Origin of the sequence: Roseixanthobacter psychrophilus (assembly GCF_043195195.1) — a bacterium.
In the GTDB taxonomy this organism is placed as follows: domain Bacteria; phylum Pseudomonadota; class Alphaproteobacteria; order Rhizobiales; family Xanthobacteraceae; genus NCEH01.
In genome coordinates, this window is the sequence record NZ_JBAFWT010000006.1 from 57,169 (window position 1) to 169,201 (window position 112,033).

At 64.3% G+C, this 112,033-nt stretch carries 101 protein-coding genes, 3 tRNA genes and 1 pseudogene (2 of these 105 running past the window's edge); 57 read left to right on the plus strand and 48 right to left on the minus strand.

All coding sequences use genetic code 11. The annotated features are described in order from the left end of the window. Nucleotides 1-138 carry the final stretch of a formylmethanofuran dehydrogenase subunit C gene (locus tag V5F77_RS08315; RefSeq protein ID WP_429004881.1) on the plus strand. The gene continues 669 nt to the left of window position 1, outside the view, so only the last 138 of its 807 coding nucleotides appear in the window; its start codon lies off the left edge, out of view; its stop codon occupies nucleotides 136-138. Between the two features lie 9 nt (nucleotides 139-147). Here the strand turns inward: V5F77_RS08315 and V5F77_RS08320 are convergent, their stop codons facing one another. Together V5F77_RS08320 and V5F77_RS08325 are read right to left on the minus strand one after the other, a co-directional pair. Beyond that, nucleotides 148-1,461, minus strand: coding sequence for a PAS domain S-box protein (locus V5F77_RS08320; protein ID WP_429004882.1), 1,314 nt, complete (start codon nucleotides 1,459-1,461; stop codon nucleotides 148-150). 122 nt (nucleotides 1,462-1,583) lie between these two features. After that, entirely contained in the window at nucleotides 1,584-2,621 is a 1,038-nt protein-coding gene (locus V5F77_RS08325; RefSeq protein WP_429004883.1) for a glycosyltransferase family 2 protein, read from the minus strand. 192 nt (nucleotides 2,622-2,813) lie between these two features. On the opposite strand from V5F77_RS08325, the gene gatB reads away from it, so the two are divergent. Together gatB and V5F77_RS08335 are read left to right on the plus strand one after the other, a co-directional pair. Beyond that, nucleotides 2,814-4,313 (plus strand): Asp-tRNA(Asn)/Glu-tRNA(Gln) amidotransferase subunit GatB, encoded by a 1,500-nt coding sequence (gene gatB, locus V5F77_RS08330; RefSeq protein ID WP_429004884.1) that lies wholly within the window; start codon nucleotides 2,814-2,816, stop codon nucleotides 4,311-4,313. 42 nt (nucleotides 4,314-4,355) lie between these two features. Next, nucleotides 4,356-4,850, plus strand: coding sequence for a hypothetical protein (locus V5F77_RS08335; protein ID WP_429004885.1), 495 nt, complete (start codon nucleotides 4,356-4,358; stop codon nucleotides 4,848-4,850). Between the two features lie 41 nt (nucleotides 4,851-4,891). Here the strand turns inward: V5F77_RS08335 and lipB are convergent, their stop codons facing one another. Next, on the minus strand, nucleotides 4,892-5,629 hold the full coding sequence (gene lipB / locus V5F77_RS08340; protein ID WP_429004886.1) for a lipoyl(octanoyl) transferase LipB: 738 nt from the start codon (nucleotides 5,627-5,629) through the stop codon (nucleotides 4,892-4,894). Between the two features lie 170 nt (nucleotides 5,630-5,799). Between lipB and V5F77_RS08345 the strand changes: the two genes are divergently transcribed. Next, nucleotides 5,800-5,884: transfer RNA gene (locus tag V5F77_RS08345), tRNA-Leu, on the plus strand. A gap of 170 nt (nucleotides 5,885-6,054) precedes the next feature. Here the strand turns inward: V5F77_RS08345 and V5F77_RS08350 are convergent. Together V5F77_RS08350 and V5F77_RS08355 are read right to left on the minus strand one after the other, a co-directional pair. Then, the gene (locus tag V5F77_RS08350; RefSeq protein WP_429004887.1) at nucleotides 6,055-7,326 is read right to left on the minus strand and encodes a polysaccharide deacetylase family protein; all 1,272 of its coding nucleotides are present in this window, start codon (nucleotides 7,324-7,326) and stop codon (nucleotides 6,055-6,057) included. A gap of 95 nt (nucleotides 7,327-7,421) precedes the next feature. Then, nucleotides 7,422-8,216: a polysaccharide deacetylase family protein gene (locus tag V5F77_RS08355; protein ID WP_429004888.1), complete on the minus strand. Its 795-nt coding sequence runs from the start codon at nucleotides 8,214-8,216 to the stop codon at nucleotides 7,422-7,424. Nucleotides 8,217-8,402: 186 nt separating this feature from the next. Between V5F77_RS08355 and mgtE the strand changes: the two genes are divergently transcribed. The 4 genes from mgtE to V5F77_RS08375 all read left to right on the plus strand — a co-directional run bounded on the left by mgtE (nucleotide 8,403) and on the right by V5F77_RS08375 (nucleotide 14,362). Beyond that, nucleotides 8,403-9,812, plus strand: coding sequence for a magnesium transporter (gene mgtE, locus V5F77_RS08360; RefSeq protein WP_429004889.1), 1,410 nt, complete (start codon nucleotides 8,403-8,405; stop codon nucleotides 9,810-9,812). 64 nt (nucleotides 9,813-9,876) lie between these two features. Then, entirely contained in the window at nucleotides 9,877-12,096 is a 2,220-nt protein-coding gene (locus V5F77_RS08365) for a putative bifunctional diguanylate cyclase/phosphodiesterase (protein ID WP_429004890.1), read from the plus strand. A 178-nt stretch (nucleotides 12,097-12,274) separates the two neighbouring features. Continuing rightward, nucleotides 12,275-13,447: an isovaleryl-CoA dehydrogenase gene (locus V5F77_RS08370; protein ID WP_429004891.1), complete on the plus strand. Its 1,173-nt coding sequence runs from the start codon at nucleotides 12,275-12,277 to the stop codon at nucleotides 13,445-13,447. A gap of 114 nt (nucleotides 13,448-13,561) precedes the next feature. Beyond that, nucleotides 13,562-14,362, plus strand: coding sequence for a YdcF family protein (locus tag V5F77_RS08375; protein WP_429004892.1), 801 nt, complete (start codon nucleotides 13,562-13,564; stop codon nucleotides 14,360-14,362). A gap of 64 nt (nucleotides 14,363-14,426) precedes the next feature. Here the strand turns inward: V5F77_RS08375 and V5F77_RS08380 are convergent, their stop codons facing one another. After that, nucleotides 14,427-14,732 (minus strand): DUF3253 domain-containing protein, encoded by a 306-nt coding sequence (locus tag V5F77_RS08380; protein ID WP_429004893.1) that lies wholly within the window; start codon nucleotides 14,730-14,732, stop codon nucleotides 14,427-14,429. 222 nt (nucleotides 14,733-14,954) lie between these two features. Here V5F77_RS08380 and V5F77_RS08385 point away from each other — a divergent pair, with 222 nt between their 5' ends. Genes V5F77_RS08385 through V5F77_RS08395 form a run of 3 tightly spaced genes read left to right on the plus strand, consistent with a single transcriptional unit; the run spans nucleotide 14,955 to nucleotide 16,354 of the window. Next, nucleotides 14,955-15,083, plus strand: a complete 129-nt coding sequence (locus V5F77_RS08385; protein ID WP_429004894.1) for a hypothetical protein — start codon at nucleotides 14,955-14,957, stop codon at nucleotides 15,081-15,083. A 45-nt stretch (nucleotides 15,084-15,128) separates the two neighbouring features. Then, nucleotides 15,129-15,818 (plus strand): glutathione S-transferase family protein, encoded by a 690-nt coding sequence (locus V5F77_RS08390; RefSeq protein ID WP_429004895.1) that lies wholly within the window; start codon nucleotides 15,129-15,131, stop codon nucleotides 15,816-15,818. Next, on the plus strand, nucleotides 15,815-16,354 hold the full coding sequence (locus tag V5F77_RS08395) for a DUF1489 family protein (protein WP_429004896.1): 540 nt from the start codon (nucleotides 15,815-15,817) through the stop codon (nucleotides 16,352-16,354). Before V5F77_RS08390 ends, V5F77_RS08395 begins: the two co-directional genes overlap by 4 nt. Before the next feature lie 172 nt (nucleotides 16,355-16,526). Here V5F77_RS08395 and sseA read toward each other — a convergent pair whose 3' ends face one another. From sseA to V5F77_RS08410, 3 genes are all read right to left on the minus strand, one after another. Beyond that, nucleotides 16,527-17,372, minus strand: coding sequence for a 3-mercaptopyruvate sulfurtransferase (gene sseA, locus V5F77_RS08400; RefSeq protein WP_429004897.1), 846 nt, complete (start codon nucleotides 17,370-17,372; stop codon nucleotides 16,527-16,529). Between the two features lie 35 nt (nucleotides 17,373-17,407). Continuing rightward, nucleotides 17,408-18,439, minus strand: a complete 1,032-nt coding sequence (locus tag V5F77_RS08405; protein WP_429004898.1) for a cysteine synthase A — start codon at nucleotides 18,437-18,439, stop codon at nucleotides 17,408-17,410. An 82-nt stretch (nucleotides 18,440-18,521) separates the two neighbouring features. Next, nucleotides 18,522-19,967, minus strand: a complete 1,446-nt coding sequence (locus V5F77_RS08410) for a cryptochrome/photolyase family protein (RefSeq protein WP_429004899.1) — start codon at nucleotides 19,965-19,967, stop codon at nucleotides 18,522-18,524. Between the two features lie 111 nt (nucleotides 19,968-20,078). Here V5F77_RS08410 and V5F77_RS08415 point away from each other — a divergent pair, with 111 nt between their 5' ends. Continuing rightward, nucleotides 20,079-21,023: a glutaminase gene (locus tag V5F77_RS08415; protein WP_429004900.1), complete on the plus strand. Its 945-nt coding sequence runs from the start codon at nucleotides 20,079-20,081 to the stop codon at nucleotides 21,021-21,023. 59 nt (nucleotides 21,024-21,082) lie between these two features. Here V5F77_RS08415 and V5F77_RS08420 read toward each other — a convergent pair whose 3' ends face one another. The 4 genes from V5F77_RS08420 to V5F77_RS08435 all read right to left on the minus strand — a co-directional run bounded on the left by V5F77_RS08420 (nucleotide 21,083) and on the right by V5F77_RS08435 (nucleotide 24,327). Then, entirely contained in the window at nucleotides 21,083-21,874 is a 792-nt protein-coding gene (locus tag V5F77_RS08420; protein ID WP_429004901.1) for an SDR family NAD(P)-dependent oxidoreductase, read from the minus strand. Between the two features lie 223 nt (nucleotides 21,875-22,097). After that, nucleotides 22,098-22,172, minus strand: a tRNA-Asn gene (locus V5F77_RS08425). 131 nt (nucleotides 22,173-22,303) lie between these two features. Beyond that, nucleotides 22,304-24,133: an ABC transporter ATP-binding protein gene (locus V5F77_RS08430; protein ID WP_429004902.1), complete on the minus strand. Its 1,830-nt coding sequence runs from the start codon at nucleotides 24,131-24,133 to the stop codon at nucleotides 22,304-22,306. A gap of 120 nt (nucleotides 24,134-24,253) precedes the next feature. Then, nucleotides 24,254-24,327 (minus strand) — tRNA-Cys (locus tag V5F77_RS08435). 229 nt (nucleotides 24,328-24,556) lie between these two features. Between V5F77_RS08435 and V5F77_RS08440 the strand changes: the two genes are divergently transcribed. The 6 genes from V5F77_RS08440 to V5F77_RS08465 all read left to right on the plus strand — a co-directional run bounded on the left by V5F77_RS08440 (nucleotide 24,557) and on the right by V5F77_RS08465 (nucleotide 32,692). Then, nucleotides 24,557-25,120: a hypothetical protein gene (locus tag V5F77_RS08440; protein ID WP_429004903.1), complete on the plus strand. Its 564-nt coding sequence runs from the start codon at nucleotides 24,557-24,559 to the stop codon at nucleotides 25,118-25,120. 162 nt (nucleotides 25,121-25,282) lie between these two features. Beyond that, nucleotides 25,283-25,954 (plus strand): protein-L-isoaspartate O-methyltransferase family protein, encoded by a 672-nt coding sequence (locus V5F77_RS08445; protein WP_429004904.1) that lies wholly within the window; start codon nucleotides 25,283-25,285, stop codon nucleotides 25,952-25,954. Nucleotides 25,955-26,115: 161 nt separating this feature from the next. Then, complete coding sequence (locus V5F77_RS08450) at nucleotides 26,116-27,510, plus strand: TolC family outer membrane protein (protein WP_429004905.1); 1,395 nt, start codon at nucleotides 26,116-26,118, stop codon at nucleotides 27,508-27,510. Nucleotides 27,511-28,124: 614 nt separating this feature from the next. Continuing rightward, on the plus strand, nucleotides 28,125-28,514 hold the full coding sequence (locus V5F77_RS08455) for a PopZ family protein (protein ID WP_429004906.1): 390 nt from the start codon (nucleotides 28,125-28,127) through the stop codon (nucleotides 28,512-28,514). Nucleotides 28,515-28,639: 125 nt separating this feature from the next. After that, on the plus strand, nucleotides 28,640-31,426 hold the full coding sequence (locus tag V5F77_RS08460; RefSeq protein ID WP_429004907.1) for a valine--tRNA ligase: 2,787 nt from the start codon (nucleotides 28,640-28,642) through the stop codon (nucleotides 31,424-31,426). Nucleotides 31,427-31,885: 459 nt separating this feature from the next. Next, nucleotides 31,886-32,692, plus strand: a complete 807-nt coding sequence (locus V5F77_RS08465; protein ID WP_429005027.1) for a tetratricopeptide repeat protein — start codon at nucleotides 31,886-31,888, stop codon at nucleotides 32,690-32,692. Between the two features lie 23 nt (nucleotides 32,693-32,715). Here V5F77_RS08465 and xth read toward each other — a convergent pair whose 3' ends face one another. After that, nucleotides 32,716-33,504 carry an exodeoxyribonuclease III gene (xth, locus tag V5F77_RS08470; RefSeq protein WP_429004908.1) on the minus strand — a complete coding sequence of 263 codons (789 nt, stop codon included), beginning with the start codon at nucleotides 33,502-33,504 and terminating at the stop codon, nucleotides 32,716-32,718. 393 nt (nucleotides 33,505-33,897) lie between these two features. Between xth and V5F77_RS08475 the strand changes: the two genes are divergently transcribed. The 3 genes from V5F77_RS08475 to V5F77_RS08485 all read left to right on the plus strand — a co-directional run bounded on the left by V5F77_RS08475 (nucleotide 33,898) and on the right by V5F77_RS08485 (nucleotide 37,459). Next, the gene (locus V5F77_RS08475) at nucleotides 33,898-35,043 is read left to right on the plus strand and encodes an MBOAT family O-acyltransferase (protein WP_429004909.1); all 1,146 of its coding nucleotides are present in this window, start codon (nucleotides 33,898-33,900) and stop codon (nucleotides 35,041-35,043) included. Between the two features lie 3 nt (nucleotides 35,044-35,046). Beyond that, nucleotides 35,047-36,180 carry an alginate O-acetyltransferase AlgX-related protein gene (locus V5F77_RS08480; protein WP_429004910.1) on the plus strand — a complete coding sequence of 378 codons (1,134 nt, stop codon included), beginning with the start codon at nucleotides 35,047-35,049 and terminating at the stop codon, nucleotides 36,178-36,180. Between the two features lie 148 nt (nucleotides 36,181-36,328). Next, a complete protein-coding gene (locus V5F77_RS08485) occupies nucleotides 36,329-37,459 on the plus strand; it encodes an alginate O-acetyltransferase AlgX-related protein (RefSeq protein ID WP_429004911.1) in 1,131 nt (376 codons plus the stop codon). Nucleotides 37,460-37,509: 50 nt separating this feature from the next. On the opposite strand, the gene erpA is transcribed toward V5F77_RS08485, so the two are convergent. Beyond that, a complete protein-coding gene (gene erpA, locus V5F77_RS08490) occupies nucleotides 37,510-37,884 on the minus strand; it encodes an iron-sulfur cluster insertion protein ErpA (RefSeq protein WP_429004912.1) in 375 nt (124 codons plus the stop codon). An 80-nt stretch (nucleotides 37,885-37,964) separates the two neighbouring features. Here erpA and V5F77_RS08495 point away from each other — a divergent pair, with 80 nt between their 5' ends. The 3 genes from V5F77_RS08495 (at nucleotide 37,965) to V5F77_RS08505 (ending at nucleotide 42,607) form a co-directional block, all read left to right on the plus strand. After that, nucleotides 37,965-39,167: a deoxyguanosinetriphosphate triphosphohydrolase gene (locus tag V5F77_RS08495; RefSeq protein WP_429004913.1), complete on the plus strand. Its 1,203-nt coding sequence runs from the start codon at nucleotides 37,965-37,967 to the stop codon at nucleotides 39,165-39,167. A 33-nt stretch (nucleotides 39,168-39,200) separates the two neighbouring features. After that, a complete protein-coding gene (gene argS, locus V5F77_RS08500; protein ID WP_429004914.1) occupies nucleotides 39,201-40,973 on the plus strand; it encodes an arginine--tRNA ligase in 1,773 nt (590 codons plus the stop codon). An 86-nt stretch (nucleotides 40,974-41,059) separates the two neighbouring features. Continuing rightward, nucleotides 41,060-42,607: an SPOR domain-containing protein gene (locus V5F77_RS08505; protein ID WP_429004915.1), complete on the plus strand. Its 1,548-nt coding sequence runs from the start codon at nucleotides 41,060-41,062 to the stop codon at nucleotides 42,605-42,607. 70 nt (nucleotides 42,608-42,677) lie between these two features. On the opposite strand, the gene V5F77_RS08510 is transcribed toward V5F77_RS08505, so the two are convergent. Beyond that, nucleotides 42,678-43,583, minus strand: coding sequence for an ATP-binding protein (locus V5F77_RS08510; RefSeq protein ID WP_429004916.1), 906 nt, complete (start codon nucleotides 43,581-43,583; stop codon nucleotides 42,678-42,680). A gap of 383 nt (nucleotides 43,584-43,966) precedes the next feature. On the opposite strand from V5F77_RS08510, the gene V5F77_RS08515 reads away from it, so the two are divergent. Further along, nucleotides 43,967-44,581 (plus strand): hypothetical protein, encoded by a 615-nt coding sequence (locus V5F77_RS08515; RefSeq protein WP_429004917.1) that lies wholly within the window; start codon nucleotides 43,967-43,969, stop codon nucleotides 44,579-44,581. Nucleotides 44,582-44,592: 11 nt separating this feature from the next. On the opposite strand, the gene V5F77_RS08520 is transcribed toward V5F77_RS08515, so the two are convergent. Both V5F77_RS08520 and dusA read right to left on the minus strand, forming a co-directional pair. Next, nucleotides 44,593-45,429, minus strand: a complete 837-nt coding sequence (locus tag V5F77_RS08520; protein WP_429004918.1) for a sulfite exporter TauE/SafE family protein — start codon at nucleotides 45,427-45,429, stop codon at nucleotides 44,593-44,595. Between the two features lie 93 nt (nucleotides 45,430-45,522). After that, a complete protein-coding gene (dusA, locus tag V5F77_RS08525) occupies nucleotides 45,523-46,515 on the minus strand; it encodes a tRNA dihydrouridine(20/20a) synthase DusA (protein ID WP_429004919.1) in 993 nt (330 codons plus the stop codon). A 207-nt stretch (nucleotides 46,516-46,722) separates the two neighbouring features. Between dusA and V5F77_RS08530 the strand changes: the two genes are divergently transcribed. Further along, complete coding sequence (locus V5F77_RS08530; RefSeq protein WP_429004920.1) at nucleotides 46,723-46,974, plus strand: hypothetical protein; 252 nt, start codon at nucleotides 46,723-46,725, stop codon at nucleotides 46,972-46,974. Here V5F77_RS08530 and paaG read toward each other — a convergent pair. Next, nucleotides 46,955-47,767: a 2-(1,2-epoxy-1,2-dihydrophenyl)acetyl-CoA isomerase PaaG gene (gene paaG, locus V5F77_RS08535; RefSeq protein ID WP_429004921.1), complete on the minus strand. Its 813-nt coding sequence runs from the start codon at nucleotides 47,765-47,767 to the stop codon at nucleotides 46,955-46,957. The two genes, V5F77_RS08530 and paaG, sit on opposite strands and share 20 nt — an antisense overlap. Before the next feature lie 281 nt (nucleotides 47,768-48,048). Between paaG and V5F77_RS08540 the strand changes: the two genes are divergently transcribed. Further along, nucleotides 48,049-50,130, plus strand: a complete 2,082-nt coding sequence (locus tag V5F77_RS08540) for an FAD-dependent oxidoreductase (RefSeq protein WP_429004922.1) — start codon at nucleotides 48,049-48,051, stop codon at nucleotides 50,128-50,130. A gap of 73 nt (nucleotides 50,131-50,203) precedes the next feature. Here the strand turns inward: V5F77_RS08540 and V5F77_RS08545 are convergent, their stop codons facing one another. Together V5F77_RS08545 and V5F77_RS08550 are read right to left on the minus strand one after the other, a co-directional pair. Further along, nucleotides 50,204-51,400 (minus strand): acetyl-CoA acetyltransferase, encoded by a 1,197-nt coding sequence (locus tag V5F77_RS08545; protein WP_429004923.1) that lies wholly within the window; start codon nucleotides 51,398-51,400, stop codon nucleotides 50,204-50,206. Nucleotides 51,401-51,414: 14 nt separating this feature from the next. Further along, the gene (locus V5F77_RS08550) at nucleotides 51,415-52,869 is read right to left on the minus strand and encodes a 3-oxoacyl-[acyl-carrier-protein] synthase III C-terminal domain-containing protein (protein WP_429004924.1); all 1,455 of its coding nucleotides are present in this window, start codon (nucleotides 52,867-52,869) and stop codon (nucleotides 51,415-51,417) included. A 190-nt stretch (nucleotides 52,870-53,059) separates the two neighbouring features. Here V5F77_RS08550 and V5F77_RS08555 point away from each other — a divergent pair, with 190 nt between their 5' ends. Then, nucleotides 53,060-54,286 carry an NAD(P)/FAD-dependent oxidoreductase gene (locus tag V5F77_RS08555; protein ID WP_429004925.1) on the plus strand — a complete coding sequence of 409 codons (1,227 nt, stop codon included), beginning with the start codon at nucleotides 53,060-53,062 and terminating at the stop codon, nucleotides 54,284-54,286. Between the two features lie 11 nt (nucleotides 54,287-54,297). Here the strand turns inward: V5F77_RS08555 and V5F77_RS08560 are convergent, their stop codons facing one another. Beyond that, nucleotides 54,298-54,927, minus strand: a complete 630-nt coding sequence (locus tag V5F77_RS08560; protein WP_429004926.1) for a TetR/AcrR family transcriptional regulator — start codon at nucleotides 54,925-54,927, stop codon at nucleotides 54,298-54,300. 244 nt (nucleotides 54,928-55,171) lie between these two features. Between V5F77_RS08560 and V5F77_RS08565 the strand changes: the two genes are divergently transcribed. Next, nucleotides 55,172-56,494 carry a phenylacetate--CoA ligase family protein gene (locus V5F77_RS08565; RefSeq protein ID WP_429004927.1) on the plus strand — a complete coding sequence of 441 codons (1,323 nt, stop codon included), beginning with the start codon at nucleotides 55,172-55,174 and terminating at the stop codon, nucleotides 56,492-56,494. 92 nt (nucleotides 56,495-56,586) lie between these two features. Then, nucleotides 56,587-57,474, plus strand: a complete 888-nt coding sequence (locus V5F77_RS08570) for an alpha/beta hydrolase (protein ID WP_429004928.1) — start codon at nucleotides 56,587-56,589, stop codon at nucleotides 57,472-57,474. A 61-nt stretch (nucleotides 57,475-57,535) separates the two neighbouring features. Here V5F77_RS08570 and V5F77_RS08575 read toward each other — a convergent pair whose 3' ends face one another. From V5F77_RS08575 to V5F77_RS08600, 6 genes are read right to left on the minus strand one after another with little or no spacing between them, the layout of a single operon-like run. Beyond that, nucleotides 57,536-58,678, minus strand: coding sequence for a CaiB/BaiF CoA transferase family protein (locus tag V5F77_RS08575; protein ID WP_429004929.1), 1,143 nt, complete (start codon nucleotides 58,676-58,678; stop codon nucleotides 57,536-57,538). Nucleotides 58,679-58,715: 37 nt separating this feature from the next. After that, complete coding sequence (locus tag V5F77_RS08580; RefSeq protein ID WP_429004930.1) at nucleotides 58,716-59,036, minus strand: 2Fe-2S iron-sulfur cluster-binding protein; 321 nt, start codon at nucleotides 59,034-59,036, stop codon at nucleotides 58,716-58,718. Between the two features lie 53 nt (nucleotides 59,037-59,089). Beyond that, nucleotides 59,090-59,833, minus strand: a complete 744-nt coding sequence (locus tag V5F77_RS08585) for an SDR family NAD(P)-dependent oxidoreductase (protein WP_429004931.1) — start codon at nucleotides 59,831-59,833, stop codon at nucleotides 59,090-59,092. Then, nucleotides 59,830-60,672 (minus strand): enoyl-CoA hydratase/isomerase family protein, encoded by an 843-nt coding sequence (locus V5F77_RS08590; protein WP_429004932.1) that lies wholly within the window; start codon nucleotides 60,670-60,672, stop codon nucleotides 59,830-59,832. Before V5F77_RS08590 ends, V5F77_RS08585 begins: the two co-directional genes overlap by 4 nt. A 9-nt stretch (nucleotides 60,673-60,681) precedes the next feature. After that, nucleotides 60,682-61,215 carry an aromatic-ring-hydroxylating dioxygenase subunit beta gene (locus V5F77_RS08595; protein WP_429004933.1) on the minus strand — a complete coding sequence of 178 codons (534 nt, stop codon included), beginning with the start codon at nucleotides 61,213-61,215 and terminating at the stop codon, nucleotides 60,682-60,684. Then, a complete protein-coding gene (locus V5F77_RS08600; RefSeq protein ID WP_429004934.1) occupies nucleotides 61,215-62,492 on the minus strand; it encodes an aromatic ring-hydroxylating oxygenase subunit alpha in 1,278 nt (425 codons plus the stop codon). The genes V5F77_RS08595 and V5F77_RS08600 overlap by 1 nt, the downstream gene beginning before the upstream one ends. A 376-nt stretch (nucleotides 62,493-62,868) precedes the next feature. Here V5F77_RS08600 and V5F77_RS08605 point away from each other — a divergent pair, with 376 nt between their 5' ends. The 5 genes from V5F77_RS08605 to V5F77_RS08625 all read left to right on the plus strand — a co-directional run bounded on the left by V5F77_RS08605 (nucleotide 62,869) and on the right by V5F77_RS08625 (nucleotide 67,558). Beyond that, complete coding sequence (locus tag V5F77_RS08605) at nucleotides 62,869-64,002, plus strand: ABC transporter substrate-binding protein (RefSeq protein ID WP_429004935.1); 1,134 nt, start codon at nucleotides 62,869-62,871, stop codon at nucleotides 64,000-64,002. A 254-nt stretch (nucleotides 64,003-64,256) separates the two neighbouring features. Beyond that, nucleotides 64,257-65,129, plus strand: a complete 873-nt coding sequence (locus V5F77_RS08610) for a branched-chain amino acid ABC transporter permease (RefSeq protein WP_429004936.1) — start codon at nucleotides 64,257-64,259, stop codon at nucleotides 65,127-65,129. Nucleotides 65,130-65,131: 2 nt separating this feature from the next. Then, nucleotides 65,132-66,088, plus strand: coding sequence for a branched-chain amino acid ABC transporter permease (locus V5F77_RS08615; RefSeq protein ID WP_429005028.1), 957 nt, complete (start codon nucleotides 65,132-65,134; stop codon nucleotides 66,086-66,088). Beyond that, nucleotides 66,085-66,870, plus strand: a complete 786-nt coding sequence (locus V5F77_RS08620; protein WP_429004937.1) for an ABC transporter ATP-binding protein — start codon at nucleotides 66,085-66,087, stop codon at nucleotides 66,868-66,870. Before V5F77_RS08615 ends, V5F77_RS08620 begins: the two co-directional genes overlap by 4 nt. Beyond that, nucleotides 66,857-67,558, plus strand: coding sequence for an ABC transporter ATP-binding protein (locus V5F77_RS08625; protein WP_429004938.1), 702 nt, complete (start codon nucleotides 66,857-66,859; stop codon nucleotides 67,556-67,558). The genes V5F77_RS08620 and V5F77_RS08625 overlap by 14 nt, the downstream gene beginning before the upstream one ends. Nucleotides 67,559-67,571: 13 nt before the next feature. Here V5F77_RS08625 and V5F77_RS08630 read toward each other — a convergent pair. Beyond that, nucleotides 67,572-67,667 (minus strand): annotated as a pseudogene (locus V5F77_RS08630) (FAS1-like dehydratase domain-containing protein); the annotation flags it as partial. A gap of 280 nt (nucleotides 67,668-67,947) precedes the next feature. Between V5F77_RS08630 and V5F77_RS08635 the strand changes: the two are divergent. Together V5F77_RS08635 and V5F77_RS08640 are read left to right on the plus strand one after the other, a co-directional pair. Continuing rightward, complete coding sequence (locus V5F77_RS08635; protein ID WP_429004939.1) at nucleotides 67,948-70,005, plus strand: fibronectin type III domain-containing protein; 2,058 nt, start codon at nucleotides 67,948-67,950, stop codon at nucleotides 70,003-70,005. A gap of 105 nt (nucleotides 70,006-70,110) precedes the next feature. After that, the gene (locus V5F77_RS08640; RefSeq protein ID WP_429004940.1) at nucleotides 70,111-70,941 is read left to right on the plus strand and encodes an aldo/keto reductase; all 831 of its coding nucleotides are present in this window, start codon (nucleotides 70,111-70,113) and stop codon (nucleotides 70,939-70,941) included. Here V5F77_RS08640 and V5F77_RS08645 read toward each other — a convergent pair. From V5F77_RS08645 to cobS, 4 genes are read right to left on the minus strand one after another with little or no spacing between them, the layout of a single operon-like run. Beyond that, complete coding sequence (locus V5F77_RS08645) at nucleotides 70,936-71,865, minus strand: cation diffusion facilitator family transporter (RefSeq protein ID WP_429004941.1); 930 nt, start codon at nucleotides 71,863-71,865, stop codon at nucleotides 70,936-70,938. The genes V5F77_RS08640 and V5F77_RS08645 overlap by 6 nt on opposite strands. A 5-nt stretch (nucleotides 71,866-71,870) precedes the next feature. Beyond that, entirely contained in the window at nucleotides 71,871-72,593 is a 723-nt protein-coding gene (locus V5F77_RS08650) for a TIGR02281 family clan AA aspartic protease (protein ID WP_429004942.1), read from the minus strand. 3 nt (nucleotides 72,594-72,596) lie between these two features. Continuing rightward, entirely contained in the window at nucleotides 72,597-72,854 is a 258-nt protein-coding gene (locus V5F77_RS08655) for a DUF1289 domain-containing protein (protein WP_429004943.1), read from the minus strand. A 50-nt stretch (nucleotides 72,855-72,904) separates the two neighbouring features. Continuing rightward, a complete protein-coding gene (gene cobS, locus V5F77_RS08660) occupies nucleotides 72,905-73,705 on the minus strand; it encodes an adenosylcobinamide-GDP ribazoletransferase (RefSeq protein ID WP_429004944.1) in 801 nt (266 codons plus the stop codon). Nucleotides 73,706-73,905: 200 nt separating this feature from the next. Between cobS and yajC the strand changes: the two genes are divergently transcribed. The 5 genes from yajC to V5F77_RS08685 are packed head-to-tail and all read left to right on the plus strand — an operon-like array spanning nucleotide 73,906 to nucleotide 78,277. Beyond that, nucleotides 73,906-74,250: a preprotein translocase subunit YajC gene (gene yajC / locus V5F77_RS08665; protein ID WP_429004945.1), complete on the plus strand. Its 345-nt coding sequence runs from the start codon at nucleotides 73,906-73,908 to the stop codon at nucleotides 74,248-74,250. A gap of 20 nt (nucleotides 74,251-74,270) precedes the next feature. Next, nucleotides 74,271-75,878: a protein translocase subunit SecD gene (gene secD / locus V5F77_RS08670; RefSeq protein ID WP_429004946.1), complete on the plus strand. Its 1,608-nt coding sequence runs from the start codon at nucleotides 74,271-74,273 to the stop codon at nucleotides 75,876-75,878. A 13-nt stretch (nucleotides 75,879-75,891) separates the two neighbouring features. Beyond that, nucleotides 75,892-76,953, plus strand: coding sequence for a protein translocase subunit SecF (secF, locus tag V5F77_RS08675; protein WP_429004947.1), 1,062 nt, complete (start codon nucleotides 75,892-75,894; stop codon nucleotides 76,951-76,953). 20 nt (nucleotides 76,954-76,973) lie between these two features. Next, entirely contained in the window at nucleotides 76,974-77,354 is a 381-nt protein-coding gene (locus V5F77_RS08680) for an Mth938-like domain-containing protein (protein ID WP_429004948.1), read from the plus strand. A 17-nt stretch (nucleotides 77,355-77,371) separates the two neighbouring features. Further along, nucleotides 77,372-78,277: a phytoene/squalene synthase family protein gene (locus V5F77_RS08685; RefSeq protein WP_429004949.1), complete on the plus strand. Its 906-nt coding sequence runs from the start codon at nucleotides 77,372-77,374 to the stop codon at nucleotides 78,275-78,277. On the opposite strand, the gene V5F77_RS08690 is transcribed toward V5F77_RS08685, so the two are convergent. The 5 genes from V5F77_RS08690 to uvrA all read right to left on the minus strand — a co-directional run bounded on the left by V5F77_RS08690 (nucleotide 78,258) and on the right by uvrA (nucleotide 87,658). Next, complete coding sequence (locus V5F77_RS08690) at nucleotides 78,258-79,361, minus strand: serine/threonine protein kinase (RefSeq protein WP_429004950.1); 1,104 nt, start codon at nucleotides 79,359-79,361, stop codon at nucleotides 78,258-78,260. The genes V5F77_RS08685 and V5F77_RS08690 overlap by 20 nt on opposite strands. Before the next feature lie 8 nt (nucleotides 79,362-79,369). Beyond that, nucleotides 79,370-80,779, minus strand: a complete 1,410-nt coding sequence (gene trmFO, locus V5F77_RS08695; RefSeq protein ID WP_429004951.1) for a methylenetetrahydrofolate--tRNA-(uracil(54)-C(5))-methyltransferase (FADH(2)-oxidizing) TrmFO — start codon at nucleotides 80,777-80,779, stop codon at nucleotides 79,370-79,372. A gap of 153 nt (nucleotides 80,780-80,932) precedes the next feature. Next, nucleotides 80,933-84,001 (minus strand): autotransporter outer membrane beta-barrel domain-containing protein, encoded by a 3,069-nt coding sequence (locus V5F77_RS08700; RefSeq protein ID WP_429004952.1) that lies wholly within the window; start codon nucleotides 83,999-84,001, stop codon nucleotides 80,933-80,935. Nucleotides 84,002-84,238: 237 nt separating this feature from the next. After that, entirely contained in the window at nucleotides 84,239-84,400 is a 162-nt protein-coding gene (locus V5F77_RS08705) for a DUF1127 domain-containing protein (RefSeq protein WP_394071474.1), read from the minus strand. A gap of 318 nt (nucleotides 84,401-84,718) precedes the next feature. After that, a complete protein-coding gene (uvrA, locus tag V5F77_RS08710) occupies nucleotides 84,719-87,658 on the minus strand; it encodes an excinuclease ABC subunit UvrA (protein WP_429005029.1) in 2,940 nt (979 codons plus the stop codon). Between the two features lie 378 nt (nucleotides 87,659-88,036). Here uvrA and ssb point away from each other — a divergent pair, with 378 nt between their 5' ends. The 6 genes from ssb (at nucleotide 88,037) to V5F77_RS08740 (ending at nucleotide 94,037) form a co-directional block, all read left to right on the plus strand. Then, nucleotides 88,037-88,582: a single-stranded DNA-binding protein gene (gene ssb / locus V5F77_RS08715; protein WP_429004953.1), complete on the plus strand. Its 546-nt coding sequence runs from the start codon at nucleotides 88,037-88,039 to the stop codon at nucleotides 88,580-88,582. Nucleotides 88,583-88,852: 270 nt separating this feature from the next. Next, nucleotides 88,853-91,672, plus strand: coding sequence for a DNA gyrase subunit A (gyrA, locus tag V5F77_RS08720; RefSeq protein WP_429004954.1), 2,820 nt, complete (start codon nucleotides 88,853-88,855; stop codon nucleotides 91,670-91,672). Next, nucleotides 91,672-92,298, plus strand: a complete 627-nt coding sequence (locus V5F77_RS08725; protein ID WP_429004955.1) for a LysE family translocator — start codon at nucleotides 91,672-91,674, stop codon at nucleotides 92,296-92,298. The genes gyrA and V5F77_RS08725 overlap by 1 nt, the downstream gene beginning before the upstream one ends. 79 nt (nucleotides 92,299-92,377) lie before the next feature. Beyond that, a complete protein-coding gene (coaD, locus tag V5F77_RS08730; protein WP_429004956.1) occupies nucleotides 92,378-92,899 on the plus strand; it encodes a pantetheine-phosphate adenylyltransferase in 522 nt (173 codons plus the stop codon). A 35-nt stretch (nucleotides 92,900-92,934) separates the two neighbouring features. Then, complete coding sequence (locus tag V5F77_RS08735; protein WP_429004957.1) at nucleotides 92,935-93,498, plus strand: peptidylprolyl isomerase; 564 nt, start codon at nucleotides 92,935-92,937, stop codon at nucleotides 93,496-93,498. Nucleotides 93,499-93,578: 80 nt separating this feature from the next. After that, nucleotides 93,579-94,037: a peptidylprolyl isomerase gene (locus V5F77_RS08740; protein ID WP_429004958.1), complete on the plus strand. Its 459-nt coding sequence runs from the start codon at nucleotides 93,579-93,581 to the stop codon at nucleotides 94,035-94,037. Nucleotides 94,038-94,116: 79 nt separating this feature from the next. Here the strand turns inward: V5F77_RS08740 and V5F77_RS08745 are convergent, their stop codons facing one another. The 5 genes from V5F77_RS08745 to V5F77_RS08765 form a co-directional block, all read right to left on the minus strand. Then, complete coding sequence (locus V5F77_RS08745; RefSeq protein WP_429004959.1) at nucleotides 94,117-94,887, minus strand: peptidase; 771 nt, start codon at nucleotides 94,885-94,887, stop codon at nucleotides 94,117-94,119. 282 nt (nucleotides 94,888-95,169) lie between these two features. Further along, the gene (locus V5F77_RS08750) at nucleotides 95,170-96,357 is read right to left on the minus strand and encodes a GNAT family N-acetyltransferase (protein ID WP_429004960.1); all 1,188 of its coding nucleotides are present in this window, start codon (nucleotides 96,355-96,357) and stop codon (nucleotides 95,170-95,172) included. 31 nt (nucleotides 96,358-96,388) lie between these two features. Continuing rightward, on the minus strand, nucleotides 96,389-97,450 hold the full coding sequence (locus V5F77_RS08755) for a DUF4424 domain-containing protein (protein ID WP_429004961.1): 1,062 nt from the start codon (nucleotides 97,448-97,450) through the stop codon (nucleotides 96,389-96,391). Between the two features lie 142 nt (nucleotides 97,451-97,592). Next, entirely contained in the window at nucleotides 97,593-98,351 is a 759-nt protein-coding gene (locus tag V5F77_RS08760; RefSeq protein ID WP_429004962.1) for a glycerophosphodiester phosphodiesterase family protein, read from the minus strand. 12 nt (nucleotides 98,352-98,363) lie between these two features. Then, complete coding sequence (locus tag V5F77_RS08765; RefSeq protein ID WP_429004963.1) at nucleotides 98,364-98,834, minus strand: RidA family protein; 471 nt, start codon at nucleotides 98,832-98,834, stop codon at nucleotides 98,364-98,366. A gap of 96 nt (nucleotides 98,835-98,930) precedes the next feature. On the opposite strand from V5F77_RS08765, the gene V5F77_RS08770 reads away from it, so the two are divergent. From V5F77_RS08770 to V5F77_RS08780, 3 genes are all read left to right on the plus strand, one after another. Then, entirely contained in the window at nucleotides 98,931-99,758 is an 828-nt protein-coding gene (locus V5F77_RS08770; protein WP_429004964.1) for a cell envelope integrity EipB family protein, read from the plus strand. After that, nucleotides 99,755-100,075 carry an acylphosphatase gene (locus V5F77_RS08775; RefSeq protein WP_429004965.1) on the plus strand — a complete coding sequence of 107 codons (321 nt, stop codon included), beginning with the start codon at nucleotides 99,755-99,757 and terminating at the stop codon, nucleotides 100,073-100,075. Before V5F77_RS08770 ends, V5F77_RS08775 begins: the two co-directional genes overlap by 4 nt. A gap of 109 nt (nucleotides 100,076-100,184) precedes the next feature. Beyond that, nucleotides 100,185-101,744 carry an ArnT family glycosyltransferase gene (locus V5F77_RS08780; protein WP_429004966.1) on the plus strand — a complete coding sequence of 520 codons (1,560 nt, stop codon included), beginning with the start codon at nucleotides 100,185-100,187 and terminating at the stop codon, nucleotides 101,742-101,744. 94 nt (nucleotides 101,745-101,838) lie between these two features. Here V5F77_RS08780 and V5F77_RS08785 read toward each other — a convergent pair whose 3' ends face one another. Beyond that, nucleotides 101,839-102,609, minus strand: coding sequence for an MBL fold metallo-hydrolase (locus tag V5F77_RS08785; RefSeq protein ID WP_429004967.1), 771 nt, complete (start codon nucleotides 102,607-102,609; stop codon nucleotides 101,839-101,841). A 94-nt stretch (nucleotides 102,610-102,703) separates the two neighbouring features. On the opposite strand from V5F77_RS08785, the gene V5F77_RS08790 reads away from it, so the two are divergent. Continuing rightward, entirely contained in the window at nucleotides 102,704-103,597 is an 894-nt protein-coding gene (locus tag V5F77_RS08790) for a LysR family transcriptional regulator (protein WP_429004968.1), read from the plus strand. A gap of 162 nt (nucleotides 103,598-103,759) precedes the next feature. On the opposite strand, the gene groL is transcribed toward V5F77_RS08790, so the two are convergent. From groL to V5F77_RS08805, 3 genes are all read right to left on the minus strand, one after another. Beyond that, nucleotides 103,760-105,391 (minus strand): chaperonin GroEL, encoded by a 1,632-nt coding sequence (gene groL / locus V5F77_RS08795; RefSeq protein ID WP_429004969.1) that lies wholly within the window; start codon nucleotides 105,389-105,391, stop codon nucleotides 103,760-103,762. A gap of 46 nt (nucleotides 105,392-105,437) precedes the next feature. Then, nucleotides 105,438-105,725, minus strand: coding sequence for a co-chaperone GroES (gene groES / locus V5F77_RS08800; protein WP_429004970.1), 288 nt, complete (start codon nucleotides 105,723-105,725; stop codon nucleotides 105,438-105,440). Between the two features lie 146 nt (nucleotides 105,726-105,871). Beyond that, complete coding sequence (locus tag V5F77_RS08805) at nucleotides 105,872-107,557, minus strand: ABC transporter substrate-binding protein (protein ID WP_429004971.1); 1,686 nt, start codon at nucleotides 107,555-107,557, stop codon at nucleotides 105,872-105,874. 228 nt (nucleotides 107,558-107,785) lie between these two features. On the opposite strand from V5F77_RS08805, the gene V5F77_RS08810 reads away from it, so the two are divergent. From V5F77_RS08810 to tgt, 5 genes are all read left to right on the plus strand, one after another. After that, entirely contained in the window at nucleotides 107,786-108,055 is a 270-nt protein-coding gene (locus tag V5F77_RS08810) for an usg protein (RefSeq protein ID WP_429004972.1), read from the plus strand. 116 nt (nucleotides 108,056-108,171) lie between these two features. Beyond that, nucleotides 108,172-108,774 carry an exopolysaccharide biosynthesis protein gene (locus V5F77_RS08815; RefSeq protein ID WP_429004973.1) on the plus strand — a complete coding sequence of 201 codons (603 nt, stop codon included), beginning with the start codon at nucleotides 108,172-108,174 and terminating at the stop codon, nucleotides 108,772-108,774. Between the two features lie 107 nt (nucleotides 108,775-108,881). Continuing rightward, on the plus strand, nucleotides 108,882-109,556 hold the full coding sequence (locus tag V5F77_RS08820) for a carbonic anhydrase (RefSeq protein WP_429004974.1): 675 nt from the start codon (nucleotides 108,882-108,884) through the stop codon (nucleotides 109,554-109,556). Between the two features lie 94 nt (nucleotides 109,557-109,650). Then, nucleotides 109,651-110,742, plus strand: a complete 1,092-nt coding sequence (gene queA / locus V5F77_RS08825) for a tRNA preQ1(34) S-adenosylmethionine ribosyltransferase-isomerase QueA (protein ID WP_429004975.1) — start codon at nucleotides 109,651-109,653, stop codon at nucleotides 110,740-110,742. Further along, entirely contained in the window at nucleotides 110,739-111,875 is a 1,137-nt protein-coding gene (gene tgt, locus V5F77_RS08830; protein WP_429004976.1) for a tRNA guanosine(34) transglycosylase Tgt, read from the plus strand. Before queA ends, tgt begins: the two co-directional genes overlap by 4 nt. Here tgt and V5F77_RS08835 read toward each other — a convergent pair. After that, nucleotides 111,872-112,033, minus strand: the end of a protein-coding gene (locus tag V5F77_RS08835; RefSeq protein ID WP_429004977.1) for a (5-formylfuran-3-yl)methyl phosphate synthase. 573 nt of this gene lie beyond the right edge of the window; 162 of the gene's 735 nt are visible here — the last part of the coding sequence; the start codon falls outside the window, past its right edge; its stop codon occupies nucleotides 111,872-111,874. The genes tgt and V5F77_RS08835 overlap by 4 nt on opposite strands.

A 112,033-nucleotide genomic window follows, 5' to 3' on the forward strand; every position in this document is an offset into this window, starting at 1 on the left:
CTCATCGCACTCCAGCTAATCGCCCGCCGGGTGCCGGAGATCGCTGCTCTATTCGGCGGCGCGCTTTCGGGGCGTGCGCGGCGGTATGTGGGCGACCGGCTCGTGGGCGGGCAGGGCGAAATGCTCTGGCTGCTTTGAGGAGATGCCTCAAGCCGCTGGCTTCTTCAGCTCCGCCAGTTCCTTGCGCAGCTTCTTGGTCTCCTCGAAGCGCGCGTTCACATCACGCACGCTGGAGACCATGCCTTCCACCTTCCCGTCGGCATTTTTCAGCAGCACGATGGTGAATTCGATCGAGAAACGCCGTCCGTCCTTGTGCAGGCCGGGCACCGCCAGCAGATCGCCGGCGCCATAGCGACTTTCGCCGCTGGCCACGGTCTGATGATAGCCTTCCCAGTGGCGGGCGCGGAACGGCTCGGGAATGATGATGTCGAGCGATTGCCCGAGCGCTTCCTGCTCGGAGAAACCGAAGATGCGCTCGGCGCCCGGATTCCACAGGATAATTGTCCCTTCCCGATCACTCGCCACGATTGCATCTGCATTGCTGGCGACCAGCGCTTGGGCGATGCGGTCCGGTGTGAGCGTGCCGGACGAGAAGGGGGCGAGCGTGGTCATCCCGGAGGCTTTCGTTTCGGTGGTCGGGTGCGCAACCGGGGCAGGGGTGGCAGAAGGGGCTTCGATTAGCTCTTCGACCGGCCCAAAAAATTCAAAATGGATGCGGTCGTGCGGGACACCCAGCTCTGCCAGTCCGGTCACGAATGTGCGCATGAACGAGAGCGGGCCGCAGATGAAATAATCAGCGTCCTGCAGTGGCGTGTTGTCCGCCAGCCAGTCGATTTCGAGCTGACCGGCACGGTCGAAATCGCGACCCGCAACGTCACTCTCCCGAGGGCGAGAATAGAATGTGGTGACGCGCAGACCGGGACGACGATCCGCAAGCGCCTTCACATGGGGCCCAAAGGCATGGGCCGCGCCATCTTGCGTGACATGAACGAAATGAGCCGGCACGCCCTCGGGCTGCGCGGCGAGCGCCTCCAGCATGCAGACCATGGGGGTGAGGCCGACGCCGCCGGAAAGCAGCACCACGGGCCTCATTTGGTCGGCGGGCAACAGGAAGCTACCGGACGGCGGCATAAGCTTGACCTGCGTGCCGGTCTCCGCCGCGTCATGGAGCCATTTCGAAGCTTGGCCTTGCGGCTCACGTTTCACCGAGACCCGATAGGTCTCGCCGTTCGCCTCGCCCGAGATGGTGTAGTTGCGCTTCATCGGCGCGCCATCGGAGGGTTCGATCAGCAAGGTAAGATGCTGCCCTGGCCTGTGACGGGGCACCCCGTTTCCGTCCACCGGGCGGAAAACGAACGACGTGATGATGTCGCTTTCGCGCGTACGGCTTTCAATGGTGAACGGCCGCCATCCGCTCCAGCTTTCTTCGATGCTACCGGCCTCTGTTGCAAGGTGTGGCATGGCTGGCGTTGCTCCCTTGGGCCTGTTGGTTCTACAGGCGCCGGTCCCGGCATCTGCGGCTTTTGTTCTGGTTTAATGTATGCCACGGACCGCGCCAAGGCGAGGCTGGACCTCTCCCGTCTTCACTTCGCGCGGTGTGACAGCCAACGCTTCAGGAAGGAGCGACGGGTTTTCCGCAGCGCCGAGGCCAGGGCCACGTGGAACGGCGCCTGTGCCTTGCGTACCTGCACCCTCAGCGCATTCAGCTCAGCGGTCCCAGCCCGCGCCCCCTCGACCAGTGAATCCAGGCTCGCAAGGACGCGGCGATAGGGATGAGTGCGCGCAAGATCGAGATAACGCGGCGCCGCGCGCCGGCCCGTGAAAGGCCTTACGGCGACTGGACCTTCCAATTGGGGAATATAGGCCAAAAGCAGTCGGTCCGGCCGCTGGAGCAGAAGGCCTGGCTCGTCCATCAGGGCGCGGGCGCCATCGATATGATGGGAGGCGGTGGACGCTTTATAATCCGGCCTTGCCCGCCAGCGGATGTAGCTGACCATGCATTTTGCCACCAACTGGTTGTCCGATCGCACGGGGAAATGCGCGAGATCGGCGGTAGCAAGAAGGGTCATGGGCTGCTCGGCGTGCCAGCGGCTGATGATATGGTTGCCGTCCGAGATCAGCGTCTCGGGATGGCCGGCGAAAGCGCCGGGGACGATCACCTTGTTGGCGCCCCGCGGCAGATCGAGCACATGGGTCAGGCGCGATAGGGGATTAGGGTCCGCCGCATCGTCGTCCGCATGCGGGAAATAATGGGTGACGGAGAACGCTCCGATGCGCGGCTCAGGAAGAGCGTTCAGCTCGGCTTCCAGCTTCGGGCGGTCGTCAATTGCGATGAACTCATCGGCATCGAGGGGAAAGATGAAGTCCCAGGCTTCGTCCTGCATCGCACGATGCATGAGGCCGGTGGTACGGCGCCCCTGATTGTAGGCAGCATGGTCCCCATCTTCCACCAGAACCACCGGCAGCCCTTCCTCCCCCAGCAGATCGAGAATGCGGCGGGTCGCATCGGTGCTGCCGTCGTCGATAATGTACATGCAATCGACGAAATGGCTGTTGTGGCGAACGAAGACCTCGATGATGTCCGCTTCGTCGCGTGCGAGAGTGACGGACGCCAGACGCATGCTTTTCCCTTCGCGCGATCGAACCGCTTCCGATTTGTCTGCGGCTTAGCACGGGCCGGGAAGGGTGGAAACGCTGGCGCACATATGAAGCTGATGTCTCCGCAATGCTCCCACGGTTGCCAGAGAGCGGCCTGCGGGAGTAGGGACACAGATGACCTGCGGCGCATGCCGCGCGATTTACGAAGGACCGCAATGACCGCTCACGTCCGACCCGCCGATGCAAGGAAGCTCATTCGTGGAGCCACGGGCGATTGGGAGGTGGTGATCGGCATGGAAGTTCATGCTCAGGTGTCTTCGAACGCCAAGCTGTTCTCCGGTGCCTCCACCGAATTCGGCGGCCCACCCAACGACCATGTGTCGCTGGTGGATGCAGCCATGCCGGGTATGCTTCCGGTTATCAACGGCGGCTGCGTCGCGCAGGCCGTGCGTACGGGGCTCGGCCTGAAGGCGCAGATCAATCTGCGCTCGGTATTCGACCGGAAGAATTATTTCTACCCGGACCTGCCGCAGGGCTATCAGATCAGCCAGTTCAAATATCCCGTCGTCGGCGAGGGTAAGGTTATCGTCGACTTGCCAGATGGTGAGAGCATCACGGTCGGCATCGAGCGCCTGCACCTGGAGCAGGACGCGGGAAAGTCGATCCATGATCTTTCTCCGACCCTATCGTTCGTGGACCTGAACCGCTCCGGCGTCGCGCTGATGGAGATCGTCTCCCGGCCCGATCTGCGCTCCTCGGAAGAAGCGCGGGCCTATGTGACCAAGCTACGCTCCATTCTGCGCTATCTCGGCACCTGCGACGGGGACATGGAGAAGGGTAATCTGCGTGCCGACGTGAACGTCTCCGTGCGCCGGCCCGGCGAGCCATTAGGCACGCGCTGCGAGATCAAGAACGTCAATTCCATCCGCTTCATTGGCCAGGCGATCGAGGTCGAGGCCCGCCGGCAGATTGAGATCCTGGAAGATGGGGGCAAGATCGACCAGGAGACGCGCCTGTTCGACCCCAACAAGGGCGAGACTCGGTCCATGCGCTCGAAGGAAGAGGCACATGACTACCGCTACTTCCCGGATCCGGACCTGCTGCCGCTGGTGCTCGACAAGGCCTTCGTCAGTGAACTCGATGCTGCACTGCCCGAACTGCCGGACGAGAAAAAGTCCCGCTTCATTCTCGATTATGGCCTGAGCACTTATGACGCCAGCATCCTGGTGGCGGAAAAGGAGACCGCCGACTATTTCGAGGCCGCTCTGACCGCCGAAGGCATCGTGCCGCGAAATGCCAAAATGGTCGCCAACTGGATCATGGGCGACCTGTCCGCTTACGCGAACACCGTCGGCCTGCCCCTATATCGCGTCCACATCACACCGGCACAGATCGCCGGTATCGTTGACCTGATTTCCGACAGCACCATCTCCGGGAAGATCGCGAAGGATGTGCTCGTCATTCTGCTTGAAGAGAAGAGCACCGAGCATCCGCGGGCGATCGTCGAATTGCGCGGCCTGAAACAGGTCACCGATATGGTGGCGATCGAGAAGGTGGTGGACCACATCATCGCCGCCAATCCCGACAAGGTTGCGCAGGTCCTGGCCAAGCCGACCATGCTCGGCTGGTTCGTTGGCCAGGCGATGAAGCTCTCGGGCGGCAAGGCCAATCCCCAGGCGCTGAACGAAATCCTCAAGAGCAAACTTGGAATCTGAAGCGCGCTGCATTTGGGCGGTGCGTCGGCTGGGGGCGATGACATGCGGTCTGCGGCGATTGCAGGGATTGTGTTGTTTGGGTTTGCGGCACCGGCGTGCGCCGCCGATGCGCCCAATATCATCGGGCTCTGGACGCCAACGGAACATTCTGGTTCCAACCTGACCGTCGCGCCAATGGACCAGATGCGCGTACAAGCCGACATGCCACAATTTCTCAGTGCGCCCGGCAACGAGGCTTGGAGCGTACGTATCGATACACAGAGCGGCCATGCGTTCGGCGGAGCTGTGATTTCCAAGGGCGGCAAGGAACAGATCCTCCTCGGGACCTTCCGCAGCGATGGCAAGCGCATGGTCTATGCGACCGATTTCAGCGTCGGCGACGGCGAGGCCAGCGCGGACCGCATGGAATTGTGCTGGATCGATACCGTGCCGAACTATATCGCGGTCGCCTGTACGGTCTATGGACGCGCCAAGGCGGACGGGACCAAGCCTGAAGGGGCTCAGCCTGCCGCCTCGAATCCGGCGATGGGTAAATAGACCGACGCTTACGGCCCTTCACCGGCCGGGCCACGGTAGCGCTACACCAAACCCTGACCGGGACGGGTCGCGCCAAAGACCTCTTCGAAGGCAACGCGCAGAACGCTGTCCACCTCCGGCAGGCTCGCGAGCTGGCCGAGATCTTCCATGCTGGTCACGCCGTGCTCCCGCACGCCGCACGGCACGATGCCGCCGAAATGGGTGAGGTTGGGAGCAATGTTCAGGGAAATGCCGTGGAAGCTGACCCATTGGCGCACGCGAATGCCTATGGCGGCGATCTTTTCCTCGCGGCCGGGGCGCGCCACCCATACGCCCACCCGGTCCTCGCGGCGCTCCGCCCGGATGTTGAAAGCGGCAAGGGCGGCGATCAGCCAGGTTTCCAGTGCGCTCACATATTGGCGCAAGTCCGCGCTGCGCCGCTTGAGGTCCAGCATCACATAGGCGACCCGCTGCCCGGGGCCATGATAGGTGAATTGCCCGCCGCGCCCGGTCTCGAAGACCGGGAATCGCGCATCGATCAGATCTTCGCGCCGGGCGCTCGTCCCTGCGGTGTAGAGCGGGGGATGCTCCAGCAGCCACACCAGTTCCGGCGCTGTGCCAGCCGCGATGGCCGCGACACGGGCCTCCATGGCCGCCATGGCCTCAGGATAGGGCACCAGGGAATCACTGACGCTCCATTCGACAGGCGGCGCATCGGCGGCACGAGGCAGGAAGGTCGTGGCCAGCGTCGAACGGGGTGCGGGCGCGGAGAGCGGCATGGCAGATGGGGGCGCGATCATGGAGGCTTCATACATCTTCGAAGGCGCGCGGGAGACACGCCATCCACAGGCTACATATAGTTGGCGCACGAACCACTGTTGAGGCCTTGTGGCGCCGGAGTCGATCTGTTAGACGATGGCCCCCGGCGCCACGCACCTTAGGGTTAGCGGGCGCCGAGCCATCTCTGACTGCGGTCGTGGCGGAATTGGTAGACGCGCTAGCTTGAGGTGCTAGTGGGGAGACCCGTGGAGGTTCGAGTCCTCTCGTCCGCACCAGAAGATGGGGCCGCAAAGGCCGACGCAAAACGGCGCCCTCGGGCGCCGTTGTCGTTTCTGGGATGGCGCCCGAGGGCGCCTGCGTCCCTTTAGGGGCAGCGGGCGGCGTGCCTCGCGTCATGCGATTCAAGGAAGCCGTGCGGCGCGCGGGGGTAGACGCCCCCAGCACGTCACTGCGTGGGCCGCATCTCCTTCGGGAGGATGTCGGTCAGGATTCGCGGCCAGGAAAAGCTAAAGGGTTGCTCCACCGGGGCCGCCCGTACCGGCGCCACGGTGGACGGCGCGGGGGCGGGCAGAGGCACATGCGCCGCCGACGTGTTGCTGGTGACAGCCGTGGCGGCCGTCGCCGGACGCGCGGATACGTTCACGGGCTTGGGCTGAGCAGTGGCCGGCTTGACGGCCTCCGCCGCCTGAGGTGCCGCACCAGCGGCAGAAGCAGCTCGTGCTGGCGTCGGCAGGGCCGCGACGGCATCAGGTCCTTGGCCATAGATCATGTGCACCACGCGAAACCCGCGCGCCTTCAGCTCCTTTAACAAGGTCGGCAGCATGACCGCGGTCGAGGGCTGGATGTCGTGCAAGAGCAGGATGCCGGACCCGCGTGCTTCCAGGCGATCAAGCGCGCGCTTGAGCACCTCGTCGGGCTTCAGGTGCATCCAGTCGTCGGCGACCAGATCGACGCTGAACACCGCAATGCCATGCTCCTGGGTGTAGGCCTCGTAGAACTTGGTCCGACCAAGCCCAGGGAACCGGAAGAACGGCACCGTATGCGCGCCAATGGGTGCAAGACCCGCATTGACCGAGGCAAAGCCCTGCTCGATCTCGGCAATACCAGCCGGCTGCTTCAACTTCGGAAAAATCAGGGGGTGTGTCTGGCTGTGGGTGCCGATGGTGTGGCCCGCTTCGTAAACCTGTTGCAGCACGCTCGGATAGGCGTTGGCCATGCGCCCGACGATAAAGAACGTCGCCTTCACACAATTTGCGGCCAGGGTGTCGAGCACGCGATGCGTCATTGGAGGCAGGGGCCCATCGTCAAACGTGAGGATCACCTCACCTTTTTCCAAAGGCACCGTCTGGTGGTACTGGAGGCGACCGAGCAAGGGAGTCTGCTTCGGGTCGATCTTGACGATGCGCGAGGTGCCGAGCGCATCTGGATTGCCCGGGCAGGCTTCCCCCGGCTTAACGGCAGCGGAGAGCGCATAGTTCGGGTGAGTCGTTGCCGCGGCCGACGCGGCAATCGCCGGGACCGGCTTCTTTGGCACTGCGGGAGCTGCCGGAGCTGCGGAGCCTTCGGGAGCAGTCTGCGAGGGGACGGTTGCGGCGGTCGACGCGGGGGAGAAGATCATGTGCGAGGCGGAACCGGCGTCTCCTGTCGGCTGATCGCTGGCGGCCTGCGCCAGCCCCGCCATGGCAACAATGACTCCCGAAAGGAAAATCGACCGCATTCCCATAACTCTCGTGACACCCGGAAGGGTGGATCCCAAGGATCGAAGGTGACGCACCGCCAGTTTCGAGTCGCCACCCGAAGATCCGGTTAACCTCAACGGCCGGAAGATCGTGTCGAAGCCGGGACGATATGCACGATGTGATAGCCGCGCTCGGCTAAAGCCTGCAAGAACGCCGGAATCATGGCTGCGGTGTAAGTTTTCGTATCATGAAACAGAATGATACCGCCGCCAGCCGCATCTAGGCGCCCAAGAATAAGGGCAAGTTCTTGCTCCGGCGTCATTTTGTTCCAGTCGCTTGCCCAAAGATCGGCACCGAAGACAGAAATGCCACGCTTCTCCAAATAAGCGAGAAGTTCCGGCGACGAGGCAAATCCAGGAAAACGGAAAAACGGAACGCGCGGCACAGAATTCGGAGCGCTATTGCCGTAAGCAGCGGCTTCGTCGGCGGAAATTCCGCGCTCGATTTCTGCAACAGCGGCATCGAATGGCAGGCGAGCGAGCGTCGCTTCGGGATGGGTCATGGAGTGATGGGCAATGGTGTGCCCCTCCGCGAGCGCCCGCCGCACCAGTTCAGGCCGGGCCCGCGCATTCTCGCCGATCAGGAAGAAAGTCGCGCGTACGCATTGTGCTTTCAAGGCATCAAGAACCGCTGCCGTGGTCTTTGGCCATGGACCGTCATCGAAAGTCAGCACCACCTCCTTCGGCTTCAGATTGAGGGTCTGGGGAAACGACTTGGTGCCAACCCGCACGCCTTCCGGCACTTCCATCACCCGCGTCGTGCCGAGCGCGGAGGGCCGCCCAGGACAGCCTTGGGCTGCCGCCGCAAGCGGAGTTAAATGCAGAGCCATGGCTCCAATCGCCAAGCCCAAGACGGTACGGATGCTCATGAAATGGATTTTCCTGCAGGAGCGTTTGCGTTCCCGCGCTCGCATGCCTAGAAGCGCGTAGACGGACACCCGGCGACACGCTGCGGCTTCCGCCTTCAACCAATAGCAAGCGAGAAACGGTTGGTCAGGTTGGCGGCAACCTAGGCCGAACCCGTGCCGCTTTCCAGCCATGACGTGGGGTGAACGATGCGCGAGGACGGTTCCGCTGCGACCGACGAAGTCGCCCCCCTTTCCCCGCGCGACGGCGAGGGTGCCATTGCTGCCTCGTTCCTGGCCGGTGTCCGCCATGCCTTAGCAGTTTCCAACGCAGACCAACTACGTGCACTAATCCGCGGCCTGCACGAGGCGGACCTCGGCGACCTCATCGAAGCCCTAGACCAGGACGAGCGCCCGAAGCTGATCGAACTTGCGGGAGGTGAGTTCGACTTCACCGCTCTTACAGAACTGGACGAGACGGTACGCGTCCAGATCCTCCAGGCGCTGCGGCCATGGACGGTCGCCGAAGGCATCCGCGATCTCGATTCGGACGATGCCGTCTATATTCTTGAGGATTTGGAGGAAGACGAGAAGGCGGCGATCCTCCAGCACATTCCCGCGCCCGAGCGGGTCGCGCTGCAACGCTCGCTCGATTATCCGGAGGAGAGCGCCGGCCGGCGCATGCAGACGGAGTTCATCGCGGTCCCGCCCTTCTGGACCGTCGGGCGCACCATCGACCACATGCGCGAGACCGACGACTTGCCCGAGACATTCTACGAGGTCTTCGTCGTCGATCCCGCCTACCGGCTCATCGGCTCCGTGCCCCTGGACCGGCTGCTGCGGACCAAGCGGGCGGTGCTCCTGACTGCCGTGAAGAGCGACCAGCGCCACGTGGTCAAGGCATCCGAGGACCAAGAAGAGGTCGCTCGCATGTTCGAACACTACAATCTCGTCTCAGCGCCGGTCGTAGATGATGCGGGCCGGCTGGTCGGGGTCATGACCATCGACGACGTGGTGGACGTGATCCAGGAAGAGGCGGACGAGGACCTGCGGGCCATGGCCGGCGTCGGCAGCGACGAGGAGCTTTCAGACACGGTGGCCTACACGGCCCGCGGCCGGTTGCCTTGGCTGGTGGTCAATCTTGGGACCGCATTCCTCGCAGCTTTCATCATTGGCCTGTTTTCCGCGACAATTGAGAAGATGGTGGCCTTGGCTGTGCTCATGCCCATCGTTGCATCCATGGGCGGCAATGCGGCCAATCAGACCATGACGGTGGCAGTGCGTGCACTGGCGACCAAGGACATCAGCTCGCACAACGCGCGGCGCGTCGTTCTCCGCGAGGTTTTGGTTGGTTTGGTAAACGGCTCGGTTCTTGCGGTTCTTCTTGGCGTAATCGCCTCCGCCTGGTTTGGGAATATCCAACTCGGCGGCGTCATCGCAAGCGCATTGGTGATCAATATGCTGGCGGCCGGACTGTTCGGAATCCTGGTTCCTCTCGCCATCTACAAGCTCAAATTGGATCCAGCGGTCGCCTCCGGCGTCTTCGTCACCATGGTTACCGACAGCGTTGGCTTTTTCGCGTTTCTCGGCCTCGCGTCACTGTGGTTTGCCGGTACCTGACGGCCAGTCGGCTTCCCCGCTCTTGCACCCCGTCCCAAGGCGTAAGAAAAAGGTCGAGGGCGACATGTGGTCGATATCGCGGCCTTTTTACGGCCTCAGCCGGGAGGTTCATATTCCTAGACGGGCGGGCGCCGCAGCGCGCAGCTTCACTATCGCGACGGTCGCAGCGGTGCTGATGGTCGTGGCTTGCCTTTGCGCCATCTTCGCGTTCGCAACCGCCAACAATGATCTCCGCGCGAGCGCGTTGGAACGGCAGACCGTGCTTGCTGCCCTGAGCGACCATGTCGATCTCATGAAGCGTACAGTGCGCCTCCTGGCCTCCGATCAGGAGATCGAAGCGCGTGTGAGGCAGCAAGACATCCGTTGGCTTCATGAGAAATTCGGTGCCGTTCTCAACAACCAGTTCGGTTACGAACGGACATTCCTTGTCGATGGCGACCAGCGTGTCATCACCGCTTCAACGCTCGGCAAGGAAACCGGTTCGCATCAGTTCGACGGTCTGCGCCCGGCCCTGGAACGCATGATTCACCTTTCCAAAGCGCATTCCGCTGACGCTCTGGGCGAGCCAATTTCGGGTTTTGTATCCACCCCGGACTTCGCGGGTCTCGCGGTGGTCCGGCTCCTTACCGTACCAGGCGGAGGCATGCTGCTTTTTGTCACCGTGGACCTTCTGGACGATTCCTTCCTCGGTGATCTGGCCCAGCGGGTTCAACTCGCTGGCTTCCGGATCTATTCCGGGACGCCGCAGAGCGGGGAGGGGAACTTCATCACACTCGTCAATCTGGTGGACGGCAAGCCGATTGAGCTTGCATGGACGCCGGAGCGACCTGGGGCCAGCGCCCTGCAGCGGATCGCACCGGTGATCGCGGGTCTTTCCTTGGTCTTGCTCGCGATTTGTCTGTTTTTGCTGATCCAGTCCTGGCGTACCAGCGCGGCACTCGCAGCCAGCGAGACCAATGCCAGGAAACTAGCGATGGAGGACTACCTCACGGGCCTCTCCAATCGCGCCGGCTTCTTCGGTCGCCTTGAGAAGCGGCTGGCGGTCCTTGACCCTTCCGAAGTCCTTACCCTCGCCTTTCTCGATCTCGACGGGTTCAAGGATATCAATGATACGCTCGGGCATGGCATCGGCGACAAACTGCTGTGCCTGATCGCTGCCCGGCTGCGCAAGATGCTTGGTGACCGAGGACTTGCTGCCCGGTTCGGCGGAGACGAGTTCGTATTTTATCTTACTTGTGCGAACCGTGGCGAGGCGGACCGGTTCATCGAAAATCTGCTGAATCTGATGCAGCAGCCGCTTTCCACCGAAGGGCATGACTTGCAGATCGGGGCGTCGATCGGCGTCGCCTATGCGCCCGAACACTCCACCGATGCGAGCGAGTTGATGCGACTTGCCGACATTGCGCTCTACCGCGCGAAGGCTGACGGGCGCGGGCTTGCGCGAACATTTGAACCTATGTTGGAGCAGGACATCCGCAACCGGCGCACCGTGGAACTTGAGCTTTCCGAGGCGATCGATCGCGGAGAAATGGCTCTGGTTTTCCAGCCGCAGGTCGATGTGGAGAGCGAACGTATCGTCGGTTTCGAGGCGCTGGTGCGGTGGGATCACCCCAAACGCGGTCGCCTGCTGCCAGAAACCTTCGTGCCCCTCGCGGAAAGCAGCAGGCTGATCTGCCGGCTCGACAATTGGGTCATGCGCCGTGCCTGCGAACTGGGGTGCCAACTCGACGATGTGACGATATCGGTCAACATGTCCCCGGTCAGCCTCCGGCAGGTCCATGTGGCCGACGTCATCCTGGGCATCTTGGCGCAAACTGGCTTCGAGCCCTCCCGCCTCGAGATCGAAATTACGGAAAGTGCGATCATCCGTGCCGACGCCGATGTGAATGCGGCGCTGCTGCACCTGCGCGAAAGCGGTGTCCGGATCGCGCTCGACGATTTTGGGACGGGGCATGCATCGTTGGTCCACATTCGTCGTTTCCCCGTCACGAAGATCAAGATCGATCGCTCGTTCATCTCCAACCTCGGGACCGAGCGCGACGCCGCGGCCATCGTCGAATATGTGGTGCGCCTCGGCCGGTCCCTGGGCATCGTTCTCACGGCGGAAGGCGTCGAGACGCGCGAACAATTGCGGTTTCTACGAGCCTTTGGCGCGCAGCAGGCACAGGGCTTCCTGTTCTCAGGTCCCATTCCCATTGAAGCCGCAGTGGCAATGCTCGCCGCGCAGAACACGCCTGGCGGACGGCCGAGATCACCCGGCAACCGCCGCAACGTCGAGGCGTGAAGCGCGCGATTCCTGTTGAATAAACGGCCATCCGTTTTATTCTGCGAAGGCCTTGCCGGTGCTGCGGCGCGCCGATGGGGCATATGCGTCCATGCCATCGGTTCAGCGCGCGTTCATCAAGAAGGTTACGGCGGCGTAGCCGCACAGAATGATCTTCGACGCGCCCGGGAGGAAAACCATGTTGCCCAACGCCCATCGCGGATTCGACTTCGATCTCGGAGAAACCGCCGACATGCTGCGCGATACCGTGCGCGCCTTCTCCCAGGACAAGATCGCTCCGCGAGCCGATGAGATCGATCGCACCAATCAGTTTCCTCGCGACCTGTGGCCCAAGCTTGGCGAACTCGGCCTGCTGGGCATCACCGTGGAGGAGGAATATGGCGGCTCCGCCCTCGGATATCTGGAACATGTGATCGCCATGGAGGAGATCAGCCGCGCGTCGGCGTCGGTTGGCCTGTCCTATGGGGCGCATTCCAACCTGTGCATCAACCAGATCCGGCGCAATGGCACCGATGCGCAAAAGCGCCGGTATCTGCCGAAGCTCATTTCCGGGGAGCACGTGGGCGCGCTCGCCATGTCTGAGCCGGGCGCCGGTTCCGACGTGGTGTCGATGCGGACCCGCGCGGAGAAGAAAGGCGACCGCTATGTGCTGACCGGCAACAAGATGTGGATCACCAACGGCCCCATTGCCGAGACGCTGGTGGTCTATGCCAAGACCGACCCGGGAGCCGGTGCGCGGGGCATGACGGCGTTTCTCATCGAGAAGGGTTTCAAAGGTTTCACGACGGCGCAGAAGCTCGACAAGCTCGGTATGCGTGGCTCAGACACCTGCGAACTGGTTTTCGAAGCGTGCGAGGTTCCCGAGGAGAATGTGCTCGGCGAGGTCGGGCGGGGCGTGAACGTGCTGATGTCCGGGCTGGATTATGAGCGCGCTGTCCTGGCAGCCGGGCCGCTCGGCATCATGCAGGCATGCATGGACGTGGTTTTGCCTTATGTCCACGAGCGCAAGCAGTTCGGCCAGCCCATCGGCACGTTCCAACTGATGCAGGGCAAAATCGCCGACATGTATGTCACGATGAATGCTGTGCGGGCCTATGTGTATGCCGTAGCGAAGGCTTGCGACCGTGGCGCCACCACCCGCGAGGATGCGGCCGGGGCCATCCTGTTCGCGGCCGAGAAGGCGACCTGGATGGCCCTTGAGGCGATCCAGACCCTGGGCGGCAACGGCTATATCAACGATTACCCCACCGGCCGCCTGTTGCGGGATGCCAAGCTCTACGAAATCGGTGCCGGCACCAGCGAGATCCGCCGCATGCTGATCGGCCGTGAGCTGTTCGAGAAGACCGCCTGAGGCCGGCTTCGCCGCAAAACCGGGGATGCGCGCGCACCGGCCGGAGTGCTTGCGCATCACGACCTTCGCGCTGGGCCAAGACTGCGCTATTGGCTTGGCTGAAGAGGAGCGCACATGGATGATTTTTATACGGTCGCGACGATCCTCGGTTTTTTCGCCTCGCCGTCCAACTTCTTGCTCCTGCTGGCCGTGTTCGGGGGGGTCCTGATGATGACGGGCCTGCGCCGGCCAGCGGGTCTCATTCTCGCTTGTGCCGTGCTCGGCATGCTCGTCACCGGATTCAGCCCGCTCGCCAACTACCTCGTGTCTCCACTGGAGGAACGCTTCCCCCCCTTCGTCCCCGACGGCAAACCGGTCGACGGCATCATCATGCTGGGTGGGGCGGAAGTGGCCGACGTGGCGATGGCACGGGGCGTCGTGGCAGTGAATGACGCGGCCGAGCGGATCATCGTCTTCTCCGCCCTGTCCCGCAAATACCCCGACGCTCGGCTGTTGGTGGCGGCTGGCTCGACCGCGCCCGACAGTATGACCTCGCCTGAAGCCGAGGCGGAGCGGCGGGCGCTCGAAGACGCGGGGGTCGATGTCTCACGCGTGACATTCGAGCAGCGCTCGCGCAATACCATCGAGAATGCACAGTTCAGCCGTGCCCTGGCCAATCCGCAACCTGGCCAGCGCTGGCTGCTGGTGACGTCGGCCTTCCACATGCCCCGCGCGATCGCCTGCTTCCGGGCGGTGGATTTCTCCGTCACCGCTTATCCCGTGGATTATCGCACCGTGCGGCCAGACATGCTGGACGCGCCATTTTCACGCGCGGCCCAGGGCCAGGACCTTACGGATATCGCAACTCGCGAATGGGTCGGTTTGGTAGCTTATTATCTCGCCGGCAAGACCAAGACCCTTTTCCCAGCGCCGTAGGTCCGTTTGCGGCGAAGGGGTGCCGCTCCCACCGTCTTCCAGCGATGGCTAGCAGTCTTCTGGGTCAATCCTCGCGCGGCAGACCGAGGCGGTAGACACCCCGGAAATCCTGCGGGTCAACGGGCTTTCCCTTGCGATAGATCACCAATCGCCCCTCAAGCGCCAAGCGTATCGCAACGCGGCGCACGGCGGGCAGAGCGCGCTGCCATTGGGCCTGCCCCATCAGGGCCACCGCCGCCTCCGCCGGCGCGATGGTCTTGGCTGGGTCCTGAGCGGCCAGCGTGAGGATCGCCCGGCCCACTTCTTCTTCAGAGGGGAGGGCCGCTTCCCCTGCGCCGTCCGGCGCCGTCGAGTTTTGCGCTTGGGTCATGGCCTGCTGTGGCATCGCCGCCAGTTTCACGCAAGCCCATCTTATCAGGCTCGATGGTGGGGGCAGCCATGCGGTTTTCCCGGGTGCGGCGCAGCAAGAGGGGCTTGCTCTTTCGTTAGGAATTTCTTAGGTATTGTGACAAGCAGGTGGCCGGAATGAGCCCTGCCGCTAGGTTCCCAAGCGGAATTCAGTGCTTTCTCTCATCAACCACAGACAGTCATCATGACCGTAAAAAGCGAACGATCCTGCTGGTGCGTCGCACGCACCGCCCTGGGCGTTGTTGTTGCAACCATTGCAGTGGTCTATCTCTTCGGCGGGTTCGATCCCGTCATCGTCGCTTCGATCCGCTGACGGCACGCGGCCCAGTCCCATAGGGTCCTGGGGAAAACAACCGCCATGCCGTTGAAGCTGATCATCGGAAACAAGAATTATTCCTCATGGTCGATGCGGCCGTGGCTTGCCTTGCGCTCCGCCGGCATCGCCTTCGAGGAGCAGCGCATCGCCATTGGAACGGATGCGTTCAAGGCCGCTCTGGCGCCTCTCGGCACCGCCGGCCGGGTTCCGGTTCTGGTGGATGGCGAGATCCCGGTGTGGGATTCCCTCGCCATCATCGCGCATGTGGCCGAAACCCATCCGAGCCGTCCGCTCTGGCCGACGCGTCCCGCCGCGCGGGCCTTCGCCCGGTCCGTCAGCGCCGAGATGCACGCCTCGTTCCACCACCTGCGCCGCCATCTGCCCATGAATCTCTGGCGTCCGGTGGAGCCGCTAGCCCTTGCCGAGGGTGTGGAGCGGGATGTCGCCCGCGTCACCGCCATCTTCCGCGAGGCGCGCCAGCGCTTTGGCGGCGGCGGGGATTTCCTGTTCGGCGCGTTCTGCGCGGCGGACGCGATGTTTGCCCCCGTCGCGACACGCCTGCGCACCTATGCGGTTCCGCTCGACGATGTGAGCGAAGCCTATGTGGCCGCGATCCATGCCCAGCCGGATTTCATCACCTGGAAAGCCGAGGCGCTGCGCGAAAGCGAGGTGCTGGCCGAAGACGAGGTGGATTGGCCGCAGGTCAAGCGGGAACCGGCCGCCACCGCATGAGCGCGAAATCCCCGGCCAAATCCGCAGTCTCCAAATCTCCCGCTGCGAAGGCAAAGGCATCGCCGGCCGCCTCGTCTGGGTCCGCCGTGGCGGCCGCCCAGCCTCTGCACCTCCTCAAGCTGTGCGTCGGCGCCGAATCGATCGAGGATCTGACCGACTGGATCGCCGAGCGCCTGGCCGACAAGGCGGCGCGCGGCCTGCCTGTGGAACACGGGCATATCACCCGCATGGTGCCCACCCGCACCGAGGAATTGCTCGGCGGCGGTTCGCTCTATTGGGTGATCAAGGGGGAGATTTCGTGCCGACAACGGCTGATCGACATCCGCCCGTTCGTCGATGGCGAGGGCATCCGCCGCTGCACCCTGGTGCTGGACCCACAGGTGGTGCGCGTGGCGCCGCGTCCGCACCGCCCGTTCCAGGGCTGGCGTTATCTCAAAGATGCGGATGTGGCCGCCGATCTCGACGCGGCGGGCAAGGGGGCGGCGGGCCTGCCGGCGGAGATGGAGCGCGAATTGCGTTCGCTCGGGCTGCTGTAAGCGGGTCGGACTCCCCTCGCTCTCTTCCCCCTCCCTAACCCTCCCCCGGCAAGCGGGAGAGGGGACAAGGCGGTGTCGCGGGAAAATCCTTGCGTCGCGCAGCGCCATCCGCTCCCTCTCCCGCTTGCCGGGGGAGGGCTGGGGAGGGGGCCTTCCGAGCGAGGGCCGAGCCTTATTCCGGCCCGGTGGCTACCGGCTTGCCGGCGGAAGCCCATTCCGCCCAGGAGCCGTCATAGAGCGCATGCGGGCGCTTGCCGATGCTGTCCAAAGCCAACCACAGGATGGCCGCGGAAACCCCCGAACCGCAGCTCGTGATGACTGGACGGGAGAGATCCACGCCGGCCTCTTCCAAAGCGGCACGCAATGCTGCGGGCTCGGCCAGATGGCCGTCCTTGACGATCTCGCTGAAGGGCAGGTTGAGGCTACCGGGGATATGGCCGGAAGCGATCCCCGCGCGCGGCTCCGGTGCCTCGCCGCGGAAGCGGGCGGCAGGACGCGCATCCAGCACCTGGCTCGTTCCAGCGGTCAGCGCCCGCTCCACCTGTGCGAGGTCGGCGATGATGGAGCGATCAAGCCGGGCCATGAAGGACGCGGGCGGGCGGGCGGAGACACCGCTCTCGGTGTCCCGCCCCTCGGCCATCCATTGCGGCAAGCCGCCATCGAGAATCATCACCTCTGCCGCCCCGAAGGCGCGGAACGTCCACCAAATGCGGGCCGCAGAGAACAGCCCGAGTTGGTCATAGACCACAATCCGCAGCCCATCGCCGATGCCCAGCTTGCCCACCGCCGAGGAGAAGGCGAGGGCGTCCGGCAGCATGTGGGGCAAGTCGCTGGACTGGTCGGAAATCGCGTCGATGTCGAAGAACACGGCGCCGGGAATGTGATGCTCCAGGAACTCCGCCTTGCCGTTGCGCCCGGTCGGCGGCAAGTGCCAGGAGCCGTCCACGATCACCAGATCCGGAGCGCTGAGATTGTCCGCGAGCCATTGAGTCGAGACGAGATACGGCGAGGAGGTCATGAAGGGCGTTCCGCGTTGAGGGAAGGGCGGTGGGATCAGACGAGAACGTTCGGGACCTCAGTCTTGCGCTCCAGCCAGCCCGGTACGGGAAGGTCCTTGGAACGCAGAAACTCGGGGTTGAACAGCTTGGACTGATAGCGCGTGCCGTAGTCGCAGAGAATGGTGACGATGGTGTGCCCTGGGCCCAGGTCCTTCGCGAGGCGGATCGCGCCGGCGACGTTGATGCCTGACGAGCCGCCGAGACACAGGCCCTCGTGCTCCAGCAGGTCGAACACGATCTGCACCGCCTCGGCGTCCGGGATCTGGTAGGCGAAGTCCACCGGGGCGTCCACGAGGTTCGCGGTGATGCGCCCCTGGCCGATGCCCTCGGTTATGGACGAGCCTTCCGCGTGCAGCACGCCGGTGGTGTAATAGGAATAGAGCGCGGCGCCGAACGGATCGGCCAGGGCGATCTTGATGTTGGGATTGCGCGCCTTCAGCGCCGTGCCGATGCCCGCCAGCGTGCCGCCCGTGCCGACCGCGCACACAAAGCCATTCACCTTGCCGTCGGTCTGATCGTAGATTTCAGGCCCGGTGGTGTCGAAATGGGCCTGGCGATTGGCGACATTGTCGAACTGGTTGGCCCAGACAGCGCCGTTCGGCTCAGTCTTGGCGAGCGTTTCGGCGAGCCGCCCCGAGACCTTCACGTAATTGTTCGGGTTGGAATAGGGCACCGCAGGCACCTCCACCAGCGTAGCGCCGGCGAGCCGCAGCATGTCCTTCTTTTCCTGAGACTGGGTCTCGGGAATGACGATCACGGTTTTGAAGCCGAACGGCGCAGCCACCAGCGCCAGCCCGATGCCTGTATTGCCCGCAGTGCCTTCCACGATCACGCCGCCGGGCTGAAGCGTGCCCTTGGCGATGGCATCCTGAATGATGCCGAGCGCGGCCCGGTCTTTCACCGATTGGCCCGGATTGAGGAATTCGGCCTTGCCAAGGATGGTGCACCCGGTCTCCTCGGACGCCTTCTTCAGGCGGATGAGCGGCGTGTGGCCGATGGATTCTACAAGGCCGTTACGTATATGCATGGAATAACCGGGCTCCAGATGGCGGGGCAAACGTTACCGAACGCTCCGGGGAGCGGCAACCGCCAACCCGTCGCATGGTCGTTCAGCCACCTTTGATCTGCGCGAAAGCCTCCAGAGCCCGAGCTCGCGCCAAGACATGATCCACGACAGGATACGGGTAATTGTGACCGAGCCTGACGCCGGCCTTCGCGAGCTCCGCAGGCGGAGCGGTCCAGGGTTTGTGAATCAAGGTTAAAGGCAATTGAGCGAGTTCCGGCACGAAGGTTCGCACATAAAGCGCGTCAGGATCGAATTTCTCACCTTGCAGGACCGGATTGAAAATCCGGAAATAGGGTGCGGCATCTACCCCAGTGCCGGCAACCCATTGCCAGTTGCCCGGATTGCTCGCGGGGTCGGCATCCACAAGCGTGTCCCAGAACCAGCGTTCGCCGTCGCGCCAATCCAGCAGCAGATGCTTCGTGAGAAAGGAAGCGGCGACCATCCGCACGCGATTGTGGATCCACCCTGTCTGCCAGAGCTGACGCATGGCGGCATCGATTATGGGATAGCCGGTCCGTCCCAGTTGCCAGGCTTCAAGGTCTGCCGGCGCTTCACGCCAGGGGAAGCCATCGAACGCAGCCTGCAGGTTTCGCTCGGCAAGATCGGGAGCTTGGTCGAGGATATGGTGATTGAACTCACGCCAATAGAGTTCCGCCTCGAACTTTTCGACATCGCGAAGGGGAATGTCGCTCGCTTCGCCTGCGGAATGGAGCGCCTGAAGCACCTGCCGGGGCGAAATTTCGCCCCAGCGCAGATGGGGGGAAAGGCGCGAGACATGCGCGCGCCCGGGATGGTCCCTCAATTCGCCATAGCCGCGCAGTCCGCTCGCAAGGAATTCCTGCAGCCTTATATGCGCGGCTGCCTCACCAACCTGCCACGTCGCCCTCAGTCCGCCGGCCCAATCGGGATGGCGGGGCTCCAGGCCCCATGCATCCAAGTCATCGCTGGCGACGTCATGCTGAAACGCGACCAGCTTCGATGGAGGAGGGAGAGCGGCCTTCAAGGTGCGCTCCTTGAGGGCCGCACGGTGAAAGGCCGAGAAAGTGCGGGGCAAGCTGCCCATGGCTGTAAGCACCGTCCCGAGCTCGTGCAGCAGGTGGCCGTTAAACAGGCGGGCCTCGCGATCCTGCCTGCGCAACGCGTCAGCAACCGCTTCGTCTATGCCGCGCTCCGCCTTGCCCGTGCGGCTGTTCAGGGCAATGAGGGCGGCTCCAAGCTCCTGCGCAAGGGCGGGAATGATGCGTTCCGCTTTGCCACGACGTAAAATCAAGCGGCTTCCGCTGCGTCGCAATTCGCCATCGAGCGCCTTGATCGACTGCGCGAGCCACCAGCGTGCCGCCCCGCCCAGCGCACGCCCTGCAGGGGGCTGGTCCTCCAGAATATAAACTGCAGCAACCGGCCGGCCGTCGCGGGCGGCGCAGGAGAGTGCGGGATTATCGCTGAGTCGGAGGTCGTCGCGAAACCAGACGAGGGCAGGGGAGGCGGGCATCACGTACCGTACAGAACCTTTTGGAGCGAAGCATGGCTGCCGCGGTGCGGCCGGCTACCCTTCGCGATTGCGAGAGCTATAGTCAGGCGATGTATCGAGGGGGAGGGCCGGGTGGTCGATTTCAAGCCGGACTTGAGACAGGTGGTGGCGGAGATCGCCACAGAGATGGCACGACAGGCCGAGCGTGGGACGGTGGCGAGCTATATTCCGGAGCTTGCGAAGGTGTCGCCCGATCAGTTCGCGATCGCCGTCACCACGGATGATGGGGAGGTGATCTGCGCGGGAGACGCTGAAACCCGCTTTTCCATCCAGAGCATTTCGAAAGTGTTCACCCTCACCCTCGCGTTGGGGCAATTGGGTGACAACCTGTGGAACAGGGTCGGGCGAGAACCCTCCGGCAACGCCTTCAATTCGATCGTCCAGCTCGAATATGAAAAGGGAAAGCCGCGCAATCCCTTCATCAATGCCGGCGCGATCGCCGTTACCGATGTGCTGCTCTCCGGCCATCAGCCGCGCGAGGCCCTCGGCTCCATTCTGCGCTTTATCCGCTTTATCGCTGATGACGAGGATATTGCGATCGACGAGAATGTGGCCCGCTCCGAGAAGCAGACCGGTTTTCTCAATACTGCGCTCGCCAATTACATGCGGGCCTTCAATGTGCTGGAACACCCCGTGGACCACGCGCTCGGGGTCTATTTCCACCATTGCGCCATCACCATGACCACACGCCAGTTGGCCATGGCCGGGCGCTATATCGCCTTCGGCGGGAAGATTCCAACCACCGGCCGGACGGTGGTGACCTCTGAGCGAGCCCGACGCATTGCTGCGCTGATGCTGACGTGTGGGCATTATGACGGCTCGGGCGACTTTGCCTTTCGTGTCGGCCTGCCGGGAAAGAGCGGCGTTGGCGGCGGTATTCTTGCCGTGGCGCCTGGGAAGGCATCGATCGCGGTTTGGTCGCCGGGGCTCGACCGCTTCGGTAATTCGGTCCTCGGATCGATTGCCCTAGAAAAGCTGGCGAAGGCGATGCGCTGGTCTGTCTTCGGCAGCGGCTGATCGGGCGGCAGCGAAGCGCACGACGCACTCGGTTGCGCGCCGCGGCCTGGCTTCGTGGATCAGGCGATCGTGTTGACCAGCCCGCCCTCGGCGCGCAGTGCAGCGCCATTTGTCGCCGACGAACGGGGACTTGCGAGATAGGCGACGAGATTGGCGATCTCCTCAGCCTCGATCATGCGCTGGATGATCGAAGCCGCCCGCGCCTTCGCGAAAAATTCCGCTTCGATTTCCTTGAGCGGCGCGCTTGGATCGCTGGCCTGGCTGCGGAGAAAGGCCTCGATGCCCTCGGAGCGTGTCGGGCCCGGCATGACCGTGTTCACGGTGACGTTGGTGCCGCGGGTCATCTGGGCCAGACCCCTTGAAACCGCGAGCTGGGCGGTTTTGGTCATCCCGTAGTGGATCATGTCGGTCGGGATCGCCAATCCCGATTCGCTGGCAATGAAAATGATTCGGCCGCGGTTGCGCTCGAGCATCCCGGGCAGGTAGGCGCGCGACAGGCGCACGCCGCTCATTACGTTCACTTCGAAGAGGCGGGTCCAGTCGGCGTCAGTAATCTCGCCAAATGCCTTACTCTCGTAGATGCCCAGATTATTGATCAGGATATCGACCGCAGGGATCGCCTGCGCGATCGTCGCCGCGCCCTCGGCAGTGGCGGCGTCCGCGAGCACGCCGATGACATCGCCGCCACCCGAGCCCTTGATGTCGGCGATCGCATCATCGAGCTTGGCTTGGTTGCGACCGGTGATCACGACACGCGCGTTCTCCCGGGCCAAGGTGCGCGCGATTTCAAGGCCGATTCCGGCCGTTCCGCCGGTGACGAGGCCGGTCTGCCCCTTAAGCTGCAAGTCCATGAAGCTGCCTTAAATTTCCAATTCGTGTCCTCGGCAACCTACCGCTTCTCCCAAGCACGCACCATTGCAGCCGCGCGACATGAGGATTGCGCATGCGCGCATAATGCAGCGCAGATCAAAGAACGGGCGGTCGCGATAGAGTTATTGGTCCGTCGGGCGCAGCAAAGAGGCCGGACGAAATGTGGAAACGCTCGCAGTATCAAGCCACTCCTGAGACAGGTGGTGGCTCCCCGGGCCGGATTCGAACCAGCGACCAACCGGTTAACAGCCGGTTGCTCTACCACTGAGCTACCGGGGAACAGGTGCTCACTTGCGAGGCCGGCGATATAGCAACCGTGTGCCGGCTTGTGAAGACATAAACCGAGAGAATTGCGCGGGACAAGCGAAAAGCCTGGGGGTATGTCCCCCAAGCCTTTGATTTTTAACGGCTCACGCCGAGAGAAGGGCAGGGGCCTCTGCGGCCTTGTCCTTGTGCTCGTTCTCGTGGGCGAATTGCATTTGGTAGAAGCTGAAATACCGGCCGCGCTTGGCCATCAGCTCCTCATGACGACCGCTCTCGACCACGCGCCCGCCGTCCACCACGCAAATCTTGTCGGCGCGCACGATGGTCTGGAGACGATGAGCGATGACGATGGTGGTCCGTCGGCTCTGAAGGGCCACCAGGGCCTTCTGAACCTCCGCCTCCGACTCGCTGTCCAGCGCTGCAGTGGCCTCGTCCAGAAGCAGGATGGGCGCATTCTTCAGGAAGGCGCGAGAGATCGCGATACGCTGGCGCTGGCCGCCGGAGAGCTGGGCGCCGTGCTCGCCGACCTGGGTATCGTACCCATGCTCGAAGCCCATGATGAAGTCGTGGGCATGGGCCGCCTTTGCCGCTTCGATGATTTCCTCATCGCTGGCATCGGGTCGCCCGAACCCGATGTTTTCCTTCACCGTCCCGGAGAACAGATAGACGTCCTGGCTGACCAGGGCAGAGGCCGCGCGCACAGATATGCGCTTGAACTTCGTCACATCGTGCCCGTCGATCGAAACGGTGCCGGTTGTGGGAGTGTAGAAGCGCTCGATCAGGCTGATAATAGTGCTTTTTCCACCGCCGGAGGTGCCCACAAGAGCGGTCGTCTGGCCGGGCTCGGCGGCGAGAGAAATGCTGCGCAGAACGGGTTCGCCGGGACGATAGGCGAATTCCACCTCGTTGAAATCCACTCGGCCGGGGCCGACGGGTAGAAGCGGCATGTCCGCCGGCTCCTGCTCGGCACCCGGCGTGTCGAGGATCTCGAACAGCATGTTCGTGCCCACCATCATCCCGGCCAGCTCAACTTGGAACCGGGAGAGCCGCTTGGCGGGTTCGTAGGCCAGCAAGAGAGCGGTGAGCACCGAGAAGAACTCGCCGGGGGTCTTGTTCAGCACCACGACGTTGTAGCCGGCATAAAGAATCACGCCGGCGATGGCGAAGCCGCCCAACGTCTCCATCAGCGGGCTCGACTTGGCCTGGGTCTTCATCAAATTGTTGGAGGCACGCTCCACGTCGTCCACGTAACTGTAGACGCGCCCCCGCATGATTGTTTCCAGCGTATAGGCCTTCACCGTCCGCACGCCCTGGATGAATTCCATGGCGGTGGTGTTGAGCTTGATGCCGCTCGCGAACTCGCGCTTGAAGATGTTCTTTGCCTTCTTCACCAGCTTGCGGGTGCCCATCACCGCGATCGGCATCACAACTAAGGCGACGATGGCGAGGAAGGGGTCCTGGATGATGGCGACCGAAACCAACGCGATCAGCGACAGAAAATCTCTGCCGATGGAGGTGATGACGAGGTTCAGCGCATCCCGCGCCGAATTTGCCCCGATGGAAAAGCGCATCGTGATGTCGGCTGTGTGCCGGGCGGCGTAATAGCTCACGTCCTGATTCAGCAGCCGATCAAAGATCCGCTTCTGATTGTCGGCGACGATTCGATTGCCAACCTTCGCCATGGTCACTGACTGGGCGTAGGCGGACACACCCTTGACGGTCGAAAGCAACATCATGGCAATCGCCACCGCCCACACCGCTTCGGCAGTGGGGGAGACGAAAATGGAATCAACGGCTGATTTCATCAGATAGGCCATGGCGCCAGTTGAAGCCGCCATAAGCCCCATGAAACTGAACGCCGTCGCGTAGCCCTTCCAGTGACGTCGGCCGTCGGAGATGAAAAGGCGATGGATGAGCCGCGAGGTCTCATCTTTTTGCATGTACGCGCCAAGGCGCTTCAGCGGCGAAAAGCTCATCTAAATCTCCGGGCACGAGCCGCGTGCCACGCCCATGCTTCGCCATCATAGCGGCGGTTCAATTTCGTGCATCCTGGCGAGACGGGCATCGCAAAAAGGGCATTGGGCCGCGCACGAAACTGGAGGCCACGCCCGGAATCGAACCGGGGTGCACGGATTTGCAGTCCGCTGCGTAACCACTCCGCCACGTGGCCTCGTAGCGGCGCTAACTAAAGCAGGAAGTCCCGGGGGGCAAGAGGGGCCTGTGGGAAGAGCCCCGGGCCAGGTGTCGTTCTGCGCCTCTCGAACCTCGAAATCGAGCCGGCACGGCGCTGGTGGGCGCGACAAGGAAGCTCAACCGTGGCGCTTGCGCAGGAGCTGACCTTCCGGCAAGCCACCCGCATTCCGTCTCGCGGAAGACGGAAACACCGGGAGACCAAGTCCATGCATATGCGCAAACTCCTCGCCGTCGGCGTGATGGCGCTGTTGCCGACCCTGTCCTTCGCAGCCGACCCGATTCTCACCGTGGCCTTTGTGGTCAAGACCACAGTCGCTGCCAAGGTGTCGGCGGTGGATGCCAAGACCCGAATGATCACTCTGATCGGAGCGGAGGGCAATTGGCTCGCCTTGAAGGCCGGCGATGAGATGCAGAATTTCCCGCAGATCAAGGTCGGAGACACGGTCGTCGCTGGCATGGAGCAGGCGACGGAGATCCAGATCGTGCATCCCAACGATGGAACGCCGGTACCGACCGACGTAAAGACGCTGGACACTGCACCTGCGGGCACACGTCCGGCGGCCGTCGTCACGGATCGACGGGAGATTGCCGCGACCGTAACCGCCGTCGCTCTCGACTCGCGTAGCGTTACCTTGAAGGGTCCGGCCGGCAACAGCGTCTCGATCCAGATCCCCGAGGGCAAGGACGAGTTCAAGAAGATCAAGGTTGGCGACCATGTGATCTTCCGCCAAGTCACGGTTGCCGGGATCGTCGACATCGCGGGAAAATGACCCGCGGCTGGCACGTGACGCACAGTTGAACGCCTGAAGATCAAGCGCGGCTGCCGGGACGGAAGCTCATGGTCGCCCGTCCCGGCGACTTGCAAAAGCGGCAGGTCTGTGGCTCTTGCGTGGAAGGATTAAAGCATCACGGCACCGCTCGGAGGGCCACAGATGATCGATTTCGCCGAACTGCGCCGCGGGATGGTGGACGGGCAGGTCCGTGCCAATGATGTGACCGATCCGCGGATCGTCGCGGCCATGCTTGAGATCCCACGCGAGCGTTTCGTGCCTGCGGCGCTCAGGTCGCTGGCCTACATCGACGACGACCTGGTGGTTCGCGCACCCAGCGTCGGTTCCCCCGCACGCTATCTCATGGAACCTATGGTGCTGGCGAAGCTGCTTCAGCTCGCCGATGTGCAGGCTGACGATCTGGTTCTCGATATTGCCATGGGCACGGGCTATTCCGCAGCCATTCTCGGCCGCCTCGCCGGGCAGGTAGTGGCGGTTGATGACGATGCGGAGTTGATCTCCGAATCAGCCGCGACTCTTGCCGATTTGTCCGTCACGAATGTCGCCGGCTTCCAGGGTTCCCTTACCGGCGGCTGGGCACCCGAGGCTCCTTACGACGTGATCTTCATCAATGGGTCGGTGGAGATCGTGCCCGAGGCGCTGTTCGCTCAGCTCAAGGAAGGCGGACGGCTGGTGACGGTGGTCGGCCGTGGCGGAGCAGGCCGGGCTGCGGTATTCACCAAGGTGAACGGCGCCATCAGCGAGCGGGTCGTCTTCAACGCCGCCGTGCCGCCCGTTGCAGGCTTTGAAGCCCCGCCGCGCTTCACTTTCTGAACAACCTGTGGCGCATCTGCCGCGGTAGGGCGGAAAAGCACTACCGCATCGAACCGGTCGGTTCCCTCCGACCGGACAGGGGGTTAAGGTCGGCTTAAGTTCCGCGCGTCATGTGCCGCACCTTGTCGTCGTGCGGCTTCGCGTTGGTCGGGGAGATATTCATGTCGCTTGCGACACAGGTTCGCCGACGCATCTATGTGCTGGCCGCAGCTTCCGCCCTCAGCGCGGGAGCATGGTCTGGCAGTGCGTCGGCTCAGAGTCTCGAAGCCGCGCTGGCGGCCGCCTACATCAATAATCCGACCTTGAATTCACAACGCGCAGGCACCAGGGCAGTCGACGAGAACGTGCCGCAGGCGCTGTCCGGCTATCGTCCCAACATTTCCGCCGGTGTCAGCGCCGGCAGCGAATACGCACGCTCCAAGTCAGCCGGCGTGAGCACCTCCGGCAGCCTCGTGCCGCGTTCCGCCAACCTGACCGTGACCCAGACGATCTTCAACGGCTTTCTCACTGCCAACACCACGCGCAACGCTGAATCGCAAGTGAAGGGCCAGCGCGAAGTACTGCGCAACACCGAACAGAGTGTGATGCTCAACGGCGTCACCGCGTTCATGGATGTGATCCAGGGCATCGCGCTCCTGGAACTGCAGCAGCAAAACCTTGCCGCCCTCAATCAGGAATTGCGCGCGACCCGTGATCGTTTCAACGTGGGCGAAGTGACCCGCACCGACGTCGCCCAGGCCGAGGCCCGGGTGGCCGGTGCGCAGTCTGAGCTGGCGCAGGCGATCGCGAATCTGTCGTCGTTCCGTGCGGTGTACCGTCAGGTGATCGGCGTCGAGCCGGGGAAACTGGTGCCTCCGTCGACCGCCGTCGAACGTCGCTTACCGGCAAAGCTCTCCGGCGTCCTCGGCGCCGGCCTGACACAAAACCCGGCAATCGTTGCGGCGCAGTTTGCTGTCGATGCCGCGAACTTCAAGGTTCGGATGGCGGAGGGGGGGCTTGCCCCGAACCTGAACGTGCAGGGACAGGTGCTCCAGTCCTACGATCAGAGCCAATCGGTCGACCAATCGTTCGGCGCCGCAGTCACGCTGAACCTGGCGGTGCCAATCTACCAGGGCGGTGCCGAATACTCTGCCGTTCGCCAGGCCAAGGAACTTCTGAGCCAGGCGCGGATCGAGGTCGATGTGAACCGCGATCTGGTGCGCACGCAGGGCGTTCAGTTCTGGGGCGCTCTCGAGGCCGCCAAAGCGCAGATCGAAGCCGCTCAGTCGCAGGTGGCCGCCAACACACTTGCCCTTGAAGGCGTGCGCGAGGAATGGCGGGTGGGCCAGCGCACCACCACCGACGTGCTGAATGCGCAGACCGACCTGACAAATTCGAAGTCGGCCCTGGTTCAGGCGCAGCGCGACCGGGTGGTCGCCGCCTATTCGCTCGTTTCGGTGATCGGAAAGCTGGACGCGGTCTCCCTCGGCCTCAAAGTGCCGGTATATGATCCCAAAGTGCACTATCAGCAGGTGCGTGACAGCTGGGTCGGACTGCGCACTCCTGACGGAAAATGACCTTCTTGCGCCGGCGGACTTGATCGCCGGCGCGCGCCGTGATGCCATATTGAAATATAGGTGCGATTCTGGCGTCCCTGATCAATCGTAGCGTCGCGCGCGGTTTGAAGGACGTCTTCGGCCGAGGTCGAGACATGTCCGCGAACCCCAAGCCGCAAGAACCCTCCATGGATGAGATCCTGGCCTCCATCCGCCGGATCATCTCCGACGATGACGCGCCATCCCGGCGTGAGGCTCCGCCTACCGCCAAGGATGTGCCTCCACGCCGGAGCCTGGGCGACGATACGCGCTTTGCGCCATCTGCCCGTCCCGAGCCGTCGCGCCGCAGCGATTCTGCTCCGCGACAAGAGGCCCAGGTTCGGGAGCCCCCGCGCCAACCGACGTCGCGCCAGGACGGGGGCCGCCCTGCCGCTCATGACGCCGATGGGTTCCGTCCGGCGTCGTCTCGGCAATCCGACCAAGAAGCTGCCGCAGCCCGCCAGACCCCGCCCCGTCCAACTCGCGATCCGTTCGCCGAGCCGGTTGCGCTTGGCCTGGACCGTTACGAAGACCCTGCTGCCGGGTGGGATGAAGTGGGCGGGTCGATAGGCATGCCCTACAGCGAGGACGAGGACATGGCTGATTATCCCGCCCCCGGTGACGTACCGCCGCGGGCACCGGTTTCCCAGCCGGCGACTCAGGCCCAGCCCACCAACTCCCGTGCCGACACCCACGAGCCGGCCGCTTGGCCCGCTGCTTCGCGCACACCTGATACGGCGTCTCGGCCGTTCGGGGATTCGCCCCGGCGCAAGGACCTGCTGTCGCCAGCCGTGGATGCGGCGGTTGCGGCCGCGTTCGAATCCCTGGGAGACATGGCGCTTCCGTCCCACGAGCGCACGGTCGAAGATCTCGTGAAGGAAATCCTGCGCCCGATGTTGAAGGAATGGCTGGACGCCAATCTGCCCGCCATCGTTGAGCGCCTGGTACGGGCCGAAATCGAGAGGGTCTCGCGCACCGCCCGCTGACGTCGTCCTATCATCTGAATCGCCCCCAGTACGGCGGCCCCGTTGACGACGGGGCCGCCGTACGGCTTTAAGGCGACGTCTAGAGAATTCGATGCCGGGCGCATGGTGCCCGTGGAGCTTTGCGCATGCTGGAAAAAGTGTTCGATCCCGCCGCCGTCGAGACGCGCATCTCCGCCGCCTGGGAAGAGGCGCAGGCGTTTCGATGCGGACGGCCCGAGCGCAAGGACGCCCCTGGCTTTTCCATCGTCATCCCGCCGCCGAACGTCACCGGTTCGCTCCACATGGGGCATGCGCTCAACAACACGCTTCAGGACGTGCTCGCGCGTTATGAACGCATGCGCGGCAAGGACGTGCTTTGGCAGCCGGGCATGGACCATGCCGGCATCGCGACGCAGATGGTGGTGGAGCGCCAGCTCACGCAGCGCCAAGAGCCGAGCCGCCGCGAGATGGGCCGCGCCGCCTTCATCGAACGGGTTTGGGCCTGGAAGGAAGAATCCGGCGGCACCATCGTTAACCAGCTAAAGCGCCTCGGTGCCTCCTGCGACTGGTCGCGCGAGCGCTTCACCATGGACGAGGGACTCTCGCGCGCAGTGCTCAAGGTGTTCGTCGAACTCCACCGCGCCGGGCTAATCTACAAGGACAAGCGCCTGGTCAATTGGGACCCGAAGCTCGTCACGGCCATCTCCGACCTGGAAGTCCAGCCGATCGAGATGAAGGGCAACCTCTGGCACCTGCGCTACCCCGTGGAAGGGGAGGACGAACGTTTCATCGTGGTTGCCACCACCCGTCCCGAAACCATGTTGGGCGATACCGCGGTCGCGGTGCACTCGGAAGACGAGCGCTATGCCGACCTGGTCGGCAAGTTCGTGATCCTGCCCTTGGTCGGCCGGCGTATTCCCATCGTCGCCGATGAATATTCCGATCCGGAGAAGGGTTCGGGCGCGGTGAAGATCACCCCGGCGCACGATTTCAACGATTTCGAGGTGGGCCGCCGGCATCATCTCCCAATGATCAACATCCTCGATGCCGAAGCGCGCATAGACGTTACGGGCATCCAGGACGATTTCGCAGCCCGGCGCGACGCCTATGTGGACGATCCAGATTTCGGCGGCGTGCTGACTCTGCTGAACGGCACGGACCGCTTCGTGGCGCGCAAGCAGATCGTCGAGCTGCTGACCAACCTTGAGCTGCTGGAGAAGGTCGAGCCGCATCCCCATGTCGTGCCCCATGGCGACCGCTCGGGCGTGGTCATCGAGCCGTGGCTGACCGACCAATGGTATGTTGACGCGCATACCCTGGCCCAGCCAGCGCTCGCCGCGGTGCGCGAGGGCAAGACCACCTTCGTGCCGAAGAATTGGGAAAAGACCTATTTCGAGTGGCTGGAGAACATTCAGCCCTGGTGTGTCTCCCGCCAGCTGTGGTGGGGCCACCAGATTCCGGCGTGGTACGATCCGTTCGGGAACGTGTTCGTCGAACTGGACGAAGATCAGGCTTTCGAGGCCGCGCTTGCCAAGAATGTGGCCGCTGAAAACCTGACGCCGGAAGAGGCCCAGGCGCTGATCGACGACGAGGAGAAGCGCGCCGCCTTCCTCACCCGCGACGAGGACGTGCTCGACACCTGGTTCTCCTCGGCACTGTGGCCCTTCTCCACCATGGGGTGGCCGGACGAGACGCCGGAACTGGCAAAATTCTATCCGACCTCGGTCCTGGTCACCGGCTTCGACATCATCTTCTTCTGGGTCGCCCGGATGATGATGATGGGCCTCCATTTCATGCCCGACGTGCCGTTCAAGGACGTCTATATCCACGCCCTCGTCCGGGACGAGAAGGGGGCGAAGATGTCGAAGTCCAAGGGCAACGTCATCGACCCTCTCGACCTCATCAACCAATATGGCGCTGACGCGCTGCGGTTCACGCTCGCGGCGATGGCAGCGCAAGGCCGGGACATCAAGCTCGCCACTTCGCGCGTCGAAGGTTACCGCAATTTCGCGACCAAGCTCTGGAATGCGGTGCGTTTCGCCCAGATGAACGGGTGCGAGCGGGTGGAAGGTTTCAACCCCTCGGAGGTGGAAGGCACGCTCAACCGCTGGATCATCGGTGAAGCCGCTCGCACCACGGCGGACCTGAACGCGGCGCTGGCCGCCTATCGCTTCAACGACGCGGCGGGCGCGGTCTATCGCTTCATCTGGAACGTGTTCTGCGACTGGCATCTGGAGCTTGCAAAACCCGTTCTGGCTGGTCCCGATAGCCCGGCGAAAGCGGAAACGCGTGCCACCACAGCCTTCGTGCTGGACGTGGCTTTGAAGCTTCTGCACCCGTTCATGCCTTTCCTCACCGAGGAATTGTGGGCTCGCACCGGCGAGCAAGGGCCAACGCGCAAGGGCCTGCTGGCGCTTGCCCCCTGGCCGGAACTGTCGGGTCTGGAAGCCCTAGACGCCGAGGCGGAGGTCGGCTGGGTGGTCGACCTGATCACCGAGGTGCGCTCCGTTCGAGCCGAGATGAACGTGCCGGCTGGCAGCCAGATTCCACTGGTTCTGGTGGATGCGTCCGCGGCCACGCAATTGCGCGCGGCGGTGTGGGACGACGCCATCCGCCGGCTGGCGCGCCTCTCCGACATCACGCTCGCCGAGCAGATGCCGGGCGAGTCCGTGCAGATGGTGGTGCGCGGGGAGGTGGCAGCCTTGCCGCTTGTCGGCATCGTCGACCTCGCCGAGGAGCTCATCCGCCTGCGTAAGGAGGAAGGCAAGCTCGACCAGGAAGTGGCGCGCATCGACGGCAAGCTGTCCAATGCCTCCTTCGTGGCCCGCGCACCCGAAGAAGTGGTCGAGGCCGAGCGCGAGAAACGCGAGGAATATCTCGCCCGGAAGGAAAAGGTGCTCTCCGCCATCGCGCAATTATCCCGCACCGCTTGAGCGTATCCGGCTCGACACAGTCGGGCCGGGCATGTGTGACAGGCGGGCAACACACGGAAGCATTCAGACTCATCTGGCGACACACGGCGCATTGCGCCGTGAAGCCGCCACAAAACGGCGTGTAATCGGAAGCCTGAACGCGTCGGGTTCGAGTTGCCAGGAAAGTGTTTCCGGCTGCCGCGTCGAGGGTGATCCGGGATGATAGGGCATAAGGCCGGACACGGTCTGTCGATTGCGGCAGCAGAGCGGGGACGCCCAGGAGAATCCTCGGCTTGGCCTTGGCTCGGCCCCGATCTCGCCCCCACCCCATGGCACCTTCCCTCCATCATGGTTAGCAAAAGCCGCTCTCTATTGAAGCGCCGTGCGTCCGATACCGGGCGTGGCCTTGGTGTGCGCCGGATCGCGGCAAAGGGCCCCCGTCGGGAGACTTTCGCGGCGGCGCTGCTGCTATGCGGGGTGCTGGCGACGCCCGCACTCGCATTCGACGGCAATGCGCAGTCGGATCACACCGTCCCCGAGCAATTGACACCTCCGGCCAATGTTCCCGGAAGCCCCGGCGTTCGCCCGGTTGACGAGGCGTTTCGGTCCGGAGCCCAGGCCCTGCGCCTCGGGCAAACCGCCAAGGGCGTGGACGCGCTGCGCTATGCTGCTGAGCAGGGGCATCCCGCCGCCCAATGGAAGCTCGGCCGCATGTATGCCGACGGGGACGGCGTGAAGCGCGACGACATCAAGGCCTTTGAATACTTCAGCCGGGTCGCCAACAGCCACGCCGAGGATTACCCAGGCACAGCCCAGGCTCGCTTTGTCGCGAGCGCGTTCGTAGCGCTCGGTTCCTACTATCTGCAGGGCATTCCCAATTCAGCCGTGCGGCGCGACCCGACGCGCGCCCGGGACATGTATTCCTACGCCGCCTCCTATTTCGGGGATTCGGAAGCGCAGTTTCGCCTGGGCAAGATGTACCTGGACGGTGTCGGCGCGCCGCGTGACCCTCGACAGGCGGCCCGCTGGCTCATTCTGTCGTCGCAAAAGGGCCAGTATGAAGCTCAGGCCTTACTCGGTAATATGCTGTTTCGAGGCGATGACGGCATCAACCGACAGGGCGCGCGCGGTCTCATGTGGCTGACCCTGGCTCGCGATGGAGCCGCCGGGCCGCAGGATAAATGGGTAGTCGAGCTTTACGAGGACGCCTTCTCCGAGGCCACCCCCGAGGAGCGGGCTCAGGCGCTCCAATACCTCGAACAATGGCTGAAAACCGCGCAGCGCTGAGAGCGCACAACGGTCCCTCGTGCCTATGCCGCGATCTTGAGGTCGACCCACACTGGGACATGATCGGACGGCTTTTCCCAGGCGCGCACGTGTTTGTCGATGCCTGCGGCAATCAACTTGTCGGCGGCCTGCGGTGACAGCAGCAGATGGTCGATGCGAATTCCAAGATCGCGCTGGAAAGCGCCAGCCTGATAATCCCAGAAGCTATAGAGCTTGGGAGATTGTGATGTCGCGCGGACCGCATCGACCAGCCCCAGATTGACCAGGGCGCGAAACGCCTCCCGCGTCGGCGGCAGGAACAACGCATCATTCACCCACGCCGCCGGGTCCGCGGCATCCTCAGTGGTGGGGATCACATTGAAATCGCCGCACAGGAGCAGAGGCTCCTCCAGCGTCAGGCGCGCCGCCGCAAAATCGTGCAGGCGCGCCATGAAGTTGAGCTTGTAGGGATATTTTTCCGTGTTGGTCGGATTGCCGTTGGGCAAATAGATGCAGCACACGCGAACCGCGCCGCTCCTGGTTGAGACCACCGCCTCGATGAAGCGGGCCTGAACATCGTCATCATTGCCGGCAAGGCCGTGGGTGACGTCCTCCAAAGGCAGCTTGGACAGGACGGCAACGCCGTTGAATGTCTTCTGCCCATGCACAGTGACGTTATATCCGAGCGCCTCGAACGGCTCGCGGGGAAAGGCCTCGGTCTGGCACTTAATCTCCTGCAGGCAGACCACGTCCGGCTGCGCCTCTGTCAGCCACCGCACGGCATGGTCCAGACGCTGGCGGATGGAATTCACGTTCCAGGTGGCGATACGCATCGGTCACACTCCCGAGAGAAAGTGCAGGATAGTGCAGAGATGCCGCGACGCAAACCAGGATTGAGGCTTGCCTGACAGGCGAAAGGATGCCATCTCGAACTCCTTCCTCGCGACCCTGCTGGCCCGGATCGTATGACCTTCGCATCCATTCAGTTTTTATTCTATTTTCTGCCGCTTTTCCTGCTGCTGTATTTTTCGGCGAAGCAGATAAAGACGAAGAATTTTATCTTTGTAGTCTTCTCTCTTATTTTCTATTCGGTCGGATACACACCGCATCTGCTGTTGCTTCTTTTTTCGATCGTCGTCAATTATTACGTCGCCCTTGCAGTCGACAAAAATGAAGGGCAAAGACGCAAGCGCCTCCTCATTTTGGGCGTGGTTTTTAACGTCCTGATGCTTGGATTTTTCAAGTACACCGGATTTCTTATCGATAATCTTGATTTCCTGCTGCACCCGCTCGGGATCTATCTTGTCAATCCAAACATATCCCTCCCGCTGGGTATTTCGTTTTATTCCTTTCACGCCATTTCCTATATTGCCGATATCTACAAGGGGCGCGTACGTGCCAACCGCAACCCTTGGGAATTCGTCCTCTACATGACCATGTTCCCGCAGCTCGTGGCGGGCCCGATCGTGCGCTACTCCCTGGTGGCGCACCAATTGTCGGACCGGCGCACCACCTGGGGGCGTTTCTCCGCAGGTGCGCGGCTGTTCGCGCTCGGCCTCGCCTGGAAGGTGCTGATCGCCGACGAGGTCGCCCGAATGGTGGATGCCGTGTTCGACGGCACCTCCAATCCGACGCTGCTGGAAGCCTGGACCGGGGTCTATGCCTACGCGATCCAGATCTATTTCGACTTCGGCGGCTATTCCGCCATGGCGGTCGGGCTGGGCGTGATGGTGGGCTTCACCCTGCCGCGCAACTTCCGCATCCCCTACGCCTCGCTCAGCATCACAGAGTTCTGGCGCCGCTGGCACATGAGCCTGTCGTCCTGGCTGCGGGATTACGTCTACATCACGCTGGGCGGCAACCGGCGCGGCGTCGCACGCACCTATGCGAACCTGTGGGCCGTGTTCTTGCTTTGCGGCTTGTGGCACGGAGCGAGTTGGAACTTCGTCATCTGGGGCGCCCATCATGGCGCATTCCTGGTGATCGAGCGGGCCGGGCTCGGTAAGCTACTGAAGCGCATGCCAGCGGGGTTCGCGCATCTCTATACCCTGCTCGCCGTGTTCCTGGGATGGGTCTGGTTCCGCGCCGAGACCTTCGATGGCGCCATCGCCATGTTCAAGGGCCTTTTCGGCTTCAATGGCGTGGGCGGATATAGCGTGGCGTTCGGCTTCGGCCTTTATCCGCTGTCCATCGCCGCGTTGGTCGTCGGGGGAATCATAGGTCTGTGGAAGTGGCCCCGCATCCGCTGGTCGCCCGCAATGAAGCCGCTTCTTGCGGTCGGCGATTATGTGATGATCGCGGTGCTGATGCTTTTCAGCGTGGTGTGGATCGGCGGCGGCATGGGCACGCCCTTCCTCTATTATCGGTTCTGAGGCATGCCGCTGCTGGTCTCCTATCGCCGCCATCTGGGTGCCCTCGTGATGGGCATCCTGACGCTGCTGCTGCTGAGCAATCTCATTCCCGATCCGCTGGGCTTCCACACGTGGCGCGGCCTGCCGCGGGAAGGGGCGGGGTTCTTCGAGCGCTTCCACGGCAATCTGCGCAGCTTCGGCTTTTACCTCCAGGACAATTTCGGCTTTCGCGCCTCCATGCCGGTGGTCCGCCGCACCGTGCGTGATTTCGCGTATTCGCCCGACACGACCACGCTCTATATCGGCCCGAACGGACAGATGTTCTGGTCCGGCGAGCGCGCCCCGGAACAGACGGCGGGCCAGTTGTATCGCGTGCCGGCGGTCGAGCGCTTCGTCGCCCTCATGAAGGCAATGCAGGACCGCCTGCCGCACACCAAGCTCGTGGTGGCCATCCCGCCCAACGCCCAGACGGTCGACGTGCAGGACCTGCCGACCTGGTACCAATATGTGCGTCCGCGCCCCACGGAATATTCGCTCATGCTGGCGGATCTCCGGAAAGACGGAATCACCGCGGTCGATCTGCGCGAAGTGTTGAAAACATCGCCGGAAAGCCGCCGATATTTACCGAACGATACGCATTGGACGCATCTCAGCGCCGCGATCGCCTTCAACGCGACCATGGTTGCCGCAGGTCATCCCGATTGGCAGGTGGACCTCAAGAAAGCGGTCGGACCGATGGAGCCGATCCCGCAGGGAGATCTTGCGCGTCTCCTGCGGATCAAGACTCCGCTGGCGAATGAAAACCAGCGTCTCAATTTCGATCCAGCCTGGGTGAAGCAGCCGCACCCGGCGCTGCGGCTGAAAACCGAATCGCGCCAGTTCACGCCTTATTTCATTCATTTCAGGGAAAAAGGTCCGCGCGTACTGATCGTGGGCGATTCCTACACAGCCACGCAATGGCCGGGCCTGTTTGGCTTCACGCCGGTCGCCGAAGCGGGATGGATGCATTTCAGCCGCTTTTCCAGCGGCGCCTGCGATTTCGACTTCGCCGATATCCGCGACTTCAACCCTGACGTGCTGGTCATCGCCCGTACCGAGCGGCTGTTTCCCTGCCTTAAGAACAAATGGCCCGACAATCTCCCGCGACCACCGGATTGATGTCGTCCAGGCGCGGAAACACTGTTTGCATTCGGAAACAAGAGGAATGTTGATCTTTTGGCAGGTGTGAGCACAAGTGAAGCAAGATTATTTGCATTGGACTCTCAACCGCAGTCGGCATTTTGCTCAGCTAACGTGAGGCACTGGCTTGCTCGTCTCGTATCGCCGCTACTTAGGAATCCTGGTTGTAGGTATCCTGGTAGCACTCTTGTTGAGCAATGTAATACCCGATCCGCTCGGCCGCGGCATCTGGCGCGGCGGCGCGAAGCACGATGCCGATTGGTTCGGCCGCATGCACGGCCAGCTCCAGAGCGCTGGGCTTTATCTTCAGGACAATTTCGGCTTCCGCGCCTCCATGCCTGTTGTCCGGCGCGAGATCCGGAATGCGTTGGATTCCCCGGATACGAAGAACGTCTATTTCGGACGGAACGGCCAAATGTTCTGGTCCGGGCAAAGAGCTCCGGAACAGTCGGCGGGGCAATTGATGCGCACTGAGGCGGTGAATCGCTTCGTGGCCCTCATGGAAAGCCTCAGGTCCCACCTCGGCCCACACGGCGTGAAGATCGTCGTGGCCCTACCTCCCAATGCTCAGTCTGTGGACACGGACGACCTGCCAAAATGGCAGGATAGCGTGCCCGGCCGCACGACCGAGTACACCGTCATGCTCGCCGAACTGCAGAAGGCGGGGATCGCGACGGTGGATCTGCGTAAGGTTTTGAAAGCCTCGCCGGAGCCACGCCGCTATCTGGCCAATGACACGCACTGGAACAATCTCAGTTCGGTCCTGGCTTTTAACGCCACGCTCGTGGCCGCCGGACATCCCGACTGGCAGGTCGACGTGAATAAGGTGATCGGCCCGCTGAAGCCGATGTCTGTTGGCGATCTCGCGCGCACGCTACGTCTCACGCCCCCCCTGCCAGATCTCAACCAGGAGCTGCGTCTTCCGGCGGGAATCAAGAAGGAACCGGACCCGGCCCTGAGGCTCAAGCATGAGGCGCGGGGCTTCAACGGCTACGTAATTCACTTCCGCAAGGAGGGGCCGCGTGTCCTTGTCATCGGCGATTCCTACACCGTGGATACATGGCCGGCGCTGTTTGGATATACCCCGGTGTCAGCGGCAGGGTGGATGCATTTCAGCCGCACCACGTTTGGCGCGTGCGATTTCGACTATGCCGACATCTATAATTTCAAGCCAGATCTCGTGATCATCGCCCGCACCGAACGCATGTTCGCATGCCAGGACAATGATTGGCCTCAGCATTTGCCCCCGCCGCAGTGAACCGGCGGGAGCCTGAGCTGGGAAGGGGAGGTGCCTACCGGATCGGAGCTTCACAAGGAGAAGCTGGTGCCGCAACCGCAAGAGGCTGTGGCCTGGGGATTGTCGATCTTGAAGGCTGACCCGATAAGATCCTCGACGAAATCCAGCCGCGACCCGACGAGATAATCCAGCGAGACCTTGTCCACCAGGATAGTCGCGCCCTCCCGCTCGATCACAAGATCCTCGCTGTCGCGATTCTGCGTTACATCGAAGCGATACTGAAATCCGGAACAGCCCCCGCCTTCGACGCTCACCCGCAGCGCGCTCTCGGGCGCCTCGGCGGAGAGAATTTGGGCGACGCGGCGCGCGGCGCTCTCTGTCACCACGAACGGGCCGGAGGAGGGGACGATGGAAGATGCGGTCTGCGGTGTCACGGCGCTGGACATGGCGGCCTTCGACTGTTGATCACGGTTCAACATGATAGTTAAGTGCGGCCGCGCTTAAATTAAAGGGCACAGGGGTGGTAATGGCGGTTTTGGGATCGACGCCGCGCGTATCCTACGCCAGCGACCCCCTGCATTCGCGGGGTCGGCTTCATGCCGAACCGGAAGGCAGTCGTAACGTGTTCCGCCGCGATTGTGATCGCGTCATCCATTCCACGGCCTTCCGCCGCCTCAAGCACAAGACCCAGGTCTTCGTGTTTCATGAAGGTGATCATTTCCGCACCCGCCTGACCCATACGCTCGAGGTGGTGCAGGTGGCCCGCTCCATCGCCCGCGCCCTCGGCTTGGATGAGGACCTGGCCGAGGTTCTGGGTCTTGCCCATGATCTCGGACACCCCCCGTTCGCCCACGCAGGCGAGCGGGCGCTCGACGCCTGCCTGCGCACCCACGGCGGGTTCGATCACAATGCCCAATCCCTTCGCGTCGTCACGCGCCTGGAGCGTCGCTACGCAGCTTTCGACGGACTCAATCTGACCTGGGAAACCCTGGAGGGGATCGTCAAGCACAATGGTCCCATGACCAGCCGGTCGGGCAGGGGGATCGGCCGCTATGCGGCCGGGGTGCCCCACGCGATCAGAGTCCATTCTGCCGCGCAGGATCTGGAATTGTGGAGCCATGCGGGGCCGGAGGCACAGGTGGCGGCACTTGCGGACGACATCGCCTATGACGTCCACGACATCGATGACGGCCTGCGCGCGGGCCTGTTTGAACTGCAGGATCTCGCGGGGCTGCCATTGGTCGGCGATGCTCTCGCCGAGGTGCGCACCATGTGGCCTGAGCTCGACCAAAACCGCACCGCCTATGAGATGATGCGCCGGATCATCACTCGCCTCATTGAGGATGTCGTAAGCGAGACCGCGAAGCGCGCCCAGGCGGCGGGCGTGTCGGGTGTCGAAGAGGTCCGCGCGCTTGGCCGCCCGCTCGTCGGATTTTCCGCCGAAGTCGAGGCGGCGGAGGCGGCGATCAAGAATTTCCTGTTTCCACGCATGTATCATCATCCCCGCGTGGATCGCATTATGGAGGATGCGGCGCAGGTGGTGCGCGATCTGTTTGCACATTTCCTGAGCGCGCCGAAGGATATGCCCGCCGATTGGCGGGACGACATCGACCTCTCCGATACCCCCCGCTTGATCCGCCGCGTCGCCGACTATATCGCCGGCATGACCGACCGTTACGCGCTCGACCAACATGCGCGCTATTTTGACACGACGCCGGATTTGCGTTAGGCGCCGCGTGCCCTCACCACATTGGATTGTCCCATGAACGTCTACGCGATCTTCGCCGATCACGTGCGAGAAGCCGTCGCCGAACTTGCCCGTCTGGGCCAGTTGGGAGAAGGCCGCACGCCCGAGGGTCTCGACCTGGGGCGCATTGTGGTGGAGCCGCCGCGCGACCCGACCCATGGCCATCTCGCCACCAATGCGGCCATGGTGCTGGCCAAGGATGCGGGCATGAAGCCGCGGGATCTGGCCGAGCGCATTGCGGCGCGGCTGGCCAATGTTCCCCGGGTGGCGAAGGTGGATGTAGCGGGGCCAGGCTTCATCAATCTGACGCTGGATTCTGGCTTTTGGCCGGTCGTGCTCGCCGCAATCCTGCGGTCAAGCGGCAATTACGGCCGCTCAACCCTGGGCGACGGCGCGGCAGTCAATGTGGAATATGTCTCTGCCAATCCCACCGGCCCCATGCATGTGGGCCATTGTCGGGGCGCGGTGTTTGGCGACGCCATGGCGAGCCTGCTGGCCTTCGCCGGCTACAAGGTGACCCGGGAATATTACATCAACGATGCGGGCGCCCAGGTGGACGTCCTCGGCCGCTCGGTCTTCCTGCGCTATCGCGAGGCGGTCACCGGGCAGACGGCGGAAATTCCCGACGGCCTCTATCCCGGCGATTATCTCGTGCCGGTCGGCCGCGAACTCGCGCAGATGCACGGTGCCGCCTTCATCGAGGCTCCGGAAAGCGAGTGGCTTCCGGTGTTCCGCAGCTTCGCCATCGGCGCCATGATGGTCATGATCCGTGCCGATCTCGCGGCGCTCGGCATCGAATTCGACGTGTTCTTCTCGGAGCGCTCGCTGACAGTAGGCGCCGATCGCGTCGGCCTCATGATCGAGCAATTGCGACGCTCGGGTGAGGTCTACGAGGGCCGCTTGCCGCCGCCAAAGGGTGCGCCGATCGAGGATTGGGAGGATCGCGAGCAAAGCCTGTTCCGCTCCACAGCCTTCGGCGACGATGTCGACCGCCCGTTGGTCAAGTCGGACGGCAGCTACACTTATTTTGCCGGCGATATCGCATATCACAAGGACAAATTCGATCGCGGCTTCAACCGCATGATCGACGTGTGGGGGGCGGATCACGGTGGCTACGTCAAGCGGATGCAGGCGGCTGTGAAGGCCGTGACCGGCGGCCAAGCCTCGCTCGACGTTGAACTGTGCCAGTTGGTTCGGCTCTATCGCAACGGGGAACCGGTGCGCATGTCGAAGCGCGCGGGATCCTTCGTGACGCTACGCGACGTCGTGGACGAGGTGGGCCGCGATGCCGTGCGCTTCATGATGCTGTTTCGCAAGAACGACGCACCGCTCGACTTCGACCTTGCCAAAGTGATCGAGCAGTCACGGGAAAATCCCGTGTTCTACGTTCAATATGCGCATGCTCGCGCCCACTCGATCCTGCGCAAAGCCAAAGAACAATTTGCATCCATGCCCGAAACGGCAGAAGTTTATGCCCACGCGCCGCTGGAGCGGCTGGACGATCCGGGTGAGTTGGGGCTTCTTGCGCGTCTCGCTGGTTGGCCGCGGCTGATCGAACAGGCAGCAATCGCCCGCGAACCTCACCGTATCGCCTTCTATTTACACGATTTGGCCAGCGATTTTCACGGGCAGTGGAATCGAGGAAATGAATTGCCACATTTACGCTTCATTATGGAGAATGATCGAGAATTGACCTTAGCACGTCTAGGACTGGTCCATGGCGTGGCTGCGGTGCTCGCCTCGGGCTTGTCCGTACTTGGGGTCGAGGCCGTTCAAGAATTGAAGTGACCGCGTCGTCCGTTCCGACCCGTGTGCCGTATGGTTGGGTTTGGGGGGTGCGGAGTTCCGGTCCTACCAAACATGATTGAGGCCACATGGGCGACGAAAGCAGCTTCCGCTACCGGCGCGATGACGAACATGACAGTCACGCGCCGTCGCCAGCCGCGAACTCAGCTCCCGGCCGCGGGCGCAAAGAGGATGCGCTGGCTGAACTGGCGCGCCTGATCGGCGAACAGGATCCGTTCGCCGACTTCGCAGACATGGGGCAGGAGCAGCCTGCAGCCGCGCCGACGCCCCGCGCCCGGCCCACCCGTACCGAAGCCACGGCGCCCCCTCAGTTCGCCGCGCCGCCAGTTGAGCGCCGGTTCGATGATTGGCAGCCCGGGCGTCGCGGCAGTCGCGAAAACGTTCCTCCAGAACCGACTGGTCGCGCAGTGCCTGGGGACGAGGCGCTCACCCGTGCCAGGCCGCAAGATACCCAGTCGAGCTGGGATGCGCTCGAGCAAGAGGTCGCGGCCGAGCAGAGCCGCAGTTCAGTGCGGCTGGGATACGGCTCGCTATCGCGTCGCGCCGAAACCCGCCAGCCTTTGGACGAATATGATTCCCGCCCTGCCGCCCCGGTGCGGCAGAGTGCGCCTGAGCCATCCGCCCGGCATCCTGAAGATGAGGACGACCCGGAGGCCGGCTATGCCTATGGCGGAGAAGCGCAGGGTGACGGCTACGAGGATTATGACGACACCTACGACCCGGCCTATGGCGAGGAAGGCTATATGCCCCCTCATGCCGAGGAAGTTTATGAAACCGAACCGCGCCAACGCAAAGCACGGACAGCTTTGGTCATCGTCGCCGCAGTGCTCTGTGTCGGCGTCGCGTCGGCCGCAGGCCTATTCGCCTACCGCATGGTGAACAGCGGCAGCGGAGCCTCATCGAACGGCGAACCGCCGCCGGTCATCAAGGCAGATAGCGCCCCGACCAAAGTGGCTGGCCCCGCTCCCAGCACCCCCTCAGCCGATGGGCAGAAGCTGATCTACGACCGCGTTGGAAGCGCTCCCGGCACGGAACGCGTGGTGCCGCGCGAAGAGCAGCCCATGGACGTTAATGCTGCAGCCGCAGCAGCTGCAGCGGGGGCACCGCCCGCGGCCGCGCCTTCCACCGAGCCGAAGCGCGTGAAGACGCTTGCGGTGCGCGCCGATGGCAGCGTGGTGGAGAATGGCGCACCCATTTCCGCGCCGACTGTTGCACAGGCCGGGGTGGCGCCCACGGCCTATGCGCCGATGCAGAATCCGATCCCGACAGGAGCGCCGGCCCCGAAAGCTGTGACCACCACGCCAGCCACCGCTCAGCCGGCCGCAGCACCAGCCACAGCATCGGCCGCTCCCGTGGCGGTCGCCAATGGCTCTTATGTGGTGCAGGTGTCGTCACAGAAGTCCGAGAGTGATGCCCTGGGCTCCTGGAAGGTTCTGCAGGGGCGCTATCCCCAGTTGCTCGGCAGCTATAAGGCGACGGTGCGCCGGGCCGATCTTGGTGAGAAGGGTATTTATTATCGCGCTCAGGTCGGGCCGTTCTCGACCCGCGACGAAGCCAACACTCTCTGCAACGCGCTTCAGGCCCAAGGTGGTACCTGCATCGTCACCCGCAACTGAGCATCGGCTTTCACCTCAAAACAAAAAGGCCGGCCCCTCAGGGTCGGCCTTTTTCGTCCGAAGTTCCTCTTCAAGCCGTGGGCGCCGCGAGCGGTACGCCAAGCCGGCCCGCGAGATCCTGCACGAACTGCCAGGCCGTTCGGCCCGAGCGCGAGCCGCGCGTCGTCGCCCATTCAAGCGCGAGCGGCCGCCACTGATCCTCCCCCATCGGGATGGCATGGTGAGCCACATAGGAGGCGACCATCTCGAGATATTCGTCCTGGCTGCATTTGTGGAAACCGAGCCACAATCCGAACCGGTCGGAAAGCGAGACCTTCTCTTCCACCGCCTCTCCGGGATTGATTGCCGTCGATCTCTCGTTCTCCATCATGTCGCGCGGCAGAAGATGCCGGCGATTGGAAGTCGCGTAGAAGATCACATTCTCCGGACGCCCCTCGATGCCACCTTCCAACACCGCCTTGAGCGATTTGTAAGTGGTGTCGTCGCCGTCGAAGGATAGGTCATCGCAGAACACGATGAAACGGTGATGGGAATTCCGCACCAAGGACATCAGGACAGGCAGTGTCTCTATGTCTTCGCGGTGAATTTCCACAAGCTTCAGTCTGCGGCCGGTGGTGTCTTGCGCGAGAACGGTGCGGTTGATGTGGGCGTGGGACGCTTTCACAAGCGAACTCTTGCCCATGCCGCGCGCGCCCCAAAGCAGCGCATTGTTGGCCGGCAGCGCGCGCGCAAAGCGTTCGGTATTGTCCACAAGTTGGTCGCGCACCCGGTCAATGCCCTGGAGCAATTCCATCTCCACCCGATTGACCCGCTTCACCGGCTCGAAACGGTTCGGCTGGGTATGCCAGACAAATGCGTCGGCGGTCTCGAAATCCGGCGTGAGCACAGATGGCGGAGCCAGCCGTTCCAGTGCGTCAGCGATGCGGAGAAGCAGGGCCTGTGTGGCGTCGGCGGTGATGTCTTTAGGTGGCGTCATCTTGGTCTCCCTGAGGCCGGGGATAAACGCGGGGCCGTCGCGCGGCAAGCGTGCGAAGCGACCGTCCGCGCCGGGAGACATGCGGCGCATGCATGGAGCCACGTTGAGCATATTGCGCTGCGGCAAGATTTCTTTAACCTGCCTCTGACCTACTGGGGATGGGCTGGGGTTTGTGAGGTGAGATGGAAACTGGACGTCCTCGGACGTTTCAGACCGCTCGCATCGACGGAGAGGACATGCCGCAAATCCGTTTGCCCCGTGCCCATTTGCCCCTGCCGCCACATGTTTGGGGACCTCTAGCCCACTCTGCCTGGGCTTGGTTGGGGCGTCCTGTTGCGCCTCTGTGTGTTCCGATACTGCTCGTTGCCGTCGGCGGCGCGCCCGTGGCCGCGCAAGAAGTATCGGGCCACGTTTCGCGCACCGCCAACGCCGACGGGTCATCCTCCGTGACCGCCACTGGCGCGTTGAATTCATGGAGCCTTGCCGAGTTCGGTGTCGATCTCTCGTTACCCGCGGCACAGATTACCACCGTGCAGCCGCGCTCCAATCTGCCTTGGACGTCGAGCGATACGTCGGGTGCCGTGGCCTGGGCCAAGGTGGCCATGCCCGGAGTGTCCAACCTGCTGTTCTGGGACAAGGGGACAGTAAACGTCCGGCTGGATCCCGTTCAAGATCAGAGCCAGCTCGGAACCAGCTTTTCCCGCGAATGGTCTCTCGGAGGCCAGCTGAGCGCGGAACTCAGCGACGCCTACGCGGTGACAGTCGCCCCGACCGGAAGTGAGGGGTGGACCAGCGATAAATCGGTGAGCCTCAACCTGCGGGAAACCGGCACGCGCCTCAGCCTGGGCACTTCGGTGGCCAGCGATCGTCACAGCTGGCTTCCCTCGCTCAGCGCTCAGCAAAACCTGATCGGCCCGCTGGTGGTGACTACCACGGTCGCCGACACCGGAAGTGAGATCAACCGCAGCATCACCGCCGGTTTTCGCAGCACTTGGTAAGGCTGGCCGATCTATCCGACAACGATGGCGATGAGAAACCGCAACGCCATGATGAGGAGAAACAGGCCGAAGCCAATCTCAAGATTCCGGCGCGACAGACGGTGAGCTAGCCGCGCGCCGAAGGGCGCCACAAGGGCGCTCACCGGCGCCATGCAGGCAAACCCCAGCAGCGACACATAGCCGAGTGACAGCGGCGGTAGCTCCGCCGAATGCGACCAGCCTGCGATGGCATAACCGACGATGCCGGGCAGAGGGATCAGCATGCCGATTCCTGCGGACGTGGCGACGGCCGCGTGGATCGGGACGCCGTAGAGTCCGAGAATGATACTGGAAATGCCGCCACCGCTGATACCGATCAGCGACGCGGCGAGCCCGATGGCGAAACCATAGCCCCAGAGGGCCGCGCGGCCAGGCAGTTGTGTTCCAAGACGCCAGTCGGCACGGCCGAACAACGCTTTGATGGCCATCAATGTGGCGATCACCACGAATGCCGCTTGCAGGATCCAACCGTCGAGAAAGGCCGCGATGGCGCTGCCGACGATGATGCCGGCGATCGCCGGCAGGCTCCAGGCCTTCAGCACGCCCTCCATCACCGCCCCGCGCGCCTTATGGGCGCGGTAGGATAAGATCGAGGTCGGCACGATGATCGCAAGCGAGGTGCCGACGCACAACTGCATGCGCACATCCTCGGCAACCCCGATGATACGGAACACCTCATAGAGTACAGGCACGATCACCGCACCGCCGCCGACCCCTAGCAAGCCTGCAAGAAGCCCGGTGACGACCCCACCGGCCACAAGCGCTAGCGACAGATAGGCGAGTTCGCTCCAGGAAATGGAGGAAAGCATGAAAACGGCCTCAAGAGAGATGGACGCGCGAAGCGTTCAAGCGGGGCGGACGGGCGCGCAACCTGCGCCCGAACCGACAGTCCTGTCCAGACGTCAGGCGGCGGCGCGGCGGGGTGCGCGGCGCACATCGTCAAGGGCGGCGCGCAAGACCTCGAGCCCCGCGCCGGGCGCTATTCCGTCGGTGGAGAGTCGGCGGCGGAACGTGCGGGCGCCGGGCTTGCCCGTGAACAGGCCGAGCATGTGGCGGGTAATGTCGTGCAGGCGCCCGCCGGATTCCAGATGGGCCGCGATATAGGGCTCGAAAGATTCCACGGCCTCAAATGCGCTGGAATAGGGCGCCGCGACGCCATGGAACGTCGGATCCACGCCAAGCAGGAGTTCGGGATTCTGATAGGCTGCTCGCCCGAACATCACGCCATCCAGTCCGACCGTCTCCTCCTGCGCCTGCTCCAGAGAGGCAAGACCTCCGTTCAGGGCCACCGGGACATGTGGCACGCGGGCCTTCAGACGACGCACCCGATCATAATCGAGTGGGGGAATATCGCGGTTCTCACGCGGCGATAGGCCTTGGAGCCAAGCCTTGCGCGCATGAACGATGAGCCCATCCACTCCGGCGGCGATGACGGCATCAGCCAGTGCGTCCAATGCGATCTCGGGATCCTGGTCGTCGACGCCGATCCGGCATTTGACGGTCACGGGGGTGGCTACCACGCCTTTTATTGCAGCCACGCAGCGGGCCACCAACTCGGGCTCGCGCATCAAGCAGGCGCCGAAATTACCGCCCTGAACCCGGTCCGAGGGACAGCCGACGTTCAGGTTGATTTCATCATAGCCGAATTCGGCACAAATCAGTGCCGCCTGAGCCAGCTGCGCGGGATCGCTGCCGCCCAGTTGGACCGCAACCGGATGCTCGATTGGCGAAAATCCAAGTAGCCGGGTGCGATCTCCATGGATCACCGCTGACGCCGTGACCATTTCGGTATAGAGCCGGGCGCGGGCTGAAAGGGTGCGGTGAAACGACCGGCAATGCCGATCCGTCCAATCCATCATCGGCGCCACAGAAAATATAAACATTTGATATTTCATGATTTTTTGTAACTTCAGCACATTACGTCGGGTCGTGTTCGCTCAATTTTACGCCACGATACGCCCCGTTTCTCGTTTTTTTCGACATGTCAGCGCATACGGATTGGCCACCTTCACTAAACTAAAATCCGGTTCCTGGAGAGCCCAGAACCATCGGAAGGGGCAGTAGGTCAACGAGACGTTCCTGCGCCGTAGGGATGCGGAGGAATGGCGCTCGACATGGAGCACCGCATCGACCGCCAGGAGCACACCGTCACGCGCAAGTCTCGTGACGCGCAGCTCTTCCGCGATCTCGTAGCGCTCCACCGTCAGGACATGGAAGAAGTAGGTATCAGGATCGGTCGCTCCAAGGACTTCTGTCTCATCTCGCTGACGCGAACGGGCCGAGGGGTGGCAAGACCTGTTCGCCTGCATCGCGGGTTTCTGCAAGCTGAGGCAGTTATGCGAGTCGCCCGGTGAAGGTGGTGGGGCGCTTTTCCATGAAGGCCCTGACTCCTTCGCGATAGTCCGCCGTGCGGCCAGCCTCCCGTTGCAGGTTCCGCTCAAGGTCCAGCTGTGCATCAAGGGTATTGCCCGCGGAGGCATTGAAGGCGGCTTTGATGAGAGCGAGACCTTGCGTGGGCTGGGTCGCGAGATGGGCAGCCAGGGCACGCGCCTGATCCATCAGCGTCGCGTCGTCGACCGCCTTCCAGATGAGGCCCCAGCTTTCGGCCGTCTCCGCGCTCACCGGTTCGCCGAGCATCGCCAGGGCCCGTGCGCGGGCATCGCCGATAAGGCGTGGCAGGAAGAAGGTGCCGCCCGAGTCCGGAATGAGGCCGATGCGGACAAAGGCCTGAATGAATCTGGACGAGCGAGCCGCCAGAACGATGTCACACGCCAAGGCGATATTAGCGCCGGCGCCCGCAGCGACGCCGTTCACTGCGCAGATGACAGGCTTTCGCAGGGCGCGGATGCGCCGAACCAGGGGATTGTAAAAGGCCTCGATCGAGGCTCCAAGGTCGAGCGGACCCGTCGCGGTCGCGCGGGCGCTTAAGTCCTGGCCGGCACAGAAGCCGCGACCTGCGCCGGTCAGAAGGACGGCGCGGCAGGCGTCATCCGCCGCCTCATCAAGGGCGGCGGCCAGAGCGCGGTGCAGATCCTCGTTGAAGGCGTTGAGGCGATCGGGCCGGTTAAGGGTCAACTCGTGCCAGCCGTCGTGTCGCGTGACGAGAAGCGAAGCCTCGGCGCATGCTGCTTCCACCAACGGTGCCATGACGAATCCTCTCCTGGGCGGTCCATGCGGAACCCCCTTGAATTAATAGATTGAACAGTTAGTCTTTAAATTAGAACTGCGCTTGTCAACCGCGATAAGGCAGGCGCGCGGGGTCTGCGCCGCGGCGAGGAGCGCCTCCGGCCGCCTGACACTCACCCCGCTTGATCCCGCTCCGCGGATCGGCGCCGAAGCTCCGGTGCCATATGTCGCCGTCACTGCAGGGGGGGCGGGGAGGCAACGGTCCGCCCTCATCGAACACCCTCATCGAAAAGGTCTGAACCATGGACGCCGTCAGCTCCCCGGTCATTGTCACGCGGCACGGTGCCGTTGCGGTGATCGGCATCGACCACTCGCCGGTGAACGCACTTTCGCAGGCGGTGCGGCAGGGCCTCATGGAGGCCGTGCGCGCGCTCGACGCAGATCCCGGCGTGGCGGCTCTGGTGATTAGCGGCGGCCCGGCGCGCTTCATCGCCGGTGCCGACATCCGCGAGATGAGCCAGCCGCCAAGCGCGCCCTTCCTGCCGGACGTGGTGGCGGCCATCGACGCCTGCGGCAAGCCCGTGGTGGCAGCGATCGCCGGGGCGGCGCTGGGTGGCGGCTGCGAGATCGCCCTGGCCTGCGACCTGCGGCTAGGTGGCCCGAATGCGCTCGTCGGCCTCACCGAGACGCGCCTCGGCATCATCCCCGGCGCGGGCGGCACGCAGCGTCTGCCGCGCCTCATTGGAACGACGCAAGCCATCGCCCTCATCTGCGAAGGGCGCGTGCTGAAGGCGCGGGAGGCCCTCGAAGTAGGCCTCCTCGACGCTGTGGCGGAGGGCGACCTGCTCGCCGCCGCCGTCGACCGCGCGCCGCAGGTGGAAAAGCGCCGCCTGTCCGCTCATCCGGTGCCGCCGAGTGACATCGCTGCGGAGGAGGCAGCGGCCGCCCACGCCCTGAAGGGGGCGAAGGGGAGCCCTGCCATCGTCGAGGCCATCCGGGTCGTCCGCGCCGCGCGGGAGGGGGAGTTCGCCGCCGGCCTTGCCCAGGAGCGCTCGGCCTTCCTCGCCCTGCGCGAGAGCGCCGAGGCGAAGGCGCTGCGCCACCTCTTTCTCGCCGAGCGCGCGGCGCTCAAGGTGCCGGGGCTCGAAGGGGCCGTGGCACGGCCGATTTCCACCGCGGCGGTGATTGGGGCAGGCACCATGGGGGCAGGCATCGCCGTCGCCCTGGCCGATGCCGGCCTGCCGGTGACACTCGTGGAGCGGGACGGGGACGCGGCGCGGGCCGGTCTCGACCGGGCGCAGGGCCTCTATGCGCGGCAGGTGAAGGCCGGTCGGCTGACGCAGGCGCAGATGGCCGAGAGGCTCGCGCGCATCACCCCGGCCGCCGACTGGGATCCGATCGCCGCGGCCGACCTCGTTGTCGAGGCGGCATTCGAGGATCTCGGGGTGAAGATGGACATCTTCCGCCGTCTCGATGCGGTGGCGAAGCCGGGGGCTGTACTCGCCACCAACACCTCCTATCTCGACCTTGACGCCATCGCCGCCGCCACCAGACGGCCGCAGGACGTGGTGGGCCTGCACTTCTTCGCCCCCGCAAACGTCATGAAACTCCTGGAGGTGGTGCGGGCCACTAAGACCGCGCCGGAGGTGCTCGCCACAGTGCTGGCCTTGGCCAAACGGATGGGCAAGCAGCCGGTGGTGGCGGGCAATTGCGACGGCTTTATCGGCAATCGCATCTATGCGGTCTACCGCCGCCACGCCGAATATCTGGTGGAGGACGGAGCCTCTCCCGAGGCGGTGGATGCGGCGCTGGAGACCTACGGCTTCGCCATGGGCATCTTCGCGGTCTCGGATATGTCCGGCCTCGACATCGCCTTTGCCATGCGCCAGCGCCGGGCCGCCACGCGCGATCCGGGGGAGCGCTACGTCTCGATCCCGGACCGGCTGTGCGACATGGGCCGGCTCGGCCGCAAGACGGGCTCCGGCTGGTACGCCTACGATGCGGCGGGCCTAAAATCCGCCGATCCCGCGGTCGCCGAGGTGATCGCGGCAGCGCGGGCGAAAGCGGGCATCGTGCCGCGTGCGTTCGCCCCGGCGGACATCCAGCGCCGGCTTCTCGCGGTGATGGCGAACGAGGGGGCGAAGGCCCTTGCAGAGGGCATCGCCCTGAGGGCCTCCGACATCGATCTGGCCTTCGTCAATGGGTACGGTTTCCCGCGGCTCAAGGGCGGCCCCATGTGGGCCGCCGACCGCTTGGGCCTTGCCGGCGTCCTCGCCGAAATGGAGGCGGCGCACGTGGCCGGCGGCACCGGCTCCGAGCCCGCGGAGCTGCTTGTGGAGCTTGCGAAATCCGGCCGCAGCTTCGCCGATTGGCAGAGCGCATGATCCGGTAAAAAGAAAAGCCCCCACCGGCGGTTCGCACCGCCGGTGGGGGAGTCAACGGGCCGCCACGGTCGGGTCAGGCGGCGCCGATAACGGTGATGGAGCACACATTCTGGGCCGGCGCGCCGCCCAGATTGTGGGTAAGGGCGAGGCTTGGCGCCCCGAGTTGGCGCTCTCCCGCCTGGCCGGTGAGCTGAAGCCAGCACTCGTAGAGCATCCGAAGACCGGAGGCGCCTACCGGGTGACCGAAGCACTTCAGCCCGCCGTCCACCTGGCAGGGCATCTCGCCGTCGGCGTCGAAGGCACCGTCGAGCATGCGCTTCCAGGCGGTGCCCTCGTCGCTCAGCCCAATATCCTCCAGCGTCACGATTTCGGTAATAGAGAAGCAGTCGTGCAACTCCACGAAGCTGAGCTGCGACCGCGGATCGGTGATGCCAGCCTCGGCATAAGCCCGCCGGGCGGCGATGCGCGCCGTGTGCACGTAGGCGCCGTTCCAGTCGCTCTGCTGCATCTCCCAGCCGTTGGAGGTCACCAGCTGGATTGCCTTCACCAGCACGGGCGCAGCCTGTCCGAGGCTGCGGGCGATCTCCGGTGTCGTCACGATGGCGCAGGCCGCTCCGTCGGAAACCGGGCAGCAATCGAACAGGCCGAGCGGATCGGCCACCATGGGCGCATTCAGAGCCTGCTCGATGGTGATGGCCTTGCGCAGGTGGGCGTTCTTGTTCTTCACCGCGTTGAAGTGGCTCTTCATCGAGGTGTGCGCCATGGCGCGTTTCAGGTCCGCGCGGGAAACGCCGTGGTGGGCACCGTAGGCGCGCGCGAGCTGGGAGAAGTTGCCCGGATTGGTGTGGGTGGGCAGATACATGGGCGCGAATGTGCCGCGCGAGGCCGGCGGCAGGCCGGCGAAGCCGGTATCCTTCAGCTTCTCGACGCCCACGGCCAGCGCGACGTCCACAGCGCCTGAGGCGACCGCATAGACCGCGCCGCGGAAAGCCTCGGTGCCGCCGGCGCAGAAATTCTCCACGCGGGTGACGCCGATGGCGGGCAGACGCAGCGCCTGCGCCATGGGCGTTCCGGCTTTTCCGGCACCAATGTCGTCATAGTGGGAGGAATACCACGCCGCCTCGATCATGCCTGGATCGATGCCGGCGCCGCCCAGCGCCTCCAGATAGGCCTCGGCCATCAGCTCTTCCTGGCCGACGTCCCAGCGCTCGCCGAACCGCGAGCAGCCCATGGAGAGAATTGCGACCCTGTCCTTGATACCCGCGGCCATAGTGCGACGCCTTTCTATTGCTCGGCAACAGCCGGCAGCCCGTCCGCAGCCACCGCTTTCCAGAAGTAGCGGCGATACCCGGTGCGCTCATCCAGGTCTTTGATGCGGAAGACGAAATGCACCCGGTCCCCGGACGCGAGACGTGCGGCGTCCGGGTCGGTGAAATCCATCATCAGGCGTCCGCCGCCGGCGATGTCGACGAGGCCGTAGCAGTTGGGCGGATTGCGCGAGAAGGCGAGGCGGTCGGCGGTGGAGGTGGCCACCGTTCCACCGAGGTCGGCCAGCGGCCAGGGCGCCTGCGCCTGCGCGTGGAAGCCGGCCTCCGCGGCCGCGAGGCGCGAGGCGGGGAACTGGACCTGCCCCGTCTCCGGGCTGCGCCCGCCCACGAAGCCCAGCAGAGCCTCGGCGTTGCGGTAGGCAGTTGTCAGCGCCTCGTTCACCGGCAGCCGGCCGCGCAGGCCGCGTTCCCAGGCCAGCAGACCGCGGAAGATCGGCAGCTTGAGATAGCTGGTCTCGGGGATGCCACCCTCAAGCGCCGTAGCGACACCGGGGTCGAAGCCGGCGAGGGCGTCGGTCGCCTCCAGGATCAATGCGGTGGCGCCCTGGCCGAACTGTGCCACCAGCACCCGCTCGCCGGGCCTCATCTGCTCCATGGCGCGGGCTAGCATCACCAGCGCATGGGCTGAGCCGGTGTCACCGCATTCAACATCGAGATTCTCTGCGAGCCGCACTTTCGCCAGGCCCGCGGCCTGGGCGACGGCCTTCGCGCAGCCCGGAATGACGCTCGGCAGCACGAAGTGATGGATGTCCTGGGTGCCGAGCCCGGCCTTGGCGAGGGCGTCGGCTATGGCGCGTGGCACGAGGGAGAGGAAGCCCTGCTCGCGCACCCACCGCTCCTCCCAGTCCGTGGCCAGCGCCCGGTCGGCGGCGCGATAGCGTTCGATGAAGGGAGCCGTGAGGCTGGCGCCTCCGCGATAGGCCAGGAGCGCCGGCCCGCCGCGGACGAGCACCGCCGCCGCGCCATCGCCGAAGCGCGCTTCGGCGACACTGCCGGCCGGGCTCACCGGAGTGTCCGCGGCCACCACGAGGGTCGGCCCGTTTCCTTCCAGCGCCATGTGCAGGGCGATGAGTCCGCAGCGCAGCGTGCCCCCGCTGTCCTGTGCGATGCTCTCCGCCGGAAGACGCAGGGCGGCGTGAACGAGGCTCGCATTCTGCGGTTCGGCGAAGACCGGGGTGGTCGTGGTGAAATTCAGGGTTCGGATTTCGCCGTGCGCCGCATCCGGCAGGTGCGCCAGGCAGGCCCGCGCGGCGGCCACACCCATTGTGATGCTGTCCTCGTCCCAGAAGGCGAGAGTGCGTGCTCCGCGCACATCGGACCGGGGCGAGAGCCAGTCCATGGCGGCGGCCATACTTGCCCGTGAGAGGCGCAGCCGCGGCAAGTGGATTCCGATGGATGTGATGCCCGTCACCGTCGCGTCCTCGACCGTTTATTATTGACTACGGCTGCCTACCGGGCGGGCGGATCCCGCCGGATCCGGATGTGCGCGGCCGGGGTGGCTCCGTCGCCGGCGGAGTGGTTCGAAGAACCCGATTGCAACCCACAAATCGGCAATATAATAGTCAGAACGATTGGTCAACTATTATAGCGGTTTTGAAAGCATGGGCCAGGAGCACATTGTCGTCGTCGGTGCCGGACAGGCTGCCGCATCCCTGATCGTGCGCCTTCGACAAGGTGGATATTCGGGGAAGCTGACCGTATTCGGCGAGGAGCCGCACCTTCCCTACCAGCGGCCGCCATTGTCCAAGGCCTATCTAAAACGAGAATGGTCGATTGATCGGCTTTATCTGCGTCAGGCGTCCTTCTGGTCCGACCTCGGCGTGGATGTGGTCACCGACGTTCCCGTCACCGCCATTGATCCGGTCGAACATACGCTGACGGCGGGCGGAGCGAGGGTCACCTGGACCAGACTCGCCCTCACCACGGGCACACGCCCGCGCCCGCTGCCGGCGGATTTCTCGGGCCTCACGGGCGTGCACGAGTTGCGCAGCCTTGCCGACGCCGACCGACTGCGCGAGGACATCCGCCCCGGCCAGCGCCTGCTGGTCCTGGGCGGCGGCTATGTGGGGCTGGAAACCGCTGCGGTGGCGGTGAAAGCGGGCCTGAGCGTGGTGGTGGTGGAGCGCGCCGCGCGCATCCTTGAACGCGTCGCATGCGAAGACACCTCGTCCATCATCCGCGACCTGCACGCAAGGCATGGGGTCCGTATCCTCGAAGGACGCTCCGTGGCCAGGGTCCTCGTCGAGAACGGGGCCATCGCGGCAGTGGAACTCGATGACGGCGAGCGCATTCCGGTGGACCTCGCCATCGTCGGCATCGGCGTGCTGGCGCGGGACGAACTGGCGCGGGCGGCGGGCATCGCTTGCGACAACGGCATCGTGGTGGACACCTTCGGTCGCACCTTCACACCGGACGTGTGGGCCGCCGGCGATTGCGCCTGCTTCCCCCTCCACGGCGTGCCAACCCGCCTCGAAAGCGTGCAGAATGCTGTGGACCAGGCGGAATGCGTAGCCGACGATATGCTGGGCCGGTCACGCCCCTACGCTCCCGTGCCGTGGTTCTGGTCGGACCAGTATGATGTGAAGCTCCAGATCGTCGGCCTCAACCGCGGCTATGACGCGGTGGTGCGCCGCCGGTCGGATCGCGGCGAGTCGCTCTGGTACTTCCGCCAGGGGTGGCTCATCGCGGTGGATGCGATCAACGATGCCCGCACCTACATGGCCGCCAAGCGGATGCTGGAGGGCGGGCAGGAAATCTCGCTAGCGGAGGTCTCGGCGGCGGATTTCGATCCGGTCGCCCGAATGCGCCAGACGGCTCCGTGCGCGTAACGTCCGGCGGGTCAATCCTTGGCCGGGGCGGTCCGCGGCCGATGCTCGCCCACATGGGCGAAACCATTGACGAACAGATCCACGGTCCGATCCGCCAGATCGCTCGGGGACACGAGCCCGTCGGAGTGGTACCAAGTGTAGGTCCAGTTGATCATGCCGAAAAACAACATGGTATCAACGTGGGCCATGGCGAAGTCCTTGGCGAGGTCCGGCCGCAGTTGCAGCAGGATGTCCCGCACGTAGGCGATCAGCTCCCGCTGCTTGGCGATGAGCACCTTCCGGGTTTCCGGCACCAGGAATTCCGCGCAGGTCAAAAGTACCACATGCCGATCGCGCGAGACGGAATAGACGTCCAGGAACAGGCGGGTCAGCTGGCGAAAGCGCTCTTCGGGGTCCTGGAAGCCATAGAGCGTGTGCCGGCACTTCATGAGCAGCGAGTCCACATGCGATGTCAGCATGTCGGAGAGGATCGTCTCCTTGGAATTGAAGTAGTGATAGAGCCTCGATTTGGAGCACTCGCAGGCATCGGCAATGTCGCCGATCGAAGTCGCGGCATAGCCCCGGCGCGCGAAAACCGATGCCGCCCTGTCGAGTATGGTATCGTGAATGGTGTCATATTCGGCTGAGCGTGTTCGCGCCACGGCACTATACCTGTACGAATGTTCCGATCATTCGGTCTATAGGCGCATAGTCTGTGATTGCCAAGGCCGGGACACCGGCCGGGGGCGTTCCTCACTTTTATATGGACGCGTGGAGAGCCGCGTGGGTTGATACAGATCAAAATCGGCGTTTACATAGACCATTCGTTCGGTCTATTAATTGGAACGTAAATGAGGTGGCCGTCAGAGCTGCCCATGAGTCAACGGTCGGATGGGGAGGACACAGATGCAGCACCCCGAGGTGGAGTCGCTTGATCGCGACGGCATTCGGAAGATCCAGAGGGAAGGGCTCGCCCGGTTGGGCGCGCGGCTCGGTCAGTGCGAGGTGTGGAAGGCCCACTTCGCCGACGCCGGCATGCGGCCGGAAGACCTCGCGTCCGCCGACGGGCTGGAGAGTGCTCCCTTCATGGACAAGTCGCTGCTGCGCGACCATTACCCCTTTCCGTTTCTCACCGTGCCGCTGGAAAGCGTGGAACGCTTCGTCGCCACCTCCGGCACCACCGGCCTGCCGGTGACATTCGGCATGACGAAGAACGACCTGCACCAGTTGCTGCCGTACCAGATGGCGCGCCTGTTGACGGCCGCGGGCGTTCGCGGCGGCTATCGTGCCTACCAAGGCTATGGCTACGGTCTGTGGATCGGCGGCCCGGCGCTGGACGCCGGCTTTTCCGCCGTGGGCTGCACGAACTTTCCCATCGGCCCCGGCCGTGGCGAACTCGCCGCGCGCTGGCTGCGCGATCACCGCTACGATGTGGCGTCCATGTCGCCCCTGTGGCTGATGACGCTGGTGCAGGCGGCCAAGAGCCAGGGCATCGATCCGCGCACCGAATGGGCGCTGAAGGTGGCGATCCTCGGCGGCCAGTCGGTGTCGGCGGAATTCCGCGCCCAGCTTGAGGCCGAGATGCCGGAGGGCTTCATGAGCCACAACATCTACGGCACCACCGAGGCGGGCGGCCCGATCCTCGCGATCTCCACGCCCTACACCCACGCCGACGATGAGCTGCAACTGCTGAACGAGGATAGCGTAATCGTCGAGATCCTCGACCCAAAGACCTTGAAGCCCGTCTCGGAAGGCGAGGTGGGCGAGATCGTCATCACCACCATCTGCAAGGAAGCCTCCCCGGTGGTCCGCTGGCGCACCCGGGACCTCGTGCGTCTGTCCCCCCGCCCCTATGATTGCCCGTCGGGCCGCCGTGGCATGCGCAAGATCGGCCGCATCATCGGGCGCACCGACGACATGATTAAGTTCAAGGGCGTGATCGTCTTCCCGTCGCAGATCGAGGACGTGATCGCGAGCATCAAGGGGCTCGCGAAGGAGGTCTGGCAGATCTACATCGACAAGGATGCCACCACCATCGGCAAGATGACCGTCGCCGTGGAGGCGACCCGCGCCGATCAACGTCCGGAAGATCAGGCCGCCAATGATGTGCGGCGGGAGATCAAGGCGCGCCTCGGCATCAACGTGAACGTCGAATGCCATCCCGAAGGCACCCTGCCACGGTACGAGGCGAAGGCGACGCGGGTTTTGCATCGCTCGGAAGCGCACTGACGATCTTGGTCCGGACCGAGCGGAGGAGGGCCGGAGACTATCCGGCCCTCCTCCGTCACCGTGCTTGACGCGTCCCCACGAGTGACCCTGCCATGAGCGATCCTGATCCCTACGAGCGCGTGCGCACGCGCATCACCTCGGCCACCACCGCCTGGGCGGGCGGCATGACCCTGCCCGAAATCCGCGAGAGCTTTGAAAGCTTTCTGGGCGACGGCGCAGGTGCGCCGGAGGTCCTGCGCACTGCGCTGCGGGTCGCAGGGCTGCCGGCATGCGCTTTCGACCCGCCGGGTGCCGCGCCCGGCCGTACACTACTCTACTGCCACGGCGGCGGCTTCCAGATCGGCTCCATCCGCTCCCACGGCGGCCTCATGGCGCGGCTGGCGCAGGCGAGCGGGGCGAGGGTGCTGGGGTTCGACTACCGCCTCGCCCCGGAGCACCGCTTCCCCGCCGCCGGAGACGATGCCTTCACCGTCTATGCGGAACTGGTGGGGGCGGGCGAGGTCCCCCTCGCCATTGTCGGGGATTCCGCTGGCGGCGCCCTCGTGCTCGTCACGGCGATCCGGGCGCGCAATGCGGGGCTGGCCCTGCCCAGGGCGCTCATCCTGCTCTCACCCTGGCTGGACCTGACCATGAGCGGGGAGAGCTACACCGCGCTTGCGGGTTGCGACATCTTCTCCAGGCCCGCGCAACTTCGAACCATGGCGCGCACCTATCTGGGGCGGGACATTCTGCCCTCGGACCCTGCCGCCTCCCCGGTGCTGGGCGACCTCGCCGGCCTGCCCGCCATTCTCGTCCATGCGGGGGGCCACGACATCACCCTCGACGACACCCGTCTGCTGGCGCGCAACGTGGCGGCGCAGGGCGGCCGCTGCGAGGCGGAGGTGTTCGAGGGGATGCCCCACCACTTCCAGGTATTCGAGGAGTTGCAGGAAGCGGCGGAATCGCTAGGACGCATCGGCACCTTTATCCGCGCTCTCTGAGGTCTGCGACGTCACATCTGCCAACCTTCCTCATTCGAGGGAGGCCGGCATTTCACATCCCTCAAGATGTGCCGAAGTTGGTGGGTTCCGCCATGCCAGGCGCGTGGATGCCCCAGTCCGAAAGGATCTCGCGCGTGTGGGTGCCCGGGGCCACCGGACCATGGGCGACAGTGGAAGCGGTGGCGCTGAAGCGGGGGGCGGGGGCTGGCTGGGTTACGCCGTCCACCATCACGAAGGCCGCGCGCGCCTGCGCCTGAGCTTGCTCCGCCGCCTCGGTCCAGTCGAGGATGGGGGTGACGCAGGCATCACTTGCCTCGAACACCGCGGCCCAGTGGTCGCGGGGCTGTTGGCGGAAGATGTCCGCAAGGCGGGCCCGCAGCCGGGCCCAGGCGGAGGGATCGGCCATATGGGTGAATTCGGAGGGATCGAGTTCCAGCCGCTCCAGCAAGATCTGATGGAACTTCTTCTCCACCGCGGCAACGGCGAGGAACTTGCCGTCCGCGCAGGCGTAGGTTGCGTAGAAGTAGGCGCCTCCGTCCAGGAGGTTGGCTTCCCGCCCGTCGCCCCACAGGCCGCCGGCACGGAAGCCCCAGAACATGGCGGACAGCAGCGAGGCCCCATCGGTCATGGCCGCATCCACCACCTGGCCCTGCCCGGTGGCACGCGCATGGAGCATCGCCGAAACCAGTCCGAAGGCCATCAGCATGCCGCCGCCGCCGAAATCGGCGACAAGGTTAAGCGGCACTGGCGGGGGCGCGCCCGCCGGGCCGATGGCGTTGAGCGCCCCGGTGGCGCCGAGATAGTTCAAGTCATGCCCCGCGGTCTCCGCCAGCGGACCCGTCTGGCCCCATCCGGTCATGCGGCCGTAGACAAGGCGCGGATTGCGCGCGAGGCATACGTCGGGCCCGAGGCCGAGCCGCTCCATGACACCCGGCCGGAACCCCTCCAGAAGGGCGTCCGCGCGGGCGATGAGGCCCTGCATCACCGCCTTGTCCGCCTCCACCTTCAGGTCAAGGGCTATGGACCGGCGGCCGCGCGCCAGCACGTCGAAGCGCGTGTTCATCAGCGGGATTTCGGGTCGCTGGCCCTTCTGATGGACGCGGATCACCTCGGCGCCTGCATCCGCCAGCATCATGGCGGCGAAAGGTGCTGGCCCGAGGCCGACCATCTCCACGATACGAAGTCCCTGCAACGGCCCCGGCATATCCCACTCCAAAATTGTCCCGACATGGGGCCGCTGGTCAGGCGTGGCCTTCGGGGAGATGCACGGTGAGCCCTTCGAGATCCGGGGCCACCTTCACCTGGCAGGAGAGGCGCGATGTCTCGCGCACGCCCTCGGCGAATTCGAGCATGTCGCGCTCCATGCCGGCCGCCTCGCCCAGGATGCCACTCCAGCGCGTATCGATATAGACGTGGCAGGTGGCGCAGGAACAGGCGCCGCCGCATTCGGCGATGATGCCGGGCACATTGGCGCGGCGCGCGCATTCCATCACGCTGAGGCCGTCCTGCGCGTCGATCTCGATGCGCTGGTCATCGGACATGATGAAGACGATCTGGGTCATGGGTGCCCCCTTTGGTGATTGGTTGTTCGTGTGGCCGGAACGCGGCTTTTCGCTCAGGCGCCGCAGCCCATGCCGCCGGATACGCCCAGGACTTCCCCGGTGACGAAGGAGGCCGCTTCCGAGCCGAGAAAGGCAACCGCGGCGGCGACCTCTTCCGGTTCGCCGATCCGGCGCATCAGCGTCAGGGCGGCCATGTCGGCCACCAGCTTCTCGCCCACCTCCGCCACCGCCCGCTCCACCATGGGGGTGCGGATGGGGCCCGGGGCGACGGCGTTTGCCGTGATGTTATACCGGGCGTTCTCTCGCGCGATTGAGCGGGTGAAGCCGATCAAGCCGGCCTTGGCGGCGGCGTAGACCGATCCCCCCTTCGACCCCAGCCGCCCCGCTTCCGAGGCGACGTTCACGATCCGCCCGTAGCGCGCCGCCTGCATGGCGGGCAGGACGAGGCCGGTGAACAGGAAGGCCGTTTCCAGATTGATCGATAGCAGGAAACGCCAGTCCGCGGCGGTGGTGTCGGTGAAGAAGGCGTGCTGGTCCGTGCCGATATTGTTCACCAGAACATCAAACGGGCCGTGCGCGGCGAACAGCGCCTTGCCGGCCGCCGCGTCGGTGCCGTCCATGGGCACGAAGACCGCCCCGGTCTCGGCCGACAAGGCCGCGCCCGCTTCGGCGTCGAGGTCGCAAAAGACCACCGCCAGCCCATCCGCCACCAGGCGGCGGACGGTGGCGGCGCCAATTCCGGCGCCGCCACCGGTGACAAGGGCGCGTCGCCCGGTCGCCGCTCCGCCCATGGTCATCGGCCGTTGAACGCGGGCTTGCGCTTCCCAATCACCGCCGCGAGGCCCTCGCGGGAATCGGCGGTGAACGACAGCTCGGACACGGTCCGCGCCTCCTCGGGCAGAGCCGCCTCGACGTTCAGCGCGTTCCAGAGGAGGCGCTTGGTCGCGGCGAGCGCAAGCGGGGCGCCTCTGGCGTAGAAGGATGCGGCCTTGCGCGCTTCATCCTGCAGGGCAGCATCCGGCACGCACTTTGTAATCAGCCCGATCTGCTGCGCCTCGGTCGCCTCGACGATGCGGTTGGACAGCATGATCTCCGTGGCTCGGCGGAAGCCCACAAGGTGGGGCAGGATCACGGAGGACCCCGCATCCGGCGCCATGCCCACCCGCGTGGCGCCAGCCAGGAAGCGGGCGCCCTCGCCGGCGATGACGATGTCGGAGGCGCAGACGAGGCCGAGGCCCCCGCCGCCTGCGGCGTAGCCGTGGACTTCCGTCACGACGATGGCCTTCAGGCGGATCAGCGCCCCGATGGCCACCTGCAGATAAGCCGTGACCTCACGCAGGAAGTCGCCGAGCGCTTCCCCCTTGGAGGCGAACTCGCGGACGTCGCCGCCGGCGCAGAAGTTTGCTCCGGCGCCCCGCAGATGCACCACTCGCAGCTCCGGCGCCCTATGGCACAGCATGAGCGCCCGGTAGAGCGCCTGCATCATCTCGATGTTCATGCCGTTGGCCGAATTGGGCCGATTCAGCGTCAGGGTGGCGATCCCCTCGGCGTAGGCGAGGAGGACGGGCCCTTCGCCCATCCAGACCTCGGGAGTGGCGAGCTCGGATATTGTGGTCTCGACCGTGTTGTGTGTCATGAACGGCCCTCAGACCAGGAAGGAGAGGGTGAAGATGGGCTTCTCGTTGTTCACGAGTGCGACCTTCTTGCGGACCAGCCGGAAGATCCCGTCGATCATTCGCAGCCGGTATTCGTTGCGCGCGGCCCAGACGGTCTCGCCCCGCAGGTTGTCCTCGTAGATGATGACGTTGGCGCGCACGCCGACCTCGTTGCCGAGGACTTCCGTCAGCTCGACGTTCGAGACGATCCGGGCCAGCGCGGAGCGTGGGGTCTGGGTGTGGCGCCGACCGGTCTTGAGCTGCGCGATCCGCACGCCGATGCGCGAGCGGTTGTCGTAGAGCACCGACATCTGCTTGTCCGGATCGATGTCGTCGCCATTGGCCGGGATCCAGTAGATGGCATCGTCGGTCCACAGCGCCTCCCACGCGTCATAGGCGTGGGTGTCCTGGAGGCGAGCCTCCTTGTAGAGGAACTGGGTTACCTGATGCTGCAGCGCCATCGGTTCGAGCGCGGTGAGATCAGGTGCGGCCGCCCCCGTGAAGGTCTTGGCGAGAGCGGTCATCAGCGGGCCTCCATCATCAGCTTGAGGTAATGGCGCCAGATGCCACGCTGCGGCGTCTCGTCGGTGGCATGGGCGATGCGAAAGCCGTTCTCGTCGAGCCGTTCGCGATGCAGGCCGCGCGTCAGCGTCAGCCATTCGGGATCGCGGATTTTCGCGCCGCGATGGTTGCGCTCGTACATCTCCGTGTCGTCGGCGAGCAGGAACCCCGCCGGCCCCACCGACCCCATGGTCTGCTGGCGCAGGCGCCGGTTGATGTCCGGGGCATCCTTGAATTGCAGCGCCGTCACGTGCTGGATGGTTTCGTCCACCGCCATCGGCTGCAGCACGAACATCTGGATCTCGGCGATGAAGAGGTTGGGGAAGATCATGACGTGCGGTGAGCCGTCGATCATGATCTGGCGGGCGCGCTCCGGGCCGTAGGCGGTGTTCATGGCCGTCGCATAGTCGGGCAGGCGCGCCTCGCTGGTGCCGAACCATTCCATCGGCTTGTCGATCCGACGCCATTCGGGGCGCAGATCGAACTCGGTGTGGCCGTTGCCGTAATCGCGGGTCAGCGCGGTGGACTGCGCAGCGTAGAGATCGCCGATGCCGCTGTTCGTCACCTGGAAGACGGAGCCGTGCACGAAGCCGGGGTGGTACCCGTCGGTCTCGTTCTCCAGCATGAACTTCCAGTTGGCCTTGGTGCGATGTTGCAGGAAGCCAACGGTCAGGTCGAGCTCTCCGGTGGGCGAGTTGTCCAGCAACTGGTCGAGGGACGCCTTGGCGCCACCGAGATGTTCGTCCAGCGAGGGACCGTCCTGCGCCATGGAGCCGAAGACGAAACCGCGATAGATGGCAATGCGCGGCACCTTGCCGAGGTTGAGGCCCTTCTTGTCCTGACCCTCGTAGCCCTCCGGCAAAGCGTAGCCCATGAGGTCGCCGGTATTGCTGAAGGTCCAGGAGTGATACGGGCAGGTGAAGCTCGTGCGATTGCCCTTCTTGTAGGCGCAGAGCTGGTTGCCGCGGTGCGGACACTTGTTGAGCAGGAGACGGACCTCGCCGTCCTTGTCACGCACCAGAAGGACCGGCGTGGGGCCGATCGATTTTGTGACGTAGTCGTTTTTGTTCGGGATCTCGCTGGTGTGGCCCACATAGACCCAGGTGCGGTACCAGATCTTCTCCAGCTCTTCCTGGAAAATATCGGGGTCGTAGTAGAGGCGACTGTTGACGCGCGTCGGTTCGATCAGCGCGCGATAATCACGGGATGCAGCTTCCTCGGACATTGCAGCTTGCAGCATGGCGGTTCCACCCCTGCGTTTCATTACATCTAATATATTAATCGAACGATCGATCTTACTATCGACACGTCGGTGAGGCGTGTCAAGCGACGCGCAGGCGCGATCGACTGCAAAAATGGGCCGGTGGAAATGACCCGCTCACGCGCTTATCCAGTAGAAATGCGCGCATGCGGCCAGAAAAGCGCGACATGCTCGGGGTGTCAGGACGACAGAATTTTTGATGGCAATGCAATTTGATCTGGATTAAAAAGATCGAACGATCTAACAAAAAAGATCGAAAAATGCGTGACGCTCCCTCGCTTCCCTTCGCCGCCTCCGCCAGCGGGCCGCGCGTTGGCAATTGGGATGCGTCACCGAAATTGCCTGGGAGGGAAACATGAAAACATGTCTGACAGGGCTCATCGCGCTCGCGATGATGACCAGCGTGGCCAGCGCCGACATCATGATCGGCGCCGTCATATCGGAGACCGGACCGGCCGCCGCGCTGGGCGACCCGGAAGCCAAGACGCTGCGGCTGATGGTGGATGAACTCAATGCCAAGGGCGGCATCAAGGCCGAAAAAGTCAAGCTCGTGCTCTATGATGACGGCGGCGACCCCAGTAAGGCCAAGACGTTTGCCACCCGGCTGGTCGAGGACGACGGCGTCGTCGCCATCCTCGGTGGCACCACCACCGGGACCTCCATGGCCATCCTCGCCGTGGCCGAGGAGAGCAAGGTGCCCTTCATCTCGCTCGCCGGCGCCCTGGAGATCATCGACCCGGTGAAGCCCTACGTCTTCAAGACGCCGCATACCGACCGGATGGCGTGCCTGAAGATTTTCGAGGACATGAAGAGCCGTGGCCTCACCAAGGTGGGCCTCATCTCGGGCACGGACGGCTTCGGCGCCTCCATGCGGACGCAATGCCTCGCGGTGGCCAAGTCGTCGGGGATCGAGATCGTCGCCGACGAGACCTACGGGCCGAAGGATGCGGACATGACCCCGCAACTGACGAACATCCGCAGCAAGCCCGGCATCCAGGCCGTGCTGAATTCCGGCTTCGGCCAAGGGCCAGCAACCATCACCCGCAACTATGCGCAGCTCGGTATGACCCTGCCGCTCTACCAGTCGCATGGCGTCGCCTCCAACGCCTTCATCGAACTCGCCGGAGCCAAGACCGCGGAAGGGGTGAGGCTGCCCGGCACCGCGCTCCTGGTGGGCGAATTGCTCGACCCGGCGGATCCGCAGAGGCCGGTGGTGCTGGCCTACAAGGCGAGCTTCGAGAAGGCCGCCGGCGCGCCCGTCTCCACCTTCGGCGGCTATGCCCATGACGCCATGCGCATCCTCACCGAGGCCATCGCCCGCACCAGCTCCAACAAGCCCGCCGCGATCCGCGATTCCATCGAGCATACAACCGGTCTGGTGGGAACCACCGGCACCTATACCTTCTCGAAGACCGACCACCTCGGTCTCGACCTTTCCGCCTTCCGCATCCTCGAAATCAGCAATGGCGGCTGGAAGTTTGTGAAGTAGGCTGGGCGATCCGCCTGCTTTTTCCTGAAAGCACAGGTCTTCACGTCGGCCCTGCGGACGCCGCTCACTGGCGACCCTCCTGGTTCGACGGCGGACACCATAGCGAATGCGCTCGTTCGGGCCGGACCAATGCCGCGTTCTGGCCCGAACGAGCGGCGTCCTTCCACGCATCATGAGACGGCTTCGTCCTTCGGCTGGCCTCAGCCGGGCACGCGCCGCCTCGAACCGAACCCCCGGCGGGGACCGAGCAAACCATGTCTGATCTCCTGCAGTTCCTGGCGTCCGGGGTAACGGTTGGCGCGGTCTACGCGCTCGTCGCCCTCGGCTTCACCATCATCTACAACGCGTCCGACGTGGTGAATTTCGCCCAGGGGGAATTCGTCATGCTCGGCGGCATGATCTCGGTCGCCGGCGTCGCAGTCGGGCTGCCGCTGCCGCTGGCGGCGCTCATCGCCATCGTGGTGACGGCGGCCGTCGGCGTCGCTCTCAACGAACTCGCCATAGAGCCGGCGCGCGGCGCCCCGGTGGTGTCGCTCATCATCATTACCATCGGCGCCTCCATCTTCATCCGCGGCGTGACCCAGATCGTGTTCGACAAGGGCCTGCACCGCCTGCCCGCCTTCTCCGGCGACACGCCCCTTCATCTTTTCGGCGCCGCCATCCTGCCGCAGAGCCTGTGGGTGGTGGCCGGCGCCGTGGCCATCTTTATCGGCCTCTGGCTGTTCTTTACCCGGACGCTGACCGGACGCGCGGTGCTCGCCACGTCCAACAACCGACTGGCGGCGCAGCTCGTGGGCATCAACACCAAGTTCGTGATGACCCTGTCGTTCGCCCTCTCCGCCGGCATCGGCGCACTGGCGGGCGTGCTCATCACTCCGATCATGCCCACCAGCTTCGAGGCGGGCATCGCACTCGCGCTGAAGGGCTTCGCCGCGGCCATGCTGGGTGGCATGGGCAACCCCAAGGGGGCCCTCGCGGGCGGGCTTTTGCTGGGTCTTCTGGAGGCGCTCACCGCCGGCTATGTCAGTTCGCACTACAAGGACGCGGTGGCCTTCTTCGTCATCCTCGCCGTGTTGTTCGCGCTTCCGCGCGGTCTCTTCGGCAGCAATCCGACGGAGCGCGTGTGACCATGAGGTTAACGGCGAAGCAGTCCACGCTCCTCGTTCTGGCGATTTTGATGATCGTCAGCCCGTTGTTCTTCCCCTCCAACTATTACTATCGGGTCGGCTCGCTGGTCTTCGTAAACAGCATCGCCGTGGTCGGCATCGTCATCCTCACCGGCTATGCGGGGCAGATCAGCCTCGGCCATGCCGGCTTCGTGGGGATCGGCGCCTATGCCTGTGCGCTGCTGCCGATCCATCTGGGGGTGCCGCCGGGGCTCGCGGTGGTGCTCGGCGCGGTGCTTTCGGGCGTGACGGCCTGGGTGGTCGGCCGGCCGATCCTGCGCCTCAAGGGCTACTATCTCGCGGTGGCGAGCTTGGGCTTTGGCGTCCTCGTGGCCATGGTGCTGTCCAATGAGGGGGCGATCACCGGCGGACCGGACGGCATCAAGGTGCCGGAGCTCGGGTTGCACGCCTGGCTCGGTACGTCGGGCATCGAGCTCACCACACCGCAGTTCTGGTACGGCTTCACCGGCCTGTTCCTGATCCTTGGCGCCTGGCTCGCCCTCAACCTGCACGACAGCCCCACGGGGCGGGCGCTGCGCGCGCTCCACGACTCCGAAATCGCCGCGCGCACGGTGGGCGTGGATGTGGCCCGCGCCAAGCTGAACGCCTTCGTCATCTCGGCGGTCTACGCTTCGGTGTCGGGCTCGCTGCTGGCGTTGCAGAACCGGCTGATTACGCCGGACGTGGCGGGCTACATGCACTCCATCGAGCTGGTGACCATGGCGGTGCTGGGCGGGGCAGGCTCCGTGCTTGGCGCCATCTTCGGCGCGGCGCTCCTCACCATGCTGCCGCAGGTGCTCACGGTGCTTCAGGACTACGAGCACGTGGTGCTGGGGCTGGTGATGATGCTGGTGATGATCTTCATGCCCGCCGGCCTCCTGCCGAGCGTGCAGCGCCTCATGCGCGGGAGGGGCGAATGAGTCTGATTGAAGTGCAGGGCCTCGGAATTTCATTCGGCGGCATCAAGGCGGTGAGCGATGTGTCGTTCGCCTTGAATGCGGGAGAGATCGTCTCGGTCATCGGGCCGAACGGCGCCGGCAAGACCACGCTGTTCAACATGATCTCCGGCGTCTACCTGCCCGACACCGGCAAGGTGATGCTGGACGGCGAAGACGTGACGGGCATGCGTCCGGACCTGCTCGCCAGACGGGGCCTTTCGCGCACCTTCCAGAACCTGCAGATCTTTCAGCGGATGAGCGTGCTTGAGAACGTCATCGTCGGTTTCCACCTGCACGAGCGCGGACCCGTGCTGTCGGATCTGCTGGGGCTAGCGGGCTCGCGCCGGCGGTCCCGTGTGGCGGAGGTCGGGGCGCGGGACCTGCTGGAGCGCGTTGGCCTGTCCCGGGCGGCAGAGTATGCGTCGGGCGCGCTTTCCTACGGCGCGCTGAAGCGGCTGGAGATCGCCCGCGCGCTGGCCGCGTGCCCGCGCGTGCTGCTCCTCGACGAGCCCGCCGCCGGCTGCAATGCCGTCGAGACGGAGGAGATCGACCGACTGATCTGCGAGGTGGCCGCCGGCGGCATCGCCATCCTTCTGGTCGAGCATGACATGAAGCTGGTGATGCGCCTGTCCAACTGCGTCGTCGTGCTCGATCACGGCGAAAAGATCGCCGAGGGCGCCCCGATGACGGTCAGTCGAGACCCCAAGGTGATCGAAGCCTATCTCGGCACCGCGGCCATGGAGGTGACAGATGCTCACGGTTGAGGGCTTGCGGTCGCGCTACGGCCGCATCGAGGTGCTTCACGGCATCGATCTGCTCGTCCGCTCGGGCGAGATCGTCACCGTTGTCGGCGCCAACGGGGCGGGCAAGACGACGCTTCTGCGCTGTCTCTCCGGGGTCCAGCCGGTGTGCGGCGGCACGATCACCTTCCGGGGCGAAGCTCTCACCCCCGTTCCCGCCTACCAGCGGGTTCAGCGCGGGCTCGCTCAGTCCCCCGAAGGGCGGCAGATTTTCACCAACCTCAGCGTGGAGGAGAACCTGCGCCTCGGCGCCTTCATCTTTTCCGACGCGCGGGTGGAGCGGGACATGGCCGATGCCTTCGCCATGTTCCCGATCCTGAAGGAGAAGCGCAACCAGATTGCCGGAGGTCTCTCTGGCGGCCAGCAGCAGATGTTGGCGATCGCCCGCGCGCTCATGGGTCGCCCCGCCTGTCTGCTGTTGGACGAGCCATCGATGGGGCTCGCGCCCATTCTCGTGGCGCAGATCTTCGATGTGGTGAAGAGCCTGAAGTCGCTGGATGTCGCCGTGCTGCTGGTGGAGCAGAACGCATTTGGCGCCCTGTCCATCGCCGATCGCGGCTATGTTATGGAAACCGGTCGCATCACTATGGATGGCAGCGCAGCGAGCTTGATTGCTGATCCGCTTATCCGGGAAGCCTATCTGGGGATTTGAGGGTGCGGGCGCCTTCCACCTGCGTGACATACGGGTCATCGTAATGGATGCGATGGCCGTTGAAGTTCAGCGCCGAATAGCGGAACAGCAGGGGTAGCGAGGGATCGACCGCAAGGCGGAACGCACCTCGGCGGCGGGCACGGGGCATCCGTCGGAATCGATCTCGTGCCGTTTCACTCATAATAGCATCGTGTGAAAGACAGGGCACAATGCTCGGCGCGGGTCCAGCATGATCGCAACTCAGCACACATTCCGTAAGGTGAAGACAAGCGAGGTACCGGTGCGGCAAAGCACAGCTTGATCGTGACAGTAATATCGTCAAGCCTAAGAGCGGTTTTGGAGCGCTCCCCTTGCGGGGAGAGAGGCTCGCGAAGCCGGCGGCAGGAGAAATGATGACGACTGGAACGACCACGCAGATTAGTTGGGCCTGGGGCAAGAACACCGTTCTCGCATTCGATCCCGCAACCGACGTACTGGATTTCGGCTGGTTCCAAGCCGAACAGTTCACCGTGAGCGAGGTAAACGGCTCCGTCGTCATCTCCATCCCGTCGAACAACGAAACCTATACCCTCGCGGGCGTGCCGCTCTCGGCGCTGACGATGTCGAACATCGTCTCCAATGATGCATCCGCCACTGCCGAATGGCTTGCCGCGCTCTCGGATGCCGATGATGCGGGCGGCGACACCGATCCGGACGATTCCGGTTCCGGCGATACCGGATCGGGCGAACCTGATCCGGGCGACACGGGCGAGTCCGATTCCGGCAGCACTGCGGGCGATGGCGTGAGGACCGTCACGACCATCACATGGTCCTGGGGTACCAATGCGGTGCTGGAGTTCGACACGGCGCTCGACGTGCTCGATTTCGGTTGGTTCTCCGCCGACAATTTTCTGATCTCGGAAGTGAATGGCTCCGTCATCGTCGCCATCCCTTCCAACAACCAGACCTATACGCTGACCGGCGTGTCCCTCACGGACCTGACACTCGCGAACATCTCCGCCAATGATACCTCCGCCCTGGCGGAATGGCAGGCCGCGATCGCCGCTGCGTCTGGTGGTGAGACCGGAGGCGAAACCGGCGGAGGCACGGAGGAAGAGGCCGATTATGCCTCCGCATGGTCGGCTTCCACCGTCTATGTGGCAGGCGACCTCGCCAGCGTCGGAAACCTGGTCTACAGTGCCAATTGGTGGACGCAGGGTGATGATCCTTCCACGAACAGCGGCGGCAGCGGACTGGTGTGGAGCTTTGTGGGGTACATGGACACCTCTCCGGTGGTTCCGGACGCCCCGGAGGATCTACGCGCCACCGGCGTCTCCGACGACACCCTCACGCTGCGCTGGGACGCGGCGGACGTGGACGGTGTGGGCACCGTCTCGGGCTATGAGGTGTATCAGGACGGCGAGTTGATTGGCTCCACCGCCAGCACCTATTTCAAGGTCACCGGCCTGGGGGCTGGCACATCCTATTCCTTTACTATCGTCGCCGTGGATGAGGCGGGGGCGTCCGATGTCTCCGAGGCGTTGTCCGTCACCACGGACACGGAGGACACGTCGTCCAACGGTGAAAAGACCTTCTCGCCCTATGTGGACATGTCCCTCACCACAAGCCAGGACCTCGTCCAAATGGTCGAGGACGCGAGTCTCGAAGCGGTTACGCTGGCCTTCATGCTCACGTCGGGTACCAACACAGTCGGATGGGGCGGCGTCGGCACCATCGAGAACGACACCTTGTCCAACGGCACCAGCATCGCCTCCATCATCGAGGAATTGCAGGCCAATGGCGTGGACGTAACCATCTCCTTCGGCGGTGCGAACGGTCAGGAAGCCGCCACCACCTTCACCAGCGTCGCGACTCTGGTCGCCGCCTACCAGTCGGTGATCGACACCTACGGCGTCACCAAACTCGATTTCGACATCGAAGGTGCGGCGTTGGCGGACACGGAAGCAAATGCGATGCGCAACGAGGCGCTCGCCATTCTCCAGCAGAACAATCCGGACCTGGAAGTGTCCTATACCCTTCCAGTCCTGACGGACGGCCTCACCGCCGCCGGTCTCGCGCTGCTTCAGGATGCCGTCGACCACGGCGTCGAGGTCTCCTACGTCAACATCATGGCGATGGACTACGGCGCCTATTACGATTCTGGCGACATGGGCGACGACGCCATTTCCGCCGCCGAGGCGACTCTGGCGCAGCTTGAGGACATCGGACTGGAGGCTAAGCTGGTGATCACGCCGATGATCGGCATCAACGACGTGACCAGCGAAATCTTCACGCTGGAGGATGCGGGCCAACTCGTGGACTATGTGGAGTCGAACGACGACATCGCCGGCATTTCCATGTGGTCGCTCAGCCGCGACAATGGCGATGTGGTGGGCTACGTCTCGCCCGTCGGCAGCGGCCTCGAGCAGACGGACTACGCCTTCAGCGAGGTCTTCGGCTACGTCTGATCCCTCATCCCTGAAGGCCCGCCGCCAGTACGCGGCGGGCCTTTTCGCTCCTCCCCGCCACCGATGGCTCTGGTATAAGGGCGGCCCGGCAAGGAGAGACGAACAATGAAGACAGTTACTCTACCGAGCGGCGAGGTCGTTCCTGCCATCGGCCAGGGCACTTGGTTCATGGGAGAACAGGCCGGACGGCGGGCGCAGGAGATCGAATCCCTGCGCCTCGGAATCGATCTTGGCGCGACCCTTGTGGACACGGCGGAAATGTATGGGGATGGCCGCACCGAGGACATGCTCGGAGAGGCGCTGCAAGGTTACCGGGACAAGGTTTTCCTGGTCTCAAAAGTCTATCCTCACAATGCCAGTCGGCGCGGCGCGGTCGAGGCCTGCGAGCGTAGCCTGAAGCGCATGCGCACCGATCGCATCGACCTCTATCTGCTGCACTGGCGCGGCAGCCATCGCTTCGAGGACACCATCGCCGCATTCGAAGTGCTTCAGAGCGCGGGAAAGATACGCCATTGGGGTGTCAGCAATCTCGACGCCGATGACATGGAGGAACTGCTGGAATGCGGCGGCAGCGCATGTTCGGTCGATCAGGTCCTATACAATCCCTCACGGCGCGGCCCGGAATATGACCTGTTCCCGTTCCTGCAGCAGCACGCAATTCCCGTGATGGCCTACAGCCCCATCGAACAGGCGCGCCTGCCACGCTCGGGCGCGCTCGGGGCGGTCGCCGAAAAGCACGGGGTGGATCCGTTCCAGGTGGCGCTGGCCTGGGTGATCCGCCGGCCGGATGTGATCGCTATCCCGAAGGCGGCTACGCCCGAGCATGTCCGCGCCAACATCTCGGCAGCCGATCTGGTGCTGGACCACGAGGATCTCGCCGCGATAGACGCGGAGTTCCGCCCGCCAACCCACAAGCGCAGCCTCGAGATGCTATGACGCGCCGAGGGGCCGCGCTTCCGACACGGCTCGGGCGATCAGCACCGGGTCGATGTCGGGAATGTCGCGCTTAAGCTGCGCCTCCATGAGGGCGAGCACGCACGAGACCTCACCCATGCTGCGCGCCGGCGAGAAGCCGACCGTAATCTCCACATGGGCGATCCGCCCCGACCGGCGCGTGCGGACGCCGAGCAATGCGTCGTACTGATCGAAGAACGTCGCAAGGGTGCGGTTCACCTTGTGCTGGACCGGTTCGTCGAGGGCGCGATCAAGCAGGTCCGGCAGCGCTTCGCGCACCATGGATACGCCGACCACCGCCATGAACCCTGCGCCGACCATGCCCCCTACGGTATCGGCAATTCGCGCCACCGAAGGGTCACGCGAAAGCGCGTCGATTATGACGCATACCAAAACCGGAAAAGAAGCGACCGCCTTTGCGATATGCGCGCGCAACTGCGCCTGCACGATCATGGAGCCGCCCTCCCGGCTCGCCTTCCACAGGGGGAGGATCGGGCCCGCGTTGACGATGAAATTATATCCGACGAGCAGAATCGCCGCACCGGCCCAAAATGCATCTCGGGGCTCCCCGCCCCCTGCGCTAAATGCCCGCTGGACGATGAACCCCGCCGCCAGCACCAGCAGAATGCCAATCACGCAACTCAGGCCGCGCTCCACCTTGCCGATACCGTATTCATAGCTCGTCACACGGCCGCGATGCAGGTTGCGCAAGGTGAGAAGCGAAGCGCAGGCGACGACCAGGAGCAGGAGGCCGCGCAGAAGCTCCGAAAGCATGGACAGCGAACCGATCACCACTGTCGCCACGCCGTAAGGGACCGCCAAGCTCAGATCCAGCAAAATGGCGATAAGAATGGCACGCTCTGCGCCGCGCTCGGCGGAGGTAAGCTGAGGACCGGGTGAAGGCATCTGCGTCAGCGCCCCACCAGCGGGCCGCGCATCACCAAGCGGTCCCCGCGAATTTCGAAACTGTCGAGCCGCTGGAGAAAGCTCATTCCGAGCAGGCTTGTGCGCAGCACACCGGCAGGCGAGACGAGGGCTGGCACGCGCCGCTCCACGATCGAGCCGATGGTGATTTTATCCAGGACGACGGCAGCCGCCTTTGTGCGCCCGTTGGCGGTGTCCACCGGCACATCATATTTCAGGAAGTCCACCGGCAGGCCGGCGGAACGAGCGGCCTCCAAGGTCAGCACCACGGAGGAGGCGCCGGTGTCCACCAGCATTTGCACCGGCGAATCATTGATCGCCGCCCGCACCGCGAAATCACCGTCATTGCTCCGCGCCACCTCGACGGTGGCTGTCGGGCCCGTGCCGGCGCCCACGTATCCCGGCAAGAGCTGAACCAGCACCTTGTCGGCAACTTGCCGCAGCGGCTCGCGATAGGTGTAGCCCATGGCAAGGACGATCGCGACGATCACCCAGAACAGGGCCGCCATCAGCGCCTCGCCGAGCCGGCCTCGGAACATCGACCACGCAACCGCGCCAACGAAGATCAGGATCGAGAATTTCGCAATCAGACTGGCGAATTGGCCGATGTCGAGCCCAGCCACCTCGCCCTGCTCATGGTGCACCGCGAGCACGACGACACCGCCGAAAAGGCCGATCAACAGCATCCACAGAAAACGGTCCCCGCGCATGGCTCAATCCGCAAAGGCTTCGGGGTGCGACTGGCGCAGGCGTTGGAGCCGCTCAGGCAATTGCGCCATCACCGCAGACCGGCGCGCGGGCGACATGGAAATCCAGCCGCCGATCTCCTGGGTGGTGCGCCCGCATCCCACACAAAGGCTGGAAAGCGGATCGACCTGGCAGAGCTTCACGCACGGTGTCTCGATGGCTGCGGCGCGAGCGGCCGGCGCGGCGGGAAAAGGGGAGGGGAAAACAGGTTTCGCGTCGCTCATCTGCGCTCTTCGGTCCGTCGCGGGCTGCACAGCCGGGGTGGCGAGGTGCCTCAGACGGCCCTGGCGAACATAAGCACCGCCAGCAGGAAGGCAATCTCTGCAACTTGTTGGGTGGCGCCCGCAACATCACCGGTCTGGCCACCGATCAGCCGCGCGGAGAGCCGGCCCACGATCAGAACGGCAAGCGCGGGTGCGATCAGTCCGGCGAAGGTCGCGCCGACACCGAAGCTTGGGACCAGCAGAACCGCGACCACCAGCGCCGCCATAAGCGCGCAGGCCATGGCCGGGTCGGCCCCCGGCTGGCCTGACGCGGCCGAGGCACCATCGGAGCGCGCCGCCGGCAGGACCTGCAGCAACACGATGCCGGCCGCTCGGGAAGCCGCACCGGCCGCTGCCAGGGCCAGAACCGCACGGATCGGGCCGCCGAGCACGAGCAGCGCCTCAAGGGCCGCGACGCGGATCAAAAGCGAGAGAGCAATGGCGCAGGCGCCATATGTGCCAATGCGGCTGTCACGCATGATCTCAAGCCGGCGCGCCTTGTCACGGCCCCCGCCGAAGCCGTCTGCGGTGTCGGCAAGACCATCTTCGTGGAACGCGCCGGTGGCCAGCACCAGGGTTGCGACTGCGAGGCTTGCGGCCAGAAAGGGGGGGAAACCGAGCGCCGTGGCGATCAGCAGGAGCGCCGCTCCAAACAAGCTGATGGCAGCCCCAGCAATGGGAATCACATAGGCGATGCGCGAAAGCGGTGGCGCGCCGAAGGGCATTTCCTCCCCGGCGCGGGCAGGGACCGGCAGGCGGGAAAAGAAACGCAGGGCGACGAACAGGTCCTCGACGAGGCGATTGCGGGTCATACGCCGGTTCCGGTACAGCCGCGCGATCTCGGCGGCAGCTCTTTGGGACCCTTATTTGCGCCCCGGGTCAAGCAGGTGCGCACAAGCTGCCGCTGCGCGTTTGCATTCGGCGGCTTGGCCGGTATAGTCCCGCCGCTTCGCCCGGCACGGCGCCCCTGCGCACCGTCTCGAGCTTTTCTTCAGATAGAACGAGGATGCACATGTTCATTACGCCCGCTTTCGCCCAGGCCGCCACGGGCGCCGCCGGCGGGACCGACATGCTCATTCAGCTTGCCCCGTTCCTGTTGATCTTTGTGGTCATGTATTTCCTGATCCTGCGGCCGCAGCAGAAGCGCGCCAAGGCTCACCAGGAAATGGTGAACTCCTTGCGCCGCGGCGATGTCGTAGTCACGGCAGGCGGTCTGGTTGGCAAGGTTGCGCGTGTGGTCGACGAGGCCGAAGTCGAATTGCAGATCGCCGACAATGTGAAGGTGCGCCAGTTGCGCACGCAGATCACCGTCGTGCGCTCCAAAGCCGAACCCGCTAAGGATGAGGCGGCCTCCTGAGGCCGTAGAATCGCAAGACGATGCTGCACTTTTCCCGGCTAAAGACGACGGCGATTCTCGTCATCACGGCGATCGGTATTCTGTTCGCCCTTCCAAATCTGCTTCCCCCCGCCGCTCTGGCGGTGTTGCCCTCCTGGCTCGCATCGAGCCGGATCACGCTCGGGCTCGACCTGCAGGGTGGTTCCCACCTCCTGCTGGAGGTGGATGGCGCCGCTCTGCGCAAGGAGCGCGCTGAGCAGATCCGGGACGAGGTTCGCAATGTGCTGCGCGAGCAGCGCATCGGCTATAGTGGGCTGACGATCCGCGACACGGCGGTTCAGCTTCGGTTGCGCGATCCCAACGACACGACCAAGGCCGTGACCGAGTTGCGCAAACTCGCCGCGCCGGTCACCAACACGCTGCTCGGCGGTTCCACCGGCGAGATGGATCTGACAGTCGCAAGCCCGAGCGACGGCGCAATTACCGTCACTTTGACCGATGCCGGCATTAATGCCCGTGTGCGCTCGGCGGTCGATCAGTCCATCGAGATCATTCGCCGCCGTATCGATCAGCTCGGCACGGTCGAACCGAATATCCAGCGCCAAGGCGCCGACCGAATCCTGGTGCAGGTGCCGGGGCTGCAGGATCCCCAGCGCTTGAAGGCGCTGCTGGGCCAGACCGCCAAGCTCTCGTTCCGCATGGTGGACCAGTCCATGTCGCCCCAACAGGCGCTGGAAGGTCGGCCCCCGCCGGATTCCGAGGTGCTTCAGGGCCAGGACGGCATTCCCTACCTGGTCGAGAAGCAGGTTCGCGTGTCGGGTGAAGACCTTGTCGATGCACAGCCGGGCTTCGACCAGAACACCCGCCAACCCATCGTCACTTTCCGCTTCAACTCTAACGGCGCCCGACGTTTTGCTGCGACCACCCAGGCCGCAGTCGGACAGCCGTTTGCCATCGTGCTCGACAATCAGGTGATTTCGGCGCCGCGCATCAATGAACCGATCCTCGGCGGTTCCGGGCAGATCTCCGGCTCATTCACGGTGCAGCAGGCCAACGACCTTGCCATTCTGCTGCGGGCCGGCGCATTGCCGGCGCCGCTCAACGTGGTGGAGGAGCGTACCGTCGGGCCAAGCCTCGGGCAGGATTCGATCGAGGCCGGCAAGCTCGCCGCCTTTGTCGCCGCCGGCTTGGTCGCGGTGTTCATGGTCGCAGTTTACGGCCTGTTCGGCATCTTCGCCCTGATTGCCTTGGCGGTGCATGTCACCTTGATGTTCGCCCTTCAGTCGATTCTTGGGGCGACACTGACGCTCCCCGGGATCGCTGGCGTCGTTCTGACCATCGGAATGGCGGTGGATTCCAACGTCGTGATTTTCGAGCGCATCCGCGACGAGGCACGCGAGGGCCGTTCGGCCATTGCCGCCATCGACAAGGGCTTCACCCACGCGCTCGGCACCATCATGGACGCCAACGTGACCTCACTGGCCACGGGATCCATCCTTTTCCTGCTCGGTGGGTCGGGTCCGGTGCGCGGCTTCGCCGTCACCTATATCCTCGGCCTCCTCACCACCGTGTTCACTGCTTACACCCTCACCCGGCTCATGATCGCATGGTGGGTGAAGTGGCAGCGCCCGGCGAAGCTGCCAATCTGAAGGTGCGCCGTAAATGCCTTTGATCGACTATATCCCGGCGCAGACCAAAATCGGCTTCATGCGCCTGCGCCATGTGAGCTTCCCGCTTTCTGCGGCGGCGATGGTGCTTGCTCTCGTTTGCTTCGCCACCTTCGGATTCAATCTCGGTATCGACTTCCGGGGCGGAACGCTGGTGGAGGCGCAGACTAGCCAGCAAAGCGCGGACCTATCCGGCCTGCGCGAGCACCTGAACGACCTCGATCTGGGCGATGTCCAGATCCAGGAATTCGGCTCGCCGCGCGACGTCCTGATCCGCGTCGGCGAGGCAGGAACCTCCGATGCGGCACAGCAGGCCATCGTCGGCAAGATCTCCTCCGCCCTCGGCACCGACTACACGATCCGGCGCGTGGAGACCGTAGGTCCGAGCGTTTCCGCCGAATTGGTGCGCCAGTCCATCATCGCGCTGCTGCTGGGCGCAGTGGCCGTGCTTCTCTATCTCTGGTTCCGCTTCGAATGGCAGTTCGCGGTGGGCGCCATCGCCACCACTGCACACGACATCTTCGTGACGCTCGCCATCTATTCGATCCTGGGCATCGATTTCGACCTCACCTCGATCGCTGCCATCCTCACCATCATGGGCTATTCGCTCAACGACACGGTGGTGGTGTACGATCGCATCCGCGAGATGTTGCGCCGCTACAAGCGCATCCCCCTTCCGGAGATGCTCGACCTGTCGGTGAATGCCACCTTCTCGCGCACCATCATCGTCTCGTTGACGACATTCCTGGCGACCTTGGCGCTGTATTTCTTCGGCGGAGAGGTTCTGCGCGGGTTCTCTCTGGCCATGGCGGTGGGCATCATCGTCGGCACTTATTCCACCATCTTCGTGGCGGCGCCGATGCTGATTCATCTCGGCCTGCGACCGAGCACGGTGGAGGGTGACAAGAAGGCCGACAGCATTCCCGCACGCGTGGACGAAGTCATGGCGCCCCTGACGGAGGAAGCGGAGATTCTTCCCGCCGCTTCTTCCACGTCGAAACCCGCTGCAGCTCCCACCGGTAGCCGCGGCCGCGCGCGCGGCAAGCCGCGCAAATAGCCGGTTCGGGGGTAACAACCATGGTGGAGCAGAGATCAGAGGCGTTCCTGCCCCGCCAGGTTCCCATCGACGGTTATGGCGACCGGTTCTTCCATTTTTCAGGCATGTCCCATTCCGGCTCGATCCTGGCCTTGCCCTCGGGCGTGCGCCCCTGGGCCGTGGAAAGCTTCGCCAAGCTCGATGCAGCGGCCCTCGCGCCCATCATCGCCGAAGCTGATGCATTCGAGCTGCTGTTCCTCGGCACCGGGCGCGACCCCGCCCATCTGGCCGAGCGACTGAAGGAGCGCCTACGCGCTGCGCATCTGCGTTTCGAGCTCATGCCGACTCCTGCGGCCGCTTCCACCTATAATGTTCTGCTGGCAGAAGGCCGGCGCGTGGGCGCTGCGCTGATCGCATTCTGAGCCCGGAGGCGCGCCCTATGAGCGAGGATTCCGCCGCAGCGCCCCCCGATCTGGAGGCGGCATATTCCCATTGCGCCGACCTCATCCGAACGAACGATCGCGACCGCTTCCTCGCCGCCTTGTTCGCCGAATCTGCCTTGCGCAAACATTTGATGGCTCTTTATGCCTTCAATCTGGAAGTGGCGCGCGTGCGTGAGGTGGTGCGCGAAGCTTTGCCCGGCGAGATGCGTCTGCAATGGTGGCGCGAGATCATCGAGGGCCTCGGGCGCGGCGATATCTCCGGCCATCCTGTCGCCGCCGCGGTCCTTGATACAATTTCCGCCTGCGACCTGCCACGCGGCGCCCTGTTGAACCTGATCGATGCGCGCACCTTTGATCTCTACGACGACGCCATGCCCTCGCTCAACGATCTAGAGGGCTATGCCGGAGAGACCTCCTCTGTGCTCATCCAGCTTGGCGCGAGCATTCTGGCAGGTCGGGCCGATCCCGCACTCGCGGACGCCGCGGGCCATGCCGGGGTCGCCATTGCCTTGACCGGGCTGATGCGGGCATTGCCGTTGCATGCAGCGCGCGGGCAGTGCTTCCTGCCCCTGGATGTGCTCCAGCGTCACGGCCTGACACGCGAAGACGTCGTGAAGCGAACGTCAAGTCCGGGCCTCGCCGCTGCGCTTGCTGAATTGCGCACCCGCGCGGCACACCATGTCGCAGCCGCATCTGCCGCCGTGTCGGAGCTTCCGGCGCAAGTAGTTCCGGCTTTCCTTCCGCTGGCCATCGTCCCAGGCGATCTCGGCGCCTTGGAACGTGCGAAAGATCCGTTCGGGCGTATCGTTGGGGTCCCGCCGTTCCTGCGCGCCTGGACGCTTTGGCGTGCCGCTTCAAAGGCCCGTGCCGGCAAGACCTGGATCAGGCCGCCGGCCGCGTGATCCGGTCGGTGAGGTTCAGGCGACCGCGGGCAATCTGATCCACCAGTTCGCGTGTCACCTGCGAGCCGGAGAGGGATTCCAGCATCTCGATCTGATTGCGCGCCACCAGCAGCAGCAAGTCGTCGCGGACCACGCCATTGCCGTCGCGCGGGAGCAAAGGGACGAGCTGCATATGATCGAGGTGCGGCCGATCCGGCAGCATGCTCGCCATGTGGGCTCGCAGCGCATCGGCGGTGATCTCGCCCCGCGTCTCAACAAACGCGTATAGCCCAACCTTGCCGCCGAGTGTCTGGAAGTCCGCCATATGCACATCGCTCACGGCGGGATGGCTCAGCAGCGCTTCGGAAATGCGCGGCCCGACCTGCGTAACGCGGGGTCCACGCCCTTCGGTATCGGAATAGGACATGAGGCTGCGCGTGATGAAGCGGTAGACCCGTTTTCCCGTGGCCATCCAAACACGGGCAAAACCGCTCTTGGTGGCGAGCATCTTCTGCTCGCGGGGTGTCAGCGCATCCGGGCAATAGGTGCGCTTGTGCTTGAGCAGGTGGCGAACATCCTCATAGGCCAGAATGCGACCGAGGCGCGAACGGCGGGATATCGGCAGGGCGAGCTGAAAATCCATCAGCCACGCTTCGCCGTCCGCGCCGCGCAGCCAGTTCTGCTGCTTGGCAAGATCGTTATGGGCGAAGCCGGCAGCATGCAGGGTGCGCAGCGCCGCCTTGGCGGAGCGGAAGAAATCGACGTCGCCATAGGGGCGTGCGATCTGTAGCGGTGCGCCATCGATCCAGCCTCGCACCAGAAAGCGGCGACCCACTGCGAGCAAGGGGGTGGTGACGCCGGTGTGGCTGACATGCTCCAGCGCTTTCACCTCGCCGGCCGCGAGCCGCGCTGCAATGGGAAAGAACCAGACCGATACCGCGTTCCACCGGCGCAGAACCGCGGGATGGGAGACGCCGGACAGGTCGGTCCAGGTGCCGCGCTCGACGGTGGAAAACACGTCGCGCTTGAGGACCGTATCCACCACGAAGCGGCTCAGGTCGGCATCATGCTCGACAGGGGTATAAGGGCGCAGGAGCCTGGGCATGGCGCGTCTTAAGCTGCCTCGGCCGGGCTGTCGAGCCAGGCATCCATGTCCGCGAGGGCGCGTTCGGCAATGGCATGCTTTTTCGCCAAAGTCTTCTCTGTGCCCCGAAGACGTTTGCCATCGGGCCCTTTCGGATTGATCTCAAGCTGTGGAAACAGACCGAAGTTGATGTTCATGGGCTGGAATGAGCGCGGACCGGCATCAATGGTCTCGATGTGGCCGCCGGTAATGTGAGCCAGAAGGGCACCGTGGGCGGTGGTAGCAGGCGGTCGCGACACATCCTCCCCGCGCCGCTCTGCCGCGGCAAAACGACCGGCGAGGAGCCCGATGGCGGCGCTTTCCACATAACCCTCGCAGCCGGTGATCTGACCGGCGAATCGCAGCCGCGGATCGGCCTTCAAGCGGAGCGTGTCATCCAGCAGGAGAGGGGAGTTCAGATAGGTGTTGCGATGGAGCCCGCCGAGCCGCGCGAATTCGGCATTTTCCAGGCCGGGAATAGTGCGGAAGACCCGCACTTGCTCGCCATGCTTCAGCTTGGTCTGGAAGCCGACCATATTATAGAGCGTGCCTAGCTTATTGTCCTGGCGCAGCTGGATGATCGCATGGGCCTTCACGTCGGGCGCGTTGGGATTGGTGAGGCCGACCGGCTTGAGCGGACCGAAGCGCAGGGTTTCTCGACCACGCTCCGCCATCACCTCAATGGGCAGGCAGCCGTCGAAATACGGGGTTTTCGCCTCGAAATCGCGTACCGGCGCCTTCTCGCCTTCCAGCAAGGCATCAATGAAAGATTCGTACTGCTCCTTGTCGAGCGGGCAATTGATATAGTCCGCCCCGGTTCCGCCCGGTCCGACCTTGTCGTAGCGAGACTGGAACCAGGCCTTGCTCATGTCGATGCTGTCGAAATGAACGATCGGGGCAATTGCGTCGAAAAAGGCGAGCGCGGTCTCACCCGTGAGTTCGAGCACCGCCTGCGCCAGGGCCGGAGAGGTGAGGGGGCCAGTAGCCACGATCACGCTGTCCCATTCGGTCGGCGGCAGGCCGGCAATCTCCTCGCGACGAATCTCCACCAGCGGATGCGCTTCCAGCGCCGACGTCACGGCCTCGGCAAAGCCGTCGCGGTCCACCGCAAGCGCTCCACCGGCCGGCACCTGATTGGCGTCGGCACAACGCAGGATCAGCGAGCCGGCACGTCGCATCTCGGCGTGGAGAACCCCGACCGCATTCCCCTTGGGATCGTCGGACCGGAAGGAATTGGAGCAGACGAGTTCCGCCAGAGACTGAGTATGATGGGCCTCGGTGGTGCGCTCCGGGCGCATCTCGTGCAGGATCACCGGCACGCCGCGCGTCGCCAATTGCCAAGCTGCCTCGGAACCGGCAAGGCCGCCACCGATCACATGCACCGCACGTACATCACTCATGAGCCATCCTGATGCCGGGATAAGCATCCCGACTCTGGGCCGCCGAAGGCGCGCCCGGAAAACCGATCTGGCTCAATGCCCGAACATGGCGTCGGCTTCAAGGTCTGCGGGCGGATTGTCCCTAAGTCCGCGTGAAGGTCGGGTGCTTCGTGGTCAAAATGTCCATGTCAGGCTGCCCTTCACGGCATTTTCGCTGACGTCGGACGCGAGCCGGCCTGAATAGAATATGCCAAGCTCCATGTTCGGCCCCATCCACGTGGAAAGGCCGGCGCCAACCAGCAGAGCGTCGCGCGCGAGAGGAGCACCCGAAACCGTGAAAGGAGCAGAGCCGGCATTGAAGGCCATGGTCGCCGTCGGGACCAGATCGCCGAATGCGTGCTGCCAGCCAATCGTTCCGGACAAAGCGAGGGGTGCCATGCCGGGCGGCGGCGGAAGCATCAGAGCGCCCCGCACTCCAAGCGAGGAATCGAAACTATCAAAATTGCCCGCCGCCGCAGTCAGGGCAGCGGCGCCGACGCCTTCCGAAAAACCGTTCGTGGACAAGCCGACGTAGGCGAGCCCGGCGAACGGCTCAAGGGTGACGGTCATGGCGCCAGCGGCGCCCTCGATCCGGTAGCCCAATTCGCCGAAAACTTGGCTGCTGCGGCCCGCGTAGCCGGGGCTGTAGGCCTCAAGCAGACCGGGAAGCACCACCGTGCGATCAACGGAAATATCGTGCCAGGAATAGGCCAGTCCAAGCCGCAGCGCGACGGCACCGCCGCTGCCGGTCGCAAACATGCGCCCAGCGTAGAAGGCAAGATCGTAATTGTCGCTGGACCCCATCGCGTTCTGTTCACCCAGGTTGAAGCTGGATTGGCCGAACCCAGCCGCAAGCCCCAGGCGCCAGTCGGCAACCGCAGCGTCCATTCCAATCAGAAAGCCGCCGATGGAACTGCTCACCGAAGCGGTATCAGCGGAGGCGGAAAATTCTCCCCATCCGCCATAGCCTTGGCCCCAGAGGGCCGTGCCGTGGCCGTCCAACTGCACCACCCGCGGGGCGTCGGTTGCCGAAAATCCGGGCGAGGCACCCTGCCGCATCCGCGCACCGACCGCGTCGCGGACATAAGCCGACTGCATCTGAAGAACACTCTGCGCAGAGGCATAGACTTCACCCGAGAGCGATTCGAAAGCTGCTGGGACGGCGGCAGTATTGAGGCTTGCCAGTGTGATCGTCAGCGGCGCTCCCGACCCGAGGCTGTCCGCCGCAGTTGCCGCCGCCCATTGGTTTGCCGTGCGCGTGAACGCCGTAAAGGGCACCTGGCTGCGTTCCAGAGTAATGGTTGCCTGAGTGCCCGACGTATCGAGAACCGGGGCGATGAAAGGATGAAGCGAAGCCACCGTGCCGAAGGCCGGTGCGTCGAGCGTGAATGTGCCGGTGATGCCGCCGCTCGCAGTCAGGAGAGTGAAGCTCTCACCGAGCATGGGCAAATACCCCGCGACAGGAATGAGGTTCAGCGTGGCGCCATTCAGCACAGCCGCTCCGCCGACCGCGATCAAATCACTGCCGGAGGCGCCGATTTCAGCGCTATAGCCGCTTTCCCGCGTAAACGTGAGATTGCCGCTCACCATGAGCTGGCCGATGGAATGGCCTGGGCTCAGCACGCCGGAATTGACCATCGTGCCCGTGACCGTACCATTGCCTCCGAGGACGCCGGTGTTGGTCACGGTGCCGATAATGGTGCCGTCATGAAACAATAGTCCCGCGTTTTTCACATCGCCTGCGATGCTGCCGACGTCGGAGACGGTCGCACCCGCCGCGATGGTGAGCGGCGCCGTGACATTGCCGACGAAATACACGCTGCCCTCTTTCACCGTAACGCCGGCAGGCAGCGTCACATCGCCGAGCACCGTCACCGCGCCCCCTCCGCCGAAGGCGAGGGCGCCAGGACCCGTGATGTCACCGAGCAGGGCCGCAACGCCGGAGCTTACGATGTCCGTATCATCCCGCACATAGACCGGCAGATTGGTCGTGAAGCCACTCGGCAACGGCAGATGACCCATGGCCGAAAGATAGGGTTCGAAATAGATGCCGGGCGTACTGGGGTCGATCGCCTTCAGGCCTTCGTATCCGTCTACGGCGTCGAAAACATATTCGAACTGAGCAAACGGATGGATCCCAGTATTCACCATGTCGGTCGTATTCAAACGGGAAAACCATGGCGCTGCAGTATTGTTATCTTCGCCGCCGGTCTTGTAGGAATAACCGACATTTGTGTTTCCGCCAATGTAGACTGCAACCTCTGTGCCCTTCGGAGCACACAAGAACTCGCCGTTTGTTCCGCATGAAACCGGATTATTTGCCGCCTTTTCGCCAAGGTCCGACCAGAGGTAGGAAATTCCCGTATCCATCAAGACCGAGTCGATCTTCGTGACCGTCTTGCCGTCCACCACAACGGTTCCCGGTGCGGTGCGCCAGTTCGGACCTATTTCTCCCGCTGGCTTATCCGCCACGAGCTTCACATATGCGAAGCCGGAGCCTGCGTTCTGCGCGGTCAGGCCTGCCTGGATTCCTTGCGGCGTGATGACGTAGCCGGCGCGGACGGTCCCTTCATCCATACCAGCGAGATGCAACAGGGGATTGTTGAGCAGCGAAGGAAGATATGACGGTCCCCAGCCGGAATCAGGACGCCCATAGCCGACCCCCATAAGAAGGGTGCACGCCGCGCCCTGTATCGTGCAGTCGGTTTTCACCTCCTTGCCGTCCACCATGGTGTAGGAGGCGGATTCAACGAGCACAGGCAAGGTGGCAAAAGCTTCATTGCCATTGGCATCCCGACTTCCGGGAAAACGAACGGTTACCGTCGTCCACGTGCCGACCGAGTAATTGCCGCTCGACGAATAAAGGATCTTTTGCTGGTCGGCCGATTGTTGGAAGTTCGGAATCAGATATTGCGGAACCACCATGCCTTGCGAGCCGGTGTCGACTTGGAAGACCAGAGGCGCGCTATCGTTAACGGCGGCCGAAATATAGATGCCCGTCTTGCCGTCCGTGAAGTTCGGCTGAACCCCTGTGCTGTCCGCGTTGGGGTGATCCGGCTGGGCAAATGGGATGAAATAAGAAGTGGTGTACTGGTCGTAGAGGGTCCAACTCGTCGTCTGCGCCTGTGCTTGGCCAACCGCAGAAAGAGCGGCAAATGCCGCCACTGCACGAATTGGAACGCGCAACAGCCCGATCGTTCTCATGCCCATCTCGAAGCCCCCCAGCAACGCTGGTCATTAACATAAGGGCTTCAAGCAAGACAACGAATGGCGGCAGCTGGATAAAGCTCGGATCGAGCTACAAAGAACTCAGATCTGCGATGAACCCGAAAGACAGACACACCTTTTGCGGACCCGCGCGGCCCGGTGCGCGAAACACCGGGGCCAACGGGCCAAAACATGGTCTTTTACCGTATCGCAGCGCAGCGAACGGCGCGACGGTCACGCGGCGAGCGAAGCCTGACGTGCAATCGAGCGGATTTCGGAACGGCTGACATTGATGTCACCGAGAGCGCGGTCATCGAGCTGAGACAGTTCGGCGACCGTGCGATTGTAGGCCTGCCAACGGCGAACCTGGCGGGCAAGAAGACCCCAAAGCAACATGATATCTCTCCTTCAGGCGGACTGCGTTTTCACGCGCCGCAACGTTGAGCGAGAGATAAGCCTGTCCGGAGCCATAGCCAATGCGCATTGCCGCAACGCAGCAATGCAGCCATCGCATATAATTTATACCAGCTGCTAACATTTTCGGCATCCAACGGGCGTGGACTTGCCGATATCATGGGCTTTCTGTGGCAAAGTGGAGACTGGTAGGTCCGCAGACGGTCAGGACGGAGGCAAGTCGGCCTTTTCCGCATCTTGCACCGCATCATGGATCTGCGGTTACCGCCTGATGGGCGCGGGCGCGACGTTGCGTCACGCCTACTCTGCCGCTTGGCGGCGGCCACGCTTTACCTTAGGCGGCAGCGTCGGCACCTTGGCCTTCAGCGGCCGGCGGGCCAGCACCTCGGCAAGGAAGCTGCCGGTGTGGGAGCGCTTGGACTTTGCGATCTCTTCCGGCGGACCCACGGCAACGATCTCGCCGCCGCCGTCGCCGCCTTCCGGCCCGATGTCGATCACCCAGTCGGCCGTCTTGATGACTTCGAGATTGTGCTCGATCACCGCCACCGTATTGCCCTGCTCGACCAACTCGTGGAGCACCTCCAGCAGCTTCGCCACATCGTGGAAGTGCAGGCCGGTGGTGGGTTCGTCTAGAATATAAAGCGTTCGACCCGTGGCCCGCTTGGATAATTCCTTTGCGAGCTTCACCCGTTGCGCCTCACCGCCGGAGAGCGTGTTGGCCTGCTGGCCGACCTTGATATAGCCGAGGCCGACCCGTGACAGCGTCTCCAGTTTCTCGCGCACGCTCGGCACCGCCTTGAAGAACTCGGCGCCTTCATCCACCGTCATGTCGAGAACGTCGGCGATGGACTTGTCCTTGAAGGTGACTTCCAGCGTTTCGCGATTGTAGCGCTTGCCCTTGCAGACGTCGCAGGTGACGTACACGTCGGGCAGGAAGTGCATTTCGATCTTGATGACGCCATCACCCTGGCAGGCCTCGCAGCGCCCGCCCTTTACATTGAAGGAGAAGCGGCCGGGTCCATAGCCTCGAGCCTTCGCCTCCGGCAAGCCGGAGAACCACTCCCGCATGGGGGTGAAGGCACCGGTATAGGTGGCGGGATTGGAACGGGGCGTGCGCCCGATGGGGGATTGGTCGATGTCGATGACCTTGTCCAGATGCTCCAGCCCCTCCAGCTTGTCGAACGGGGCCGGCGCTTCGCTTGCATTGTTCAGACGCCGTGCCACCGCCTTGTACAAGGTATCGATGAGCAGCGTGGACTTCCCGCCGCCCGAAACCCCGGTGACGCAGGTAAACAGGCCCAGCGGAATCTCCGCCCGCACATTCTTCAGATTGTTGCCGCGCGCACCGCTCACCGCGAGCATTTTGCGCGAATTGGGCAGGCGGCGCGTCGGCACGCCCACCGCGAGCGCACCGGTGAGATATTTTCCGGTCAGCGAGTTGGGGTCGGCCATGACCTGCGCCGGCGTGCCCTGGGAGACGATGCGCCCGCCGTGCACCCCGGCACCGGGGCCGACATCCACAACGTAATCGGCAGCGAGAATGGCATCCTCGTCGTGCTCCACCACGATCACAGTGTTGCCGAGTTCTCGCAGACGCTTCAGCGTCTCCAGCAAGCGCGCATTGTCCCGCTGGTGAAGGCCGATCGAGGGCTCGTCCAGCACATAAAGGACCCCCGAAAGGCCGGAACCGATCTGGGAGGCGAGACGGATGCGCTGGCTCTCGCCGCCCGAGAGCGTGCCGGAGGCGCGCGACAGCGTGAGATACTCCAGCCCCACATCCATGAGGAAGCGCAGGCGGTCGCGGATCTCCTTGAGGATGCGCGCCGCGATTTCGTTCTGCTTCGGTGTCAGCAGGGCCGGCAGGGCCTCGAACCAGGCACTCGCCGCACGCACCGAGAGTGTTCCGGCCTCGCCGATATGCATGCCGCCGACCTTCACCGCCAGCGCCTCCGGCTTGAGACGGTAGCCGTGGCAGACCGCGCACGGAACGGTCGAAAAATATTTCGAAATCTCCTCGCGTGCCCAGTCGCTTTCGGTCTCCTTCCAGCGACGGTCGAGATTGCGCACGATGCCTTCGAAGGTCTTGTGGGTCTCATAGGCCCGCAGCCCGTCGTCATAGGCAAACGCGATCTGCTCCTCGCCCGAGCCGTAGAGGATCACGTCGCGCGCCTTTTCCGGCAGGTCCGCAAACGGTACCGTCAGCTTGAACTTGTAATGCTTGGCGAGCGCTTCCAGCGTCTGCCCGTAGTACGGCGAGGTGGATTTCGCCCAGGGAGCGATGGCGCCCTGTTTCAAGGTGCGTGACTTGTCCGGCACCACAAGGTCGGCATCGATGGTCTGTTCCACGCCGAGACCGTCGCAGGCCGGACAGGCGCCGAAGGGATTATTGAATGAGAATAGCCGTGGCTCGATCTCCGAAATGGTGAAGCCGGAGACCGGGCAGGCGAACTTCTCCGAGAACATGATGCGCCTCGGCGAGCCGTCATCATCCTTTTCGTCGGCGAATTCCACCACAGCGATGCCGTCCGCAAGGGCGAGCGCGGTCTCGAAGCTGTCGGCGAGGCGGGTCGCGATGTCTGCGCGGACCACCAGGCGATCCACCACCACGTCGATATCGTGCTTGAACTTCTTGTCGAGGGCAGGGGCCTCGGCAATCTCGAGGAAGGTGCCGTCCAGCTTCACGCGCTGGAAACCCTTCTTGAGGAATTCCGCCAATTCCTTGCGGTATTCCCCCTTGCGTCCACGCACCACCGGGGCAAGAAGATAGAGCCGCGCCCCTTCCGACAAGGCGAGCACCCGGTCGACCATCTGAGAGACGGTCTGGCTCTCGATCGGCAGTCCGGTCGCGGGAGAATACGGAATTCCGGCGCGGGCCCACATCAGGCGCATATAGTCGTAGATCTCGGTGACCGTGCCCACCGTGGAGCGCGGATTCTTCGAGGTGGTCTTCTGCTCGATGGAGATGGCAGGCGACAGACCATCGATCTGGTCCACGTCCGGCTTCTGCATCATCTCCAGGAACTGGCGCGCGTAGGCCGAAAGGCTTTCCACATAGCGTCGCTGGCCTTCCGCATAGATCGTGTCGAATGCGAGCGAGGATTTCCCCGAGCCCGAAAGGCCGGTGAACACCACCAGACTGTCGCGCGGAATATCGAGGTCCACGTTCTTGAGATTATGCTCCCGCGCCCCGCGCACGGAGAGCAGACGCGCATCGCGGCGCTGCGACAGAGAGGAGGGCATGGGGGTAGGAAGCGCGCGATCGGTCATGGGGCTCGGGCTTAAGCTATGCGGGGGCGGAGACCGGCGTGCGGCCAAAGGTGCGGTGCGCCATACGGCCTGCCGTCTGCATTATTTAGGGCGCTGTGTGCGCTGCGATAGAGAACGGATGACGAACATAGGTGTCGGACCCGAAAAAAGGAATGGGCGAGTGAAGACTCATCTTGCAGCCAGTGTGCGCGATTGCTAGAACAGATCAAGAACATTCATGCCCTACGCTAACCTGCCCAGACCTTATTGGTGGAAAAGGCCGCGGTGCCCCTCGCATCGCGAAGGCGGGACGCTAGGGTGCAGATCGGATTTGGCCGGCATTTTCCGGCCTGCAGGATTATGGAGCGGACGATGGCCGGCAGCGTCAATAAGGTGATCCTGATCGGCAATCTCGGGCGCGACCCGGAAATCCGTTCGTTTCAGAACGGCGGCAGGGTTGCGAGCTTCAGTATTGCCACCTCTGAGACATGGCGCGACAAGGCCTCCGGCGAGCGCAAGGAACGCACGGAGTGGCACCGCATCTCCGTTCTCAATGAGAACCTGGTGGGCGTTGTCGAGCGTTTCGTGAAGAAAGGCTCCAAGGTCTATATCGAAGGCCAGCTTGAAACCCGGAAATACGAGAAGGACGGGCGCGAGCAATACACGACGGAAGTCGTCCTGCGCCCCTATCGTGGCGAACTCACACTGCTCGATGGTCGTAGCGGTGGATCCAGCGAGGGCGGGGGCGACGAATATGGCGGCGGCTCCGATTTCGGTTCCTCCAGCCCCATGGGTGGCGGAGGTGGATCGTTCGGTGGGGGAAGCGGAGCACGTCGCTCCGGCGGCGGTCCCGGCAGCACGGGCGGTGCTGGTGGGAGCCGGCCCTCCGACGATATGGACGACGAAATTCCGTTCTGAGGAGAACAGACGACGACTTGGGCCGGCATGCGGCCCTTTGGCCTGCTGCAGCCGTTCCAGCAAGGCCTTGCGCCGCGCGTTTTTCGGGCCGCTTTTCGGCGGGGCAGGGCGGCACTGATCGGGCAACAGCGTCACAAGATCAGGCCCTTTTGCGTAAACTATTGAAAAAACAAATGTATTTATCTCCGCGCCAGGGGGCTTTCGCTGGCGTGGCAGCTATGAATCGGCTAAAAGAAAGAGCTTATAAGCTCTTCAAGAGAGACCCATCTTTTGGCTGACAACGACACGCCGCGTCAGGGAGGTGATTTACCTTCCGACATCCGGCCAGTATCCATCACCGAGGAATTGTCCCGCTCTTATCTCGATTACGCCATGAGCGTGATCGTGGCGCGGGCGCTGCCTGACGTGCGGGACGGCTTGAAACCGGTTCATCGCCGTATTCTCTTCTCGATGCACGAGAACGGTTACGAGTGGAACAAGTCCTACCGCAAATCGGCCCGCGTGGTCGGCGACGTCATCGGTAAATACCATCCTCACGGCGACCAGTCAGTCTATGACGCTCTGGTGCGCATGGCGCAGCCCTTCTCGATGCGGCTGCCCCTGGTGGATGGGCAAGGCAATTTCGGCTCCGTGGATGGCGATCCGCCCGCGGCCATGCGCTACACCGAGGTGCGCCTGGAGAAGGTGTCCAACGCCTTGTTGGACGATCTCGACAAGGACACCGTCGACTACCAAGAAAACTACGACAACAGCGAGCGCGAGCCGACGGTCCTTCCCGCCAAGTTCCCGAATCTGCTGGTGAACGGCGCGGGCGGTATCGCGGTGGGCATGGCCACCAACATCCCTCCGCACAATCTCAGCGAAATGATCGACGCGGTGCTGGCGCTGATCGACGACCCTCTACTGGATCCTGAGGCGCTGCTCGACATCGTGCCTGGCCCGGATTTTCCGACCGGTGCGCTGATCCTCGGCCGCTCCGGCATCCGCCAAGCCTATTTGACCGGCCGCGGCTCCATCATGATGCGGGCGAAAGTTTCGATCGAAACCGTCCGCAAGGACCGCGAAGCACTCATCGTCACCGAGATTCCCTATCAGGTGAACAAGGCGACGATGATCGAGAAGATTGCCGAATTGGTGCGGGACAAGCGCCTGGAAGGCATCTCCGAGATCCGCGACGAGTCCGACCGCGACGGCATGCGCGTCTACATCGAAATCAAGCGCGATTCCCAGGCCGACGTCGTCCTGAACAATCTCTATCGCATGACGCCGTTACAGACGTCTTTTGGCGTCAACATGGTTGCCCTCTCCGGCGGGCGACCCTCTGTGATGACCTTGCATGACATGCTCACTGCCTTCATCTCGTTCCGAGAAGAGGTCGTGAGCCGGCGCACAAAATTTCTGCTGCGCAAGGCACGAGATCGCGCCCACGTGTTGGTCGGCCTCGCCATTGCGGTCGCGAACATCGATGAAGTTATACGCTTAATTCGATCCGCACCCGATCCCGCCAGCGCGCGAGAAGCGCTGATGGATCGTGATTGGCCGGCTAAGGATATGGCCCCGCTGATCGAGTTGATCGCCGATCCGAGGCACACCCTTGCGGCCGACGGCACGTATCGCCTTTCGCTTGAGCAGGCTCGTGCCATCCTCGATCTGCGCCTGCAGCGCCTCACCGCGCTCGGCCGTGATGAGGTCGCGGACGAACTCAATAAACTTGCCATCGAAATCGCTGATTACCTCGAAATTCTTGCGAGTAGAGCACGTGTTCAGCAGATTGTTCGCGACGAGCTGAATGCCATCAAGGCCGAGTTCGGCACGCCTCGCCGCACCGAGATCGTCGAAGGCTTCGGCGATCTCGACGACGAGGATCTGATCCAGCGCGAGGAGATGGTCGTCACGGTCTCGCACGCGGGCTATGTGAAGCGCGTACCCCTTTCCACCTATCGCGCCCAGCGGCGCGGCGGGAAGGGCCGTTCGGCCATGCAGACGCGCGACGAGGATTTCGTCACCCGCCTGTTCGTCGCCTCCACCCACGCTCCGGTGCTGTTCTTCTCCTCCAAGGGGCAGGTCTATAAGCTCAAGGTCTGGCGCCTTCCGGCCGCAGCTCCGCAGGCGCGGGGCAAGGCGCTGATCAACATCCTGCCGCTGGATCCTGACGAGCGCATCACCTCCATCGTGCCTCTGCCGGAGGAGAGCGAGGAGCACGGCCGCTGGCAGATCATGTTCGCTACCACCGGCGGAACGGTGCGGCGGAACGAACTTGCCGATTTCAGCCAGGTGAACCGCAACGGTAAGATCGCCATGAAGCTGGAAGAGGGCGAGTCGATCGCCTCGGTTCAGCTCTGTACCGAGCAGGACGACGTGCTCCTGACCACGGCCAACGGCGCCTGCATCCGCTTCCCCGTCACGGACGTGCGCGTCTTCAAGGGGCGCGATTCGGTAGGTGTTCGCGGCATCAGGCTGGAGAACGACGACAAGATCATCTCCATGGCGATCATCTTCCATTCGGACGCGACGCCGGAGCAACGGGCCGCCTATCTGCGCATGGCCAATGCCGAGCGGCGCGCGTTGAGCGGAGCCCCCGGTACAGCAGCCGAGGAACCGCCGGTCATCGAGGCCGATGCCGAAGAGGGTGGGGCCGAGGGCGCGCAAGGCGAAGGCCCGCTGGACGAAGCCAAGCGCATTCAGATGACGGCGCTGGAGCAATTCATCCTGACCTTGTCCGAGAACGGCTACGGCAAGCGGACCTCGTCCTACGAATATCGCGTTACCGGCCGCGGCGGCAAAGGCATCGTCGCCATGGCGGTGAACGAGCGCAACGGCAAGCTCGTCGCCTCCTTCCCGGTGAAGGACCCGGACCAGATCATGCTGGTGACCAACGGCGGCCAGTTGATCCGCTGCCCGGTGGAAGGCATCCGCATCGTCGGCCGCTCAAGCCAGGGTGTCATCGTGTTCAACACCGCCGCCGACGAGCATGTGGTCTCGGTGGAGCATATCAGCGAGGACGACGAGGCCACCGGTCTTTCGGCTGAAGGGCCGGCGGACGACATCGATCCCGATGCCGCCGGACCCGCGGAAGACGGTGACGCCTGATGGCAGTTGGCGGGCTCATCTCGGCCGAAAACCTGGCCCTTTTCGTGCTCGCCAGCATTGCCCTCGGCGCGACGCCTGGACCCAACGTGGCGTTGATCGTCGGCACCAGCCTCAAGCATGGCCGCAGGGCGGGCCTGCTCACCACCGCCGGCGTCAATGTGGGGCTAGTCCTTCAGCTTGCTGTGGTGGCGGCGGGCCTGACCTGGCTGGTCGAGGCGTTCTCCCGTAATTTCGATCTCGTGCGCTATATCGGCGCTGCCTATCTCGCTTGGCTTGCGGTGCTGCAATGGCGCAACGCCGGAAAGGGCGGCGCCGCGGCGCCGCCGTCCGGCCGGGCCGCATTCGCGCGCGGCCTTGCGGTCGCTTTTGCCAACCCCAAGACCCTGCTGTTTCACGCGGCCTTCCTGCCGCAATTTGTTACCGATACCGCCCACCCGGCGCTCCAGATCGCCTTTCTGGCTGCCACCTTCGCGATCATCGCGCTCATCGGCGACATCATCTGGGCTCTGGCGGCAGATCGGCTGCGGGCGGCGGTTGCAGGCCGCTTTGCGCGTCTGGCGGACAAGGTCTCGGCGGGAATCCTCGCCGGCGGTGCCATGGTCTTGCTCGCGGCTGGACGGCGCTGAGCCTGCACATCTCCAATTACATAGCAAAGCGCCGGTGCCCATTGCGCCTTTTCGCGCCAGCAGCTAACCCTTCGCGTCCATGAGCGCTCTTCAAGCCCACACCACCCGCGCCGCCATCTATGCCGGCTCGTTCGATCCGCCCACCAACGGGCATCTCGATGTGGTGCGCTCTGCGTGCCGCCTGGCGGACCGGCTGGTCCTGGCAGTGGGCATCCACCCCGGCAAGGCCCCGCTGTTCACGGCCACCGAACGCCTCGACATGCTGCGCGAGGTTTGCGAGCCGGTGGCGGCGGAGGAGGGGGCGACCCTCGAAGTCATCACCTTCGACAATCTGGTGGTGAACGTGGCACAGCGCACGGGCGCTGGCCTGCTGATCCGTGGCCTGCGGGACGGCACCGACCTTGATTACGAAATGCAGATGGCCGGCATGAACGGCACGCTGGCACCCGACATCCAGACCGTATTCCTGCCGGCTTCCCCGCGGGTGCGCCCCATCACCGCCACCTTGGTGCGGCAGATCGCGTCCATGGGCGGCGATATTTCCGCCTTCGTGCCGCCTGCCGTGCTTGCAAGGCTGCAGGCGAAGTTTCCCAAACGCTGACGTTCCGATAGCTGATCGGTCTCAAGGAGAAACCCATGCACCGCTTTCTCGGCCGCGTCCTGGCCGGCCTTGCCATCGCGCTGATGTTCGCGCTTCCGGCCGCCGCGCAGAGCAAGATCGACCCCCAGAACACGCTTTATCTCGACACCACCTATGGCCGCGTGGTGATTGCGCTGCGCCCGGACATCGCGCCGAAGCATGCGGAGCGGCTGAAGCTGCTCGCCCGCGAAGGCTTCTACGATGGGGTGCCGTTCCATCGGGTCATTGACGGCTTCATGGCGCAGACCGGCGACGGCCAGTATGGCAACGGCACCGGCGGCTCCAAATATCCCAACCTGCCGGCGGAATTCTCCAAGGTGCCGTTCGAGCGCGGCACGGTGGGCATGGCCCGCTCTTCCTCGCCGGACAGCGCCAATTCGCAGTTCTTCATCAATTTCGATGCCACCCCTTCGCTGAACGGCCAATATACCGTGGTCGGCAAGGTGGTTTCGGGCATGGAGTTCGTGGACAAGATCAAGAAGGGTCCGGCCAGCCAGAATGGCGCGGTCGCGAACCCCGACAAGATCATCAAGATGCAGGTGGCTGCGGACGCCAAGTAAGGGCGCCCTCTCACGCAACCGCTTTGTAGCGCGCGGCGCCGAGGCGTCGTGCCACCATCGACCAACCAAGGAGACTGGCTATGGCCGACGAGGTTATCGTTCTCGAAACCACCAAGGGTGAGGTGGTGATTGCCCTGCGTCCCGATCTGGCCCCGGGCCATGTGGCGCGCATCAAGGAACTGGTGGCAGAAGGCTTTTATAACGGCACGCCGTTCCACCGCGTCATCGACGGCTTCATGGCGCAGACCGGCGATCCGACCGGAACCGGCATGGGCGGCTCCGGCAAGAAGCTGAAGGCCGAGTTCAATACCGAGCCGCACAAGCGCGGCACCGTCTCCATGGCTCGCGCCCAGAGCCCGGATTCCGGCGACAGTCAGTTCTTCATCTGCTTCGGCGATGCAGGCTTCCTCGACCGCCAGTATACGGTGTGGGGTCAGGTGATCTCCGGCATGGAGAATGTGGACAAGATCAAGCGCGGCGAGCCCGTGAAGGATCCCGACAAGATCGTGTCCGCCAAGCTCCAGCCCGCCGCGGCCTGAGCCTTTTTCTTCGCGTGAAACGCAGAACGCCGGCAGCGATGCCGGCGTTTTTTCATGTCGGGGAATGCAGCGGGAAGGATCAGCCCTGCCCGTTCTCGCCGCGCCGTCCATGCTTGAGATAGGGCGGGCGGGGGATCGAGGTGTGGGCGGACCGCAGGGCAGCGGACCAGCGCTCCCGCAGGTCGTGAAAATAGGGTTCGCCAGGCTCGATGCGGTAGGAGAGATCGGATTCCAGCGTATCGGGGCAAAGCACCATGACGTCGATAGGCAACCCGACGCCCAGGTTCGACCGCATGGTGGAATCCATCGAGATCAGGCTGGTTTTCAGGGCGTCGGCGATGTCCATGTCATAGGTCACGGCGCGGTCGAGGACCGGCTTGCCGTACTTGTGCTCGCCGATCTGCAGGAACGGCGTATCGGTGGTGCATTCGATGAAATTGCCCGCCGAATAGATCATGAACAGCCGCAAGGGCCCGCCGATGATCTGTCCCCCGAGCAGAAACGAGACGTCGAAGCTGACGTTGCTCTGCTCCAGCGCATTGCCATCGACGGTATGGACCTGACGGATGGCGCGGCCGACCAGTTGGGCGGCCTGGAACATGGTGCGGGCGTCACGCAATTGCTGGCGCTCGCCGGCTTCGTGGTCCTCAACGCCCTCGTGCAGCAGGCTCAATACGGATTGCGAGACCGAGAGATTTCCGGCCGAGGCGATGGCGAGAACGTGGTGGCCCGGCTCCTCGAACACATGGAGCTTGCGGAAGGTGGAGATGTTGTCGAGGCCGGCATTGGTGCGCGTGTCCGCGATCATCACCAGACCGTCCCGAACCAGCACGCCACAACAATAGGTCATCACCTTCCCCCACCACAGGCCGGGAGTTATAGCGAGCCTACCCCAGGCGCGGCAATCAGCGTTATGCGCATCGCATCAATTCTCCCGGCTTTCGACCGGTTTAGCGCTATTTCGGTGGTCGAGGGAGGTGGCAGCCTTTCCGCTGCGGGGCGGAAATGTTTCATGTGAAGCACAGGCTTGGCGAAGAAGAACCGCACGGACATCACCCTGTTCAGGGCGTGTTCGTCGGATTAATCCTGCTTTTCCGTCGAACTTCTGCACGCGGCCTCCCGCGAGCCGATCCTAGTCGACCTCGGGGGCCCCGCCTCGGCGGAACGGGCCGAGTTCGGTCAGCTCCTCGCCCATCTCCGCCACATGGGCGCGTTCGCGATCAAGATAATGCGCGACGCCGCGCCGCAGGGCGGAATCGGCGATCCAATGGGCGGAGTAGGTGGGGGCGGGCAGATAGCCGCGCGCCAGCTTGTGCTCGCCCTGCGCGCCCGCCTCCACCACCTTGAGCTTGTGGGCGATGGCATAGTCGACCGCCTGATGGTAGCAGACCTCGAAATGCAGGAAGGGGTGCTCCTCGATGGCGCCCCAATAGCGGCCGTACAGGGTCTCGGCGCCGATCAGGTTGAGCGCCCCGGCGATGAAGCGGCCCTCGCGCTTGGCCATCACCAGCAGCACCTGGTCGGCCATGCGCGCGCCCAGCAGGGAGAAGAATTGGCGGTTGAGATAGGGCCGGCCCCATTTGCGCGAACCGGTATCCATGTAGAAGGCGAAGAAGGCATCCCATGCGGCCTCGGTCAAGTCGCCACCCGTGAGCCAGACAATCTCGATGCCGCCGGCGAGCGCCTCGCGCCGTTCCCGGCGCAGCGCCTTGCGCTTGCGGGAGGCGAGGGCTTCCAGAAATTCTTCATAGGTGGCGTAGCCGGCATTGGTCCAATGGAACTGCTGGTCGGTGCGCTGGAGGAAGCCAAGCGCCGCCAGCTTCTCCCATTCCTCCTTGCTGGCGAACGTCACATGGACCGAGGAGGTCTTGTGGAGGCGGGCGAGTTGCACCAGGCCGGCGCCGAGCAGGTCGGCATTGCCATCGGCAAGTGGCCCGGCGCGCGTCAGCAGGCGGCGCCCGGCGACGGGAGAGAACGGCACGCTGACCTGGAGCTTGGGATAATAGCGCCCGCCGGCCTGCTCATAAGCATCGGCCCAGCCCTGGTCGAAGACATATTCGCCACGCGAATGGGATTTCAGATAGGCCGGCACCACGCCCGCCGCGCTCCCGTCGGGCCCTTCCAGCAGCAAATGCTGCGGCAGCCAGCCGGTGCGGGCGCCGACGCAGCCGGCCTCTTCCAGCGCCTGGAGGAACGCATGGGACACGAACGGCTCGGGCCGCGCAGCGTCCCCGGCCGCGCAGGCATCCCATTCGGCGGCGCTGATCTCCGTCAGTGCGGAGAGAACGCGGATGCGGGCCTCGGTGATGTTATCGCCCATGCCTCCAACTTGGCGGCATGGTGCGGTGCAATCAAGGGGTGGGCTCGGGCTTCAGGATCAAAATGGAGAGGTCTTCCGTTGGGAAATAATTGGTGGCATTGACCTCGAAAGTGGTGGGCCCGGTCTTCTTGACCCCGTTGGCGCAGAAACTGACCAGGTTCTCCGGCGCGCCCTTGTCCACCACCAGCTTGAACTTGCCGATGCCGCCGGACCAGTTGGCCCCCGTGGTCAGAATGTAGCTGAGGCGCTCCTCGCTGAAGGCGATCGCATATTTCTTCACCTTCTTCTGGCCCGCCTGCGCTGCGGCCAGGAACGCGCGGTCCAGGCAGTATTTCTGCGTGTAGCGCCGCAGTTCGCGCGGGATGTAAGGATCATCGCCCGCCGGCATGCCGATGCTCGTGCTGACGGATCCCCCGACGCTCGGCTTGTAACTGTGCTCGATGATGGTATCGGCCTTCGGCGCGAAGGTCTGGGTCCAATAGAAAGTGGTCCTGAGGGTCCATTGCGGCTCAAGATGCTGCGTCATCCCCTTGCCGAAATCATATTCATCAATCCGCGCGAGGCCAATCTTCGCCCATTCGTCCCACAGCGGGCGGGGCAGAGCGTCCAGCACCGCGCGTGTGGATTGAAGGTGCGGGGCGAGCGGCACCTTGTGTTCGGTCAGCAAAGCGGTTCGGTCGATGCCGAGCACAGACACCTTCTGCTCCACATCGGTGCGCACCGGCGTGCCGTTCACGCGGGTCTTGAAGTCCAGGATGTTGACCGGATCCTCGGTGGGGAGGGAGATGTTCTCCTCGCTGGCCGTGATATCGGGCATGGGGAAGGCGATCAGCGCAGTCACCGGCTTGTCGGTCACGTTGCGGAAGACATAGCGCACCCGCACTTCCTTGGTGGAGATGTAGAGCTCTTCCGAAGCCATCTCCACTTCCAGGTTGCGAATGAAGACCAGACCGCCGGCCGCCAGCTCGGCGCTGGAATCATTGGCCCTGGCCGCGCCCGCGGGAAAGAGCGCGGTGGCCAAGGCGAGGCACAGGGCTGGCAAAGCGAGGGGGGGAAGGGCGAGGGCGGGCAGGGCGAGGCGAAGCTGCGGCACGGGGCGTTCCTGCGATGGCGGAGCGGGTTCGCGCTGCTGAGGGAAAGCGACGCGGCGGCCGGTCCTTCGGTGCATCCCCATCCTAACCCAAGGGCCGGCGAGGCATAGCAGCGAATGCGCCGCAGGACCGAAAGTCTCGGCCTCAGGCGGCGTCCGACTCTGGGCGAAAGCCCTCGAAAATCATCTGGTCGGCAAACCTTTGCGCCACATCGCGATCCGACTGGCGACGCACCGTCCAGGCGAGAACCGGCATGCCGCAGGCGCGCGCCAACCGGGTCGCCGGGGCTGGAAGGTCCCCGACCTGGTAGGCAACGAACTGAAAGCGGCTCTTCGGCCAGTGCAGCAAATTGCCGAGCATGAATTTGCGCCGCGCCGAGACGTCGCTCCATTCGGAATGGGCATATCGCCGCTCCGCGACGATGCCGCGCGTGATATTGGGCGCAGCATCGCGCACGGCGGCGACCATCTCGGGGTCGAACGACATCAGCGCCGCCTGTCCGGCATATCGGCTCAGATGGCCGGCGGCCCGCAGCGCGAGGCGGATGTCACCGCTGAACGCGCTCTTGATCTCGATCAGAAGGGGCGCGCGTCCGTCCACGCGCCGGAGCAGCTCCGGCAGGCTCATCATGCAATCGCGGGTGCCGCGGAAGACGACCTGCCGAAGCTGGGCGCTGGAATGCTCCGCCAGGAGCCCCGTGCCCTCGGTTAACCGATCCAGGGCGAAATCATGGAACACCATGGCCTCGCCATCGCGGGCCATCTGGACGTCCACCTCGACCGCGAATCCACCGGCGATCGCCGCATCCACGGCGCTCGGCGTGTTTTCGATCACCCCGCGCGCCGCATCATGCAGCCCGCGATGGGCGACAGGTCGTTGGACCAGCCAGGACAGATCGCCCATCGGGATGCCGGATCAGACGGTTTCGACTTCGACCACGGCCTCAACCTCGACCGCCGCGTCGAACGGCAGCGCGGCGATGCCCACCGCCGAGCGCGCGTGACGGCCCTTGTCGCCGAGCACTTCCACCAGAAGGTCGGAACAGCCGTTCATCACTTTGGGTTGATCAACGAAATCGGGCGTGGAGTTCACGAAGCCAACCAGCTTCACCACCCGGACGACCTTTTCGAGATCGCCGACGGAGGCCTTCACCTGGGCAAGGATGTTGATGGCGCACTGGCGCGCGGCCGCGCGGCCGGTCTCGATCTCGACGCCGCTGCCGAGTTTGCCGGTGGTGATCTTGCCGGCCGCGTCGATGGAGACCTGGCCGGAGACGAACAGCAGGTTGCCGGTGCGCACCACAGGCACATAATTGGCGAGCGGGGCGGTCGGCGTCGGGAGCGTGATTCCCAGTTCCGCCAGTTTCTGCTCGATGGTTTGCGACATTTTCGTCTCCTGCCACACCTTACGCGTAAATGTGCGCCTTCTTCGCCGAAGCCGGGGCGGGGCGCAAGCCGTCCAGACGACTATGAGGAGACCGGAATGGTGGTTCGCTCGCGCCTGATCGCAACGCTGGCCCTGACGGCGGGGCTGGCCGCGGCCCCGCTCGGCCTCGCGCTGGCGGATCCGCTCCTGGCGCACCGCACGAGCTATGCCCTCTCCCTCGACGGCAGCAAGACGTCACAGAAGCTGGAGGGTGCGGACGGGCGCATCGATTACGAGATGCGCGGCGACGCCTGCGAGGGCTATGCCGTGAAGTTGCGCCAGACCAACCGGCTCGATACCGGCGAGGGCGCCCCCGTGAACAGCGACATGCTCTCAACGAGTTGGGAGGACGGCACTGCCGCGACATATCGCTTCAAGACCTTGAGCCGGCAGCAGGGCGACGTGAAATCGGACGTGGACGCCACCGCCAACCGCACCGACACCGGGCTCAGCGTCAAGATCGCCAAGCCCCGGCCGGCCACGGTCGAGCTGACCGGCAAGATCCTGCTGCCCACCGAGCATGTGCTGAGGGTGGTTGCCGCCGCCAAGGCCGGTGAAAGCGTGCTGGAGGCGCGCGTGTTCGACGGCTCGGACGACGGGGTGAAGGTGTTCGACACGCTGGCGGTGATCGGCAAGCCCTCGAAAGACGAACCGGACCTGCCGGACGCGGCCAAGGCCGCGCTCGCGGGGCACACCTTCTATCCGACCACCGTGAGCTATTTCGAGCCGGGCGGCGGGGACGAGACGCCCGAATATGTCATGAGCTTCTCGCTCTACGACAATGGCGTCATCGGCGCCCTGAAGATCGATTATAACGACTTCGTTCTGCGCGGCCGCATGGAGCAGTTCGAAGCGCTTCCGTCCAGCAGGCCGTGCGACAAATGACTTCGGACACGGCCGAGACACCCGTGAAGGTGGTCCACCTCATCGTCGAGGGGCGCGTGCAGGGGGTGGGTTATCGCGCCTGGTGCGCCGAGGGCGCGCAGGGACGCGGCCTTTCCGGCTGGGTCCGCAACCGCGCCAGCGGCTCGGTCGAGGCGGTGTTGGCCGGTCCCGCCGAAGCCGTGGACGAGATGGCCGCCGCATCCCGCACGGGACCAGCGGGCGCGCGGGTCGACACGCTGCGATTGTACGATGCCGCCGATACCGCCCTCGCTGCGAGCGGCGGGTGGGGGCGGTTCGTGGTGCTGCCCACCCTGTAACATTCCCGCTACAGCGTCGCACGCAATGCATCGCGCGGCGCCGACATGATGGTCAGGACCTGGAACGGCAGGTATAGAAAATGTCCTGATACGACTGCGGAGTGGCCCTGTGTCCGCGACAGTTTCGGCGGATCCGAGTGCCGGCCGCCATGATTCGACCCCGTCCCGATTCGGCCCCTATGATCCCGTGGACTCCGCCCCCTGGTGGGCCCGCCCGTCCGGGGTCGTGCTGATCGTTGCGAGCTGGGCCATCCTCCATGCCCTGATCGCGGTGGTGTTCGAAAGTGCGATCAATGTGGACGACGCCATCGAGAGCTATCTCGTGCAGTCGTTCGAGATCAGCTATGTCGCGCGCAATCCGCCGGTGTTCGACTGGCTGCTCTACGGCATCCAGAAGATCACCGGGCCCGGCGCGCTCTCGTTCGCGATCCTGCGCTACAGCCTGCTGTTCGCCTGCGCCATGCTGGTCTACCGCGTCGCCGTGCGGGCGATCGCCGATCCGCGCCTGCAGGCGCTCTCGGTGTTCTCGCTCTCGGCGCTGTGGGTGATCGGCTATCACAGCCACCGCATCCTGACCCATTCCAACGCCATGATCGTCGCCATCGCGGGAACGATGGTGACGCTGATCGCCCTGCGCGCGGCGCCGACGCGCTGGCTCTATGCCGCGCTTGGCGGCTGGCTTGCGCTCGGCGTGCTCAGCAAGTTCGGCTATGTCGCCTTCTTTGTCGCTGTCCTCCTGGCGTGCCTGCTGGAGCAGAGCTTCCGCCGGGTCTGGCTCGACAAGCGCATCGCCATCACCCTGTTCGTCGCCGCGGTGCCGATGATCCTGTTCTCCATCGTGCTGGTGGTGATGAAGCAGGACGTGTTCTTCGCCACCGCCGACGTGGTGGCCGCCAATTCGGCCTCCAAATGGACCAATGTGCTGGACGTCTTCGCCGGCGCCTGGATCGGCTATCTGATGCCCATGGTCGGCATCGTTGCGCTGGTGTTTCTGCCGCTGAACCGGGGCGAGGGCGGGCGCGCGAGCACCCAGGAGCGGGCCGCCATCCGCCATCTGCTGCGCTCCATGATCATCATCGGCACGGTGGTGACGCTGGTGGGCGTGCTGGCGGTGGGCTCGGTGAGCTTGCGCGACCGCTATTTCCACGTGTTCTTCCTGTTCGCCCCGGTCTACGTGTTCGCCGAGCTGGAGCGCCTCGGCGGCTGGCAGCCGCGCGTGAAGATCTATCTCGGCCTTCTTGCTGCGATCGCCATCGGCGTCATGGCGGTGCGCGTCGCCGTCACGGTCTACCCAGACCCGCGCCTGTGTGGGCGCTGCGTCTCGGCCGAGCCGCTGGCCAAGCTTCGGCCCGTGGTGCTGGCGCAGCTCGGCTCCGCACCGACCCTGATCGCCGCCGACCGCATGTCGGCCGGGCGCATCCGCGCCGCCGTGCCCGAGGCGCGGGTGGTGATCGTGCGGGAATTCGGCTATCGCCCACCGCCGCGCGCCGCCACCGGCTGCGGCCAGGTGACCGGCGTCGCCAATGGCTTCGGCGTCTATGCGCCGGCGCGCATGGAAGGCACCGCCATCGACATCTTCGCCAAATGGTGGTCGCCCTGGTTCAAGCCCCGGCGCGAAAGCTTCTGGCAGATCACGCCGCTGCCGGCGGACAGCGAATTGTGCCGCTGATCCCAAGCGGTGAGAACGGCCCCCGCCGGCAGGCGGGGGCTGCGCTTCCAAGGCGGATCGCGCTCTAACTTATTGAATATGGGCAGATCCGGCTCTAGAGCGACAAAGGCTGTCCCTTTTCCAGCCGGGCGAGACGTTCGCCAAGGCCGAGCGCGACGAACGCATGGGCAAGTTCGTCCTCGTCCTCGCTGAAATGGCCCCAGCCCTCGTTGTGAACCGCGACGATCCGCGCGCCGGCGAAGGCGTGCGCCGCCTCCAGCGCGTCATTGGCATCCATGGTCAGATGGAACGCGCCGCGCGGCTTGGCCGCCCCGGTGAAGAGCACCGCGATGCGCGGGGAGAATCGCCGCGCGATCTCCGCCACGCCCTCGTACCAGACCGTATCGCCCGAGATATAGAGCGCGTCGCCCGGCGCATCGAGGCCGAGGGCGAAGCCGATCACCTCGCCGGCGATGGGTTCGATCCCCGGCGGGCCGTGGCGCGCGGGCACGGCGGTGACGAACAGGCGGGCGCCGTTCGGGCCGGTCAATTCCCGCGTCTCCCACGGCGCCATCCCCTCGCCGAGACCCAGCCGCTCGGCGCCGATCCGCGTGGTGAAGGTGGTGCCCGCCTTCGGCAGGAACGCGCGACCGCCCGGGTCCAGATTGTCGGAATGCTGGTCGTGGCTGAGCAACACGGCATCGACGGCGCCGATCTCGTCGGCGGAGAGGGCCGGGCCGGTAACCTTGTGCAGGACGATGGTGCCGGAGGGATAATCGCCCGGCACGTCGAAGGTGGGATCGGTCAACAGGCGAAAGCCGGCGATCTCGATCAACAGGGTCGGCCCGCCGATCAGGGTGAGGCGAATGGGAGGGGAAATAGGCATGGGTTCGACTTTCCACTGTCGCTCCGGCATGGACCGGCTTCGCCCGCATCGATAAGCCCTGGCCATCTGCGCGAAAATTCCCGAAAACTGCGCAATGGCCGCTCATTCTCGCACAGATCTCGATTGGGACCAGCTCCGCATCTTCGCCGCTTTGGCCCGCCACGGCAGCCTCTCGGCGGCGGCGCGTGTGCTGGGGGTCAATCACAGCACGGTCTCGCGCAACGTCGCGGGGCTGGAATCCGCCATGGGAACGCCCCTGCTGGCGCGCAATGCCACCGGCTACGCCCTCACCGAGGCAGGCCGGCGGGCGCTCGCCGTCGCGGCGCAGATGGAGCATGCGGCGCTCGCGCTGCAGGAGGTGCCGGCGGGCGATGCCTTGACCGGGCGGGTGCGCGTCACCGCCACGGCGAGCCTCGCGGAGGTGTTCCTCCTGCCGCATCTGGCAGCGCTCCAGGCGCGCCACCCCGCGCTCGATCTGGAATTGATCGCCGACCGGCGCACCGTGAGCCTGCAACGCCACGAGGCCGACATCGCCCTGCGGCTCTCGCGCCCGCAGGACGGCGACCTTCTCGCCCGACGCGCCTGCGGCATCGGCTTCGCCTTCTACGCCACCGCCGAGCGGCGCGAGCGCTGGATTGCCGGGGAGGCGCCTTGCTTCATCGGTTTCGACGAAGCGGCTGCGAATTTGCCGGAAGCGCTCTGGCTTGCCCGCGCCTTTCCGCGCGCAAGGGTCGCTTTCCGCACCAACAGCCAAGCCGCGCAGGCGCAGGCGGCCGCGGCCGGGTGCGGCATCGCCCTATTGCCACGCTTTCTCGCCGCGCCCCATGCGGCCCTGGTTGCGGTGGAGATGGGCGAGCGGCCGCCGGCCCGCGAATTGTGGGTGCTCACGCGCCCCGACGCGCGGGACGAGCCGCGCTTCGCTCTGGTGGCGGATGCGTTGTTCAACCTGTTCCGCAGCGAACGGGCCCTGTTCGAGGGACCGGGATAGAGTTTCCTTATCGCCGACCGTCTCCCGCTTCCGGGGAGGGCTGGGGAAGGGGAAATCCCTGCCGGGCGAGGAAAGGCGCGCCTTCCCCCTTGATCGTTCGCGCGAACGAAAAAGGGCGCGGCTTGCGCCGCGCCCCTTTCCTGATCCGATCGCTGGAAGCGATCAGTAATCCATGCCGCCGCCGGGCATCTGGGGCATCGCAGCCCCGCCCTTCTTGGGCACTTCGGCGATCAGCGCCTCGGTGGTGATGAGCAGCGAGGCCACCGAAGCGGCATCCTGCAGGGCGGTGCGCACGACCTTGGTGGGGTCGATGATACCGGCCTTCACCATGTCGACATATTCGCCGGTCTGGGCGTTGTAGCCGAAGGAATAATCCGGGTTTTCCAGGATCTTGCCGACCACGACCGAACCATCGTCGCCCGCGTTCTGGACGATCTGGCGCGCCGGGGTCTGGATCGCGCGGCGCACGATCTCGATGCCGGTCTTCTGATCGGCATTCTCGACCGTGATGCCGGCCAGCACCGCGATGGAGCGCAGCAGCGCCACGCCGCCGCCGGGAACGATGCCTTCTTCCACGGCAGCGCGGGTGGCGTGCAGGGCGTCGTCGACGCGATCCTTCTTTTCCTTCACTTCCACTTCCGTGGAGCCGCCGACGCGGATCACCGCGACGCCACCGGCCAGCTTGGCCAGACGCTCCTGGAGCTTCTCACGATCGTAGTCCGAGGTGGTCTCCTCGATCTGCGCCTTGATCTGCGCCACGCGGGCTTCGATGTCGGCCTTCTCGCCGGCGCCGTCCACGATGGTGGTGTTTTCCTTCTCGATCACGACCTTCTTGGCGCGGCCGAGCATGGAGAGGTCGACGCTGTCGAGCTTGATGCCGAGGTCTTCCGAGATCGCCTGGCCGCCGGTCAGGATGGCGATATCCTGCAGCATGGCCTTGCGGCGATCACCGAAGCCGGGGGCCTTCACGGCTGCGACCTTGAGGCCGCCGCGCAGCTTGTTCACGACGAGGGTGGCGAGGGCTTCGCCTTCCACGTCTTCCGCGATGATCACGAGCGGCTTGCCGGACTGCACGACCGCTTCGAGAACCGGCAGCAGTTCCTGGAGGCCCGAGAGCTTCTTCTCGTTGATGAGGATGTAGGGATCCTCGAACTCAACGCGCATCTTCTCGGCATTGGTGACGAAGTAGGGGGAGAGATAGCCGCGGTCGAACTGCATGCCTTCGACGACATCGAGCTCGCTCTCGGCGGTCTTGGCTTCCTCGACCGTGATCACGCCTTCGTTGCCGACGCGCTCCATGGCCTCGGCCAGGAACTTGCCGACTTCGGCGTCGCCGTTGGCGGAGATGGTGCCGACCTGGGCGATCTCGGCGTTCGAGGTCACCTTCTTGGACTTGGCGGCCAGATCCTTCACGATGGCGTCGACCGCAAGGTCGATGCCGCGCTTCAGGTCCATCGGGTTCATGCCGGCGGCAACCGACTTGGCGCCTTCGCGGACGATCGCCTGGGCGAGCACGGTGGCGGTGGTGGTGCCGTCGCCGGCGAGATCGTTGGTCTTGGAGGCGACTTCACGCAGAAGCTGCGCGCCGAGGTTCTCGAACTTGTCTTCCAGTTCGATTTCCTTGGCGACGGTGACGCCGTCCTTGGTGATGCGGGGGGCGCCGTAGGACTTTTCGATCACCACGTTGCGGCCCTTGGGACCAAGGGTGACCTTCACGGCGTTGGCGAGAATGTCGACGCCGCGCAGCAAACGATCGCGCGCATCAACGGAGAATTTTACTTCTTTGGCAGCCATGTGCCGTCTCCTGAAATTCGAGGAACGTAAAAAGGAAGGCGAACCGTCAGGCGATCACGCCGAGGATGTCGCTTTCCTTCATGATGAGCAGATCCTGGCCGTCCACCTTCACTTCGGAGCCGGACCACTTGCCGAACAGCACGCGGTCTCCGGCCTTCACGTCGAGGGCGACAACCTTGCCGGAATCGTCGCGGATGCCAGGACCCACCGAGACCACTTCGCCCTCCTGGGGCTTTTCCTTGGCGGTGTCGGGGATGATGATGCCGCCAGCAGTCTTCTGCTCCGCTTCGATGCGCTTCACGACCACACGGTCATGTAAAGGGCGGAAACCCATTGGGAACCTCCGGTTCAATGTATGATCTTTTTCACAAGCACGGCATAAACGCCGCGGCTGAGGCTGATCTAGGAGAGTGTGCCTCCACCCGCAAGGGGCCAGCGGGCGCTTTTTAGCACTCTTCTATCGGGAGTGCTAGCCGCGTCTCACTCCGGTGCCGAAGCAAGGATCTCCGGTGCTTGCGTAGGCGTGGGATGAATGCGGACCAGATTGCGACCGTCGCGCTTCGCGGTGTAGAGCGCCGCATCGGCCCGCGCCAACATGCTCTCGAACGTCGCATCCGTCGGGCAGAGCCCGGCGACGCCGACACTTACGGTCAGACTGATCAGGGCGTCACGCGGGCCGGGCAGCCGCAGGCTTTCGATGCGGGCGCGGATATCCTCGCACGCCAGCGCCGCGTCGCTCTCCTCCAGGCCTTGAAACAACAGCGCGAATTCCTCCCCGCCCATGCGCGCGAACACCACGCCGCCGCCGATCATCTCGCCCACCGCAAAGGCCACGGCGCGCAGCACGTCGTCGCCCGCAGCGTGGCCATGGCTGTCGTTGATCCCCTTGAAATGGTCCACGTCCATGATGGCAACCGAAAGCGCGTCTCCCGAGGCACGGACGCGGGCGAACGCCTCGCCCGCAAGTTCCAGGAACCGGCGGCGGTTGCATGTCTGCGTCAGGTCGTCGGTCGCGGCGAGCCAGGACAGACGGCTTTCCAGGCGCCGGCTGAGTTCCATCTCGTGCCGGAGCTTGCGGTTGAGCCGGTAGAAGCGCTGCGCCAGAAACGCCGCCACCGCCACCAGCACCGCCGCCGCCCCGAGCGAGAGATAGAGCCAGCGCAGGCTCGGCTTCGGCGCCTCGAAAATGAAACCGGCCAGCGGGAAATCGGCCGGCATCATGTTCGCCGCAGCAAACTGGTCGGCGATCCGCCGCCAACGCGCCTCGCTCTGATAGCCGATGTCCACCACGTCGGCGATGATCAGCGGGCGCATGGCGTCGGCCTCGAATTCCAGCGGCCGGCTATCGACGTCGGTCGCATAATCGCGCCGGATCAGATCGATGATCTCCTGCGGGTGGTCGAGCGCATATTGCCAGCCGCGCAACGTCGCGGCGCGCACCGCGCGCGCAAGGTCCGGCCGGTCACGTGCAATGTCCGAGGTGGTGAACAGGGTGTCGCCGTAGAAATCGATGCCCAGTTCGCGCGGGTTGAAGGTCTGATAGGGCACGCCCTTGCGCAGCAGGATGAAAGGCTCGGTGGTGCTGTAGGCGCTGATGGCGGCGATGTCGCCCTGCGCCAACACCATCGGATCGCCGCCATAAGGCAACATCTGCAGCTTGCCCGGCCACAGCCCGAGCGCATGGAAATAGGCCAGCACCTCGGCGGAATGCTCCTCGATCATCACCTTGCGTCCGGCCAGATCGGCGGGACCGTCGATGCCATCGCCGCGCCGGGCGAGCACGACGAACGGGGAATGCTGGAAAATCGCCGCCAGCGACACCAGAGGACGGCCGTGCGCCCGATCCAGGAGCAAGGAGGAGTTTCCCACCCCGAAGGCGGCCGCCCCGGAAAGCACGACCGTGACCGGATCGATGGCCGGGCCGCCCTCGAGCAGCGACACGTCGAGCCCCGCGTCGCGGTAGAAGCCACGCGAAAGGGCGGCGTAGAAGCCCGCGAACTGAAACTGGTGCGACCATTTCAGTTGAATGACGACGGGTTCGAGCGCCTGGCCTTGAGCGGCCGCGTCGGTTGCCTGCGCATAAGCCGGAGGCGCGGACAAGCCTTGCGATATCGCGGCGCCGGCGATCAGCGAGAGGGTCAGGCACACCGCAAGGAATCGCGGCATCTTTGGTGTCCAAGGCAAGGTACCCGAACGTTAACCGCCCACCACGCTTACGTCCATGACATCCAGGAGCACAACCATGCGGTGCGCGTTATCAGCAGTCTTCGCGCTTCGCTGCTAACGCCTTGTATTTGAACGGATATACCAAAATTTAGTCTGGTTCGCGCGAGATGGAGAGCCGACACTTAATTTGCCCGGACGCGATGGGCGCACCGCACGGAGGTGTCAAAGATGGTTTCGGACGGTTTCGTGAAGCAGCTTGCCGGCTACGGCCTGGCGACGGCGCATATTCTGTATCGCATGCCGGATCACCCGGCCTTTTTGCAGAGCTTCATCTGGCAAGAGTATGATCTGTGCCCCAAATTTCCCGAGCTGAAGAAGTTTCTCGATTTCTGGGACCGCGAGCTTGACGGCAAGCTTCATTCGGTCGAGGTCACCCATCAGCAATTGATCAAGCCCGCCGAGCTACGCGCCGTCAGCGGAATGTTCGTGCTCCACTGAGACTGGGGCGCGTGATCCACGGGCAGCGCATGGGCGAGAGGGCGTGGCCACCGTTTGCGCCCTGACACCGCCGCTTTCTCGGTGTTATGAGAAAGGCTCGAAGGACCGAGGGCCCCGTGGATCACCGAACACCGCGTACATCTGAACTGCTCGCCGCCGTACTCTCCGCCCAGGAGGGACAGCGTGTCGCTATTGGCGATCTGATCAACGCGCTGCGCAACCGCGCCTTCGGCATCACCTTCCTGCTGTTCGGCATTCCCAATTGCATTCCCATGCCGCCGGGCATTCCCGTCATCTGCGGCATCGTGCTGGGCCTGATCGGCCTGCAGATGGCCATGGGCCGGCAGGAATTGTGGCTGCCCGAGCGGATCGCCCGCCAGACCTTCTCGCGCAGCATGCTGGAATCCATCATTACCCGCTCGCGCCCCACCATCGAATGGTTCGAGCGCTGGTCGCGGCCGCGCCTGGAGCAGTTCGCCGGCCCGACGGCGCGCCGGGTGGTGGGCGCCGTGGTGGTGCTGCTCGGCTTCATCCTGCTGCTGCCGATCCCGTTCCTCGGCAATCTGCCGCCGGGGTTCGCCGTGTGCATCTTCGGCCTCGGCCTCGTGGAGCGCGATGGCGCCGTGATTCTCGCCGGCTTCTTCGCCACCGTGCTCGGCATCCTCATCACGGCCGCCATGAGCTGGGCCATCTGGCAGGGCGCCGTCGCCATTTTCTGACGACTTGCGGCGGCACCGTAATATTGCTCTCCTGTGCAGTCGTCGGGGGGCGGATCAATATGTGCACGTGCCAGAGCCACAGCGGGTTCTCCATTTCACGCCGAAGCATGATGCTGGGTGGCGCCGCGTTGATCGGGGCAGCCACCTTTCGCGCCACCAAGCTTCGCGCGGAGGCCGCACCAGCGAACGGACCGAACGCGATCAGCGGGGATGAAGCGCTGTCGCGCCTGATGGCCGGCAATGCCCGCTATATCGCCGATCAGCCGGGCCCCAATTGCCTCAGCACTTGCCGTGCCGGCCTCACGAAGGCGCAATATCCCATCGCCGCTATCCTCGGCTGCTCGGACAGCCGGGTCGCACCGGAACTGGTGTTCGATCAGGACGGAGGACAGATCTTCGTGGTCCGCGTCGCTGGGAACATTGTCGATCCAAATGGCATCGCGAGCCTGGAATATGCCGTCAAGGAGCTGAATGTCCCCCTTGTGCTGGTGATGGGCCATTCGAAATGCGGCGCTGTGAGCGCAGCGGTCAATGTGGTGCGCGACAAGGCCGTGGTGCCGGGCCATCTCACCAGCCTCGTCAAACAGATCCGCCCCGCTGTGGAGGCGGCCGAGCACATGCCGGGAGACCTGCTGACCCATGCGATCACCCTCAACGCCCAGATGGCGGCGAAGACGATCGCCGCCTCGGCGCCCATTCTCGGGCCGGCGATCACTGCGGGGCGGGTCAAGCTCGCGACGGGCGTCTATGATCTTGCAAGCGGCGCCGTCACGTTGGTGTAGGGAACCCCTTGGCGGCGCTTTGGCGGTTTCCCTTCCGGCCAAACCGAATTAGGAAGGCGCTCCCGCCGCACGGATCGCGGCCCATGTGGGTTTCATGCGCGTCGACGCCTTCGATTTCGAACTCCCCTCCGAGCTGATCGCGCTCCGCCCCGCCGAGCCGCGCGCCGCCGCGCGCCTGCTGGTGGTGCGGCCCGGCGCAGGTGCCGAGCTGGAGGACGCCCATATCGGCGACCTGCCGGGCTTCCTGCGGCCGGGTGATGCGCTTGTCATCAACGACACCAAGGTCATCCCCGCGCGCCTCGACGGCACCCGCACCCGCGAGGGCGGCTCGACCGTGCGCATTGAGGCGACCTTGGTGAAGCGCCTTTCGCCCGAAAGCTGGCGCGCCTTCGTGCGGCCCGCAAAGCGCCTCGCGCCGGGGGATAGGGTGCGCTTCGGCGGCTCGGGCGAGACCTGTACCCTCGGCACTTTGGATGCGACCGTGCTCGCGAAGGGCGAGGAGGGCGATGTGGATTTCGCCTTCGACCTTTCCGGCCCGGCCCTCGATGGCGCCATCGATGCGGTCGGCCACATGCCCCTGCCGCCTTATATCGCCGCCCGCCGGGCAGAGGATGCGCAGGACCGCACCGACTACCAGCCGATCTTCGCGCAAGTGGAAGGCTCGGTTGCCGCGCCCACCGCGAGCCTGCATTTCACGCCTGAGCTGATGGACCAGATTCGCGCCGCCGGCGCTTCGTTCCACAAGGTTACTCTGCATGTGGGGCCGGGCACCTTCCTGCCGGTGAAGGCGGACGACACCTCCGGCCATCGCATGCATGCCGAATGGGGCGAGGTGAGCGAAGAGGCCGCCGCCGCCCTCAATGCCGTGCGCGCGGCGGGCGGACGGATCATCACCGTGGGCTCCACCGCGACCCGCCTGATCGAGAGCGCCGCCGCGCCCGACGGGACTCTTTCCGCCTATCGCGGCGAGACTGACATCTTCATCACGCCCGGCTATGCGTTTCGCGCCGTGGACGCGATGCTGACCAATTTCCATTTGCCGCGCTCGACCCTGGTGATGCTGGTGGCCGCCTTGATCGGCCACGATCTCCAGAAGCGCGCCTATGCCCATGCCATCGCGGCCGGCTATCGCTTCTATTCCTATGGCGATGCCTGCCTGCTTCTGCCCGAGCGCTCACCCTCATGACCGACGCCTTTTCCTTCGCCCTCCATGCCAAAGACGGCGCCGCGCGCACGGGCGAAATCTCGACCCCGCGCGGAAACATCCGCACCCCCGCTTTCATGCCGGTGGGCACGGCGGCGACCGTGAAGGGCGTCTATCCCGAGCAGGTGCGCGCCACCGGTGCCGATATCCTTTTGGGCAACACCTATCACCTCATGCTGCGCCCCGGCGCCGAGCGGATCGCCCGGCTCGGCGGGCTGCATCATTTCATGCGCTGGGAGCGGCCGATCCTCACCGATTCCGGCGGCTTCCAGGTCATGTCGCTCTCCGCCTTGCGCAAATTGAGCGAGGACGGTGTGACTTTCCGGTCGCACATCGACGGGGCGGTGCACGAACTGACGCCGGAACGGGCGGTGGAGATCCAGGGCCTGCTCGGCTCGGACATCCAGATGCAGCTGGATGAATGCGTGCGCCTGCCGTGCGAGGATGCCGAGGCCGAGCGCGCCATGCGCCTGTCGCTGCGCTGGGCGGAGCGCTCCAAGCGCGCGTTCGAGGCCCAACCGAGAGGGCGGGCGCTGTTCGGCATCGTCCAGGGTGGTGCGGTCGAGAGTTTGCGCATCGAATCCGCCCGCGCCTTGGCGGATATGGATTTTCCCGGCTATTCCATCGGCGGCCTCGCGGTGGGCGAGCCGCAGGACGTCATGCTGCGCATGATCGAGACGGTGGAGCCCCATCTCCCCTCAACCAAGCCGCGCTATCTCATGGGCGTTGGAACGCCCGACGATCTGCTGGAGGCGGTGGGGCGCGGCATCGACATGTTCGATTGCGTCATGCCCACCCGTTCGGGCCGGCACGCGCTCGCCTTCACCCGCTTCGGCAAGATCAATCTGAAGAACTCCCGCCACGCGGAAGATCCCCGCCCGCTGGACGAGGAGAGCGCTTGCCCGGCCCTGCGGGATTATTCGCGCGCCTATCTCCATCATCTCATCCGCTGCGGCGAGATGCTGGGGCCCATGCTGCTGTCCTGGGCGAACCTGCATTATTATCAGGATTTGATGGCCGGCATGCGCCAGGCCATCGCCGAAGGGCGGTTCGAAGACTTCCGCGCGCAGACCAAGGCCGGCTGGGCTGCGGGCGATATTCCCGAGCGCCTTTAGGACGCAAGGTCCACGGAACACGCGTCCATCGCGGCGCGCACCCGCGCCAGGGCGGCGGGATCGAGCGCATCCGTGCGCGCACCGCCGCACAGCGCCCCGCGAAAGCCGAGATAATCCGGGGAAAGTGCCTTGAGCACGGCGATATCGCCAAGCCGCAG

What these genes read in the sequence shown, in the direction of transcription:
- V5F77_RS08320 (WP_429004882.1), bottom strand. Translation starts at nt 1,461, where the DNA reads ATGCCACACCTTGCAACAGAGGCCGGTAGCATCGAAGAAAGCTGGAGC.
- V5F77_RS08325 (WP_429004883.1), bottom strand. Translation starts at nt 2,621, where the DNA reads ATGCGTCTGGCGTCCGTCACTCTCGCACGCGACGAAGCGGACATCATC.
- gatB (WP_429004884.1), top strand. Translation starts at nt 2,814, where the DNA reads ATGACCGCTCACGTCCGACCCGCCGATGCAAGGAAGCTCATTCGTGGA.
- V5F77_RS08335 (WP_429004885.1), top strand. Translation starts at nt 4,356, where the DNA reads ATGCGGTCTGCGGCGATTGCAGGGATTGTGTTGTTTGGGTTTGCGGCA.
- lipB (WP_429004886.1), bottom strand. Translation starts at nt 5,629, where the DNA reads ATGATCGCGCCCCCATCTGCCATGCCGCTCTCCGCGCCCGCACCCCGT.
- V5F77_RS08350 (WP_429004887.1), bottom strand. Translation starts at nt 7,326, where the DNA reads ATGCGGTCGATTTTCCTTTCGGGAGTCATTGTTGCCATGGCGGGGCTG.
- V5F77_RS08355 (WP_429004888.1), bottom strand. Translation starts at nt 8,216, where the DNA reads ATGAGCATCCGTACCGTCTTGGGCTTGGCGATTGGAGCCATGGCTCTG.
- mgtE (WP_429004889.1), top strand. Translation starts at nt 8,403, where the DNA reads ATGCGCGAGGACGGTTCCGCTGCGACCGACGAAGTCGCCCCCCTTTCC.
- V5F77_RS08365 (WP_429004890.1), top strand. Translation starts at nt 9,877, where the DNA reads ATGTGGTCGATATCGCGGCCTTTTTACGGCCTCAGCCGGGAGGTTCAT.
- V5F77_RS08370 (WP_429004891.1), top strand. Translation starts at nt 12,275, where the DNA reads ATGTTGCCCAACGCCCATCGCGGATTCGACTTCGATCTCGGAGAAACC.
- V5F77_RS08375 (WP_429004892.1), top strand. Translation starts at nt 13,562, where the DNA reads ATGGATGATTTTTATACGGTCGCGACGATCCTCGGTTTTTTCGCCTCG.
- V5F77_RS08380 (WP_429004893.1), bottom strand. Translation starts at nt 14,732, where the DNA reads ATGACCCAAGCGCAAAACTCGACGGCGCCGGACGGCGCAGGGGAAGCG.
- V5F77_RS08385 (WP_429004894.1), top strand. Translation starts at nt 14,955, where the DNA reads ATGACCGTAAAAAGCGAACGATCCTGCTGGTGCGTCGCACGCACCGCC.
- V5F77_RS08390 (WP_429004895.1), top strand. Translation starts at nt 15,129, where the DNA reads ATGCCGTTGAAGCTGATCATCGGAAACAAGAATTATTCCTCATGGTCG.
- V5F77_RS08395 (WP_429004896.1), top strand. Translation starts at nt 15,815, where the DNA reads ATGAGCGCGAAATCCCCGGCCAAATCCGCAGTCTCCAAATCTCCCGCT.
- sseA (WP_429004897.1), bottom strand. Translation starts at nt 17,372, where the DNA reads ATGACCTCCTCGCCGTATCTCGTCTCGACTCAATGGCTCGCGGACAAT.
- V5F77_RS08405 (WP_429004898.1), bottom strand. Translation starts at nt 18,439, where the DNA reads ATGCATATACGTAACGGCCTTGTAGAATCCATCGGCCACACGCCGCTC.
- V5F77_RS08410 (WP_429004899.1), bottom strand. Translation starts at nt 19,967, where the DNA reads ATGCCCGCCTCCCCTGCCCTCGTCTGGTTTCGCGACGACCTCCGACTC.
- V5F77_RS08420 (WP_429004901.1), bottom strand. Translation starts at nt 21,874, where the DNA reads ATGGACTTGCAGCTTAAGGGGCAGACCGGCCTCGTCACCGGCGGAACG.
- V5F77_RS08430 (WP_429004902.1), bottom strand. Translation starts at nt 24,133, where the DNA reads ATGAGCTTTTCGCCGCTGAAGCGCCTTGGCGCGTACATGCAAAAAGAT.
- V5F77_RS08440 (WP_429004903.1), top strand. Translation starts at nt 24,557, where the DNA reads ATGCATATGCGCAAACTCCTCGCCGTCGGCGTGATGGCGCTGTTGCCG.
- V5F77_RS08445 (WP_429004904.1), top strand. Translation starts at nt 25,283, where the DNA reads ATGATCGATTTCGCCGAACTGCGCCGCGGGATGGTGGACGGGCAGGTC.
- V5F77_RS08450 (WP_429004905.1), top strand. Translation starts at nt 26,116, where the DNA reads ATGTCGCTTGCGACACAGGTTCGCCGACGCATCTATGTGCTGGCCGCA.
- V5F77_RS08455 (WP_429004906.1), top strand. Translation starts at nt 28,125, where the DNA reads ATGGCTGATTATCCCGCCCCCGGTGACGTACCGCCGCGGGCACCGGTT.
- V5F77_RS08460 (WP_429004907.1), top strand. Translation starts at nt 28,640, where the DNA reads ATGCTGGAAAAAGTGTTCGATCCCGCCGCCGTCGAGACGCGCATCTCC.
- xth (WP_429004908.1), bottom strand. Translation starts at nt 33,504, where the DNA reads ATGCGTATCGCCACCTGGAACGTGAATTCCATCCGCCAGCGTCTGGAC.
- V5F77_RS08475 (WP_429004909.1), top strand. Translation starts at nt 33,898, where the DNA reads ATGCTTGGATTTTTCAAGTACACCGGATTTCTTATCGATAATCTTGAT.
- V5F77_RS08480 (WP_429004910.1), top strand. Translation starts at nt 35,047, where the DNA reads ATGCCGCTGCTGGTCTCCTATCGCCGCCATCTGGGTGCCCTCGTGATG.
- erpA (WP_429004912.1), bottom strand. Translation starts at nt 37,884, where the DNA reads ATGTCCAGCGCCGTGACACCGCAGACCGCATCTTCCATCGTCCCCTCC.
- V5F77_RS08495 (WP_429004913.1), top strand. Translation starts at nt 37,965, where the DNA reads ATGGCGGTTTTGGGATCGACGCCGCGCGTATCCTACGCCAGCGACCCC.
- argS (WP_429004914.1), top strand. Translation starts at nt 39,201, where the DNA reads ATGAACGTCTACGCGATCTTCGCCGATCACGTGCGAGAAGCCGTCGCC.
- V5F77_RS08505 (WP_429004915.1), top strand. Translation starts at nt 41,060, where the DNA reads ATGGGCGACGAAAGCAGCTTCCGCTACCGGCGCGATGACGAACATGAC.
- V5F77_RS08510 (WP_429004916.1), bottom strand. Translation starts at nt 43,583, where the DNA reads ATGACGCCACCTAAAGACATCACCGCCGACGCCACACAGGCCCTGCTT.
- V5F77_RS08520 (WP_429004918.1), bottom strand. Translation starts at nt 45,429, where the DNA reads ATGCTTTCCTCCATTTCCTGGAGCGAACTCGCCTATCTGTCGCTAGCG.
- dusA (WP_429004919.1), bottom strand. Translation starts at nt 46,515, where the DNA reads ATGAAATATCAAATGTTTATATTTTCTGTGGCGCCGATGATGGATTGG.
- V5F77_RS08530 (WP_429004920.1), top strand. Translation starts at nt 46,723, where the DNA reads ATGGCGCTCGACATGGAGCACCGCATCGACCGCCAGGAGCACACCGTC.
- paaG (WP_429004921.1), bottom strand. Translation starts at nt 47,767, where the DNA reads ATGGCACCGTTGGTGGAAGCAGCATGCGCCGAGGCTTCGCTTCTCGTC.
- V5F77_RS08540 (WP_429004922.1), top strand. Translation starts at nt 48,049, where the DNA reads ATGGACGCCGTCAGCTCCCCGGTCATTGTCACGCGGCACGGTGCCGTT.
- V5F77_RS08545 (WP_429004923.1), bottom strand. Translation starts at nt 51,400, where the DNA reads ATGGCCGCGGGTATCAAGGACAGGGTCGCAATTCTCTCCATGGGCTGC.
- V5F77_RS08555 (WP_429004925.1), top strand. Translation starts at nt 53,060, where the DNA reads ATGGGCCAGGAGCACATTGTCGTCGTCGGTGCCGGACAGGCTGCCGCA.
- V5F77_RS08565 (WP_429004927.1), top strand. Translation starts at nt 55,172, where the DNA reads ATGCAGCACCCCGAGGTGGAGTCGCTTGATCGCGACGGCATTCGGAAG.
- V5F77_RS08570 (WP_429004928.1), top strand. Translation starts at nt 56,587, where the DNA reads ATGAGCGATCCTGATCCCTACGAGCGCGTGCGCACGCGCATCACCTCG.
- V5F77_RS08575 (WP_429004929.1), bottom strand. Translation starts at nt 58,678, where the DNA reads ATGCCGGGGCCGTTGCAGGGACTTCGTATCGTGGAGATGGTCGGCCTC.
- V5F77_RS08580 (WP_429004930.1), bottom strand. Translation starts at nt 59,036, where the DNA reads ATGACCCAGATCGTCTTCATCATGTCCGATGACCAGCGCATCGAGATC.
- V5F77_RS08585 (WP_429004931.1), bottom strand. Translation starts at nt 59,833, where the DNA reads ATGACCATGGGCGGAGCGGCGACCGGGCGACGCGCCCTTGTCACCGGT.
- V5F77_RS08590 (WP_429004932.1), bottom strand. Translation starts at nt 60,672, where the DNA reads ATGACACACAACACGGTCGAGACCACAATATCCGAGCTCGCCACTCCC.
- V5F77_RS08595 (WP_429004933.1), bottom strand. Translation starts at nt 61,215, where the DNA reads ATGACCGCTCTCGCCAAGACCTTCACGGGGGCGGCCGCACCTGATCTC.
- V5F77_RS08600 (WP_429004934.1), bottom strand. Translation starts at nt 62,492, where the DNA reads ATGCTGCAAGCTGCAATGTCCGAGGAAGCTGCATCCCGTGATTATCGC.
- V5F77_RS08605 (WP_429004935.1), top strand. Translation starts at nt 62,869, where the DNA reads ATGAAAACATGTCTGACAGGGCTCATCGCGCTCGCGATGATGACCAGC.
- V5F77_RS08610 (WP_429004936.1), top strand. Translation starts at nt 64,257, where the DNA reads ATGTCTGATCTCCTGCAGTTCCTGGCGTCCGGGGTAACGGTTGGCGCG.
- V5F77_RS08615 (WP_429005028.1), top strand. Translation starts at nt 65,132, where the DNA reads ATGAGGTTAACGGCGAAGCAGTCCACGCTCCTCGTTCTGGCGATTTTG.
- V5F77_RS08620 (WP_429004937.1), top strand. Translation starts at nt 66,085, where the DNA reads ATGAGTCTGATTGAAGTGCAGGGCCTCGGAATTTCATTCGGCGGCATC.
- V5F77_RS08625 (WP_429004938.1), top strand. Translation starts at nt 66,857, where the DNA reads ATGCTCACGGTTGAGGGCTTGCGGTCGCGCTACGGCCGCATCGAGGTG.
- V5F77_RS08635 (WP_429004939.1), top strand. Translation starts at nt 67,948, where the DNA reads ATGATGACGACTGGAACGACCACGCAGATTAGTTGGGCCTGGGGCAAG.
- V5F77_RS08640 (WP_429004940.1), top strand. Translation starts at nt 70,111, where the DNA reads ATGAAGACAGTTACTCTACCGAGCGGCGAGGTCGTTCCTGCCATCGGC.
- V5F77_RS08645 (WP_429004941.1), bottom strand. Translation starts at nt 71,865, where the DNA reads ATGCCTTCACCCGGTCCTCAGCTTACCTCCGCCGAGCGCGGCGCAGAG.
- V5F77_RS08650 (WP_429004942.1), bottom strand. Translation starts at nt 72,593, where the DNA reads ATGCGCGGGGACCGTTTTCTGTGGATGCTGTTGATCGGCCTTTTCGGC.
- V5F77_RS08655 (WP_429004943.1), bottom strand. Translation starts at nt 72,854, where the DNA reads ATGAGCGACGCGAAACCTGTTTTCCCCTCCCCTTTTCCCGCCGCGCCG.
- cobS (WP_429004944.1), bottom strand. Translation starts at nt 73,705, where the DNA reads ATGACCCGCAATCGCCTCGTCGAGGACCTGTTCGTCGCCCTGCGTTTC.
- yajC (WP_429004945.1), top strand. Translation starts at nt 73,906, where the DNA reads ATGTTCATTACGCCCGCTTTCGCCCAGGCCGCCACGGGCGCCGCCGGC.
- secD (WP_429004946.1), top strand. Translation starts at nt 74,271, where the DNA reads ATGCTGCACTTTTCCCGGCTAAAGACGACGGCGATTCTCGTCATCACG.
- secF (WP_429004947.1), top strand. Translation starts at nt 75,892, where the DNA reads ATGCCTTTGATCGACTATATCCCGGCGCAGACCAAAATCGGCTTCATG.
- V5F77_RS08680 (WP_429004948.1), top strand. Translation starts at nt 76,974, where the DNA reads ATGGTGGAGCAGAGATCAGAGGCGTTCCTGCCCCGCCAGGTTCCCATC.
- V5F77_RS08685 (WP_429004949.1), top strand. Translation starts at nt 77,372, where the DNA reads ATGAGCGAGGATTCCGCCGCAGCGCCCCCCGATCTGGAGGCGGCATAT.
- V5F77_RS08690 (WP_429004950.1), bottom strand. Translation starts at nt 79,361, where the DNA reads ATGCCCAGGCTCCTGCGCCCTTATACCCCTGTCGAGCATGATGCCGAC.
- trmFO (WP_429004951.1), bottom strand. Translation starts at nt 80,779, where the DNA reads ATGAGTGATGTACGTGCGGTGCATGTGATCGGTGGCGGCCTTGCCGGT.
- V5F77_RS08700 (WP_429004952.1), bottom strand. Translation starts at nt 84,001, where the DNA reads ATGAGAACGATCGGGCTGTTGCGCGTTCCAATTCGTGCAGTGGCGGCA.
- V5F77_RS08705 (WP_394071474.1), bottom strand. Translation starts at nt 84,400, where the DNA reads ATGTTGCTTTGGGGTCTTCTTGCCCGCCAGGTTCGCCGTTGGCAGGCC.
- uvrA (WP_429005029.1), bottom strand. Translation starts at nt 87,658, where the DNA reads ATGCCCTCCTCTCTGTCGCAGCGCCGCGATGCGCGTCTGCTCTCCGTG.
- ssb (WP_429004953.1), top strand. Translation starts at nt 88,037, where the DNA reads ATGGCCGGCAGCGTCAATAAGGTGATCCTGATCGGCAATCTCGGGCGC.
- V5F77_RS08725 (WP_429004955.1), top strand. Translation starts at nt 91,672, where the DNA reads ATGGCAGTTGGCGGGCTCATCTCGGCCGAAAACCTGGCCCTTTTCGTG.
- coaD (WP_429004956.1), top strand. Translation starts at nt 92,378, where the DNA reads ATGAGCGCTCTTCAAGCCCACACCACCCGCGCCGCCATCTATGCCGGC.
- V5F77_RS08735 (WP_429004957.1), top strand. Translation starts at nt 92,935, where the DNA reads ATGCACCGCTTTCTCGGCCGCGTCCTGGCCGGCCTTGCCATCGCGCTG.
- V5F77_RS08740 (WP_429004958.1), top strand. Translation starts at nt 93,579, where the DNA reads ATGGCCGACGAGGTTATCGTTCTCGAAACCACCAAGGGTGAGGTGGTG.
- V5F77_RS08745 (WP_429004959.1), bottom strand. Translation starts at nt 94,887, where the DNA reads ATGACCTATTGTTGTGGCGTGCTGGTTCGGGACGGTCTGGTGATGATC.
- V5F77_RS08750 (WP_429004960.1), bottom strand. Translation starts at nt 96,357, where the DNA reads ATGGGCGATAACATCACCGAGGCCCGCATCCGCGTTCTCTCCGCACTG.
- V5F77_RS08760 (WP_429004962.1), bottom strand. Translation starts at nt 98,351, where the DNA reads ATGGGCGATCTGTCCTGGCTGGTCCAACGACCTGTCGCCCATCGCGGG.
- V5F77_RS08765 (WP_429004963.1), bottom strand. Translation starts at nt 98,834, where the DNA reads ATGTCGCAAACCATCGAGCAGAAACTGGCGGAACTGGGAATCACGCTC.
- V5F77_RS08770 (WP_429004964.1), top strand. Translation starts at nt 98,931, where the DNA reads ATGGTGGTTCGCTCGCGCCTGATCGCAACGCTGGCCCTGACGGCGGGG.
- V5F77_RS08775 (WP_429004965.1), top strand. Translation starts at nt 99,755, where the DNA reads ATGACTTCGGACACGGCCGAGACACCCGTGAAGGTGGTCCACCTCATC.
- V5F77_RS08785 (WP_429004967.1), bottom strand. Translation starts at nt 102,609, where the DNA reads ATGCCTATTTCCCCTCCCATTCGCCTCACCCTGATCGGCGGGCCGACC.
- V5F77_RS08790 (WP_429004968.1), top strand. Translation starts at nt 102,704, where the DNA reads ATGGCCGCTCATTCTCGCACAGATCTCGATTGGGACCAGCTCCGCATC.
- groL (WP_429004969.1), bottom strand. Translation starts at nt 105,391, where the DNA reads ATGGCTGCCAAAGAAGTAAAATTCTCCGTTGATGCGCGCGATCGTTTG.
- groES (WP_429004970.1), bottom strand. Translation starts at nt 105,725, where the DNA reads ATGGGTTTCCGCCCTTTACATGACCGTGTGGTCGTGAAGCGCATCGAA.
- V5F77_RS08805 (WP_429004971.1), bottom strand. Translation starts at nt 107,557, where the DNA reads ATGCCGCGATTCCTTGCGGTGTGCCTGACCCTCTCGCTGATCGCCGGC.
- V5F77_RS08810 (WP_429004972.1), top strand. Translation starts at nt 107,786, where the DNA reads ATGGTTTCGGACGGTTTCGTGAAGCAGCTTGCCGGCTACGGCCTGGCG.
- V5F77_RS08820 (WP_429004974.1), top strand. Translation starts at nt 108,882, where the DNA reads ATGATGCTGGGTGGCGCCGCGTTGATCGGGGCAGCCACCTTTCGCGCC.
- queA (WP_429004975.1), top strand. Translation starts at nt 109,651, where the DNA reads ATGCGCGTCGACGCCTTCGATTTCGAACTCCCCTCCGAGCTGATCGCG.
- tgt (WP_429004976.1), top strand. Translation starts at nt 110,739, where the DNA reads ATGACCGACGCCTTTTCCTTCGCCCTCCATGCCAAAGACGGCGCCGCG.